General features: G+C 60.6%; 111 protein-coding genes and 6 tRNA genes (1 of these 117 cut by a window edge). 64 read left to right on the top strand and 53 right to left on the bottom strand.

The genetic code is table 11. From position 1 onward, the window contains the following. Nucleotides 1–56 carry the end of a GNAT family N-acetyltransferase gene (locus tag LC094_RS01925; protein WP_226549705.1) on the top strand. The gene continues 421 nt to the left of window position 1, outside the view, so only the last 56 of its 477 coding nucleotides appear in the window; the start codon falls outside the window, past its left edge; the stop codon is at nt 54–56. A gap of 9 nt (nt 57–65) precedes the next feature. On the opposite strand, the gene LC094_RS01930 is transcribed toward LC094_RS01925, so the two are convergent. Next, nucleotides 66–509: a DUF983 domain-containing protein gene (locus tag LC094_RS01930; RefSeq protein ID WP_226549708.1), complete on the bottom strand. Its 444-nt coding sequence runs from the start codon at nt 507–509 to the stop codon at nt 66–68. Nucleotides 510–802: 293 nt separating this feature from the next. On the opposite strand from LC094_RS01930, the gene LC094_RS01935 reads away from it, so the two are divergent. The 4 genes from LC094_RS01935 to LC094_RS01950 all read left to right on the top strand — a co-directional run bounded on the left by LC094_RS01935 (nt 803) and on the right by LC094_RS01950 (nt 3282). Next, nucleotides 803–1570, top strand: coding sequence for an EF-hand domain-containing protein (locus tag LC094_RS01935; RefSeq protein WP_226549711.1), 768 nt, complete (start codon nt 803–805; stop codon nt 1568–1570). Nucleotides 1571–1661: 91 nt separating this feature from the next. Continuing rightward, a complete protein-coding gene (locus tag LC094_RS01940) occupies nt 1662–2252 on the top strand; it encodes an RNA polymerase sigma factor (RefSeq protein ID WP_226550344.1) in 591 nt (196 codons plus the stop codon). Beyond that, nucleotides 2239–2694 (top strand): hypothetical protein, encoded by a 456-nt coding sequence (locus LC094_RS01945; protein WP_226549714.1) that lies wholly within the window; start codon nt 2239–2241, stop codon nt 2692–2694. Before LC094_RS01940 ends, LC094_RS01945 begins: the two co-directional genes overlap by 14 nt. Nucleotides 2695–2697: 3 nt before the next feature. Beyond that, nucleotides 2698–3282: a periplasmic heavy metal sensor gene (locus LC094_RS01950; RefSeq protein WP_226549717.1), complete on the top strand. Its 585-nt coding sequence runs from the start codon at nt 2698–2700 to the stop codon at nt 3280–3282. Between the two features lie 49 nt (nt 3283–3331). On the opposite strand, the gene LC094_RS01955 is transcribed toward LC094_RS01950, so the two are convergent. Both LC094_RS01955 and LC094_RS01960 read right to left on the bottom strand, forming a co-directional pair. Beyond that, entirely contained in the window at nt 3332–3829 is a 498-nt protein-coding gene (locus LC094_RS01955; RefSeq protein WP_226549722.1) for a hypothetical protein, read from the bottom strand. A 79-nt stretch (nt 3830–3908) separates the two neighbouring features. Continuing rightward, nucleotides 3909–5285, bottom strand: a complete 1377-nt coding sequence (locus tag LC094_RS01960) for a diguanylate cyclase domain-containing protein (protein WP_226549725.1) — start codon at nt 5283–5285, stop codon at nt 3909–3911. Between the two features lie 205 nt (nt 5286–5490). Between LC094_RS01960 and LC094_RS01965 the strand changes: the two genes are divergently transcribed. The 5 genes from LC094_RS01965 (at nt 5491) to LC094_RS01985 (ending at nt 8446) form a co-directional block, all read left to right on the top strand. After that, a complete protein-coding gene (locus LC094_RS01965) occupies nt 5491–5769 on the top strand; it encodes a DUF3572 domain-containing protein (protein WP_226549727.1) in 279 nt (92 codons plus the stop codon). Between the two features lie 9 nt (nt 5770–5778). Further along, nucleotides 5779–6489, top strand: a complete 711-nt coding sequence (locus LC094_RS01970) for an HAD family hydrolase (protein ID WP_226549729.1) — start codon at nt 5779–5781, stop codon at nt 6487–6489. 140 nt (nt 6490–6629) lie between these two features. Then, the gene (locus LC094_RS01975; RefSeq protein ID WP_226549731.1) at nt 6630–7229 is read left to right on the top strand and encodes a heme NO-binding domain-containing protein; all 600 of its coding nucleotides are present in this window, start codon (nt 6630–6632) and stop codon (nt 7227–7229) included. Continuing rightward, complete coding sequence (locus tag LC094_RS01980; RefSeq protein ID WP_226549733.1) at nt 7226–8263, top strand: GGDEF domain-containing protein; 1038 nt, start codon at nt 7226–7228, stop codon at nt 8261–8263. Before LC094_RS01975 ends, LC094_RS01980 begins: the two co-directional genes overlap by 4 nt. Nucleotides 8264–8371: 108 nt before the next feature. Beyond that, a tRNA-Glu gene (locus LC094_RS01985) sits at nt 8372–8446 on the top strand. Between the two features lie 84 nt (nt 8447–8530). Here LC094_RS01985 and LC094_RS01990 read toward each other — a convergent pair. The 5 genes from LC094_RS01990 to LC094_RS02010 are packed head-to-tail and all read right to left on the bottom strand — an operon-like array spanning nt 8531 to nt 12935. Continuing rightward, nucleotides 8531–8929, bottom strand: a complete 399-nt coding sequence (locus tag LC094_RS01990; RefSeq protein ID WP_226549736.1) for a DUF2177 family protein — start codon at nt 8927–8929, stop codon at nt 8531–8533. Nucleotides 8930–8961: 32 nt separating this feature from the next. Next, nucleotides 8962–9702, bottom strand: a complete 741-nt coding sequence (locus LC094_RS01995; RefSeq protein ID WP_226549739.1) for an SDR family NAD(P)-dependent oxidoreductase — start codon at nt 9700–9702, stop codon at nt 8962–8964. Further along, entirely contained in the window at nt 9695–10849 is a 1155-nt protein-coding gene (locus LC094_RS02000; protein WP_226549742.1) for an SAM-dependent methyltransferase, read from the bottom strand. The genes LC094_RS01995 and LC094_RS02000 overlap by 8 nt, the downstream gene beginning before the upstream one ends. Then, complete coding sequence (locus LC094_RS02005) at nt 10849–11613, bottom strand: DUF1365 domain-containing protein (protein WP_226549745.1); 765 nt, start codon at nt 11611–11613, stop codon at nt 10849–10851. Before LC094_RS02005 ends, LC094_RS02000 begins: the two co-directional genes overlap by 1 nt. Continuing rightward, nucleotides 11610–12935 carry an NAD(P)/FAD-dependent oxidoreductase gene (locus tag LC094_RS02010; protein WP_226549748.1) on the bottom strand — a complete coding sequence of 442 codons (1326 nt, stop codon included), beginning with the start codon at nt 12933–12935 and terminating at the stop codon, nt 11610–11612. The genes LC094_RS02005 and LC094_RS02010 overlap by 4 nt, the downstream gene beginning before the upstream one ends. A gap of 220 nt (nt 12936–13155) precedes the next feature. Here LC094_RS02010 and LC094_RS02015 point away from each other — a divergent pair, with 220 nt between their 5' ends. Further along, nucleotides 13156–13749: a sigma-70 family RNA polymerase sigma factor gene (locus LC094_RS02015; protein ID WP_319003269.1), complete on the top strand. Its 594-nt coding sequence runs from the start codon at nt 13156–13158 to the stop codon at nt 13747–13749. Then, on the top strand, nt 13742–14377 hold the full coding sequence (locus tag LC094_RS02020) for a ChrR family anti-sigma-E factor (RefSeq protein WP_226549751.1): 636 nt from the start codon (nt 13742–13744) through the stop codon (nt 14375–14377). Before LC094_RS02015 ends, LC094_RS02020 begins: the two co-directional genes overlap by 8 nt. A gap of 105 nt (nt 14378–14482) precedes the next feature. On the opposite strand, the gene LC094_RS02025 is transcribed toward LC094_RS02020, so the two are convergent. The 6 genes from LC094_RS02025 to LC094_RS02050 form a co-directional block, all read right to left on the bottom strand. Next, nucleotides 14483–14557, bottom strand: a tRNA-Glu gene (locus LC094_RS02025). 125 nt (nt 14558–14682) lie between these two features. Further along, nucleotides 14683–16428: a single-stranded-DNA-specific exonuclease RecJ gene (gene recJ / locus LC094_RS02030; protein WP_226549754.1), complete on the bottom strand. Its 1746-nt coding sequence runs from the start codon at nt 16426–16428 to the stop codon at nt 14683–14685. Next, entirely contained in the window at nt 16421–16969 is a 549-nt protein-coding gene (locus LC094_RS02035) for a cysteine hydrolase family protein (protein ID WP_226549757.1), read from the bottom strand. The genes recJ and LC094_RS02035 overlap by 8 nt, the downstream gene beginning before the upstream one ends. A gap of 84 nt (nt 16970–17053) precedes the next feature. Next, a complete protein-coding gene (gene glpX / locus LC094_RS02040; RefSeq protein WP_226549760.1) occupies nt 17054–18016 on the bottom strand; it encodes a class II fructose-bisphosphatase in 963 nt (320 codons plus the stop codon). 231 nt (nt 18017–18247) lie between these two features. Next, a complete protein-coding gene (locus tag LC094_RS02045; RefSeq protein WP_226549763.1) occupies nt 18248–19558 on the bottom strand; it encodes a homoserine dehydrogenase in 1311 nt (436 codons plus the stop codon). Nucleotides 19559–19705: 147 nt separating this feature from the next. Continuing rightward, the gene (locus LC094_RS02050) at nt 19706–20044 is read right to left on the bottom strand and encodes a hypothetical protein (protein ID WP_226549768.1); all 339 of its coding nucleotides are present in this window, start codon (nt 20042–20044) and stop codon (nt 19706–19708) included. A gap of 127 nt (nt 20045–20171) precedes the next feature. Here LC094_RS02050 and LC094_RS02055 point away from each other — a divergent pair, with 127 nt between their 5' ends. Further along, nucleotides 20172–20675, top strand: coding sequence for a hypothetical protein (locus LC094_RS02055; RefSeq protein WP_226549771.1), 504 nt, complete (start codon nt 20172–20174; stop codon nt 20673–20675). Nucleotides 20676–20766: 91 nt separating this feature from the next. Here the strand turns inward: LC094_RS02055 and LC094_RS02060 are convergent, their stop codons facing one another. The 3 genes from LC094_RS02060 to LC094_RS02070 are packed head-to-tail and all read right to left on the bottom strand — an operon-like array spanning nt 20767 to nt 23553. Further along, nucleotides 20767–21444: a TadE/TadG family type IV pilus assembly protein gene (locus tag LC094_RS02060; protein ID WP_226549775.1), complete on the bottom strand. Its 678-nt coding sequence runs from the start codon at nt 21442–21444 to the stop codon at nt 20767–20769. A gap of 10 nt (nt 21445–21454) precedes the next feature. Continuing rightward, a complete protein-coding gene (locus LC094_RS02065; RefSeq protein ID WP_226549777.1) occupies nt 21455–22000 on the bottom strand; it encodes a TadE/TadG family type IV pilus assembly protein in 546 nt (181 codons plus the stop codon). Then, nucleotides 21997–23553, bottom strand: coding sequence for a pilus assembly protein TadG-related protein (locus LC094_RS02070; protein ID WP_226549779.1), 1557 nt, complete (start codon nt 23551–23553; stop codon nt 21997–21999). Before LC094_RS02070 ends, LC094_RS02065 begins: the two co-directional genes overlap by 4 nt. Nucleotides 23554–24044: 491 nt before the next feature. Between LC094_RS02070 and dnaG the strand changes: the two genes are divergently transcribed. The 5 genes from dnaG to LC094_RS02095 all read left to right on the top strand — a co-directional run bounded on the left by dnaG (nt 24045) and on the right by LC094_RS02095 (nt 30267). Beyond that, on the top strand, nt 24045–26039 hold the full coding sequence (dnaG, locus tag LC094_RS02075; RefSeq protein WP_226549781.1) for a DNA primase: 1995 nt from the start codon (nt 24045–24047) through the stop codon (nt 26037–26039). Nucleotides 26040–26351: 312 nt separating this feature from the next. Then, entirely contained in the window at nt 26352–28340 is a 1989-nt protein-coding gene (gene rpoD, locus LC094_RS02080; RefSeq protein ID WP_226549783.1) for an RNA polymerase sigma factor RpoD, read from the top strand. A gap of 41 nt (nt 28341–28381) precedes the next feature. Further along, nucleotides 28382–28948 (top strand): hypothetical protein, encoded by a 567-nt coding sequence (locus LC094_RS02085; protein WP_226549785.1) that lies wholly within the window; start codon nt 28382–28384, stop codon nt 28946–28948. 229 nt (nt 28949–29177) lie between these two features. After that, complete coding sequence (locus LC094_RS02090; RefSeq protein ID WP_226549787.1) at nt 29178–29480, top strand: HlyU family transcriptional regulator; 303 nt, start codon at nt 29178–29180, stop codon at nt 29478–29480. Then, nucleotides 29473–30267 (top strand): Stf0 family sulfotransferase, encoded by a 795-nt coding sequence (locus tag LC094_RS02095; RefSeq protein ID WP_226549790.1) that lies wholly within the window; start codon nt 29473–29475, stop codon nt 30265–30267. The genes LC094_RS02090 and LC094_RS02095 overlap by 8 nt, the downstream gene beginning before the upstream one ends. Before the next feature lie 20 nt (nt 30268–30287). Here the strand turns inward: LC094_RS02095 and LC094_RS02100 are convergent, their stop codons facing one another. Beyond that, complete coding sequence (locus tag LC094_RS02100; protein WP_226549793.1) at nt 30288–30719, bottom strand: nuclear transport factor 2 family protein; 432 nt, start codon at nt 30717–30719, stop codon at nt 30288–30290. A gap of 113 nt (nt 30720–30832) precedes the next feature. Then, complete coding sequence (locus LC094_RS02105; protein WP_226549796.1) at nt 30833–31687, bottom strand: SDR family oxidoreductase; 855 nt, start codon at nt 31685–31687, stop codon at nt 30833–30835. Nucleotides 31688–31796: 109 nt separating this feature from the next. Between LC094_RS02105 and LC094_RS02110 the strand changes: the two genes are divergently transcribed. The 6 genes from LC094_RS02110 (at nt 31797) to ribD (ending at nt 35247) form a co-directional block, all read left to right on the top strand. After that, nucleotides 31797–32186: a winged helix-turn-helix transcriptional regulator gene (locus LC094_RS02110; protein WP_226549800.1), complete on the top strand. Its 390-nt coding sequence runs from the start codon at nt 31797–31799 to the stop codon at nt 32184–32186. 120 nt (nt 32187–32306) lie between these two features. Continuing rightward, nucleotides 32307–32564 carry a hypothetical protein gene (locus LC094_RS02115; protein WP_226549802.1) on the top strand — a complete coding sequence of 86 codons (258 nt, stop codon included), beginning with the start codon at nt 32307–32309 and terminating at the stop codon, nt 32562–32564. Nucleotides 32565–32669: 105 nt separating this feature from the next. Next, complete coding sequence (locus LC094_RS02120) at nt 32670–33122, top strand: hypothetical protein (protein WP_226549804.1); 453 nt, start codon at nt 32670–32672, stop codon at nt 33120–33122. After that, nucleotides 33119–33538: a secondary thiamine-phosphate synthase enzyme YjbQ gene (locus tag LC094_RS02125; RefSeq protein WP_226549806.1), complete on the top strand. Its 420-nt coding sequence runs from the start codon at nt 33119–33121 to the stop codon at nt 33536–33538. The genes LC094_RS02120 and LC094_RS02125 overlap by 4 nt, the downstream gene beginning before the upstream one ends. A gap of 141 nt (nt 33539–33679) precedes the next feature. Next, complete coding sequence (gene nrdR / locus LC094_RS02130) at nt 33680–34147, top strand: transcriptional regulator NrdR (protein WP_219783803.1); 468 nt, start codon at nt 33680–33682, stop codon at nt 34145–34147. Then, nucleotides 34144–35247, top strand: coding sequence for a bifunctional diaminohydroxyphosphoribosylaminopyrimidine deaminase/5-amino-6-(5-phosphoribosylamino)uracil reductase RibD (gene ribD, locus LC094_RS02135; protein WP_226549808.1), 1104 nt, complete (start codon nt 34144–34146; stop codon nt 35245–35247). The genes nrdR and ribD overlap by 4 nt, the downstream gene beginning before the upstream one ends. Here ribD and LC094_RS02140 read toward each other — a convergent pair. From LC094_RS02140 to LC094_RS02150, 3 genes are all read right to left on the bottom strand, one after another. Beyond that, nucleotides 35233–36984 carry a capsular polysaccharide biosynthesis protein gene (locus LC094_RS02140; RefSeq protein ID WP_226549811.1) on the bottom strand — a complete coding sequence of 584 codons (1752 nt, stop codon included), beginning with the start codon at nt 36982–36984 and terminating at the stop codon, nt 35233–35235. The two genes, ribD and LC094_RS02140, sit on opposite strands and share 15 nt — an antisense overlap. 5 nt (nt 36985–36989) lie before the next feature. Then, nucleotides 36990–38120 (bottom strand): polysaccharide biosynthesis/export family protein, encoded by a 1131-nt coding sequence (locus LC094_RS02145; RefSeq protein WP_226549813.1) that lies wholly within the window; start codon nt 38118–38120, stop codon nt 36990–36992. A gap of 254 nt (nt 38121–38374) precedes the next feature. After that, nucleotides 38375–39679, bottom strand: coding sequence for a capsule biosynthesis protein (locus LC094_RS02150; RefSeq protein ID WP_226549816.1), 1305 nt, complete (start codon nt 39677–39679; stop codon nt 38375–38377). A 242-nt stretch (nt 39680–39921) separates the two neighbouring features. On the opposite strand from LC094_RS02150, the gene LC094_RS02155 reads away from it, so the two are divergent. From LC094_RS02155 to nusB, 5 genes are all read left to right on the top strand, one after another. Next, nucleotides 39922–40521, top strand: a complete 600-nt coding sequence (locus LC094_RS02155; protein WP_226549819.1) for a riboflavin synthase — start codon at nt 39922–39924, stop codon at nt 40519–40521. Next, on the top strand, nt 40518–41081 hold the full coding sequence (locus LC094_RS02160) for a hypothetical protein (protein ID WP_226549822.1): 564 nt from the start codon (nt 40518–40520) through the stop codon (nt 41079–41081). The genes LC094_RS02155 and LC094_RS02160 overlap by 4 nt, the downstream gene beginning before the upstream one ends. Before the next feature lie 166 nt (nt 41082–41247). Further along, nucleotides 41248–42363 carry a 3,4-dihydroxy-2-butanone-4-phosphate synthase gene (gene ribB, locus LC094_RS02165; RefSeq protein ID WP_226549825.1) on the top strand — a complete coding sequence of 372 codons (1116 nt, stop codon included), beginning with the start codon at nt 41248–41250 and terminating at the stop codon, nt 42361–42363. Nucleotides 42364–42366: 3 nt separating this feature from the next. Further along, nucleotides 42367–42903 carry a 6,7-dimethyl-8-ribityllumazine synthase gene (locus LC094_RS02170; protein ID WP_226549828.1) on the top strand — a complete coding sequence of 179 codons (537 nt, stop codon included), beginning with the start codon at nt 42367–42369 and terminating at the stop codon, nt 42901–42903. Between the two features lie 13 nt (nt 42904–42916). Then, nucleotides 42917–43402, top strand: a complete 486-nt coding sequence (gene nusB / locus LC094_RS02175) for a transcription antitermination factor NusB (protein WP_226549831.1) — start codon at nt 42917–42919, stop codon at nt 43400–43402. 125 nt (nt 43403–43527) lie between these two features. On the opposite strand, the gene LC094_RS02180 is transcribed toward nusB, so the two are convergent. Then, nucleotides 43528–44538 (bottom strand): acyltransferase family protein, encoded by a 1011-nt coding sequence (locus tag LC094_RS02180; RefSeq protein WP_226549834.1) that lies wholly within the window; start codon nt 44536–44538, stop codon nt 43528–43530. Between the two features lie 231 nt (nt 44539–44769). Between LC094_RS02180 and LC094_RS02185 the strand changes: the two genes are divergently transcribed. Together LC094_RS02185 and LC094_RS02190 are read left to right on the top strand one after the other, a co-directional pair. Continuing rightward, the gene (locus LC094_RS02185; protein ID WP_226550346.1) at nt 44770–45081 is read left to right on the top strand and encodes a hypothetical protein; all 312 of its coding nucleotides are present in this window, start codon (nt 44770–44772) and stop codon (nt 45079–45081) included. A 300-nt stretch (nt 45082–45381) separates the two neighbouring features. Then, nucleotides 45382–45849 (top strand): MmcB family DNA repair protein, encoded by a 468-nt coding sequence (locus LC094_RS02190; RefSeq protein WP_226549837.1) that lies wholly within the window; start codon nt 45382–45384, stop codon nt 45847–45849. A 56-nt stretch (nt 45850–45905) separates the two neighbouring features. On the opposite strand, the gene LC094_RS02195 is transcribed toward LC094_RS02190, so the two are convergent. Further along, nucleotides 45906–46097 carry a DUF6324 family protein gene (locus LC094_RS02195; RefSeq protein WP_167600017.1) on the bottom strand — a complete coding sequence of 64 codons (192 nt, stop codon included), beginning with the start codon at nt 46095–46097 and terminating at the stop codon, nt 45906–45908. Nucleotides 46098–46286: 189 nt separating this feature from the next. On the opposite strand from LC094_RS02195, the gene LC094_RS02200 reads away from it, so the two are divergent. Beyond that, a tRNA-His gene (locus tag LC094_RS02200) sits at nt 46287–46363 on the top strand. Between the two features lie 648 nt (nt 46364–47011). Here the strand turns inward: LC094_RS02200 and LC094_RS02205 are convergent. After that, nucleotides 47012–47347 (bottom strand): DUF6476 family protein, encoded by a 336-nt coding sequence (locus LC094_RS02205; protein WP_226549840.1) that lies wholly within the window; start codon nt 47345–47347, stop codon nt 47012–47014. Between LC094_RS02205 and LC094_RS02210 the strand changes: the two genes are divergently transcribed. The 4 genes from LC094_RS02210 (at nt 47346) to LC094_RS02225 (ending at nt 51746) form a co-directional block, all read left to right on the top strand. Continuing rightward, nucleotides 47346–48362: an RluA family pseudouridine synthase gene (locus LC094_RS02210; protein ID WP_226549843.1), complete on the top strand. Its 1017-nt coding sequence runs from the start codon at nt 47346–47348 to the stop codon at nt 48360–48362. The two genes, LC094_RS02205 and LC094_RS02210, sit on opposite strands and share 2 nt — an antisense overlap. Before the next feature lie 209 nt (nt 48363–48571). Further along, nucleotides 48572–49468 carry an RNA polymerase sigma factor RpoH gene (rpoH, locus tag LC094_RS02215; protein WP_226549846.1) on the top strand — a complete coding sequence of 299 codons (897 nt, stop codon included), beginning with the start codon at nt 48572–48574 and terminating at the stop codon, nt 49466–49468. Between the two features lie 107 nt (nt 49469–49575). Continuing rightward, entirely contained in the window at nt 49576–50544 is a 969-nt protein-coding gene (locus tag LC094_RS02220; RefSeq protein WP_226549850.1) for a Gfo/Idh/MocA family protein, read from the top strand. 425 nt (nt 50545–50969) lie between these two features. After that, on the top strand, nt 50970–51746 hold the full coding sequence (locus LC094_RS02225; protein ID WP_226549853.1) for an esterase/lipase family protein: 777 nt from the start codon (nt 50970–50972) through the stop codon (nt 51744–51746). A 96-nt stretch (nt 51747–51842) separates the two neighbouring features. Here LC094_RS02225 and LC094_RS02230 read toward each other — a convergent pair whose 3' ends face one another. Then, the gene (locus tag LC094_RS02230) at nt 51843–53012 is read right to left on the bottom strand and encodes a dipeptidase (protein ID WP_226549856.1); all 1170 of its coding nucleotides are present in this window, start codon (nt 53010–53012) and stop codon (nt 51843–51845) included. 144 nt (nt 53013–53156) lie between these two features. Here LC094_RS02230 and LC094_RS02235 point away from each other — a divergent pair, with 144 nt between their 5' ends. Further along, entirely contained in the window at nt 53157–53474 is a 318-nt protein-coding gene (locus tag LC094_RS02235) for a DUF4389 domain-containing protein (RefSeq protein WP_226549859.1), read from the top strand. Between the two features lies 1 nt (nt 53475). Then, nucleotides 53476–53745 (top strand): DksA/TraR family C4-type zinc finger protein, encoded by a 270-nt coding sequence (locus LC094_RS02240; protein WP_226549863.1) that lies wholly within the window; start codon nt 53476–53478, stop codon nt 53743–53745. On the opposite strand, the gene LC094_RS02245 is transcribed toward LC094_RS02240, so the two are convergent. The 4 genes from LC094_RS02245 to LC094_RS02260 all read right to left on the bottom strand — a co-directional run bounded on the left by LC094_RS02245 (nt 53746) and on the right by LC094_RS02260 (nt 57380). Continuing rightward, entirely contained in the window at nt 53746–54225 is a 480-nt protein-coding gene (locus tag LC094_RS02245; protein ID WP_226549866.1) for a GNAT family N-acetyltransferase, read from the bottom strand. Then, nucleotides 54222–56057, bottom strand: coding sequence for a M3 family oligoendopeptidase (locus LC094_RS02250; RefSeq protein ID WP_226549869.1), 1836 nt, complete (start codon nt 56055–56057; stop codon nt 54222–54224). The genes LC094_RS02245 and LC094_RS02250 overlap by 4 nt, the downstream gene beginning before the upstream one ends. Nucleotides 56058–56129: 72 nt before the next feature. Beyond that, nucleotides 56130–57083, bottom strand: a complete 954-nt coding sequence (locus LC094_RS02255; RefSeq protein WP_226549872.1) for an alpha/beta fold hydrolase — start codon at nt 57081–57083, stop codon at nt 56130–56132. Nucleotides 57084–57089: 6 nt separating this feature from the next. Continuing rightward, nucleotides 57090–57380 (bottom strand): SCP2 sterol-binding domain-containing protein, encoded by a 291-nt coding sequence (locus LC094_RS02260; protein ID WP_226549875.1) that lies wholly within the window; start codon nt 57378–57380, stop codon nt 57090–57092. Between the two features lie 90 nt (nt 57381–57470). Here LC094_RS02260 and LC094_RS02265 point away from each other — a divergent pair, with 90 nt between their 5' ends. The 5 genes from LC094_RS02265 to LC094_RS02285 all read left to right on the top strand — a co-directional run bounded on the left by LC094_RS02265 (nt 57471) and on the right by LC094_RS02285 (nt 62658). Beyond that, a complete protein-coding gene (locus tag LC094_RS02265; RefSeq protein WP_226549878.1) occupies nt 57471–58040 on the top strand; it encodes a tetratricopeptide repeat protein in 570 nt (189 codons plus the stop codon). 34 nt (nt 58041–58074) lie between these two features. Continuing rightward, nucleotides 58075–60957, top strand: a complete 2883-nt coding sequence (locus tag LC094_RS02270) for a helicase-related protein (RefSeq protein ID WP_226549881.1) — start codon at nt 58075–58077, stop codon at nt 60955–60957. Continuing rightward, on the top strand, nt 60958–61338 hold the full coding sequence (locus LC094_RS02275; protein WP_226549884.1) for an RNA-binding S4 domain-containing protein: 381 nt from the start codon (nt 60958–60960) through the stop codon (nt 61336–61338). Nucleotides 61339–61391: 53 nt separating this feature from the next. Continuing rightward, on the top strand, nt 61392–61730 hold the full coding sequence (fdxA, locus tag LC094_RS02280; protein ID WP_167600033.1) for a ferredoxin FdxA: 339 nt from the start codon (nt 61392–61394) through the stop codon (nt 61728–61730). A gap of 418 nt (nt 61731–62148) precedes the next feature. Beyond that, nucleotides 62149–62658, top strand: a complete 510-nt coding sequence (locus tag LC094_RS02285; RefSeq protein WP_167600034.1) for a CarD family transcriptional regulator — start codon at nt 62149–62151, stop codon at nt 62656–62658. A gap of 349 nt (nt 62659–63007) precedes the next feature. Here the strand turns inward: LC094_RS02285 and LC094_RS02290 are convergent, their stop codons facing one another. Together LC094_RS02290 and cobS are read right to left on the bottom strand one after the other, a co-directional pair. After that, nucleotides 63008–64729 carry a hypothetical protein gene (locus LC094_RS02290; protein WP_226549886.1) on the bottom strand — a complete coding sequence of 574 codons (1722 nt, stop codon included), beginning with the start codon at nt 64727–64729 and terminating at the stop codon, nt 63008–63010. Between the two features lie 183 nt (nt 64730–64912). Beyond that, the gene (gene cobS, locus LC094_RS02295; protein WP_226549887.1) at nt 64913–65677 is read right to left on the bottom strand and encodes an adenosylcobinamide-GDP ribazoletransferase; all 765 of its coding nucleotides are present in this window, start codon (nt 65675–65677) and stop codon (nt 64913–64915) included. Between the two features lie 73 nt (nt 65678–65750). Between cobS and cobT the strand changes: the two genes are divergently transcribed. Further along, a complete protein-coding gene (cobT, locus tag LC094_RS02300; RefSeq protein ID WP_226549889.1) occupies nt 65751–66767 on the top strand; it encodes a nicotinate-nucleotide--dimethylbenzimidazole phosphoribosyltransferase in 1017 nt (338 codons plus the stop codon). 29 nt (nt 66768–66796) lie between these two features. On the opposite strand, the gene LC094_RS02305 is transcribed toward cobT, so the two are convergent. The 3 genes from LC094_RS02305 to LC094_RS02315 all read right to left on the bottom strand — a co-directional run bounded on the left by LC094_RS02305 (nt 66797) and on the right by LC094_RS02315 (nt 73185). Beyond that, entirely contained in the window at nt 66797–68683 is a 1887-nt protein-coding gene (locus tag LC094_RS02305) for a monovalent cation:proton antiporter-2 (CPA2) family protein (protein WP_226549892.1), read from the bottom strand. A gap of 220 nt (nt 68684–68903) precedes the next feature. Then, on the bottom strand, nt 68904–72014 hold the full coding sequence (locus tag LC094_RS02310) for a hypothetical protein (protein ID WP_226549895.1): 3111 nt from the start codon (nt 72012–72014) through the stop codon (nt 68904–68906). A 166-nt stretch (nt 72015–72180) separates the two neighbouring features. After that, nucleotides 72181–73185 carry a hypothetical protein gene (locus LC094_RS02315; protein WP_226549898.1) on the bottom strand — a complete coding sequence of 335 codons (1005 nt, stop codon included), beginning with the start codon at nt 73183–73185 and terminating at the stop codon, nt 72181–72183. A gap of 132 nt (nt 73186–73317) precedes the next feature. Between LC094_RS02315 and LC094_RS02320 the strand changes: the two genes are divergently transcribed. Beyond that, complete coding sequence (locus tag LC094_RS02320; protein WP_226549901.1) at nt 73318–73743, top strand: hypothetical protein; 426 nt, start codon at nt 73318–73320, stop codon at nt 73741–73743. A gap of 3 nt (nt 73744–73746) precedes the next feature. Here the strand turns inward: LC094_RS02320 and LC094_RS02325 are convergent, their stop codons facing one another. Continuing rightward, nucleotides 73747–74481 (bottom strand): dienelactone hydrolase family protein, encoded by a 735-nt coding sequence (locus tag LC094_RS02325; RefSeq protein WP_226549904.1) that lies wholly within the window; start codon nt 74479–74481, stop codon nt 73747–73749. 232 nt (nt 74482–74713) lie between these two features. Between LC094_RS02325 and LC094_RS02330 the strand changes: the two genes are divergently transcribed. Further along, nucleotides 74714–75298 carry a hypothetical protein gene (locus tag LC094_RS02330; protein WP_226549906.1) on the top strand — a complete coding sequence of 195 codons (585 nt, stop codon included), beginning with the start codon at nt 74714–74716 and terminating at the stop codon, nt 75296–75298. Nucleotides 75299–75347: 49 nt separating this feature from the next. Here the strand turns inward: LC094_RS02330 and LC094_RS02335 are convergent. Next, a tRNA-Tyr gene (locus LC094_RS02335) sits at nt 75348–75431 on the bottom strand. 155 nt (nt 75432–75586) lie between these two features. On the opposite strand from LC094_RS02335, the gene rlmB reads away from it, so the two are divergent. Together rlmB and LC094_RS02345 are read left to right on the top strand one after the other, a co-directional pair. Beyond that, nucleotides 75587–76384 (top strand): 23S rRNA (guanosine(2251)-2'-O)-methyltransferase RlmB, encoded by a 798-nt coding sequence (rlmB, locus tag LC094_RS02340; RefSeq protein ID WP_226549908.1) that lies wholly within the window; start codon nt 75587–75589, stop codon nt 76382–76384. A gap of 220 nt (nt 76385–76604) precedes the next feature. Next, nucleotides 76605–77042, top strand: coding sequence for a CoA-binding protein (locus LC094_RS02345; protein ID WP_226549910.1), 438 nt, complete (start codon nt 76605–76607; stop codon nt 77040–77042). A 43-nt stretch (nt 77043–77085) separates the two neighbouring features. On the opposite strand, the gene LC094_RS02350 is transcribed toward LC094_RS02345, so the two are convergent. From LC094_RS02350 to hisA, 5 genes are all read right to left on the bottom strand, one after another. Beyond that, nucleotides 77086–77397, bottom strand: a complete 312-nt coding sequence (locus tag LC094_RS02350) for a phosphoribosyl-ATP diphosphatase (RefSeq protein ID WP_226549912.1) — start codon at nt 77395–77397, stop codon at nt 77086–77088. Nucleotides 77398–77418: 21 nt separating this feature from the next. After that, complete coding sequence (gene hisF / locus LC094_RS02355) at nt 77419–78216, bottom strand: imidazole glycerol phosphate synthase subunit HisF (protein ID WP_226549914.1); 798 nt, start codon at nt 78214–78216, stop codon at nt 77419–77421. Nucleotides 78217–78276: 60 nt separating this feature from the next. Further along, nucleotides 78277–78738 (bottom strand): DUF2867 domain-containing protein, encoded by a 462-nt coding sequence (locus LC094_RS02360; RefSeq protein WP_226549916.1) that lies wholly within the window; start codon nt 78736–78738, stop codon nt 78277–78279. Between the two features lie 79 nt (nt 78739–78817). Further along, entirely contained in the window at nt 78818–79105 is a 288-nt protein-coding gene (locus LC094_RS02365) for a hypothetical protein (protein WP_226549918.1), read from the bottom strand. Next, nucleotides 79102–79824 carry a 1-(5-phosphoribosyl)-5-[(5-phosphoribosylamino)methylideneamino]imidazole-4-carboxamide isomerase gene (gene hisA, locus LC094_RS02370; RefSeq protein WP_226549921.1) on the bottom strand — a complete coding sequence of 241 codons (723 nt, stop codon included), beginning with the start codon at nt 79822–79824 and terminating at the stop codon, nt 79102–79104. The genes LC094_RS02365 and hisA overlap by 4 nt, the downstream gene beginning before the upstream one ends. Before the next feature lie 154 nt (nt 79825–79978). Here hisA and LC094_RS02375 point away from each other — a divergent pair, with 154 nt between their 5' ends. After that, complete coding sequence (locus LC094_RS02375) at nt 79979–80362, top strand: DUF2147 domain-containing protein (RefSeq protein ID WP_226549923.1); 384 nt, start codon at nt 79979–79981, stop codon at nt 80360–80362. 83 nt (nt 80363–80445) lie between these two features. Here LC094_RS02375 and hisH read toward each other — a convergent pair whose 3' ends face one another. From hisH to LC094_RS02410, 7 genes are all read right to left on the bottom strand, one after another. Then, the gene (hisH, locus tag LC094_RS02380; RefSeq protein WP_226549926.1) at nt 80446–81084 is read right to left on the bottom strand and encodes an imidazole glycerol phosphate synthase subunit HisH; all 639 of its coding nucleotides are present in this window, start codon (nt 81082–81084) and stop codon (nt 80446–80448) included. Between the two features lie 20 nt (nt 81085–81104). Beyond that, entirely contained in the window at nt 81105–81692 is a 588-nt protein-coding gene (gene hisB, locus LC094_RS02385; RefSeq protein WP_226549929.1) for an imidazoleglycerol-phosphate dehydratase HisB, read from the bottom strand. A 103-nt stretch (nt 81693–81795) separates the two neighbouring features. Further along, nucleotides 81796–83592 (bottom strand): energy transducer TonB, encoded by a 1797-nt coding sequence (locus LC094_RS02390; RefSeq protein WP_226549932.1) that lies wholly within the window; start codon nt 83590–83592, stop codon nt 81796–81798. A gap of 275 nt (nt 83593–83867) precedes the next feature. Beyond that, nucleotides 83868–83942, bottom strand: a tRNA-Gly gene (locus LC094_RS02395). 116 nt (nt 83943–84058) lie between these two features. Next, nucleotides 84059–84133, bottom strand: a tRNA-Gly gene (locus LC094_RS02400). Nucleotides 84134–84280: 147 nt separating this feature from the next. Then, complete coding sequence (locus LC094_RS02405; protein WP_226549935.1) at nt 84281–84667, bottom strand: MAPEG family protein; 387 nt, start codon at nt 84665–84667, stop codon at nt 84281–84283. 141 nt (nt 84668–84808) lie between these two features. After that, nucleotides 84809–85342 carry a helix-turn-helix domain-containing protein gene (locus LC094_RS02410; RefSeq protein WP_226550347.1) on the bottom strand — a complete coding sequence of 178 codons (534 nt, stop codon included), beginning with the start codon at nt 85340–85342 and terminating at the stop codon, nt 84809–84811. Between the two features lie 115 nt (nt 85343–85457). On the opposite strand from LC094_RS02410, the gene LC094_RS02415 reads away from it, so the two are divergent. Next, nucleotides 85458–86615 carry a benzoate/H(+) symporter BenE family transporter gene (locus LC094_RS02415; RefSeq protein WP_226549938.1) on the top strand — a complete coding sequence of 386 codons (1158 nt, stop codon included), beginning with the start codon at nt 85458–85460 and terminating at the stop codon, nt 86613–86615. Between the two features lie 44 nt (nt 86616–86659). On the opposite strand, the gene LC094_RS02420 is transcribed toward LC094_RS02415, so the two are convergent. The 3 genes from LC094_RS02420 to LC094_RS02430 all read right to left on the bottom strand — a co-directional run bounded on the left by LC094_RS02420 (nt 86660) and on the right by LC094_RS02430 (nt 92796). Then, on the bottom strand, nt 86660–87403 hold the full coding sequence (locus LC094_RS02420) for an outer membrane protein (protein WP_226549941.1): 744 nt from the start codon (nt 87401–87403) through the stop codon (nt 86660–86662). Between the two features lie 148 nt (nt 87404–87551). Further along, nucleotides 87552–90995, bottom strand: a complete 3444-nt coding sequence (locus LC094_RS02425; protein WP_226549943.1) for a pyruvate carboxylase — start codon at nt 90993–90995, stop codon at nt 87552–87554. 250 nt (nt 90996–91245) lie between these two features. Further along, the gene (locus LC094_RS02430; protein ID WP_226549945.1) at nt 91246–92796 is read right to left on the bottom strand and encodes an MDR family MFS transporter; all 1551 of its coding nucleotides are present in this window, start codon (nt 92794–92796) and stop codon (nt 91246–91248) included. A 184-nt stretch (nt 92797–92980) separates the two neighbouring features. On the opposite strand from LC094_RS02430, the gene LC094_RS02435 reads away from it, so the two are divergent. From LC094_RS02435 to LC094_RS02445, 3 genes are all read left to right on the top strand, one after another. Further along, complete coding sequence (locus LC094_RS02435; RefSeq protein ID WP_226549947.1) at nt 92981–93574, top strand: MarR family winged helix-turn-helix transcriptional regulator; 594 nt, start codon at nt 92981–92983, stop codon at nt 93572–93574. Nucleotides 93575–93657: 83 nt separating this feature from the next. After that, complete coding sequence (locus LC094_RS02440) at nt 93658–96150, top strand: ATP-dependent helicase (RefSeq protein WP_226549949.1); 2493 nt, start codon at nt 93658–93660, stop codon at nt 96148–96150. Between the two features lie 81 nt (nt 96151–96231). Beyond that, nucleotides 96232–97389 carry a Hint domain-containing protein gene (locus LC094_RS02445; protein WP_226549951.1) on the top strand — a complete coding sequence of 386 codons (1158 nt, stop codon included), beginning with the start codon at nt 96232–96234 and terminating at the stop codon, nt 97387–97389. Between the two features lie 478 nt (nt 97390–97867). On the opposite strand, the gene LC094_RS02450 is transcribed toward LC094_RS02445, so the two are convergent. Further along, on the bottom strand, nt 97868–98083 hold the full coding sequence (locus LC094_RS02450) for a DUF1127 domain-containing protein (RefSeq protein WP_226549954.1): 216 nt from the start codon (nt 98081–98083) through the stop codon (nt 97868–97870). Nucleotides 98084–98458: 375 nt separating this feature from the next. On the opposite strand from LC094_RS02450, the gene LC094_RS02455 reads away from it, so the two are divergent. The 11 genes from LC094_RS02455 to mraY all read left to right on the top strand — a co-directional run bounded on the left by LC094_RS02455 (nt 98459) and on the right by mraY (nt 112569). Beyond that, complete coding sequence (locus tag LC094_RS02455; RefSeq protein ID WP_226549957.1) at nt 98459–99562, top strand: Mrp/NBP35 family ATP-binding protein; 1104 nt, start codon at nt 98459–98461, stop codon at nt 99560–99562. A gap of 246 nt (nt 99563–99808) precedes the next feature. Continuing rightward, on the top strand, nt 99809–100225 hold the full coding sequence (locus LC094_RS02460; RefSeq protein ID WP_226549960.1) for a universal stress protein: 417 nt from the start codon (nt 99809–99811) through the stop codon (nt 100223–100225). Nucleotides 100226–100311: 86 nt separating this feature from the next. Then, nucleotides 100312–101925, top strand: coding sequence for a BCCT family transporter (locus tag LC094_RS02465; protein ID WP_226549963.1), 1614 nt, complete (start codon nt 100312–100314; stop codon nt 101923–101925). Between the two features lie 268 nt (nt 101926–102193). Beyond that, nucleotides 102194–104140 carry a TonB-dependent receptor plug domain-containing protein gene (locus LC094_RS02470; protein WP_226549965.1) on the top strand — a complete coding sequence of 649 codons (1947 nt, stop codon included), beginning with the start codon at nt 102194–102196 and terminating at the stop codon, nt 104138–104140. A 716-nt stretch (nt 104141–104856) separates the two neighbouring features. After that, nucleotides 104857–105348, top strand: a complete 492-nt coding sequence (gene mraZ / locus LC094_RS02475; protein ID WP_226550349.1) for a division/cell wall cluster transcriptional repressor MraZ — start codon at nt 104857–104859, stop codon at nt 105346–105348. 1 nt (nt 105349) lies between these two features. Then, nucleotides 105350–106339 (top strand): 16S rRNA (cytosine(1402)-N(4))-methyltransferase RsmH, encoded by a 990-nt coding sequence (gene rsmH / locus LC094_RS02480; protein ID WP_226549967.1) that lies wholly within the window; start codon nt 105350–105352, stop codon nt 106337–106339. Nucleotides 106340–106341: 2 nt separating this feature from the next. After that, nucleotides 106342–106713: a cell division protein FtsL gene (gene ftsL / locus LC094_RS02485; RefSeq protein WP_226549969.1), complete on the top strand. Its 372-nt coding sequence runs from the start codon at nt 106342–106344 to the stop codon at nt 106711–106713. Further along, on the top strand, nt 106710–108512 hold the full coding sequence (locus tag LC094_RS02490; RefSeq protein WP_226549971.1) for a peptidoglycan D,D-transpeptidase FtsI family protein: 1803 nt from the start codon (nt 106710–106712) through the stop codon (nt 108510–108512). The genes ftsL and LC094_RS02490 overlap by 4 nt, the downstream gene beginning before the upstream one ends. Before the next feature lie 20 nt (nt 108513–108532). Further along, nucleotides 108533–110005, top strand: coding sequence for a UDP-N-acetylmuramoyl-L-alanyl-D-glutamate--2,6-diaminopimelate ligase (locus LC094_RS02495; protein ID WP_226549974.1), 1473 nt, complete (start codon nt 108533–108535; stop codon nt 110003–110005). Further along, nucleotides 110005–111414: a UDP-N-acetylmuramoyl-tripeptide--D-alanyl-D-alanine ligase gene (locus tag LC094_RS02500; RefSeq protein WP_226549977.1), complete on the top strand. Its 1410-nt coding sequence runs from the start codon at nt 110005–110007 to the stop codon at nt 111412–111414. The genes LC094_RS02495 and LC094_RS02500 overlap by 1 nt, the downstream gene beginning before the upstream one ends. A gap of 72 nt (nt 111415–111486) precedes the next feature. Next, complete coding sequence (gene mraY / locus LC094_RS02505) at nt 111487–112569, top strand: phospho-N-acetylmuramoyl-pentapeptide-transferase (protein ID WP_226549980.1); 1083 nt, start codon at nt 111487–111489, stop codon at nt 112567–112569. The last annotated feature ends 32 nt before the right edge of the window (nt 112570–112601 follow it).

Below are 112601 nucleotides of genomic sequence, written 5' to 3' on the forward strand. Positions count from 1 at the left end.
CCCATCGTGGCAAAAGCGATGGTTACGACCGGATTCATTACGAAAAGCAGCTTTAGCTGGCGTCCTTAAGTCTCGTCGCCGCCAAAGCCATGCATCCGCTTGGCCCATTGAAAGGCGACGATCATGCCCTTGAACCGTGGCAACAAATAAAGCGACAGCAAGACCGTGCCGGTGGCGAAAATCGCAATGAGCGTCAGAGGGTCGGGGCGGAATTCGATGAAAACCCAGCCCAAAAGCGGCGCCATCAGGTGGCCGACAATGAGAATGGTCAAATAGGCCGGGCCGTCGTCCGCCCGGTGGTGATGCAAAGCCTCGCCGCAGACCGGACATTCATCACGCACTTTGAGATAGCTTTTCAGCATCGGCCCCCCGCCACAGGCCGGACAGCGGCGTTTCCAGCCCCGCAACAAGGCCGGGCGCAGCTCGCGCAGGCCATCGCCAGCGGGATTGTCAGTGGAACTGAACCTGGCGGCGGTCTCGTTTGGCAAATGTGTCTGTGTCTCTGTCATATGCGATGCGCCTCTTTCGTGCGGGAGATGGCGTAATACGTTTCGTCCTTTTTGTAGGGGGCGCAAATTGTCCTTGCGGCGCGATGTCGCGCAGCTGTCAGCCCTGACGGGCCTCTCCTCCTCCATTGGCACACCATGGCCAAGGATCACGGCTCTGTGAAGGGAATTCTTTGAGGGCCTGCGACGGAACCCCCGATCTGGCGCGTTTAGAGAGCATAGAAAGCGCGGGTGGAGCGGTCACAGACCGACGTCACAGACCGGCCGCGCCAAACAGACCTGAAAGAGGGAAAACCATGAAACGTAAAACGCTGATCTCCGCTGTCGCTCTTGTTGCGGTTCTGGGAGGCACCTTTGGCGCCTATGCTGCGGGCTACGGCGCGCAGGGGCATGGTCCGCAAGAGCGCGGCATGAGAGGCCAAATGCAACAGATGGGCGGCATGTCACCGTTCGGGTCGAATTTCGATTTTGCGACGGTGGATGCCAATGACGACGGCAAGATCACCCAAGACGAGATCGACGCCTTCCGCGCGGCGCAATTTGCCGAAATAGACGCGAATGGCGATGGCACAGTGGATGCGGAGGAGCTTTTCGCGCATCAGGAAGCCCAACGTGTGGCCCGGATGCAGGCTCGCGCTGCGGCGATGATCGAGAATCGCGACAGCGATGGCGACGGGCTTTTGAGTGCCGAAGAGATGCAAAGCCCGCGCGCGGGCCGAATGTTCAGCCGGTTGGATCGCGATGGTGACGGGGCCGTGAGCGAAGAAGAGTTGAGCCTGATCTCGCGTCAGGGCATGGGCCGGATGGAGGGCCGTCAAGGCCTGCAACAGGGTCAGAAATTTGCGCGCATGGGCGGGCATCACGGTCAATACCACGGCCAGATGATGCAGGGTTCGAACCACGGGTGCATGATGATGCAAGGTCACATGCGTGGACAGATGCAAGGGCAGGGCCAAGGGCAGGGGATGGGCTATGGCCCGATGTCCGGCCCGCAAGCGCCCGTTCAACACGTCCCTGCTCAACAAGTCCCGGCACCGGACGCTCCGGCGACGGACGGCAACTGAGCCAGAAACCGGTCGGGGGCGATTGTGCCCCTGACCCTCACCTCAGGACATGATGGACCCGCAAGCTTGAGTGAGATACGCAGACCCGGTGATGACCATGCCCTTCGACGCCCTCAATGACGTGTCTGACGAAGCTTTGCTGATTTCCTTCGGCAATGGCGACAGGGAGGCTGCCCGCGCCCTGACGATGCGTCTTACGCCAAAGGTGCTTGGCTATTCCGCACGATTGCTCAAAGATCGCGCGGAGGCCGAAGACGTGGCCCAGGAGGCCATGCTCCGGCTTTGGAAAATCGCGCCAGACTGGCGTCAGGGCGAGGCGCAGGTGAGCACATGGCTCTACCGCGTGGTCACCAATCTGTGCACCGACCGGTTGCGCAAGAAGCGCGGGAAGGGGCTCGACGAGATCGCCGAGCCGGAAGACGAACGGCCCTCTCAGGACGCGGTGCTGATGCAGCGTCAGAGGGTGGATGCCTTGCAGGTGGCGCTGGACAGCTTGCCGGATCGCCAACGCGAGGCGGTGGTGCTGCGCCACATCGAAGGCTTGGGCAATCCCGAGATTGCCGAAGTTCTGGACATCAGCGTCGAGGCGGTGGAAAGCCTGACCGCCCGAGGCAAACGTGCGCTGGCCAAGGCTCTGGCCTCTCAGCGCGAAATATTGGGGTTCGAAAATGACGGATCGTAACGACACACGGAACGAGGTGACGGAGATGTCACTGGACGCGCTTTTTAAAGAGGTGCGGGACGCGACGCCTTTGCCGTCTGGCGATCTCATGGCGCGGGTTCTGGCCGATGCCGAAGGCGTGATCGCAACCCGCGAGGCCGAGGAGGTCGCCCGGATCAATGCCTTGCGCCCGAAACAGCGCCATCCTGTTGTGGCGGCGATGGTCGCGGCGCTTGGCGGTTGGCGGGCGGTTGCCGGTCTGGCGACGGCGGGTGTCGCGGGGCTGGCCATCGGGCTCGGCGCGCCGATGACGGTCACCACACTTGCGACCGGCAGCTATGCGGACAGTGCCGCGAGCTATGAGACCACGAGCTATAGCGCCACGACCTATGCGACCGGCGAAAGCGGAAATGCGCTCGACGATCTGGTGCCGAGCTTTTACGATCTGGCGTCTGAGGGGTAATCCATGAGCGATAAAATGACACAACCCGGCCCGTCCGGAGATGCCACCAAGAAAAAGGGCATCCGCTGGAGCCGCATCGTGCTTGTGGGGTCTCTGGCGTTGAACATCGCGGTGTTGGGGGTTGTCGGCGGGGCCTTGTTGCGCTGGGACGCGGGGATGGACCGGGCCAAGGCGCTTCAGGCGCGTGATTTCGGCTTTGGGCCTTTTGTGGGCGCCTTTGATACGCAGGAACGCCGGGCTTTGGGGCGGGCGTTCAGACGGTCCGCGGGGGATCCGCAAACCGCACGCAGCCAAGTGCGCGAGATGTTCGAAACCATGGTGACGACGCTCAAGACCGAGCCCTTCGACGCGGCGGCCTTCGAGGAGCTGCTTTTGCGCCAGCAAAAGAATTTCTCGGACCGACAGGAGATCGGTGCGCGATTGGTGGTCGAGCAGATTGAGGCGATGAGTGCCGAGGAGCGCATGGCCTATGCGGATCGGCTGGTCGAGGCGCTCAAACGCCCGCCACAACGTCCGCGCGATGGTGGGCCGGGTGGTCCGCACGGCAATGGGCGTGGAGATGGCCCGCCGCGCCAAGGTGAAGATTGAGAAAGTCTCGCCTTTTCAGTGAGCTGCGCTGCGATCCTCTTGTGGTGCGTTAGTCGACGGGGTGATCCGCAAGGAAGCCCGAACAGGTGACTTCGCTCGCATCCTCAAGGAGTGTCCATTCCGATTTGATGGCGTAGCTGACCTTTTCCGGTCCGAAGGTTGCCAGATACCAATCGGACAGGCGCTCGGCGGTTTCTGACGTGCCAAGTGACAGATGCTGTCCGGGCGACGTGCCCGGACCACGGTAATAGAACTCCGGATGCGCTTTGTGCAGCGCCGGGTCTTCTTCATAGGCGCAGATGCTGACAAAGGGCATCCCGGCCACAGTGAGCCCGCCTTGCAGTTTCCAGCAACTGAGGCTGTCATAGCCGATGTTGACTTCAGGGATGATTTTCTCCGCCTCGGCAAGCTCCGTCAAAATGGCGAGGGACTGAGGCGGCGCGTCACAGGACAATTCCTCAAGGATCATGCGCTCCAGAGGGGAGAGGGCCAAGCTGGCAGAGGGGAGACCCACCGCCAGAAGAAGAGTTGTGAAACCTGCGTGCATGAATGACCTGCTGACCTTTGGGCGTTCCTTCGCGGGACTGGAGCATGGCGGGGGCAAGGTTTCAAGAGGGCGCGGCCTTTCACGCGGCGTGGGAGCCCAGGGTCACCTGATTGCGCCCCTCGGCCTTGGCGGCATAAAGCGCGCGGTCGGCGATCTCCAAAAGCGTGTCGATGTCATGAGATTCCGCGCCGCCCATGGCCAGACCGATGGAGGCGGAGACCGTCACCGGCGTGCCGTCAGGGGCAACGGCGGCAGGTCGGGCACAGATCGTGGCGCGCAGGCGTTCCGCCACAGCGCGGGCTTCCATCAGCGTCGTCATCGGCATGCAGACCAAAAACTCCTCGCCGCCGAACCGCGCCAGCAAATCCATGCTGCGCAAGCTGTCGCTTAAGCGTTTCGCCACATCGATCAGCACCGCGTCGCCGGTGGCGTGACCATAGGTGTCGTTGACCGTTTTGAACTTGTCGATGTCCAGAAGCATCACCGCGAAATGTTGGTGATTGTCGCGCGCGTCGCGGGCGAGTTTCTCCAGATGCGGCATGGCGTAATGGCGATTGTAGAGCCCGGTCAGCTTGTCGCGGGTGGCCAGACGCAGGCCTTCGTCGAGCGTCAATTTCAACAGATCGGCCTCTTTCTTGCGCCGCATCTGGGTGCGCAGGCGCAGGGCCATTTCTTCCGGGTCGGCGCCGCGGGTGATCAGATCGTTGGCCCCGAGATCGAGCGCCATGAGGGCCTCGCGCCGATCCTGCGGACCATGCACGACGACGATCCCGGCATTCCGCGTCGTCTCACGCGCGCGCAGATCGGAGATCAGCCGCATGCCCTCGCTCGACCCACCGGCCTGAGCGGAAATCACGTAAAGATCGGCCACCTTGCCGTGGTAAATCGATTCCAACAGATGATCGGCCCGTTCGATGGCAATCTCGTCATGCACCATGCCCTTTAGCCCCGCACGCCAGGTCATAGCCTCCTCGGAGGTGGAGCCGATGAGGGCGATTTTTCCGGGGGTGGCGTAGTGGCTCGCGGCCTCGGAAAAGCCCAGGGCATGCGCCGTTTCATTGCGGCGGCGCAGCTCTTCGGAGGTGGCGGAGGCGCGCATGAGGGCACGCACCCGCGCGGTCAGGGTCAATTCATCGAGCGGTTTCGACAGGAACTCATCGGCGCCAGCTTTGAGTGCGGCGATCTTCGCCTCAGGCTTTTGCGCGGGCGTGATGATCGCAACGGGAATATGCGCGGTGAGCGGATCGGCCTTGAGGGTCGCACAGGCGTCATAGCCGCTCATGTCGCCGAGATCGCTGTCAAGGATGATGAGGTTCGGCCGCGTTTCTCGCGCGAGCGTGAGCGCCTCCTGCCCGGTCGGAGCCTGTGTCACATCGTAGAAGGCCGAAGACAGTTTGACCTTCAGGATGATCCGATTGGTCGGCACATTGTCCGCGATGAGAATCCTGCCTGCCATATCTTTTGCGCGTCCTCTGTAACGGGTCTGCCGGGCGCTTTTGGCCTCGGGGGCGGGGGACGCAGCCTGTGTCTGCGATGCCCGTCTTGCTGAACCACTGGGTCTCTTTTGTTGCGGTCTGTTGTATTTCTGGTGTTGCCTATGGTTAAGAATGTCGGTGACAAAGGTTAAGAAACCGTTTCCAAACACCCGAGGTTATCCACAGATGCAGCAAGAATCCGCCGAGGTGATCGGCCTGAAAGTTCTGGCCTGGCTCGCCGCAGAAGAGGAAATTTTCCCAGTTTTTCTTGGGGCTAGCGGCATTACTGCTGAGGAATTGATCGCGCGCGCCTCGGAGGTTGAGATCCTGAGCGCGGTTCTCGATTTCTTAACCATGGATGACGAATGGGTGAAGGCCTGTTGCCAGGCCACGGGCCTCGATCCGTATGACCCGATGCGCGCGCGACAGGCGCTTCCGGGTGGCGCGCAAATTCACTGGACCTGAGGCCTTTCGATGATGCGCAAGATAGAGGCGATCCTGTTCGACAAAGACGGCACGCTGATGGATTTCCAAAGCAGTTGGGGGCCCTGGGGCGCGGCCATGATCACACGCCGCTGTGGGGCCGACCGGCAAAAACAGGTGGCACTCGCTGAGGCGCTTGGCATTGATCTTGCCGCAAAGCGGTTCTTGCCGCAAAGCGCCGTGATCGCGGGCACGCCCGACGAGGTTGTCACTCTGTTACAGCCGTTCTTCCCGGCCAACAGCGCGGCGGAGATCACCGGCTGGCTGGACCCCGACGCGGAGAATTTCGCGCCTGTGCCTGTGCCGGGGGTCTACGACTGTTGCGTTGCGTTACGCCAGCAGGGTCTGGGCATGGCCGTCGTGACAAATGATTTCGAAGCGGCGGCGCGGGATCATCTGTCTCAGATGGGATTGGGCGCGCTCTTTGATGCGGTCGTCGGATATGACAGCGGCTTTGGCGGCAAACCCGCGCCGGGACCCTGTCTGGGGGCTGCGGAGCGGCTAGGGGTGGCGCCTGAGGCCTGTGTGATGGTGGGGGACAGCCTGCACGATCTGGAGGCGGCGCAGCGTGCCGGGATGATCCCGGTCGCGGTGCTCACGGGTGTTGCGTCAGCCGACGAGCTCTCGGATCATGCTGCGGTGGTTTTGGACAGTGTCGCCGATCTGCCCGCGTGGCTGTCCGGCGGTAACGTCGGGGGCTGAAAACGCAGCTTTCCGGGCCGGTTTTCGAGAGAATGAGAACAATTTTAGGAGTTTATCCAAGCTGCTCAGACGGCAATTGGTAATTTCTTAAGAGTGGCCCGATACACCTCCCGCATGTGAATGTGGGAGGCATGGCGACCATGCATGGTATGATTAACCGGGCGATCCAGTGCTTTATGCGCGACACCTATGGTGCGGACACCTGGGAAAAAGTCGCGGAACAGGCGGATCTCGGGTTCGACAATTTCGAGGCGATGCTCAGCTATCCGGACCAGATCACTCTGGATGTTCTGGGCCGTGCCGCGCGGCAATTGCACAAACCGGTGGAAACCTTCCTCGAAGACCTCGGCACCTATCTTGTCTCTCATCCAAATGTTGAGGCGATCCGGCGCCTCCTGCGTTTCGGTGGCGAAAATTTCACAGAATTTCTATTTTCTCTCAATGAATTGGAAGGTCGCGCGCAACTGGCGCTGCCGGATCTCGAGGTGCCGACACTTAAGGTCGAATATGCCGAAGACGGGCGATTCCGGCTCAGTTGTTCCAGTTCGATGCCGGGATTTGGCTATGCCATGGTGGGCGTGATGCGCGCGATGGCGGATGATTACGGCGCCTTGGTGTTTCTCGAACATCAGGGCTGGATGGATTCGGGCGAGGAAATCATCACCATCAACCTGTTGGAAGCGGCCTATACCGAAGGGCGCAGTTTCGAACTCTCCGAGCGGATTGGAGGTGAGCTATGAGTGTCGTCAGGCCTGTCACATTCGATGCGGCGCCTTTCCTGTCCTTCATGCCGATGAGCCTGATCTTCGCGGATTCGGGCGTGATCCTGTCGATCGGGTCGACCCTGGCGAAACTGCGTCCGGCTGAGGAGTTGATTGGCAAAGATGTGACGGAGGTCTTCTCCGTGCGCGACAACGGGCGCGGGCAGGGTAACTGTCCGGTTCCTTTGGACACGAAACTCTATCTGAAATTCCGCACGGGGGTGACCACGCGCCTCAAAGGTATGGCGGCTTCGATTCCTGGCACTGGCGTCAACATTCTGAACCTGTCGTTTGGCATTTCCATCGTCGATGCTGTGGCGGATTATCGTCTCACCGCCGGGGATTTCGCGCATACCGATCTGGCCATTGAGATGCTCTATCTGGTCGAAGCCAAATCTGCGGTGATGGAAGAAACCAAACAGTTGAACGCACGTCTGCAGGGCGCCAAGGTGGCCGCCGAAGAACAAGCGTTCACCGACACTTTGACGGGGCTCAAAAATCGCCGCGCCATGGATCATGTGCTCAAGCGGATGCTGCGGACCCGTGTGCCCTTTGCCCTCATGCATCTTGATCTGGATTACTTCAAATCCGTCAACGATACGTTGGGGCATGCTGCCGGCGATACCGTGCTTCAGGAAGTGGCCCGGATACTCTTGGACGAAACCCGGTCGGATGATTTGGTTGCCCGCGTGGGCGGCGATGAATTCATCCTGATCTATAACCGTTTCACGGATCACACCCGGCTGCTGCAAACCGCGAAACGCATCATTTCGCGTCTCGAAGGGCCGGTGCCTTATCTGGACACTTTCTGCAAAATTTCCGGCTCCATCGGCATCACCACCACCGACTATTACAGAGCGCCGACGGCCCATGGCATGATCCATGACGCAGATCTCGCGCTTTATAGTTCGAAATACGAAGGCCGCGCGCAAGCCACCCTGTTTGATCCGGCCGTGCATCACGACACCCATATCGAGGCTGCTCCACAGGCCACATCGCAAGACAAAAGATAAGTTGGCTTGCGGTTGTTTTGGTCTGCTTTCGGGAAAATAGCGGTCCTGTTCAAAATCCCTCTTGCGCCCCCCGCCGGGATTTCATAGATACGCGCTCACACCAAGCGCGGTCCGTTCGTCTATCGGTTAGGACGCCAGGTTTTCAACCTGGAAAGAGGGGTTCGATTCCCCTACGGACTGCCACTTATCCCCCCTTAGACCTATCTATGACGTCAGGATTGACCTGTATTGGCTCGCATGGGTATGCGAGGGCGTGTTGTTGCGATTTTAACTGAAATTGCGCGCAATCAGGACACCGATCCAGGCCGACATTCCGGTCAAAACCCCGCCCCAGATCGTGTCCGTCATGACCTGTTGCAGCGACCAGTCCTTGAGCGTCGCGTAATTGGTGAATTCATAGGTGCCATAGGCCAAAAGCCCCAAAAGCACGCCGCCGATCAGCGCCGCGACAGGGTCATTGTCCTTGAGCGCTGGCCACGAGACAAACCACAACAGACCCGCGACATAGCCCAGATAGAACAGTGCCGCAGGGCCCAGTCGGAAGGGATCGGCGAAGAGATGGCCGATGTGGCGTTCGAACACCGGTTTGATCAACAGGCGCAGCCCGATGGCGTCCACGATGAAAAAGATCAGGGCGGTGGAAACATAGAGACTCGCGAGTTTCATAACGTGCTCCTTGGTGGCGTCTTTTGCGATGGTTATTGAACGAGGCGGCGGGTCAGTGGCAGGGAGGCCCAATAGGGCAAGGCGCGCATCAGTTTGAGGACGAGCGTCAGTCGACGTGGAAAATGCACTTCGAATCGCCGCTCATTCAGCCCCTTCACGATACACTCCGCGGCGCGCTCCGGCGGAATCACGGCGGGCATTTCAAAATTGTTTTGCGCTGTCAGCCGCGTGTCGACAAACCCCGGGCTGATCAGGCGCACATCGATCTGGCCGCCCCATTCCGCGCGCAGGCTTTCGACCAGATTGATCACCCCGGCCTTGGTGGCGGAGTAAATCTGACCCTGCGGCAGTCCGATATAGCCCGCGACGGAGCCGCAGAGCGCCAATTGCCCGCCAGCCCGCAACAAAGGCGGCGCGATCTGGGCGATGTGGAAGCTGCCCATGAGATTGACCGTGACAAGCTGTGCCGCGCGCTCAGGGTCCAAGTCCTTGATCTTGCCGGGATCATAGAGCGCGGCGAGATGGATGATACGGTCGAGCGGGCCTATGGCGGTGATCTTTTCCGCCGCCGCCTCAAGGCTGTGTCGATCACTCACATCGAGTGCCACTGCGCGATGTGCGGCCCCGAGCCGGTCGGCCAAGGCGGTCAACCTGTCCTCGGAGCGCGCTGAGAGAATGAGATGCGCGCCCGTCGCCGCATAGGCCTCGGCCAGCTTTTCGCCGATGCCGTCGGAGGCGCCTATGATCCATATGCGGTCCGGGGCGTCAGGCATGGCGCAGTTCCACCTGCACGACATCGGTCTGACCCGCAGCAAAGGAGGCGGCACAGATGCCGAGGTAGAATCGCCAGCTGCGCAGGAACGCCTCGCCATAGCCGAGACGCTTCACCCGCGCGGTCTGTGCCGTCAAACGCTGATCCCAGAGCGCGCAGGTGCGGGCGTAATCTGCACCGAAGGCAAAGTGATCCGTGACCTTGAGACCAGCCCTTGCGGCCTGATCAAAGATCACCCGGTCGCTGAGCAACATGCCGCCCGGAAACGTATGTTGGCGAATGTAATCGGCGCTTTTGCGGTAGGTTTCGAAATAGCTGTTTGGCACGGTGATGGCCTGTACCATGGCGCGCCCGCCCTCACCCATCCGCGCTTTGAGGGTCGCGAAATAGGTCGGCCAATAGGTTTCGCCCACCGCTTCGATCATCTCGATAGAGACGATATGGTCAAAGCGGCCTTGGGTTTTGCGGTAGTCCTGAAGGCGAATTTCGGCGCGTCCATCAAGGCGCGCGTCGGCATAGCCTTTTTGGCTGGGAGAAACCGTCAGCCCCGTCACATGGTGCCCGGCCTCGGCGGCGCGTTCGGCAAACCCGCCCCAGCCGCAGCCGATCTCCAGCACGCGCTCGCCCTTCAAACGGTTGAGAATGCGGTCGTATTTCTGCGCTTGAGCCGTCGCCAAATCGGTCTGATCGCCCGCAAACAGCGCCGAGGAATAGGTCATGCTGTCGTCGAGCCAAAGCTGATAGAACTCATTGCCGACGTCGTAATGCGCGCGGATGTTTCGGGCCGCGCCGCGCGGGGTATTGGCGCGCATCAGGCGGTTCACGACCCGGTATTTCAGCGTGTTCCAAAAGCCTGCGTAGGCGTAGCCGCGAAACTGGTAGAGGTTGCGCAGCGCCATCTCGGTCAGATCCTGCACCGAACTCGTATCCCAAAGCCCCGCGACATAGGTTTCGCCGAGACCAATATCACCGCGCGCGGCAATCGCGGTCACCACGGACCAGTCGTAAATTTGCATCTCGGCAGCGGGGGTGCCGCGGCCAAAATCAAAAATCTCTCCCTCGGGCGTATGGAGCCGCAAACTGCCCTCGTTGATTTGGGCGCAGGTGTCTAAGAAGTCGCGTTTCACGCGGTTGGTAAGGAACAACATCAGCTGACCTCCTGTTCAGGCGGTGTTGGGCGGGTGCGGTAGGTCGCCCCTTTGAGTTTCAGGCGCAGGGCTTGCCAATAGATCAGAATGATCGTGCGCAGCGCGCCCAGCGGGCGGCGGAACGCAGCTTTGACAAAATCCAGATTGGTCATCGGCTGACGCGGGCCGGAGAGTGTCGCGATGACGCCCTCATCCCCGTTCCGATGCAGAATGCGGATGGCGATTTGATCGCCCAGAATGCCAAAGCCGAACTCATAGCCGCCTTTGATCTCTTGAAAGGGCGAAACGTGTAGGGCTTTCGGTTTTTCCAGACGCGTTTTCACCGTGAGGGGCGCGAAATTGCCGTCGTTGCAAAAGTAGGAATGCCGGTCGCCAAAAGGGGTCGAGACCTCCGCGATCACCGCGATCAGGTCCGGTCCGCGATAAATCAGCCAAAAGCTCACCGGGTTGAACACATAGCCAAGAAAACGCGGCTGGGTCAGGAGGTAGAGTTTCAGATCGGGGTCGGTGAGCCCGTGATCCGCCATGACCTCGCGCGCCCAGACCGCGCCGCGCCCCTGTTTGAGCGGACCGCCGTGGTCGATGTCATGGACGGAAAACAGGTTGAACCGATTGCGGGAAAACAAAAGAGGCGTCGGTTGATCCACCTCTGGTTCAATCAGCACATAATCCACGCCGTAACGAAACCCATGGCTCACGGCGCCTCGGCGTTTGTGCATCGTCACCGCTGGGATGTGATGCGGTATGCTCTTCCCAGTGGTCATGCGACGGAGCGTTCCAGATCGCGGTTCATGCGGCTGTCCATCAGGCGTTTGATTCGCACCGCACTGGCAAAGCCGTCCTCATGAAAGCCGTGCCGCGTGTAGGCGCCCGCAAACCAGGTGTTGTTCTCGCCCTGCATCTCGGCCAAGCGGTTTTGCGCGGCCAAAGCCGGACCGTCGAAGACCGGATGCCGAAACGTCGTCTGGTCGTAGATCATCTCGTCGCGCACCGGCTGGGCTGGGTTCAAAGAGACAAAGAGCGGATCGCTCTCCGGGATATTTTGCAGTTTGTTCATCCAATAGGTGACGCCGATCGCGGTTTCCGTTTTCGTCGTGTCGGCCTTGTAAACCCAGCTCGACCAGACCTTTTTGCGCATCGGCATCTGCGTGGTGTCACGGTGCAGGATCACCTCATTGTCTTGGAACCGCATGGCCGAAAGTGTCGCTTGTTCCGCCTGCGTCGGACGGTCCAGAAGCCGCAGGGCCTGATCGGAATGGCAGGCGAAAATCACATGATCGAAGGGCTCCAAAGGCCCCGCGGCACTGTGCACCAAGCTTTGCGTGCCGAATCGGGTGACGCCCTGAACCGGCGTGCCGGGGCGAAGCGCCACGCCCTGCCCACGCAGGTGATGCTCAAGGCGCGTGACATAGGACTGGCTGCCGCCCTCGACGGTCCACCATTGGTGCTGGCCCGAGGTGCTCAAAAGCGCGTGGTTGCGGAAGAACTGCACCAGAGCGCGGGCCGGAAAAGCGCGGATTTGATCCGGCGGCGTGGACCAGATCGCACCCGACAAGGGCGTCAGGTAAAAGCGTTGAAACCATTCCCCCAAGCGCAGCTCATCCATCAACGCGCCGATGGTCAGCGTGTCATCTTTGGCAAGCTCTTCGGCACGGGCATTAAAGCGCAGAACATCGCGGATCATGCGGGCAAAACCGGGCCGCGCGAGGTTGCGTTTCTGGGCGGTCAGGGCCGTGAGGTCATTGAGGCCATATTCGATCCGGCCTTGGTCAATGCTGGCACCAAAACTCATATCGCTTTTGATCACCGGCACGTCGAGCTCCATGAACATGCGCGTCAGATGCGGGTAATTGGCGTAGTTGAAGACGATAAACCCGGTGTCGACCGGCTGATCGCCGTTCATCCCGGCCATCACAGTACGGGCGTGCCCACCCAGCCGCGGCGCGGCCTCGAACAGCGTCACCGCATGGTTTGGTGCCAAAAGATAGGCTGCCGCCAGCCCCGAGATGCCGCCGCCGATGATGGCAACACGCGCAGCACCTGGATCGGAACGCTGAGGCTCGAAAGGAAGGGCATCGAATGACATCGGGGACTCCGCTCTGGTTTGCCGCTTGTTTTGAGGAGAATACGGACGTCCGAGAAAAATAGATCAAATATGGATCAAAAATGATCCGACTTTCTTTTGCGCCCGTAAAAAGACTATGTTGGTTGCAAGCACAGATCATCCCGCGACATCTCGCAGGGGTCACCAGCGCCCACCTCCGGCGATCCCGTCGGGTGGGTGCGAGGAAAGGGCGCGCAAGACCATGACATATGTGACCTCGCCCGATCCCGATCCCGCTGATACGGCGGGGTTCTCGCAGGAAACGCTCTGGATGCTCGCCGTGCGCGATCAGCGGGACAAGGCGGCTTTTTCGGCACTTTTCGATCATTTCGCGCCCCGGCTCAAAGGTTTTATCATGCGCTCCGGCATGGGCGGCGGGCAGGCTGAGGAAGTCGTGCAAGAGGTCATGCTGACGGTCTGGCGGAAGGCGGATCTGTTCGATCCGGGCCGGGCGCAGGTGTCCGGCTGGATTTACCAAATTGCGCGAAATCGACAGATCGATGTGATCCGAAAGGAAAACCGGCCCGTACCCGAAGAGCTTTATGAGGATCAGGGCAGCATGCCTGACGCCAGTCAGGTCGTGGGCTTGGAACAGGAAGCCAATGAATTGCGACAGGCGCTCGGTCGGTTGAAGCCGGACCAGCGCGAGATGATAGAAAAGGCCTATCTGGGCGAATTGACCCATCAGGAGATCAAATCGCAAACCGGCCTGCCGCTTGGCACAATCAAATCCCGGATTCGTCTGGGATTGGAGAGATTGCGCCATGAATTGAAGGACATGAGGACAGATGACTGAGATCACGCATCATATCCCCGACGCCTTGATGGCGGCCTACACGGCAGGGTCTTTGCCCGAGCCCTACGCCTTGGTTGTGGCGACGCATGTGTCGATGTGTCTGGAGTGCCACGCAAGCTATGAGGCGCATCAGGCGCTTGGGGGCGCGGTGCTTGAGACCTCTGGCGAGGCGGCTGTGTCCGAGGCCTTGAAGTCCGATGTGTTGGCGCTGTTGGACGCCCCCGTGGCCTCCGAGCCGGTCTACAAACGCACCGGCGTTTACCCCGGGCCGATCATGACCGCGCTGAAAGGCCGCGCGCCAAAGTGGAAATCTCTGGGCCTTGGGGTGCGTCAATGCATTCTGTCTGGCAATGCCGAAGGCTCCGTGCGGCTTCTGTACATTCCGCCGGGGCAGGCGGTGCCGGATCACGGGCACAATGGTCTTGAGATGACATTGGTTCTGCAAGGCAGTTTCAGCGACGAAACCGGGTGGTTCGGTGTCGGTGATGTTGAATTGGCCGATCAGGACTTGGAACACACGCCGATTGCCGATGCCGGCCCGCCCTGTATTTGCCTTGCCGCGACAGATGCGCCTTTGCGCTTCAACTCCTTCGTGCCGCGTCTGTTGCAGCCGATTTTCCGCATTTGAATCGCCTTGGGCGGTTCAAAGCGCCTGAGCACCGAATGGAAGCATCCGCCCGAGGCTCACTGAGCCCGAGACATGATCTGCACTTCGATTTTCGAGGGAGGGAAGTGGCAGTCCGTAGGGGAATCGAACCCCTCTTTCCAGGTTGAAAACCTGGCGTCCTAACCGATAGACGAACGGACCGCGCTTGGTGTGAGCGCGTATCTATGAAATCCCGGCGGGGGGCGCAAGAGGTATTTTGTCTTTCGCGTGCGTTTTTTGAAAAACTTGTGACAGGGGGCGATGTTGCATCGGGAATGCGCCGGGCTTTACGCCTCCGCCGCATCCTCAAGACGCAGTTGCACCGATTGTCTCCCGCCCCAAGTGTTGATCTCCAGACGTCCCGCCAGATGGAACCGTGCGCCGCCGTGGCGTTCGAGCGCGGGGCCGAGCGGACCGTCGAAAGCGCCAAAGCTGATCGCATCGATGCGCGGGCCGACACCGGCGGAAAACGTCACCTTGAGATGGCTTTCACCGACGCGTCGGGCGAAATGAATGGCGCAGTCGGGGAAGGCAAAGCGCGGGGCAGGGGCCGAGGCGCCATAGGGGCCGGCGGCCTCCAGTTGTGCGATCAACTCAGGCGTGGCGGCGGCGGGCATCAAAAGCCCGTCGAGTTTCAAATCCGACGGCCCAAGATCGCCCGCGCCCTGTTTTGCCAACAGCTCGGCCAGCCGCTCCATCGCGGGCTCTAACTGGTCGCGCATCACGGTCAAACCCGCCGCCATTTTGTGCCCGCCGCCTTTGACCAAAAGCCCCTCGGAGGCCAGTCTCTGGATCGAGGCGCCGAGATCGACGCCGCTCACAGACCGCCCGGAGCCTTTGCCGACGCCGTCCTCGTCGAAACCGATGACCACAGCCGGGCGATTGGTGGATTCTTTCAGGCGCGAGGCGACGATGCCCACGACGCCGGGGTGCCATCCGTCACCTGCGGCCCACACGAGAGGGGCCTCCAGCCCGCGCAGTTCGGCCTGCACCAGCGCCTCGGCGCGCACGGCGTTCTCCACCTCGCGGCGTTCGGTGTTGAGCTGATCGAGCCGCTCAGCGAGCGCCTGCGCCTCATGCGGGTCTTCGGTGGACAACAGCCGCGCGCCGAGATCCGCCGCGCCGATCCGCCCGCCCGCATTGATCCGGGGGCCGAGCATGAAGCCCAATGAATAAGAGGAGGGCGCCGAATCCATGCGGGACACATCGGCCAGCGCGCGCAATCCGATGCGCTCGCGTCGGGCCATGACCTTGAGGCCTTGGCGCACCAGCGCGCGGTTCACGCCGATCAGGGGCGCGACGTCGGCGACGGTGGCGAGCGCCACGAGATCGAGCATCGCCATGAGATCGGGGCCTTTGGCACCCTCCGCGCGCATCTGACGCCCCGCTTCGACGAGCATGAGAAACACCACGGAGGCGGCGCAGAGATGCGCCAGATCGCCGCTCTCATCCTGGCGGTTCGGGTTCACCACGGCGACGCAATCGGGCAGGGTCTCGCCGCCCAGGTGGTGATCCAACACGACCACATCCGCGCCCTTGGCCGCGGCGATGGCGTCATGGGAGAGCGTGCCGCAATCGACACAGATGATCAGGTCGTGATCCCGGGCCAGCGCCTCCATCGCGGGCTCATTCGGCCCATAGCCCTCGTCGATCCGGTCGGGAATATAGAGCGTCGCCGGGCGCCCCATCTGCCTGAGCCAGGTGATCAAAAGCGCAGCCGACGTGCCGCCATCGACATCGTAATCGGCGAAAACGGCGACTTTCTCATGGGCTTTCACCGCTTTGAGAAAGCGCGTCGCCGCCACGCCCATATCCTTGAGCGTCAAAGGATCGGGCAGCAACTCTTTGAGCTTCGGATCGAGAAAACCCGCGACCTCTTCGGGTGTCACACCGCGACGGGCGAGAGTTTGACACAACGGCAAGGGCAGGGCGGTTTGCTGCGCCAGAGCCTCGGCCTGACGGTCACGCTCGACCGAAGGGCCGACCCAGCGGCGGCCTGTGAGGGAGGCGGAGACATTGAGAAAATCAGCCATGGTTCACAATATCGCTGACGCTGCGGGCAGATGCAAATTCGCCGTGCAGGTGGCTGACGGCAGAGGTGTGAATCTCTTCGGCGGACATCTTGGGCAGGGCGGCCCAGGAGGTGTCGGCGTTGCTCTCAAACGCGGCGCAGGCATCATGCGCCAGCGTCACGGCAAATCCGAGGTTGGCGGCCATGCGCGCGGTGGTCGAGACGCAATGCGGCGTGGTGAGCCCGCAGATCACCAGATCGGTGCATCCTGTTTGACGCAAATGCGCCTCAAGGCCGGTGCCGATAAAGGCGGAATTGACGGATTTTTCGAAAATGAACTCACCGGCAAGGGGCGTCACCTCGGCTTTGAAGGTCAGACCCTCTCCTGACAGGGGCGAGCCCGTTTCGTGAGAGGCATGGCGAATGTGGATCACTTCCCAATTCTCTGTGCGGGCATGGGTCAAAAGGCGTCCGGCGTTGGCCTCCGCGTCAGGGGCGTTGCGGGGCCCCCAGCTCGGGGCGTCGAACCCGGTTTGAATGTCGATGAGAATGAGTGCGCGCATAAGAAAATCCCTTCGCGGGTCATTTGCCAGCGAAGGGAGAACAATGTCCAGACCCGGGACGGTTTTGCCCGTCCCAAGCGGGGTTTACTTGATCGGGTTGCGGTAGGTCATGTGACGCACAGAGCCGGTTTTCGAGCGCATCAGGATGGTTTCCGTGGTCAGAAAGCCCGGCTCGCGTTTGATCCCCGGCACGATGGAGCCGTCGGTCACGCCGGTGGCGGCGAAGATCACGTCGGAGGTCACCAGCTCGTCGCGGGAATAGATCTTGTCGAGATCGGTGATGCCTGCTTTGGCGGCACGGCCACGCTCGTCATCGTTGCGGAACAACAGCTTGCCCCACATCTGACCGCCCATGCATTTCAATGCGGAAGCCGCCAGAACGCCCTCAGGCGCGCCACCGGAGCCCATGTACATGTCGATGCCGGTTTTCGGCTCGGCGCAGTGGATCACACCGGCGACATCGCCATCGGTGATCAGGCGGATCGCCGCACCCGTGGCGCGCAGCTCGGCGATCATGTCCTCGTGACGCGGACGTTCGAGCACGCAGAGCGTGATCTCTTTCGGCGTGACACCTTTGGCTTTCGCGAGCGCCTCGACGCGTTCGGTCGGGGTCATGTCCAGCGAGACGACATCTTTCGGATAGCCCGGCCCGATCGCCAGTTTTTCCATGTAAACGTCCGGGGCGTGCAACAACGTGCCACGCGGCGCCATGGCGATCACGGTCAGCGCGTTCGGCATGTCTTTCGCGGTCAGCGTGGTGCCTTCGAGCGGGTCTAGCGCGATGTCCACCGCCGGGCCGTTGCCGGTGCCGACATTTTCACCGATGTAGAGCATTGGAGCCTCGTCGCGTTCGCCTTCGCCGATCACCACGACGCCCTGAATGTCCAGAGAGTTGAGCTGTTCGCGCATGGCGTTCACAGCGGCCTGGTCCGCGGCTTTCTCGTCACCGTGGCCGACGTAATCGGCGGAGGCGATGGCGGCCTGTTCGGCCACACGGGCGAGGCCAAGGGAAAGCATGCGGTCATAAAAAGCGGGGGCTTGCGACATAGTGTAGGGGTCCTTTTGAGACGGACAGGAAGTTCTGTTCTTCTTCATGACCACATGTTCCCAAGCGGAGCAAGGGTGCTGGGTCCTTCAGGGCGCTAACATTTCGATGTTTGCGCCAACACGCTGATCTGGATGAAATTTTTACAACAGTTGCGTCTCAATTGCATGGCAATTGAACAGGCCAGATCCCGAGGGTTTCAGACGTGAGGTCGGGGCCAGAGGCCCCAACCGTCAGACGTTTTCGATGCGGATTGCGACGGGATCGGTCGCCAGCACGGAGGTGGCTTTCATCCCCGCCAAAGCGGCATCGAGAGAGCTGCGCGAGGTGGCATCGGTGACGATCAGAACCGGCGCGACTTCCGGGTTGGCGTCTTGGCCGTATTGGCGCATCCGGTCGATGGAAACGCCTGCGTCGCCCAGAGCGGCGGCGATTTTCGCCAAGGCGCCGGGTTTGTCCAAAAGCGACATGCGCAAATAGTAAGGCGCAGGCGTCGCGGCCACGGCAGGGGTGGATTTGTCCAGTGTCGTCGCCGGTGCGCCAAAAGTCGGCACACGGATGCCGCGCGCAATGTCCAAAACGTCGGACATGACGGCGGAGGCGGTGGGGCCTTCGCCAGCGCCCGCACCACGGAGCACAATCTGGCCGACTTCGTCGCCTTCGAGCACGACCATATTGGTGGCGTTCTCAAGTTGGCCGAGCGGAGAGAGCGCAGGCACGAGGCAGGGCGTCATGCGTTGTTCAAGGCCACGGCCCGTCATTTGGGCCACACCCAAAAGCTTGATGCGATAGCCCATATCGGCGGCGTGGCGGATGTCCTCGATGGTGATCCGCTCGATGCCTTCGAGGACCATATTGTCGAAATCGACCTGCGTGCCGAACCCGATGGCGGCCAGAAGCGCCAGTTTGTGCCCGGCATCGATGCCGCCCACGTCGAGCGTCGGATCGGCTTCGAGATAGCCAAGCGCCTTGGCGGCCTCAAAGACCTCATCGTAAGACAGGCCCTCATTCTCCATCCGGGTCAGGATGTAGTTGCAGGTGCCGTTCATCACGCCCGCGATGCGCTCGATCCGGTTGCCCGCCAAGCCCTCGGTCAGCGATTTGATCACCGGGATGCCACCGGCGACAGCGGCCTCAAACCGCAGCACGGCGCCTTTGGCTTCGGCCTTTTCCGCAAGCATCTGACCGTGGTGGGCAAGCATCGCCTTATTGGCGGTGACGACATCCTTGCCGACCGCCAGAGCGGCTTCGGTCGCGGCCTTGGCCGGACCATCGGAGCCGCCCATCAGCTCGACGAAGAGGTCCACGTCGTCACGCAGCGCCAAAGCGACCGGATCGTCTTCCCAGGCGTAGTTTGAAATATCGACGCCGCGATCCTTGTCCTTCGAACGGGCAGAGACGGCGGTGATCACCACGGGGCGACCGGTGCGTTGCGCCAGAAGATTGGCCTTGCGCTGGACGATCTTGATCACGCCGACGCCAACGGTGCCAAGGCCTGCAATGCCGAGACGCAGGGGGGCTTGGGAGGACGTAGGTTTGGGCATGAGAAGCTCCGGCTGGGTGAGAAAACTGACCGTTCTGATAGCGGCGAACGGGGGCATATGCAACTCATGTTGGACAGGGGCGTTGCGGCCTGTGCCGAGACCTGTGCGCCTGATCCCGTGTGAGCCCCGTATGAGCCGCTGCGGAGATTACTGAGTGGCGTCGAGACGGGTGATGGAGGACAAAAGCAGGCTGCGCTCGGAGGTGCTCAGAACCGGTGTTTGCGACAGGCGGCGGGCACGAGACCGAAGTGCCGCTGCGCGGGCCTCAAGGCTTTGCGCCTGCATTTGGCTGTCTGCCGCCGCCGTCTCATCGGTCGCGCCTTGTGCCAGTGCTGTGGTGTCCAACAGGCTGGGCCAGGCGAGATTTGGGTCCACGGGGGCCACACGCCCCGACAGATCGGGGCGGTCCGTACAGGCCGACAGACCGAGGATCAGAGCGATCAGGCCAGTTGTCAGCAGCGAAGGCATGGCACGGAGATGCGGCATGAGAGATTCCTAAATCAGTGCCCCCGTTCTAGCCCGCGCGGCGCATGTCGACAATCCGCCTTTGCCTTTCCCTTTTCCGCGAGGCGGGCTAAAGCCTTTTGAGCAGAGGACCGCCAGGAGAGAGCCCGTGACCGATCTGAAGACGACCGATCTGAATGTGACGCCATCAATGATGCGGCGCGTGACCGCCGTTGGCATGTTGGTGGTGCTGGGCGTGTTGCTCTTGCGGGTGGCGCTTGGGCCGGAGGGGCTTGGCGGGGGCTGGCTGGCGATGCTTTTGGTGATGGCTGCGGGCGTGTTGTGGGTGGCCTTTCGTCTGTGGCAGGCCACGGCGTTGCGGCTGGTTCTGACCGAAGACGCGCTGGTCGAAGAGGCGGCGGATGGCTCGCGCGGACGGGTGCTCTGCCGGTTGGACGAGATCGCCCGGGTCGAGCGCGGCACCTTTGCCTTCAAACCTTCGAACGGCTTTGTCATCCGGCTGAACGACCCCGCCTCCCGGGTCTGGGCGCCGGGGCTGTGGTGGCGGTTCGGCAAGCGTCTGGGCGTTGGCGGGGTGACACCTGCGGGGCAGGGCAAGGCCATGGCCGATGTGATCGCGGCCCGGATCGGTGGTCTCGGTCGGATCGACTGACCGGATGAACCGGATGGAGAGGTGCCTCTCTTAACACAGGAGCCGGCTATGCGGCAGGCGTTCCTGCGGTTTCAGATGCGGTAAGGACGCTTTAACGCCACCAATTCCAGCCGGAGGTGTTTGTCCCCGTTGAATTGCCCGAGGCATCGACGTCGCTGTCATCGGAATCCTGATGCTCGGCATTGTTGATGTCTGTCGAGCCGTCATCAAACACCACCTGCGAGGCAAAACGCGGCTTCGTGGTGACAATATCGGCGAATTCCAGCTCGGCCAATCCGACCCGGAACAAAGGCATCCAAGGGCGCAGGGTTTCGACCACAACGACCTCTTCGCCGTCGGCCATGAGCGGCAGGCGGGGCTCGAGGACACTGACGCCTTCCCCGCTCAGGGCGCTGTAGTCGCCGATGCCGTAGGACCAGACCATTTCGTAATATTCGTTCTCATCCTCGTCGATCACGAATTTCACGGCGGAGACACGCATGGAGATGTCGCCCTCGTTGTTGAGGAACTTGTAAAGCTCTCCCAATCCGTCGAGGAAGTTCGCATCAATCGTATCGGTCTGACGCGAGATGTAATCTGAGATCGTGTAATTCGCCTTGTTCGCCTGTGTCTTGGCCTCGAAGGCGAGAAAGAATGTGTAGATGAACATGATCAAAAAGATCAGGAACGGGGCCATGAACATGGCCTCCAGGGACATCGAGCCGGCCTCGTCGCGATGAAAGGCCTTGGTCAGTTTGCGCAGGATTTGTTTGGCGTTCATATGTGTCATGCTCGGCCCCTTAACTGTTCGGCTCGTTGACGAAACCGGCGGTTGAGACCAGCGCATAGCCCGAGCCTTCGGTGCGCTGCATGGCGGCGCCCAGCCAGGTGGTCGGGAAAATCGGGTCGACATTGACGCAGGCCCGCACCAGCATCAGCTCGTTTTCGCCGCCGTCTGTAAAGGTGGTGTTCGGCGTCACGTTCTGTGAGCGGTCGATACAGGCCGCGATGGCGTCGGGACGCACAAAGTTGCGGGCATCGACGGGTTCCAGCGCGATGTGGATGTTTTCGTCGCATTTGCGCACGTAACGGGCATATTCGCAGGTCGCGGATTTGAGCCGCGTGAGCGTCACGGTGGGCATGTTGCCCAAACGCACATCGCGCACGGCCAGATCGAGCCCGCGGTCCAGCATGGCGCCGGTCACGGAGTAATAGCCGATCTCATAGCCGCCCATCATCAGGAACATGAAGGCCGGAAACACAAACACGAATTCCACCGTGGCGACGCCGTCCTCGTCTTTGGCGTGACGGCGGCTGAGGCGGCGAAGCTTGGACAGAATGCTCATTGAACCAACCTCAGCTCGGTGATCTTCGTGGCAATGGCAGAGAAGGCCTCGGCAATCTCCATCCCCTCCACATCGTAATAATGTGCGTCCGAAGAGGCGCAGCTGCGCATGACGTTCTGACCGGCAGTCGGGGCCTCGAAGCCGATGGCAAAGATGATGATCCCGGCGTCTTTCGCGGTGGAGCAAATGTCCAACAGGCGGTTGTCCTTGGTGTTCGTGCCGTAGCTTATGCGCGTCGCGTCACGCCAGTTGTAGTAATCGTTGCTGTTGTTCGATGCGAGGTAACGGGCGTAGGCGTGATTGTAGACGGTCATCTTGGACCAGACTTCTGACCAGGTCATTTCCCAGATGTTGCCGGAGCCCAAGCTGTAGGGCAGGCTGCTCGAGACACTGTTGTTCTGGATTTTTGTATAATAGGTCGTGTTCCAGCAATTATAGTAATTGCAGGATCTTCGATTTGCGCTGACATAGACATAGCCGTTCCTGTCCTTGTAGACGCCGGTGTGTTCATCGTCGTCGCGGTAGGGATCGGGCATGAAATATTGGCTGGTGTGCGAGCCGTCGGTCATCACGACGATGAATTTCTGGGCCTCGGACGGATCGGCCGGATGTTCAGAGCCGGAGACCGATTGTGCCGAAGTGTCCAAAAGGGCGACGCCCCATTTCATTCCCAGATCGATCGACGTGTTGCCGTAGGCGGAAAGCGCCGAGATGTAATTCTTGATCTGGCTCTGGTTGTTGGAGAACGGCAGGATCTCACGCGAGCTGGCCGGCGCACAGGTTGGGTCCTGCAAGGCCATGTCCAGATCGTTCCAGTTGTTGTTGAACGCGTCGAAATCCATGGTCTGGTCGTAGTAACGGATCGTGCCTTCGGCATCCGCATATTGCAGCGCCAGCATCGAAAAATCGTCTTCCACGAAGTTGATACAGTGGGATTTGTTATGCGGATTCGAGATGTTGAGTTTGGATAGAATGCCCTGACCCGCATTCACCTGCGTGGCATAGGGAACCACGGAAAAGGACACTTCGTCGCTGCCGGCGCTGGCAAAGACGGTGTCGGTAAAGTCACGCGCGGCGGATTTGAGGTTGGTCAGACGGCTATAGCTGTTCATCGAGCCGGAGACGTCGAGCACCATCGACACCTCAAGGCCCGAAAGACCCTGTTCCGCCATGCTGTGGCTGGCAAGTTCGAGCTCGTTGATGGCGGCGAATTTCATGAAATAGGTGGGCATCGAAGCCTCCACCGAGGCGCTGACTTGACGACCGTCGCCCAGAGGCACGATTTTGATATCGTCCTCTTTGAGATATTGGCTCAGGCCCGCCTTGGCGAAATAGTCGATGATGACGTCTTTGGGGGCGTTGGTGTTTTCAAGGTTGGTTGCGGCAAGAACCGCGCGGTCGAGGGTGTTCTGCAACTCTGTGCGCAACGCTTCGTGACGCACGATGTCGATGCCGATCCCGGCCAGCAGCAGGATGATCACAAAGGTGAACATGCCAAAAATCGTGAAGGAGCCATGCTCGTCACGTGCAAAATCCCGGCGCAAACGCCACATGTCCGCCAGCGCCTTCAGGCGCCCGGAGCTAACAAGATGTTCGGACGCGGGGGTTATCCCTTGGCCCGATTTTAACAGATGAAGTCCCGCTTCGCGGCTTTCAACCTTACCCAACATGACACCGTCTCTTTATGCGAGTGGTGCCCCCAATTCCCCAGTATGTGCTTTGATGTGGCCGGGTTTTCCCGTGCATACACGCCTCACACGGGGCTAAGTTTGATCCGCTCTTTACCAGTCGTAAAGTTCAGAAACGTCTGGCCTTGAAATGGTCACATTCATGGCTTTGATCCCGCCTAAACCGGCGTGATTGACCGGGCTGGATGCAGGGGGTGAAAACGGCGTCTTGGTTTTGCCGCGATTGGCCGTTATTGCGCCGCAGTTCGGCCATGATCCCGCCGCAATGCGATTCGAGGTGCCGGTTTCAACTTGCAGAGGTTGCGCCCTGTCTCGGCTCTGGACCTTGTGCCGATTTTCGGAGAATACTTGCCCTCATGTCATTACCCCCGGGATTCTTGGATGAGCTGCGCAACCGCCTGTCGCTGACCGATGTGGTCGGCCGTAAGGTCATGTGGGATGCGCGCAAATCGAACCCCGGCAAGGGCGACATGTGGGCGCCGTGCCCGTTCCACCACGAAAAATCCGCCTCCTTCCACGTCAACGACAAGGACGGCTATTATTATTGCTTCGGCTGTCACGCCAAGGGCGATGCCATCACCTTTGTGCGCGAGACCGAGAATGTCGGCTTCATGGAGGCCATCGAGATTCTCGCCCAAGAGGCGGGGATGCCGGTGCCAAAAGGCGATCCGAAAGCGCAGGAGAAATCCGACAAGCGCGCAGAGCTGGCCAAGGTCAACGAGGCCGCGAACCGGTTTTTCCGGCTGAACCTCTCGCAACAGGGCGGCGCACAGGCGCGGGCCTATCTCGACAAACGCGGCATGAAGCCCGAGACGCGTGAGCGGTTTGAGATCGGCTTTGCGCCCTCGGGCAATGCGTTGCTCCGAGCGCTGAAAGAACAGGGCATTTCCACCGAACTGGCCATCGAGGCCGGGGTTGCGGCCAAACCCGACGACGGGCGCGACGCTTACGACTTTTTCCGCGATAGGATCACCTTCCCGATCCGCGATGCGCGCGGGCGGCTGATTTCCTTTGGCGGCCGGGCCATGGACCCGAACGCGCGGGCGAAATATCTCAATGGCCCAGAGCGGCTTTTGTTCGACAAGGGTGCTGCGCTCTACAATCATAAGGACGCGCGGGCGGGCTGTGGTCAGGGCCAGACACTGGTGGTGGCCGAGGGCTATATGGACGTGATCGCCATGGCTGAGGCAGGCTTTGAGGCCACCGTGGCGCCTTTGGGCACCGCCATCACCGACCGGCAGTTGCAGCTCATGTGGCGGATGTCCGACGAGCCGGTGATTGCCTTGGATGGCGACAAGGCGGGGCTGCGTGCCGCGTTCCGGCTGATCGATCTGGCGATGCCTTTGCTGCAATCTGGCAAAGGGCTGCGCTTTGCCATTCTGCCCGAGGGTCAGGACCCCGACGAGTTGATCAAGGCCAAGGGGCGCGAGGCGATGCAAGAGGTGCTCGACGGCGCTTTGCCCATGGTCGCGCTTTTGTGGCGGCGCGAAACCGAGGGCAAAGTCTTCGACAGCCCCGAACGCCGTGCCGCGTTGGACAAAAGCCTGCGCGATGCGATCCGGCCCATCGCCGATGCGTCGATCAAAGGCCATTATGGCGAGATCCTCAAAGACATGCGGTTCGAGCTGTTCCGCGGAAAACGCAGTGAAAACGCGCCCTCGGAGACCGGAGAGCGTCGGCCTTGGACACCGTCCGGTGGACGGGGCGGGGGCCGGTTTGGTGGACGGTTCGGCAAAGGGCCCGCCGTGCCGACCGAAGGTCTCAAGGCCTCGCTCATCGTCTCCGGCGACGAGGCGCAGGCCGATCTGATGCGCGAGGCGGTGGTGCTTGCCGTGCTGCTGTGCAATCCCGGCATGGCGCTTCAATTCCTGTCGCAACTCGAAGCGCTGCACCCCCGCACCGAAGAGCACGCGGCACTTCTGCATGCGCTCTTGATCCATGCCGATGTCGAAGAGGCGGAAGAGCTTCGGGAAAAAGTTGCGATGGATGTCGGGCGCGGCCCCCTTGATCGGTTGCTGTCGCATCCCCATGTGCAGATCACGCCCCCCGTGCGGCGGCCCGATCGCGAGATCGCGCAGATGTGCCTCACGGAAGAGCTGGCCAAACTCAAGGCCCGGCGCGGCTATAAAACCGAGCTGGACGAGGGGTTGGCCGATCTCTTGGCGGCAGAAGACGAGAAAGTGACCTGGCGGCTCAGACAGGCCGCTGAGGCCCGCAATCGGGCAACAAAGGCGGAGGCCGAAGATAAAACCGAATTCGACACAGCCGAGAACGGCCTTGAGTTGTCTCGGGATGAACGCGATGCGTTTCGCGCCCTGTTGGACCGGATTGCGCCCGGTCGGCAGAAATAGCTCGCGTGAGACACTGCCGGGGACAATACCTGAGACAAAATGCGCTCAGGAATCGGGCAGAGGTCCGGTTTGACCTGTGTCGGGACGGCACTAGCTCAGTATGCGATGCGTAAAAGCAACGTGCCTGGGCCACTGGTGCAAGCTTGGTTAAGGAAATATGGGTATTCGGGTGGCGAATCGCCGATTCGCATGACATGATTCGTGAAATCAGCCGGACAGTGAGCTGTTCGCAGCGATTCGGGCAAAATCGCACCATCTGGTCTTCGGGGGGGAAACCCGTAAAGACCACAGGATTGATGAGGGGAGAGCCGCATGGCCGCTAAGGACAATGACGACGCCAAGACCGAGGATCAGGATCAGGACGTGATGCTCGACGTGAGCCAGGCCGCGGTCAAAAAGATGATCGGCGAGGCGCGCGAAAAGGGTTACATCACCTACGATCAGCTCAACAAGGTGCTTCCCCCTGAACAGGTGAGCTCGGAACAGATCGAAGATGTGATGTCGATGCTCTCCGAGATGGGCATCAACGTGATCGAAGACGAAGAGGTCGAAGACGAGGACGAGAACGCCAAGGGTGGCGAGCTTGTCACCGCCAACACCTCGCGCGAGGTGGCCGTTGCCGCGTCCGAGACCGAAAAACTCGACCGCACGGACGACCCGGTGCGCATGTATCTGCGTGAGATGGGCTCTGTCGAATTGCTGTCGCGCGAAGGCGAGATCGCGATTGCGAAACGCATCGAGGCCGGCCGCAACACGATGATCGCCGGGCTTTGCGAAAGCCCGCTGACCTTCCAGGCGATCACCATCTGGCACGACGAGCTTCTGTCCGAGGACATTCTTCTGCGCGACGTCATCGACCTTGAGGCCACCTTTGGCGGCGGTGTCGACGGCGATGAGGAGGCGAATGTCGTCGAGGGCCTGAATGTCGGCGGCGGGAACGCCGAGGCTAAGGAAAAAGAACAGGAATACGACGCCGACGGCAATCCGATCTCCACGGATGACGACGACGAGGATGAGGACGAACAGGCCAACATGTCGCTCGCTGCGATGGAAGCGGCGCTGAAGCCTCAGGTTCTCGAAACGCTGGCCCGGATTTCCGAGGATTTCGCCCATCTCTCCGAGATGCAGGACCTGCGGATGTCGGCCACGCTCAATGAGGATGGCTCTTTCTCCGAGGCCGAAGAGGCGCAATATCAACAGCTTCGCTCCGAGATCGTGGTGCTGGTGAACTCGCTGCACCTCCACAACAACCGGATCGAAGCGCTGATCGACCAGCTGTACGGCATCAACAAGCGCATCATGACCATCGACTCGAGCATGGTGAAACTCGCGGACCAAGCGCGGATCAACCGTCGCGAATTCATCGAGGAATACCGCGGTGCCGAGCTTGATCCGAATTGGCTCGACCGCATGGCCGAGAAATCGGGCCGTGGTTGGCAAATGTTCATCGAACGTCACTCCGACAAGGTCGAAGAACTGCGTGGCGAGATGGCCATGGTCGGTCAGTATGTCGGTGTCGACATTTCCGAATTCCGCCGCATCGTGGCACAGGTCCAGAAGGGCGAAAAAGAAGCCCGTCAGGCCAAGAAGGAAATGGTCGAGGCCAACCTTCGCCTCGTGATCTCGATTGCCAAGAAATACACCAACCGTGGCCTGCAATTCCTTGATCTCATTCAGGAAGGCAACATCGGTCTGATGAAGGCGGTCGATAAATTCGAATACCGTCGCGGCTATAAATTCTCGACCTATGCGACTTGGTGGATCCGTCAGGCGATCACGCGGTCCATCGCGGATCAGGCCCGCACCATTCGTATCCCGGTGCATATGATCGAGACGATCAACAAGCTGGTGCGGACCGGCCGTCAGATGCTGCACGAAATCGGTCGCGAACCGACGCCGGAAGAATTGGCCGAAAAGCTGCAAATGCCTTTGGAGAAGGTTCGCAAGGTGATGAAAATCGCCAAGGAGCCGATCTCCCTCGAGACCCCGATCGGCGACGAGGAAGACAGCCAATTGGGCGATTTCATCGAGGACAAGAACGCGGTTCTGCCTCTCGACGCGGCTATCCAGGAGAACCTCAAAGAGACCACCACCCGCGTGCTGGCCTCGCTTACGCCCCGTGAAGAACGCGTGCTGCGGATGCGCTTTGGGATCGGTATGAACACCGACCACACGCTCGAAGAGGTGGGCCAACAGTTCTCCGTGACCCGCGAACGTATTCGTCAGATTGAGGCGAAGGCATTGCGGAAGTTGAAGCACCCAAGCCGGTCGCGGAAGCTGCGGTCGTTCTTGGATCAGTAAAGTTAGAGGCGCCTCCCGAAAGGGGGGCGTTTTTTTGTTTGATGTCTTGTACGCCTGAGCAAAAAGAAAGAGTTGAAGAAGCGCTCTATGTTTGCCTCCGAGGCTTGCAGGCGGCTCTCGCCTTTCGTTCCATCACAGAAACAAAGCACATTGGAGGTCATCCCTTTTTCAATTTGGCTTCCGGGGCGCTTTCAAAAGACTTTGTAACTGAATGGACTAAGTTACTTGGTTCTCGAAGCGAGGATTCACATTGGACAAAAATTCTGCCGGAGGATTGCCACGGTGATTTGCGCGCTGGTTTTGACGCGGATTGTGATCAGCGAAACTGGACAGACGTTCATGCTGAAATGATAGCTTATCGCAATAAATACGTTGTGCATTTGGGGGACCCAGACGGACCGCGTCCTGCAAAACATCCAAATTTTGATGCGCCGATAAACATTTTGAAGCGGCTATACTGCGAGTTGGTGGATTTCTATATGAAGGATTGCGAGGGAGTTAAGACAGGTTTGGTCGATCCGAGTAGCTTGTCTGATGAGTTTTGGGCGAATGACCAAACAAAATGGTGCGCTCTTTTAGAGAAATTGCGAGCAGCGAGTAAAACGTAAAGCTATTTTCATCTTCGCGCGGAACAAGGCCGTAGGCCGCCGCGCATCGCCTGACCGGTCCGGCGGTCTGGCGATTGTGTGAGCGCAAACCTTCGTTCAAATGTCCGACGGATTTTGCGTGCATAAACTGCCCAGTTCAAACCTCAGATCGCCATCCCCCGGTCAGGCAATGCGCGGCTTGCACTTCGGGGACGGGCGTTTCAAAATGCCTCTCAAACAGGAGGCCCAAATGTCCATTCTCTCCAAACTCTTCGGCGGCAAATCTGGTGGCACATCCGGAGCGCAAAGCGCGTCGAAAGAGGACGCAAAGCCTGAACTCTACGGCGATGAGTTCCGCATTTTCCCCGAGCCGATCAAGGAGGCGAACGGCTACCGCGTCGCCGCTCGGATCGAAAAGGACATCGATGGCGTGACCAAGACCCACCACATGATCCGCGCCGACACGATGGGCGGCGAAGATGATGCGCGCATGGCCAGCCTGCACAAGGCGCAGATGTTTATCGACCAGATGGGGGTGCGCATCTTTGACTGACACGGCCCAAAACGCGTCCGTCAACCCGGCTTTCGCCTATCCCGACCAGTTCTCGACCGAGATGGACCTGCCGCTCTTCGAGGGCGCGCCAAAGACCTATCTGATCGCCTCGACGCCTCGCTGCGGCAGCCATTATCTGGGTCATGCGCTGACTGCGATGGGCGGTTTTGGTGTGCCGCTCGAATATCTCAACAAGGGCAATTTCAGCGGCTGGAAAGCCCGGTTCGGGGAGATGGGCCTGCCGGAACTTTTGCACGAAATGATCCGTCACCGCACAAGCCCCAACGGGCGTTTCGGGATCAAGGCGCATTGGAGTCAATTCAGCCCCCACATCGACACCGACAAACTCGCCCCGCTCGGCACCATCGAGCGCGTGATCCACATCTATCGGGGCGACCTTTTGGGGCAGGCGATTTCTTTTGAGAAGGCCAACCAGACCGGCCAATGGATCAGCGGCGCGCCAGTAAAGGGCAAGGCAACCTATCGCTACAGTAAAATCGTCAAGGCGGCGGAGAACCTGCGGGCGCAGAATATGGCTTGGGCGGCCTATCTGACCGAGCATGACTGCGACGTATTACGAGTGGATTATAAATCCCTCATTGCCACGCCTGAGGCAAAACTGACCGAGATCCGCGATTTTCTGGACCCCGACAGTAGGGCCCAACCGCAGCCTTCTGAGCGGACGCAGAAACAGTCCGACAGCCTGTCAAAAGACTGGCGTGAACGGTTTCTGCAAGACATGCGCCCAAGGCACGCCTGGATCGCGGAGCCCTTCGCGTTGGAGTAGCGCCGCTCTCGTGCTGACGATTACGGCGCGGGCGTCCACATCGGATTGCCAGAGGCGGTGTCGCGCACTTCGGGTTGCAGCACATCCCAATGCTCGGCGATCTTGCCGTCCTCGACGCGGAACATGTCGACGCCCACCATCGGCTCTGGGCCCCAGCCTGTTGCGCGGAAATGCACGGCGACCATCTGGGCCTCTTCATCGGCGATCACATTGCCGATCTCATAGGCAAAGCCTTCGGCAGGGGCGCTGGCGAAACCGCGCAGGGTGTCGAGGCCATTCGGAAAATTCGGATTGTGTTGGATGTAATCTTCGCGGAACAGGCGATCGATGGCGGCCACATCCGGCTCGATGAAGACGGCAGTGACGCCCGCGATCACGATGTCACGCGCGCTTTCTGCCTGTGTCGCGATGGGGGCGGCGATCAAGGCCGTCGCCAGTAAAAACTGTTTCATATGTGATCTCCCTTTTAGACATTTAAGCGGTTCGCGGCGCGGCTGACAATCAGCTCCGCGCCGCGAGGATGTTTCGGCCGAGTAAGTCAGGCCAGTATGTTAAGCCAGTATGTTTAGGCGAGCGCGGCTTTGACCGTTTCGGCAATCGGCTCGGTCGGGTGACCGATCAGTTTCGAGAGCGTTTTGCTGTCGTCAAACAGCGACCCTTTGGCGGCTTTCGCATCCGAATCCGCGAGGATCGCAGCGAAGGGACCGGGCAGGCCAGCGCCCACAAGCGCCTCGGTGAATGCGGCTTCGGGCATGTCGGTGTATGTGACCTCTTTGCCGGACAGTTCGGTCACGGTGGCGACATAGTCGGTCAGCGTGTAAGCCGCGTCACCGGCGAGTTCGAGAACTTCGCCGTCATGGCCGCCAGCCAACACGATGGCGGCGGCTTCGGCGTAGTCTTTGCGCGATGCGGTGGCGAGTTTGCCGTCCTGCGCTGCACCGAAATGTTGTCCCAATTCAAGGTCTTGGCCCAACGTCATGGTGATGTTTTCGGAGTACCAACCGTTGCGCAGCAATGTGTGCGGGATGCCGCTGTCCTTGAGCATGGCTTCGGTCGCGATATGCTCTTCGGCCAGCGCCATGTTGCCCGTGTCGGCGTTCAGGATCGAGGTGTAGGCGATGAATTTCACGCCTGCGGCTTTGGCGGCTTTGATGACATTGCCGTGCTGGGTGGCGCGCTGGCCGACTTCCGACGAGGAGATCAGCAGCAGGCGGTCGACACCGGCAAAAGCGGCTTCGAGTGCGGCTTCATCGGTGTAATCGCCGCGACGGGTGGCGATACCTTTGGCGGCATAGGCGTCGGCGGCTTTGTCGGAACGGACGAGGGCGAGGATGTCGTCTTTGGCGACGAGGGTGGCGAGGTGATCGACGACGAGGTGACCGAGTTGGCCGGAGGCGCCGGTGACGAGATAGGTTGTCATGATCTTTCCTTTTGGGATCGTTTCGAATATAAGTCTCATTTAGAGACCAAAATCGCCTTTGAAAAGGAGGCAGTTTTTCGGTCCCAGGTAACATGAAGGGAACCTAGCCATGCGGGATATGCAGCTGAGCCGCCTTGAGGAATGGAAGGCGATGGGATTCGATTTCCAGAACTGCCCTGTGCGGCAGGTGCTGGATCACGTGGCGGCGAAATGGACCTCGCTCATTTTGCTTGAGCTGGAAAACGGGCCGCAGCGGTTCAATGCGCTCGGCCGTGCGCTGCCGGATATTTCCAAACGCATGCTGACGCAGTCTCTGCGCGATCTCGAACGGGACGGGTTGGTCGCGCGCGAAGTGTTTGATACGAAACCGCCTTCGGTCGCCTATAGCCTCACGGATATGGGGCGCTCGTTCCTCGAGCCGCTGCATCATATGATCGTCTGGGCCGAAAGCATGATGCCCCAAGTCGAAGCCGCAAGGGCGCAGTTCGACAAGAGCTGAAATCTCAGGCAAGGCCCCGAAGAAAGGGGCCTTATCCACAGGAAATTCGGGCCTCGATGAAACTCGATTAACCTTTCAGGCGTTTCTTAATCAGAGCTGCAACAGCGATGAGAGAAACACATGACCAAGACGACCAAAATTCTCGCCCTGATCTGTGCTGCCCTTGCGGGGGCTGCGATGGCCTCCCCCTATGTGCCTTTGAGCGATGAGCATCTCAATCCCGAGCCGGTTCTGATCAAGGTGCCTGCCGAAGATTTGGATCGCTGTGTCGCGACATTGGAGCAGGTGTTTTTGGGGCCCGTTGAACAGGCCACCGTGCAAAGCGCGTCTCTGACGAAGGCTGAGGCAGGACCAACCGTGCGGTGCGTCGCGGAATGATGTCATGTGTACGGGGAGGGCAGTTTCCCCGTATTCAGGCCGGGAGAGCCGCGATAATCTGGGCCTATGAAAGCACAATTCCTTATTAGCCTGAGCTGCGCCGTGATGGCCCTTCCATCTTTCGCGCAGGCTCAAGACGAGCCGCTGTTCCAGTGCCAGTTTGACAGCGGCAAAGAGGTCACGCTGCGCACATCTGCGCAGGGCATGTCCTATGTTTTCGGGCGCCCGAACGCCAAGCCTGAACTCTTTCTGCTGCGCAAATATGACGAGATCTTTGTGACGCCTTGGAATGGGGTTGGCGGCTCGATTTGGGAAGATATTGAGGTCAGGAACGCCGATGTGACCTATCGCATCTGGGGGAATTTTGACCGCATGACCGAAGCGCATGAGATCACCGGCGGTATTATGGTTGAACGGGGCGAAGAAGACCTGGCGCGGCTTGAGTGTCTGCCCGGTTCTGTGACATATACCCCTTTCTCTTTCGCGGACGCTTATGAAGCAGCGGGCTATTGTTGGAGTTATGAGACTAGCCAGTGGCAGCAGGGGGCCTGCGAATGAGCCATCGCATCTTTGAGATCACGACGCATGGCCCCGGCCTCTATGAATTCACCACCGATCTGGCGCGCTGGATCGCGGGGGAGGGGGCAATGGAGGCCGCTCTCACCGTGATGGTGCAACACACCTCCGCCTCGCTCGTCATTCAGGAAAACGCCGATCCTGAGGTGCAAACCGATCTCGCCGCGTTTTTCCATCGCTTGGTGCCGCCGACCACCGATCCGTCCATGGCCTATCTCACCCATACCTACGAGGGGCCGGACGATATGCCCGCGCATATCAAATCCGCGCTTTTGCCCACAACACTCACAATTCCTGTTCTAAATGGCCGAATGACGCTTGGAACATGGCAGGGTGTTTACCTTTTCGAACATCGCAGCCGTCCGCACACGCGTCGGGTCATGGCGCTCTTGCGATGACCGTTTGAAAAGAGTGTCCCCACAACATCTAGCGATGCAAATTATCACTACCCAAATTCTGGCCTTCCCCCTATAGTGCCTGTGGATAACTGGGGCAAAGACCCCAGATGACTGAGGCAGTGATGAGATAAGGGGGCGCAGATGCGTTGTCCATTTTGCGGAAATGTCGATACCCAGGTGAAAGACAGCCGTCCGGCTGAGGATCATGTTGCGATCCGTCGGCGACGGTTCTGTTCGGCCTGTGGCGGACGGTTCACCACCTATGAGCGTGTGCAATTGCGCGATCTGGTTGTGGTCAAAACCAATGGCCGCCGCGAAGATTTCGACCGTGACAAACTTGAGCGCTCCATTCGCATCGCGGCCCAGAAACGCCCGATCGAGCCCGAGCGTCTGGATCAGATGATTTCCGGCATCGTGCGCCGTTTGGAGAGCATGGGCGAGACGGATATTCCGTCGAAAACCATCGGCGAGATCGTGATGGAAAGCCTCGCGCGGATCGACACTGTGGCCTATGTGCGCTTTGCTTCGGTCTATAAGAACTTCCAGGCCGCCGACGATTTCGACAAATTTGTCAGTGAGTTGCGCCCGGACACCAAGCCTGACGAATGAGCCAAACTCTCGATGAACGCCATATGCGTCACGCGCTGTCCTTGGCGGCGCGTGGGCTTGGGCGGACGTGGCCCAATCCCGCTGTCGGCTGTGTGATCCTCAAAGACGGTCGCGTCGTCGGACGTGGCTGGACCCAGCCCGGCGGGCGGCCGCATGCAGAGGCCATGGCGCTCGCGCAAGCCGGCGATCAGGCGCGCGGTGGCACGGCCTATGTGACGCTGGAACCCTGTTCCCATCATGGCAAAACGCCCCCCTGTTCCGAAGCGCTGATCAAGGCGGGCGTGTCGCGTGTGGTCGTCGCCTTAGGTGATCCGGACCCGCGGGTGAACGGCAAAGGCTTTGCGATTTTGCAAAGCGCAGGTCTTTCTGTGACGTCGGGCGTGCTCGAAGCAGAGGCGCGCCGCCAACAAGAAGGCTTTCTCTCCAAAGTCACCAAGGGCCGCCCGATGCTGACGCTGAAACTGGCGCTTTCTTGGGATGGGCGCATCGCGACGGCCACGGGCGAGAGCCAATGGATCACCGGCCCACAAGCGCGGCGCAGGGTGCATGCCATGCGCGCCAATCACGACGCGGTTCTGGTGGGCGGCGGCACCGCGCGGGCCGATGATCCGGGTCTGACCGTGCGCGGTCTGGGCGTCTCGCATCAACCGGTGCGGGTGGTGATGTCTCGGCGTCTCGACCTGCCTCTGAGTGGACAACTTGCGCGCACAGCACAAGAGGTGCCGGTCTGGATTCTTCACGGCCCGGACGTCAGCGCAGAGTTGAAATCGGCCTGGACAGGCCTCGGCGCGGAGCTGATCGAAGTTGGCATCCTGGCCGGACATCTCGACCCGCAGGCGGCGTTCCAAGCGCTCGGTGCGCGTGGTCTGACGCGGGTGTTTTGCGAAGGGGGCGGGGCCTTGGCGGCCTCGCTTTTGTCGGCGGAACTGGTCGATCGCGTCGCGCTTTTCACCGCCGGTCTGGCGATCGGCGCCGAAGGCATGCCGGGGCTGGGGGCCTTGGGGTTGGACCGTCTGGCGGCGGCACCGCGCTATCGTTTGGAGAGCATCGAGCAGATCGGGCCGGACGCGCTGAGCCTCTGGTCTCTACCGGAGACCTAACACGGCAGCGCGCAGCTGACGCAGTTTCGCAAGGCCAAACTGTGCGGCGCGGCTGCGGCCATTGGGGCTTGTGGCCAAAAGCTCAAGCGCCTCTTCGGGCGACAAGGGCGCGCCGGTTTTCGGGTCAAAATAGCGTGGATAATCAATGAGAACCGCATGGGCGAGCCCCATCACGTCAGGCCGCGCCGCGCGTCGGGCGGGCGTTGGACCAAGGTCGGTGGTCAGCCCCCATCCGGCATAAAACGGTGCGCCGGTACAGGTCACGGGGGTATTGCGCAAGAGAGCCTCGAAGCCGATGAGAGAGGTCATGGTCCAGACCTCATCGCAGGCCTCGATGAGGGCCAGCGGATCGGCTTTGTGCGCGATCACATCGGCAATTTGAGCCGCCTCGGAGAGTTTGCCACGGCGCAGGCCCGCTTCGACATCCGGGTGCGGTTTGTAGACGATCACCGCCTCGGGATGGGCGGCGCGGGCGGCCTGCAACAGCGCCAAGTTTGTCGCGATCTCTCCGGCACCGAGACGGATCGAGGCGTCATCCTCCACCTGTCCGGCGACCAAAATCCGGTGCCCTTCCGGCAACGCAGGTTTGCCTTGCCCGACATTGTATTTGCTCACGCGCAGCTCCGTCAGGCGGCGCACGAATGTCTCGGCACGCTTGCGTTGCCGGTCGTTGAGGTCCGCTCGCGCACTGATCAAGGTTTCGAGCCGCGAAGGTCGGGTTGGGTCAAAGTAAATCCCCAGATCGTCCAGCACCAGAGACAGCGGGCGGACGAGGGCGGCACCGAGACCACGTGAGCGCAGAAAACCGTCCTCGAGCCGCAGGTCAGCCTCGGCACTCTGCCCCCATGCAAGGTGGCGCGCGCCTTCGCTCTTATGCCGGGCAATCTCTTCGGCATTGTCGGAAAACACGATCCGGTTCTGTCCCAGATACTGCCGCAAGAAAGGGCGCTTCCAAGGCAAAATATTTGAGGCGATATAGCCCGCTCTGTCGTCGCTTTCGGCCCGAATTCGGGCCTCCAGCCGGCTCAGGATGTCTTCGATCTCAAGTTCGGTGTCCCCGCTCCGCCATCCCGTCGACATCATCATCGCACCGCAGAAAAGCTGCGCGCGGGTGAGGCGGCGGGTGCTGTGAGGATTGGGATTCTCGTCTTGTGTGAGATCGAGGCTGCCGTACCAAGGGCGCCCAAAGACCCGTGGGCGATGCCCCACCAGAATGGCGTCAAACCCGGCACCGGCACTATGAGTATAGACCGACGTGGCATTTTCCAAAAGCGGGTAGAGGGGTGTTTCCGGGGGCAAAAGCGTGACGCGCGGATCGTCGTGATCCGTAAAAAAACCATCTTCGCAGGGCAGGATCGCGACCTGCGCATTGAGCAATTCAGTTTGCGCGAAGACCAACATTTCCAGCATGTCGGCCTCTGTCGGGGCCGTCTGCGTGGTGCGGGGCTGATCTAAAACCAGCACATATGGAACATCCGGAAGCGTTTTTTCGGTTTGATGCGCCGAAAACTTAGACACTTCCAACGAAACCAGCCAATCCATTGCATCGCGGGCCCGCGCGAGTTTCGCGCTGTCGTCCAGCCCGCTCTCGGCCAGAAGAGCGTCCCAGTCCTGCAACGTGACGTGGGAGAGATCAGGTGTTGCCAGAACACGTTGGAACAGCAGGGGCGGTGCAATGGAAAGCCGCCCGGACATTGTCGGGGCGGCTTTGGATGCGATGCGGTCGGGATCGACCATGGGTCTTAGTTGGCGAGGTTGCTGAGCGAATTGGCCGAGGTCGCTGTGCCAGTGATGGCGCCCAGAGTTTTCTGCCATTGGACGAACGGTGCCTCGGTGACGTAAAGCGTGTCTTCGTCACGGATCAGGAAGTCGCGTGCGAGGAACAGCCCGTTCGGTTGGGTCAGGTCCAGCACATAGATCAGGCGTTGCGTGCCGACCAGATCGTCACGGCCCATAACCTGTTTGGCGATTTCTTCGGGTTCGTTGCGGAACACGAAGACGCCGGTCGGATCGGCGGCGTTGGTCTGCAACCCGCCGACTTGGGCGATGGCTTCCAGCGCGGAGAGGTTGCGGGTCTCAAACGAGATCACACTTTGACCGCCGGTTGCCCCCATCGCGGTGAAGGACCGGGGGTCGGCTTCTACGAGAATGCGGTCGCCGTCACGCAGCGGGATGTCGTATTTCGGGTTCTCGTAGAGATCGGCGAACCAGACGGTGCCGACTGAGCTGCCGCGAATAACCTTGACCTGCGCCACATCGGGTTCGACGGAGACGCCGCCCGCTTTGGCCAGCATGGCGGTGAGGCGGCGGGTCGGGCGTTCGATCGGGTAGACGCCCTGACCGGCGATTTGACCCGTGATGGTCACGGTGGCGCCATCGCCTGCGGCGCGGGCGACCATGACTTGCGGGTCAGGAGTCTGGGTGTCGAGTTTTTCGGTGATGATGCGGCGGATGGCTTCGGGGCTGTTGCCCGCGGCTTTGACGCGGCCCGCGTAGGGCACAAAGATGAAGCCGCCGCCATCGACCTGAACCTCGGAGAGGACAGTCGCATTTGCGCCTTGGCCCGCCAGAAGGCCATCATCGACGTTTTCCCAGATGGTGAGCGACAGCACGTCACCCGGAGCAATCGTGTCAGACCCGATCACGCCCGCGTTTTGGAATGCGGAGGAAAAGCCGAGCTCTTGATTGATGGCGGTGGCGGCGTTGACGCGGTCATTGACGGTCACGACGAAGGAATCACCTTGTTCCTGAACAGAACCGGCAAAGATCTCTTTCTTGTTCGGACCAGAACGCGGCAAAGCACAGGCGGACAGGCTTGCAGCCACGGCCACAAGCGTGATGGCGCGGGTGATGCGCGATGTCAGGATCTGCACTGGTCGAACTCCTCTGCCCCATATTTTTATCGGGTTTAGTCAGAAGATTAATGAATAGCGAGTCAAAAATCCACCGTGCCGACCGGACGCGCTGCGGTCCCAAAAGGGGTGTTGCGGGAAGGTCGCTGGTCCCATAGGGAGTGTGGTCGAGAGAGGTTTTGCCTCATGATCTAGGGGCAAAATCCGCGTCTTTGATGTCGTTTTGTGGCCTTAATTGCCGCGGATCGCTCTGCTCAGCGAGTCGCTTCACGGATTTACTTTACAAGGCGCAGCGGTTGGCGTGGCGGCGCGGTGCCGGACAGAAGCGCTACATCGGGGGCGTCCTGAGACAACATCAGATCGACGACCTGACGCATCAACTGGCGCCGTCCGCGTTTGGAATAGAACCCGCCGGGCACTTGCGAGGTTTCCAGCAGGAACTGTCGGTAATCGCGATAGGCGCGGGTGTCGGGGCGGTCGGGCTGGGCGAAAAACGCCTCAAGCGTTTGATGCGACACGAACTCCGGTTTGTCGTAAACGGCGCGCCCCAGAATGCGCAAAGGGATGCCCAGAGACAGCACCTGTTGCCCGGCGGTGGAGTTCACTGTGACGGCGGAGCGTGCGCTGTGCAAAAGCCGCTGCAACTTGCCGCCCCGAACGTGATGCACACGGTGTTCTACCCCGAATTCCGCAGAGATGCGGCGAATTTCGTGACGCAGGTTGCGGCGGTCGTTCTCCAGAGGATGCGCCTTGAACACCAGATGATGATGCGGCGGCGCACCGCGCGCGAACCCTTCGATCACATCGGCGATGAATTCGGGCATGGTGGAATAGGGGCTGTGGACCTGAAAGCTGGTGTCATGTTCGAGCTGCAACAGCGCGATGTGGAACGGATGCCCGGCAGAGAGGATCGAGCGCGTGTGCCACGCTCGTGACAGCCAATGCTGCGGCATCATCATCAGGCGTTTGAAATACAATAGAAATTCTTTGGTCACCGGCAATTCGCGATGGCCGCGATAATGTCTAAAGGCGGAGTTTCGGAACATCACGAACCAATGATAGAGCGCGCCGTAAAAGATGTGTTGGCGCATATCGCCCCAAAGCGCGGGCGGTTCGATATTGTCATGGTCGATCTTGTCCAGGGCGGCGCGCATCTCCGCCACGGTCAGCGACATGAGGGTCGAATTGCCGTTCGAACCGTCGCGCTCATAGGTGACCCAATAGGGACGGATGTAGCCCTCTTCGAACACATGTATCGTCAGCCCCAACTCGCGGGCTTTCTCGATCGCAAGCGCATGGACCGGGCGGGTGTCGCCATAGAGAACAATGTCGGTGACGGATTTCTCGCGCACGATTTCGGCAAAACGTTCGGGCCAGTCGTCGGCGGGCTGGGCGTAGGGCAAGAAGGTCTTGGACGAGAACCAGAACGCGCGGTCACCTGCGTTGAATCCGACACGCCAGACGGTGGCGCCAGCGGCGCGCAGCATTTTTCCCAAAGACCAGAAAAACGGCCCATGCGGTCCCTGTAACATCAGGAACACGCGCGTTTTCGCGGTGGTTTGGACCTCTGGGTGTTTCATGGCGTCGTCTTTGGGCCTCTCGGGCGGGCTTGTCATGGTTAAAGTGTTGCTTGCCTAAAAAATCGGGCGGATTTGTGGCCTCTTGGACGCAGAGGAAGGGAGGGGCGCTTTGGGCCTATGGGAAACCATTTCCGAAAAAGGTGAAGATTCGCTGAGCGGTCTTGCGATAGCATCGCTTGCAGCAGAGCGCCGGGGGCGCTACCTCTGGGCACAAGCAACGTAAAAGCCCGACAGGAGAAGACATGTTCACAGGGATCGTCACGGACATCGGCACCGTTCTGGAACTGGAAAAGCGCGGCGATCTGCGGGCACGGATCGGCTGCGCCTATGATGTGGACGGGATCGAGATCGGCGCGTCGATTGCCTGTGACGGCGTGTGCCTCACGGTGATTGCGCTGGGAACCGATCCGCAAAACTGGTTCGACGTGGAAATCTCCGCCGAGAGCGTGTCGAAGACCAATATCTCTGCTTGGGTGGTCGGCAAAAAACTCAACCTTGAGCGCGCCTTGAAACTCGGGGACGAGTTGGGCGGCCATATCGTGTCGGGCCATGTCGATGGCGTGGCCGAGATCATCGCCATGGTCGACGAGGGCGACAGCACACGGATCAAGTTTGATGCGCCGGAGGCCTTGGCAAAATTCATCGCGCCGAAAGGCTCGGTGGCCTTGAACGGCACGTCTTTGACGGTGAACGAGGTCGAAGGCACCAGCTTTGGCATCAACGTCATCCCGCACACGCAGGAGGTGACCACTTGGGGCCGTGTGAAGGTGGGCGACAAGGTCAATCTAGAGATCGACACGCTGGCGCGCTACGTGGCCCGTCTCCAAGAGTGGCAGGCATGACGCCCCTCCATGGCGTCGGCCACAATGGCGGCCCGGCTCTCGATGGCGGGGTGAGCTATCGTCGCTATCTTTGGAAGAATGCGCGCAAGGGGTTGATGGGGGAGAGCCTGCCCATCGAGGTCATTCGTCGTCGGGTACGCCGCGCCGAAGAGCTGGGTATGCCCTATAAATCCTACGCTTCTATCCGTGCCTGCACGGGCCGCGATGTGATCGGGTTTCTTTTTTCGTCCAATGCCTTACGCCTCATTCGTCAGGGCGATCAAATGCCCCCGGCCTATGCCGACAAACTGGCGCAGGTGAAGGCCACGCGGCTGGTCGCCGCGCATCATCCGCTTGTGCCGGACCTGATCGAGGCCATGGAGGGCATCGACACAGCCGCCGCAGCCCCCGCGCCCTATGCGCCCTGGAGCACGCAGCGCGCCCGTCTGTCCGCACTTTTGGGGCCGAAACTGCCGCGTGCGGGCGTAGTGCTGATTGCCGATGCGCCCTTTGAGGCGGATTGGCTGATGGCGGGCAAGCTCGGCGGCCAGATCGAGGCACCGGTTTTCTTTGGCGCCTGAGACTTTCGAGAGGGGTTTTCAAGGAGATGCCTGTCTTTTCGGACAGGGTGCATGAAACGACCGGCGCCTGTGCGTGTGATGAGGCTGGCGTTTGGGCGCGCAAACCTGTACGCAAAGGCGACTGAATCCCCAGAAAGCCGCCGAAACGACCATGCCGGAAATGCCAATGACTGAGACACTCAAGACCGATAGCGAAACCTATCACGCCGCCATTTCCCCCATCGAGGAAATCATCGAAGACGCCCGCAATGGCCGGATGTTCATCCTCGTGGATCATGAGGATCGCGAAAACGAAGGCGATCTGGTGATCCCGTCGCAGATGGCGACGCCTGAGGCGATCAATTTTATGGCCACCTATGGGCGCGGGCTGATCTGTGTGACGTTGACTGGCGAACGGATCGACGCGTTGGGCCTGCCGATGATGGCCTCGAGCAATTCGTCGCGTCACGAAACCGCCTTTACCGTCTCCATCGAGGCAAAAGAGGGCGTGTCCACCGGTATTTCTGCGCACGACCGCGCACGCACCGTCGCCGTGGCGATCGACCCGTCGAAAACCTCCGCCGATATTGCCACGCCCGGACATATTTTCCCGCTGCGCGCCCGTGATGGCGGTGTGCTTGTCCGCGCCGGTCACACCGAGGCCGGTGTCGATGTCGCGCGTCTTGCCGGGCTGATGCCCAGCTCGGTGATCTGTGAGATCATGAACGAAGACGGCACCATGTCGCGCCTGCCGGACCTGGTGGGCTTTGCGCAGTTGCACAATCTCAAGATCGGGACGATTTCCGATCTGATCGCCTATCGCCGCCGCCACGACAACCTCGTGACCAAGACCGAAGAGCGCAAAGTGAGCTCTGAATTCGGTGGCGATTGGAACATGCAGATTTACACCGATGATTTGCACGGCGCAGAACATATCGTTCTGACCAAAGGCGATGTGACGGATGGCAAGCCGGCCTTGGTTCGGGTGCACAACCTCAACCCGCTCGAAGACGTCTTGGGCATTGGCAAGACCTCGCGCGAGATGGAAGGTGCGATGGAGCTGATCGCCGAAGAGGGCCGCGGTGTGGTCGTGCTGCTGCGCGACACGCGGATGAAACTCGCCGATGAGGACGAAGCCTCGCCGCAAACTCTGCGCCGCTACGGTCTTGGCGCTGAAATCCTCGCCGCTCTGGGCCTGCATGAGCTGATCCTCGTGACGGATAGCCCGAAACCGAAAGTGCCGGGGCTTGAGGCCTTTGGTCTCGAAATCGTTGGCACTCGTAAAATCACGGAAGGGGCATGAGCCATGGCCGCTGCTGAACAACATCACATTCTCGATCTGCCGACATTCGAAGAGCCGGTGAAACTGCTGATCGTCGTGGCGCCTTACTATAAGGACATTGCCGACGAGCTGGTCGCGGGCGCCAAATCCACCATCGAGGAGGCCGGTGGCACTTGGGATCTGGTCGAAGTGCCGGGCGCTTTGGAGGTTCCGACCGCGATTTCCATCGCCGACAAGCTCTCGAACTTCGACGGTTACGTCGCGCTGGGCTGTGTCATCCGGGGTGAAACCACGCATTACGAGACGGTCTGCAACGACAGCTCGCGCGCCATTCAGCTCATGGGCCTGCAAGGTCTCTGCATCGGCAACGGCATCCTGACCGTGGAAAACCGCGAGCAAGCCGTGGCGCGTGCCGAGAGCAAAGGCCAAAATAAAGGTGGCGGGGCTGCGGCTGCGGCCTTGCATCTGATCGCGCTTTCGCGCAAATGGGCCGCTCCGAGCAAGGGCGTGGGATTCCATGCGGACGCGATCAAGCTTGCCGGTGACACCAAGCCAGCCTGATGGACGCAAAAGCATGACCGAAGAGAACACCCATCTGAAACCGCCCACCAAGCGCGAGATGAAATCCGCCGCGCGGCTGTATTCCGTGCAGGCGCTGTTTCAAATGGAAGCCGCCGACATGACCGTCGACAAGGTGCGCCGTCAGTTCTACGACCATTTCTTTGGTCTCGAGACCGAGGAAGAGGGCACGTTCATCGACGGTGACAGCGATCTGTTTCACGAGATCACCGAGATCGCGGTGAACGATCAGGCCAAGATCGACCAGATGACCGACCGGGCTCTGGTGGCGAAATGGCCGATCGCGCGGATCGACTCGACGCTCCGCGCATTGTTCCGTGCCGCAGGCGCCGAGCTGTTGTCCGACCGCACACCGCCCAAGGTGGTGATCGTCGAATTCGTGGATGTCGCCAAAGCGTTTTACCCCGATGGTCGTGAGCCGAAATTCGTCAACGCGGTGCTGGATCATATGGCCCGCGAGGCTCGACCGGAGGCCTTTTAAGGCCGTAGGGAGAACGAGCAAATCAATCGTGCGAAGCTCGACCGGAGGCTTTTTAAAGCCATATCTGGAGCCAAGCAGTTCTGTCATTTCCAAACCGGGCGCCCTCAAAAGCGTCCGGTTTTCCTTTACGCGCCCACAAGCTGACGGCTGTGATTGGGAAAGACCCGGCGCAAGAGCGCAATGGAGCTCAGGCAGAGGGCGAAAAGCACCCCGGTCATGACCACGATATTCGCTAGAGGCGCAGCGAAGAGAGGCCGGTAACCTGCCTCAAGCAGCAGGTAAATCATCGGCGCGTGAAGGAAAAACACCCCGAAACTCGCTTCCGCAAGGGACTGGCTTGCCGCAATGGGGCGGTCGGCATAGCGCTCCAACAGGCCCAGAATCGCAAAAGACAGCGCCAGCTTTTGCGGCATCATCAGGTCGATCTCGCTCCAACGCAGGCTGAATCCTGTGTGATAATTGCCGTAGTGCCCCATCTGCGCGGCCAGCATCGCCAAGAGAACGGCGCTTAGAAGCAGTGGAAAACTCAGCCGTTTCAGGAGAGGGAGGGCCGCCGCGCGGTGCTGCATATAGGTCATGCCGGTGAGGTAGACGGGCGTGAAATAGATCACCGATTGCGGGATCACCATATCCTCGACCGAGCGCTGCACGATGTTGGACAGAAGGTAAAGCACGGCCAAGATGCTGAGCTGATGGTTCAGAGACAGGCGCTGATAGGCCATGTGCAAAGGCGACATCAGGAACATCACCAGAATGGCTGGCACATACCAATAGGCGATCACCGTATTGCCGCTGAGCAAAAGATGCGCGCCATAAAGAACCTGCCCGCCGATCTCGCTCGAGGCCTCGCGCAGCACGACGAACACCGTCAGAGGCAGCGCCAGCACGAGATAGGGCAGGGCGACATTGCGGAGCTTTGAACGCATGAAACGCCGAAACGTGTAGCGCGGCACAAAGACATGTTGGAACAGAATGCCGGAGATCAGCACAAAGAACGCGGTCGCGCCGGTCAGCAGGTTGATGAAAGTGCCCTGCGCCAGCGTCGGACTGTCGTAATGCGCGAGCAGGATACAGTGAGAGGCCACGACAAAGACAATCGCCAACGCGCGGAAATGGGTGATGGCATGGAGCGTCATAGGGTCCTCTCGGTCGGCCAGATTTGCGGCGTGTGGTGCCGTGCACTTTTGAGCAGATAACAGGCCAATCATGGAGATTTTGAGGCTGGATCGGGGTCTTTCGATGCGCGGCATCGGGCGGGGACAGCCGCTACATCCTGTCACCTGTTGTCATATGCAGGATTTGATATAGATTCTGTGCTATAGAACTCAGAGTCTCATGTCGGGAGCGCTGCCATGCCACAATCTGCCATGCCCAAATTGGTCAAACTCTACATCACCCAAGTGCTGATCGGTTTTGCCATCGCCGCCGCTTTTGTCGCGACGCTTCTCTATTTCAACGTCGCCAACCTCTGGCATCTGGTGACGCACAATGACGTCGGCATCATTGCTGTGATCGTCTTGTGGTTTGCCAATGGCATCGTCTTCTCCGGCGTGCAATTTGCCATTTCGATCATGCGGATGGCCGAAAGCGAGGACGGTAATCAGGGCGGCAAACGCGATGATATTCCGCTCACCGCGCTCGAGCCGATCCCCGTGGAGGCGCAGTCCCGGCGCCGCTAACTTATAGACTTTCCAATAAAAAACGCGCCCCGAGAGGCGCGTTTTTTGTAAGGCGGCGGGGGACCACAGCATCCGTAGCGACGCTTTGCTCCCGATGCCTGATATATCAGGTGGGCGCCAGGTAACAAAACCAGGGTCTTGACAGAGCCAGCTCCCATTCGGTTGCGTAAGGCCTCCGGAGACTTGCGCCCATATGTACGAAACGAGCAGATCCCGCCTCAGCCGAGATAGGGCGATCCACGGAAAAGGACAAGGGGCAGGGCGTTGAAATTCTCGCTCACTTGCGCCAGATAATCCCTCATGCCCAATCCAACAGACATCACCCCCTATCAGCCCGGCCAACTTCTGGCACGCGGCGTCTCGCGCCACATGCGCAGCTATGATTTCACCTGCGTCGAGGAACTCGTCCCCGCGCGCGGGCTGCGCGTCGATGTCATGGCCCTGGGACCCAAGGGCGAGGTCTGGGTGATCGAATGCAAATCCAGCCGCGCGGATTTCATGTCGGACAGCAAATGGCAGGGCTATCTGGACTGGTGCGACCGCTATTTCTTCGCGGTCGATGCCGAATTCCCGGTCGAGATCCTGCCAGAAGGCGCGGGCCTCATCCTCGCGGACGGCTACGGCGCCGAGATCGTGCGGATGCCCGATGAGGACAAACTGCCACCCGCCCGACGTAAGAAAATCCACATGATCTTCGCCCGCACCGCCGCTGCCCGTCTTCAGGCCTACCGCGATCCGGGCGTCGCCGGAATGTTCAAAGAAAAATAGTCTTCTTCGTGGGGAAAATACTCCCGCCGGAGGCAAACACCCCCTCAGGCGTGAGCTTACTTCGCCAATTTGCGCGCTTGTGCCGCCGCTGCGCGCAGCTCTTCGGCGATCTCTTCGGCCTCTTCCGGTTCGAAATCCATCGGAATCTCGATGCCACCCGTCGCCTCGATGAACATGCGCACCATGCCAAGCGTGGTCGGCCCGATCTGAAGATTGGCTTCGATGTCTTTTTCCGAATTGATACCCATGATGGCTCCTTTGTGGATGAGAAAGGCGTTTACGCGTTTGAGGCAGATGAGGCAAGTCGGCTCTGGGCCCGCGCGGCCTTGCCCCTTTGCACAGAGAAGTGTTTTGCAAAAAATCTGCCTGTCAAAGCGCGGTTTTGTCCAAACTGCCTCTTGCATTCATCATCACAGGACAGTAAATCCCCCGACAGTGCCGCCTTAGCTCAGTTGGTTAGAGCGCCTGATTGTGGATCAGGAGGTCCCCCGTTCGAGCCGGGGAGGTGGTACCACTCCCCCCACACATATACACGACATGTTATGACACGACATGTTATGGTGCGCCGCAGATGGCTTCGGCCCGTGCACCGTTCCGCATCTCTATATTCTCCCCCAACAGCAGACCCGCGTGATCCGTCTTCTGACGCTTTCGGCCGTCACCCTTATCTGGTGATGGCGGAGGGTATTTCGGCTGGGATGGCGAGGCCGGGCGCGGTCTGTCACGCGAGATTCACGTGGTCTGGCCGACGGGACGTAAGCGCTGCGCATAGACCAAGGCGATGTGCGACGACATGGAGCGATTCATTCGCCTAAGTCTCGAACTTCAAGGCGAAATTTCCGGGTTGCATTGGGCTGCGACAAAATGTAGCAATTTGTGGAATTGCATGTTAGTCTTCCAATTAGGGAGGACATGATGCACCTTTATGTCGTAGGATTGGCCTATTCGGCCCTGGTCCTGCTTCCGGTCGCATTGTTCGCTTATGCAGCCTGTGAATGCTGCAAAGGTCGAACAGACGACGGAGCAGTCTGACCTTAAAAGAACACTCCCGACTGTTGGCCTGTGATGGGCCTCATGTTCGGGGGGAGGAACGCGGCGCAGGGGAGGGCGCCGCGTTCTCTGTTTTCAGAGGCGGCATTTATGAAAAAGAGATGTGTCGCGGTCAGTTCGACGGCGTTTCGACGGCAATCCGCTGGCGCAGCGCGCCGGTCGCGGCATCGAAAATCAGAATCTCATCCCCGGCCACCACCGCAACCCAATCGGACCCGCGCGTCACCGCCTCGGGCGTCACACCTTCGGGCAGATCGAGCGTCTCGGGCCAGCTCAGCGCAGGTGCTGTATCTTCGAAATCCGGGAAGCGCGTGACAAGGAAGCCAATCAGCACTAGAAACCCGACAATCATCACCCCCAAAAGCCCGGTGACCAGCCGACGCAACAGCGTCAGCCCCGCCGCATCTTTCGGGTTCAATTCGAAGTCCTTACCTGCCGGATCATCCATGACTGTCACCGTTTCTTTTACCATCGGGGAACACCCGCCCAAACGTCTTGATAAGGCGATTGCTCGCGATGTGCCAGAAGAAGCCATGCTGTCGCGCTCGCGGCTTGTGAAACTTTTGGCCGAGGGTGCCGTGAAGGTGAACGGCGTGGTCGTCACCGATCAAAAGGGCAAGGTCGAGGCGGGCGATCAGATCGAGATCGTGGTCGAAGAGGCCACTGAGATCGAACTCAGGGCCGAAGACATCCCACTCGACGTGATCTACGAGGATGACGATCTGATCGTCGTAAACAAACCCGTCGGCATGGTCGTCCACCCGGCGCCGGGCAGCCCCTCGGGCACGTTGGTCAACGCCTTGATGCATCATTGCGGCGAGAGTCTGTCGGGGATCGGCGGCGAAAAACGCCCCGGCATCGTGCATCGGATCGACAAGGATACGTCTGGCATTCTGGTCGTCGCCAAATCCGACAAGGCACACCAAGGCCTTGCGAAACAATTCGAAAAACACACGGTCGAGCGCAAATATTTCGCGCTGGTCTACGGCGCGCCGGACCCGATGGACCCGCGGCTGCGCGGCGTCAAAGGCGTGAGTTTCGAGGGCTCGAACATTCTGCGCATCACCACCATGTTGGGCCGTCATAAGACGGATCGGCAAAAGCAGGCCGTGTCCTTCACCGAGGGCCGCCACGCGATCACCCGGGCACGTGTGCTGGAGCTTTACGGCACACCGCCGCAACTGGCGCTGGTGGAATGCTGGCTGGAGACCGGGCGCACGCACCAAATCCGCGTGCATATGGCCCATGCCGGGCACGGGTTGGTCGGCGATCAGACCTATGGCGGGCGGAGGAAACTCAACCATAAAGCGCTCTCCGAGGCGGCGCGCGATGCGGTCGATGCCTTCCCACGTCAGGCGCTTCATGCCGCTGTTTTGGGCTTTATCCATCCGGTGACGCGCGAAGAGATGCGGTTCGAGGCGCCTTTGCCCGAGGACATGCAGACGCTCCTCGACACGCTTTAAGCGCCCGTTTTTTGTAACATGTGACCACATGGCCGTGAGCCGGGTGAAATCTTGACGGTTTCGCTTGGGGAACTTTGCGGCTTGGGTCATGGTTTGTTCAGATCTTGGACATAGGAATATGCGCGCCGCCCCTTGAAAGCGCTAACAGGCCTTCCCAAATGGCATGTTAAGCCTTATAACATAGGCGTGACGCGGGAGAGATGTGAGAGATGAGTAATTACGCCAATTTGCCGGCTCCGAGCCCCGAACAGGGTTTGAACCGCTATTTGCAGGAAATCCGCAAGTTCCCGATGCTGGAACCCGAGGAAGAATACATGCTGGCGAAACGCTGGGTGGATCATGAGGACGCCAATGCGGCGCATAAGCTCGTGACCTCGCACCTGCGTTTGGCCGCCAAAATCGCCATGGGCTATCGCGGCTACGGCTTGCCGCAGGCCGAGGTGGTGTCGGAGGCCAATGTGGGGCTGATGCAGGCGGTGAAACGCTTTGACCCGGAAAAGGGTTTCCGCCTCTCGACCTATGCGATGTGGTGGATTCGTGCGAGCATTCAGGAATATATCCTGCGCTCCTGGTCTCTGGTGAAACTCGGGACAACGTCTGCGCAAAAGAAACTGTTCTTTAACCTGCGCAAGGCCAAGGCCCGCATCGGTGCCTTTGAGGACGGCGATTTGCACCCGGACAACGTCAAACAGATCGCAACCGATCTCGGCGTGACCGAGGACGAAGTGATCTCGATGAACCGGCGGATGTCGGGCGGGGATGCCTCCCTCAATGCCACCGTCGGCAATGATGAGGAAGGCTCTGCGCAATGGCAGGACTGGCTTGAGGACGAAAACGCCGATCAGGCCGCCGATTACGAGGCCCGCGACGAGATGGACACCCGCCGCCAGCTTTTGGTGCAGGCGATGGATGTGCTCAATGAGCGCGAAAAAGACATCCTGATGCAGCGCCGTCTCAAGGATCAGCCGGTGACGCTCGAAGAGCTGTCGAGCCAATATGAGGTCTCCCGTGAACGCATCCGCCAGATCGAGGTGCGCGCTTTTGAGAAGCTGCAGAAACGCATGCAGGAGCTGGCGAAGGAACAGGGCATCCTTGAAGGGGCCTGATGTGATCGTCGATTAAAATTTTCAAAGGGGTGGTCGCAGGGCTGCCCCTTTTTCTTTGCGCCACCATGACGCATGATGGCGGTAACATGATGGAAGGAGAACCTTAGATGACACCTGTCCGCTTCGGCGTTTTGGGCGCTGCAAATTTTGCCCGCGAACATATGGCCCGCGCGATCCATGAGGCGGAGGGCGCCACTTTGGCGGCACTTGCCACCTCATCCGAGGACAAAGCCGCGCCGTTTCAGGCCTTTGCCCCCGATCTTGAGGTCTTCACCGATTACGACGCCATGCTGGCCTCCGACGAGATCGACGCGGTCTATATTCCGCTGCCCAATCACCTGCATATCGCATGGAGCCTCAAGGCGCTTGCGGCCGGAAAACATGTGCTTTGCGAGAAACCAATCGCGATGAAAGCGGAGGAGATCGACGCGCTGATCGCCAAGCGTGATGAGACGGGACTTGTCTGTGCCGAGGCCTTCATGATCGTGCATCACCCGCAATGGGCACGGGTGCGGGACCTCTTGGCGGCGGGCGAGATCGGCGATCTGATCCGGGTCGAGGCGGCCTTTTCTTTCGACAATCCGGACGCGGACAACATCCGCAACCGGCCAGAAACCGGCGGCGGGGCCTTGGGCGACATTGGCGTCTACGCCATGGGGTCGACACGCTTTGCGACCGGGGAAGAGCCGCTCAAAATCACCCATGCCGAGATCATTCGCGAAAACGGCGTCGATGTCAGCGCCGAATTTTCCGCGCACTTCCCGAGCTTTGCCTATCACGCCTATGTCTCTATGCGCATGGCGCCGTTTCAGGAGGTGCGCTTTCATGGTCGCAAAGGTCTGATCATCCTCAAAACGCCGTTTAACGCGGGCACGGCGGGGCTGGCAGAGATCGAAATTCGCGACACCCAGGGCGGGCTGAAACTCGAACGCTTCCCCCGCGTGCGCCAATACGTCTGTCAGGTCGAAACCTTTGTCCGCGCGGTGCGGGACGGGGCGGACTATCCGTGGAGCTTGGAAAACGCGCGCGGCACGCAGGCGATGATCGACAGCGTATTTGATGCGGATCAAGGCTAAGCCCCGCGACTCGCGCTATTCTATAGATGTTGGAACGGCAAAAGGAGGATGACATGAGAATGTCCCGCATGACTGGCCAGAACAACATGGAGGATCCGCCGCAATAATCGGTGCCTCCGGCTTACGTGGTCGAATCCGTGGAGGGATGTTGGACCGCAGGGCAGGAGGTCAGGATTTGAAGGGTTCGATCACGGGTGCCGCCGATTGAGGCTTGTGACCCCGGATGAAGCGAGACGGAGGAGCATGTGCCCCCTCGCTCAAAGGGCCGACGCCTGTGATGACGAACCTGCCGAATGGATCGGTAAGCGGTGACAGCTGTTTGGCTGTGGTATCCTCAGGGAGAAACATGGACGGGCGCCCACTGGGCGCCCTTTGCGTGTTGTGCGCCCTTGTTTTGTCATGAGCCTTCGGCCATATGATCGCCCATGAAGAGTTTGTTTTATGCCTTAGTTTTCGGTGGCTTGCCTCTGCCCTTGGCGGCGGAACACACGGCTGTTTCAGAGCCGCGCTGCGTGATCTTGCTGCATGGTTTGGCGCGCACCGATGCCTCCATGTTGGTGATGGAACACGCCCTGCAGGCGGCGGGGTACACGGTCGTCAATCAGGGCTACCCCTCGCGTGAGGCCCCCGTGGCGCTTCTGGCCGATCCGGCTCTACGCGCCGCGCGGGCGGGCTGTAGCGAGGGCATCACGCCCGATGTGGTGACCCACTCCATGGGCGCGATCCTCTTGCGCAGCTTTGCCGCCGATCACCCGGAGCTGGACTGGGGCCGCGTCGTGATGCTGGGCCCGCCGAACCATGGCTCCGAGATCATCGACACCTTCGGGGGCTTCGCGGCTTTTGAGACCGCCAATGGCCCGGCGGGGTTGCAGCTTGGCACAGGGAGCCTGCCCGAGAGCCTGCCGCCCGTGCCCTTTGAGACCGGGGTGATCGCCGGAAGCCAGTCGCTGAACCCGATCCTCTCAGCCGTCGTTGAGGGCGAGGACGATGGCAAGGTCTCCATCGAGAGCACCAAGGTCGCGGGCATGACGGCGCATCTGACCCTGCCGGTGACGCACACCTTCATGATGCAAAACCCGCGCGTCATCGTGCAGACCCTGAGTTTTCTGAACACCGGCGGCTTTGAGCCGGAGCTGGGCGCGGGGGACGCGCTCAGCGAGCTGTGGGACTTGGGCGTCGAAAGCGTTTCTCAAAAACCTTGAGCCACTCAATTTTGAGAAACGCAGCAATATCAATTCAGTGTGGCAACGTTTTTCGCTCAATCTGAAACAGATTAAACGAAACACGCTTGAGTAGGCCTATTCGGGCAAGACCGCGCCCAGCACCCGCATCATATTGCCGCCCATGACGCCGACGATCTGATCCTCCGAGAGGCCTTGATCCATGAGCGCCTGCGTCAGCGCCGCCAATTCCGAGGTGTCGAATTCCACCGTCACCGAGCCATCGTAATCGGAGCCGAGCGCCACATGATCGGCGCCGACCAGATCGACCGCCGCCTTGATCGTTTTGGCAACGCCTGCGGGTGAGGCGTCACAGGTCACATCCGCCCAATAGCCGATGCCGATCACGCCGCCGGTCGCGGCGATCTGTTGCATCAACCCGTCCTCGAAATTGCGCTTCACCGGGCAATGCGAATGGATGCCGGTGTGCGAGAGAACCAGCGGCTGGTCGGTCATCTCGATCACCTCGCGCGCCATCTGCGGTGAGGCGTGCGCGAGATCAATCACCATCTGTTTGGCGATCATCTCCTGTACCACGGCGCGGCCAAACTCGGTCAGGCCTGCGTTATCCTCACCATGCAGAGAACCGCCAAGCGCATTGTCGAAGAAATGCGTGAGCCCCATGAGGCGGTAACCCGCGTCATAAATCCGGTCCAGATTGGCGAGATCGCCCTCCAAAATATGCCCACCCTCTGCACCAAGGAGTGCGCCGGTCAGGGGCTGGCCTTCGGCGCGGGCGGCAAGCACCGCGTCGAGGTCAGATTTGGTGCGAATGATCCGCACCTGATCGGGGGCCTTCGCCTCATAGCCCTGCATCCGTTTCGCCATGTAAAGCCCGCGCTCGGTCAGATCCCCCCAGCTTTTCACGGGCCAAAGTTCCCCGATGGCCAAAAGCGTGATGTTGTCGCGCGCCTCCGCCGAATTGTGATCGTAATTCTGCCCGGCGGGGCTTTTGGTGACGGCGGTGAAGACCTGCACCGCGACATTGCCCTCGCGCAGACGCGGGAAATCGACATGGCCGCGATTGCCGCGTTTCAATAGGTCGCGGTTCCACAGCAGGCTGTCGGCGTGAAGATCGCCGATCACGATCCGGTCGTGCAGCGCCTGTGCTTCGGCGGAGACAGAGTAGGGCGCGTGCTCGACCATGCCGTTCTGGCCCTTCTCGACGATGCCCGGCAAGAGGCCAAAGAAAAACGCAGCTCCTGCGACGATGACGACGCCAAGGCCGCGGCCAATCCATTTGATCATTGAAAATCCTCCCGTTTTGTCGGTGACCCTAGGCGAGGTCGCAAAATCGCCCAAACGAAACCTCGCGTCACCTCTCCCGATCATGATGATTTTGGTCGTGCGGTCTTCGCGTTAAACTGCTGTCACAAAGCAAAGGAATCACCCATGGCCGACCCGCATGAATTCGATCACGTGATGCCCGATCTGGGCAGCAAGAAACCGGCGCGGCCCGAGGAAATCTCTGAAAACATCGGCGCGCGGATTTTGCATTCGATCATCATCTGGGTGATGATGAGCTTTGCCTCGACCATCATCGGCGTGTTGGCGGTGTTGCAGGCGATCATCATGTTGATGAATGGCAAAAAACCCAATGACCGCGTGGCGGATGCGGGCACCGATATTGGCATCTGGTTCGCCAAGGCGACGCGCTACATCACCGGCGACAGCGAGGTGAAGCCCTGGCCCTGGACGGAGCTCGACTGAGATGGCAGGCGGCTGGGCAAAAGACGGCGCTGTGAGCGAACAGATCGAGGCCTCGATCTCCGACGAATTGGCGCGGATGAAACAGACCCGCACGCCTGTGGGCGAAAGTTTCACCGAATGCGCTGAATGTGGGGAGGACATCCCAGAGGCGCGGCGCAAGGCCATTCCGGGCGTGAAGCTTTGCATCGACTGCCAGCAGGAGCGTGATGGGGCCTATAAAGCGCGCGGCGGCATCAACCGGCGCGGGTCGAAAGACAGTCAGTTGAAATAATCACCTGAGATCAAGCCGCAGAATGTGCTGCGGCCCCAATCCTCCGCCATGATAGAGCGCGCCGGTGTCGGTGAACCCGCCGTTCAGGTAAGCGTTGCGAGCATGGGGATTACGGCAATTCACCGTGAGGTAGCAGAGGCTACGCTCCGGGTAAGTCTTCGCCAGATAGGGTTTGAGCATCGCGCAGGCCGCGGAGGCAATCCCGCGTCCCTGCGCCTTGTGATCAATCAGAAACATCCGAAGACCAAGCGCGCCCGGCTCAGCAAACGCGTGGCTCTCGGCATAGCTTCGATCAATGGCGAAAAAGCCGACGGGCGTGCCACCTTCCTCAATCACATGACCGTCTCGATCCTCGGGCGCGTTGCCCATGGTCTTGGCGGGCAGGCCGGAAAACTGCGCCTGCTCCGGCGGCAAGGAAAACCCCGCAACACGGTGCAACGCGCTGCGGGGCAGGGGATGTATTGTGAGGCCGGAGCTCACTCCATGGCTTCCAATTCGTCGATAAAGCCGGAGATCATCGACAGGCCCTTGTCCCAGAATTTCGGGTCGGAAGCGTCCAAGCCAAAGGGCGCCAAAAGCTCCTTGTGGTGTTTCGATCCGCCCGCTTTGAGCATGTCGAAATACTTGTCCTGAAAGCCCTCGGGTTGCTCCTGGTAGGCCGCGTAAAGCGCGTTCACCAGGCCGTCGCCAAAGGCATAGGCATAGACGTAAAACGGCGAATGCACGAAATGCGGCACGTAGGACCAGTAGACCTCGTAGCCGTCCATGAATTCAAACGCCGGGCCGAGGCTTTCGCCCTGCACCGACATCCAGAGTTTGTTGATCTCATCGGAGGTCAACTCGCCGCCCTTGCGCGCGTTGTGGAGTTTGCATTCGAAGTCGTAAAACGCGATCTGGCGCACGACCGTGTTGAGCATGTCCTCGACCTTGCCCGCGAGCAAAACCTTGCGCTCGGCGGGCGTTTTGGCGTCTTTCAACAGCTTTTGGAAGGTCAGCATTTCGCCAAAAACCGAGGCGGTTTCGGCGAGCGTCAAAGGCGTGTTGGCCAGCAACTCGCCTTGGCCTGCGGCCAGAACCTGATGCACGCCGTGGCCCAATTCGTGGGCGAGGGTCATCACATCGCGTTGTTTGCCAAGGTAGTTCAGCATCACGTAGGGGTGCGCGTCGGTGACGGTCGGATGGGCAAAGGCGCCCGGCGCCTTGCCCGGTTTCACGCCCGCGTCAATCCAGCCATCGGTGAAGAACGGTTTGGCGATTTCGGCCATTTTCGGCGCAAAGCCCGCGTAGGCCTCCATCACCGTGTTCTGCGCCTCGTCCCAACCGATGGTGCGGCTTTCTTCGAGCGGAAGCGGTGCGTTGCGGTCCCAGACTTGCAATTTATCGAGGCCCAACCAGCCGCGTTTCAGCTCGTAATAGCGATGCGACAGTTTCGGATAAGCGGCGACCACGGCGTCGCGCAGCGCCTCGACCACCTCGGGTTCGACGTCATTCGACAGGTGACGGCCCGTCTGCGGCGTCGGCATGCCGCGCCATTTGTCCTCGATGTCACCCATCTTGGCCAAGGTGTTGTGAACACGGGTGAAAATCTTGATGTTGTCGCCCAGAACCTTTGCCACTTCCTTGGCCGCCGCCTCGCGCACCGTGCGGTCGGGGTCGGACATGAGCGTGGTCGTCGCCTCTAGGCCCAAGGTCTCGCCATTCACCTCGAATTTGAGATCGGCGACGGTTTCGTCGAAGAGTTTGTTCCAAGCAGACGCGCCCACGACGGACATGTCGTGTTCGTAGCGCTCCAGCTCGTCAGAGAGCTGATAGGGCCGCATCTTGCGCATCCGCTCAAAGATCGGCCGATAGCGCGACAGGCCCTCGTGTTTGAGCATGTCTTCGAGCGTTTCCTCGGGAATGCGGTTCACTTCGAGGGAGAAAAACACCAACGGCGCGGTGTAAGTCGTGATCTTATCCTGAATGTCGGAAAAGAACTTGGCGCGCTCGCCGTCGACCGTGTTCTGGTAATACAGGAGGCCCGCGAAAGAACCCAAACGCCCGGCGACCTGCGAAATGCGTTCGTCGCGCAGGATGCATTCATACATGCCCGCGCCGTCGAGATCGGCGAGCTTGCCCTCGTAATCTTCGGCAAAGCTGGCGCAATGTTCTTCGAGCCAGTCGAGATCGCGTTTCACCTCGGGCGCGTCAGTGGCGGGGTAAAGATCGGTCAGGTCCCAATCCGGCAGGTCTCCGAACTTCTTCGCGCCGCCCTCGGCACTTGCATCGAAAACTCTATCTTGGCCTGTTTTTTGCCCTGTGGTGAACCGCATCGCATCACTCCTAATCTCTTTGACACAAGAGATAGGCGCTCCGCACGGGGGATGCAAAGGGGATAGGGCGGTTTAGCCGCCGCTTTGCTCAAAAAGCGCGGCCAAACGGTCGTAGAACAGCGCGCGCGTGGCGGGCGTCTCCATCGGCACCTCGTGGCGGGCCCCCGGCACGATCACCAATTCGCAGGACGGCCAACGGGTCGCCAGCTCCTTCACCGCTTGGGTGTTCACGATCTTCTCGTCGCCGCCGAGAAAACACAAGACCGGCACATCCGGCAAAGCGTGCTCGAACGCCCAGTCGTTTTCGCGGATCGCCTCCGTGACCCAATGCGAGGACGGTCCGCCGAGGCCGAGATCGGGCTGGGCCACGACCTGATCGGTCATGTAATCGAACATCTCGCGATCCGAGGTCAAAAGATTATCCTTGAACCCGTGCCAGATCATGTAGGTCTCTGCCTTGGTCCCCGGCGCCCGCAGGTTTTGCAGGCCGAGCGCGTGCAGCACCGGAGAGACAAATCGCAGAAGCAGTTTCTGAACAGGCGTCAGGCCAATTCCCCACATCGGTGCGGAAAATCCGGCGGCCTGAAAGGGTTTGCCCTCAATGAGCGCCCGGATGCCAATCGCGCCACCCATCGAGTGGCCGATCAGGAACCAGGGTTTCGGCATGGCTTTTTCTTCGGCCAGCGCAATCACCGCATCGAGGTCTTTCTGGTAGTCCTGAAACTCCTCGACATGGCCGATGCGCCGGTCTTTCAACAGGCGATCTGCCAAGCCTTGCCCGCGCCAGTCGATGGCCAGGGAGGCAAAGCCACGGGCGGCAAAATCCGCCGCCGCGCGACCGTATTTCTCAACGCATTCGGTGCGCCCGGGCAGGATAAACACCGTGCCCTTCGCGCCAGCCTGCGTGGTCTGAAGGGGCCAGAGCCCGACACGAATGCGCACCCCGTCCGAGGTGGTCAGCCAATAGGCTTCGCCGCCCTCCGGCCCTTGGGCCAGATCGGCAAAATAGGGTGCGGTCTCGGTCATCTGATCTTAGGCCAGAACAGAGCCCAGTTGCATCGCGAGGCCCATGTCGCCATCGACCGACAGTTTGCCCTGCATGAAGGCGGCGGTCGGGTTCACATCGCCCTCGATCATGCCCTGAAAGGTCTCGAGATCGGCGGTCAGGGTCACATCGGCCTCGTCGTCAGAGGCACGCGCGCCGTCGCTGTCGACCACGATGGCGCCTTCGCCCTCGATCACGAATTTCGCGACACCGGCGTCAAAACCGCCCTCCATCTTTTCGTTCAGGGCTTCGACGGCTTTGGTGATGAGATCGCTCATGGGTTTTCCTTTGGTTGGTCTTTGCGGAGCATATAGGCACTCATTTGTGACTTTGAACATCCGCCTCAGAAAGCTACTATCGAAAGTGTTATGAAAGCATTGCGACAAATTCTCAAATGTGCCGTTACGTTTCAGGCTCTGTTCTGGCTTCTTTTTGCCGGACAGCCGGGGTTTGCGGCGGATCAGGCGCGGCTTGATACGCTTTTTGCCGAATTGTCCAAGGCCGATCCCTACGGGGCGGGTCAGATCGAACAGGAAATCGCCATGGAGCTGGCGCGCTCTGGCTCTGACGCGATGGATTTGCTTTTGGAGCGTGGCCGCGCGGCGATGGAGGTCGGTGACATTCAGGGTGCGATTGGCCATCTGACCGCTTTGGTCGATCATGCGCCTGAGTTCACCGAAGGCTATAATGCCCGCGCGACAGCCTATTTCATGGCCGGGCTTTACGGGCCCGCGATTGCCGACATCGGTCAGGTTTTAGACCGCGAGCCGCGTCATTTCGGGGCTTTGTCGGGGCTGGCGCTGATCCTGGAAGAGATCGGGGATAACCCGCGCGCCATGGAAGTCCTCTTGCAAGTCCAGAAGATTCACCCGCAAATGCAGGGGCTGTCGGATCGGATTGCGCGTCTGGAACTGGTCCTTCAGGGCACGGCGCTCTAAAACAGCAGGCAGAGAGACCAAGAAGGCGAAATTCATGACGGGCATGACCGGTCGGATCACGGCAGTGCTCGGCCCCACGAACACAGGCAAAACCCATTACGCCATCGAGCGTATGCTGTCCTATCGCACGGGCGTGATCGGCCTGCCTCTGCGGCTTTTGGCGCGTGAGGTTTACGACCGCATCGTCGCGGCGCGCGGGCCGTCGGTGGTGGCGCTTGTGACCGGCGAAGAGCGCATCGTGCCGCCCCGCACGCAATATTGGGTCTGCACGGTCGAGGCGATGCCCACCGGCATGGGGTCGGATTTCCTCGCTGTCGATGAGATTCAGCTGTGCGCCGATCCCGAGCGGGGTCATGTTTTCACCGACCGGCTTTTGAACGCCCGCGGCACCCATGAGACCCTGTTCATGGGGTCGGATTCGATGCGCTCTGTGATTGCGCAGCTGGTGCCCAAGGCGCAATTCATGCACCGCGACCGGTTTTCGCGCCTGACCTACGCAGGGTCGAAAAAGATAAGCCGCATGCCGCCGAGGGCCGCGATTGTCGGGTTTTCTGTGGATGATGTTTACGCCATTGCCGAGCTTTTGCGCCGGCAAAAGGGCGGGGCGGCGGTCGTCATGGGGGCGCTCAGTCCCCGGACACGGAACGCGCAGGTCGAGATGTATCAAAACGGCGATGTCGATTACCTCGTCGCCACGGATGCGATCGGCATGGGGCTCAATCTCGACGTCACCCATGTGGCCTTTTCCTCGACCATGAAATTCGACGGGCGGCGGATGCGGCCCTTGATGCCCAACGAACTGGCCCAGATCGCGGGCCGCGCCGGGCGGTATCAGACCGACGGCACCTTTGGCGTGACGGGCGAGGCGCAGCCCTTTGACGAGGAGGTGATCGAGGCCATTGAGGAGCATCGCTTTACGCCTCAGAAAAAGCTCAACTGGCGCAACTCCCGGTTGGAATTCGGCACGGTCGACCGGCTGATCGGCTCTCTGGAAATGGCGCCGGATGATCCGTCTTTGGTGAAAGCCCGCGAGGCGGATGACCTACAGGCGCTGAAAACCCTGTCGGACCTGAAATCCGTGCGCCCGCGTCTGCGCGGCTCGAAGGATGTGCGGCTCTTGTGGGACGTCTGTCGCATACCCGATTTCCGGGGAATCAGCCACGGCGAACACACCTCGCTTTTGGAGCGGATTTTCGAGTTTTTGCATGAATATGGGCGGGTTCCCGACGATTGGCTGGCCGGACAGATCAAACGCATTGACCGCACCGAGGGCAATATCGACACTCTGTCTAAAAGACTCGCCTATATTCGCACTTGGACCTATGTTGCCCAGCGTGAAAACTGGGTCGATGACGAAAGCCATTGGCGCGGCGCGACCCGCGCTGTAGAAGACCGATTGTCGGATGCGCTGCATGGTGCACTGACGCAAAGATTTGTGGACCGGCGGACGAGCGTGCTCCTTCGGCGGCTCAAGCAAAAGGAGGGCCTTGTGGCCGACGTGAACGATAAAGGTGAAGTGACGGTTGAAGGCGAATTCGTCGGCCGTCTGGAAGGGTTCCGCTTTCAGCAGGACAAGGCGGCAACGCCCGATGAAGCCAAGACGCTGGCCCAGGCCGCGATGGCGGCATTGGCGCCGGAGTTCAGCCTGCGTGCTGACCGGTTCTACAACGCGCCCGACACGGAGATGGATTTCACCGAACAGGGTGGCCTGATGTGGGGTGAGCACGCCGTGGGCAAACTGGTGCCCGGCGACGATGCGCTCAAACCGCGGGCTGTGGCCTTTGTCGACGACGGTGTCGCGCAAGACGTGGTGGAGAAAGTCCAGCGCCGGTTGCAGCATTTCATCGACCGCAAGATCGCGACCCTTTTCGAGCCGCTTCTGAACATGTCCCGCGACGAGGCCCTCACGGGTCTGGCGCGCGGCTTTGCCTTCCGTCTAGTCGAGAACCTCGGCGTCATCCCGCGCGAGCAGATCGCCCAAGAGGTCAAAGAGCTGGATCAGGACGCCCGTGGCGCGTTGCGCAAACATGGCGTGCGCTTCGGTCAGTACACGATCTTCATGCCGCTTTTGCTGAAACCGGCGCCGACGCGTCTGCGTCTTTTGTTGTGGGCGTTGAACGCGAAATTCGACACCTTCCCCGACAGCCCGCCGCCGGGTCTGGTGACCATCCCTGCCGTGGTGGACGCTCCCGAAGGCTATTATGCCATGTCCGGCTATCGCCTCTCCGGTCAGCGCGCGATCCGCATCGATATGCTGGAACGCCTCGCCGATCTGCTGCGCAGCCAGGACAGCCGTGGCGGGTTCGAAGCCAACCCGGATATGCTGTCGATCACCGGCATGACCTTGGAGCAATTCGCTGACCTGATGGGCGGCATGGGCTACAAGGCCGAGCAGGGCGAGCGCGTGAAGGTGAAAGCCGTCGATCAGGTGATCGAGGCCGAATCTGCGCCGGCTGAAAACGCCGATGATGCGCCTGCCGATCTGTCCGGCGTCGCCGCCGAGATCCCCGACGAAGGCGAAGCACCTTCTGCCGAGATCGCCGAACACGCGCCCGTCGAAGATGAGGCCGCAGAGTTTGCCGAGACCGAAGTGCCCGAAGGCGTGGCGGCTGACGCCGGTCTGCCGGAAGAGGAGAAGGAAGTCTTCTACACCTTCACCTGGGGTGGCAACCGGGGCGGCAACCGCAACGCTGGCCGTGGCCCGCGCCGTGAGGGCGGGGATCGTCCGCAGGGCAAAAAGGGTGGCAAGCCGCAGGGCAAAAAAGGTGGCAAGCCGCGTCGTGACGGTGGTCGTGATGGAGGAAAGGGTGGCAACCAGCCGCAGACTTTCTCTTCCAAGCCGCCGCGCAAGGAAAAGCAGATCGACCCCGACAACCCCTTCGCCGCCGCGCTCATGGGGCTCAAGGACAAGAAGTAAATGGAAAAGCGGGAGACCATTCGTCTCGACAAGTGGCTGTGGTATGCCCGCTTTTTCAAAACCCGCGGGCTGGCGGCCAAGACCGTCACCGGCGGGCACGTGCGGGTGAATTCCAACAAAGTGTCAAAGGCCTCGACCTCTGTGGGCGAGGGCGATGTTTTGACCTTTCCGCAGGCGCGCAACATTCGGGTGATCAAGATTGCCGCCTGTGGCACTCGGCGCGGCCCGGCGCCCGAAGCGCAAACCCTTTACGAAGACCTCAGCCCGCCCGTCGTCTCGAAGGACCCTGTTCCGTCTGTGCCACGGTTCGAGGGAAAAGGTCGTCCCACAAAGAAAGATCGTCGCATGACGGACCTTTCGCGCCCTGACATGCTTGATTGATCCGGCACTTGGGGCTAGCAAAGGCGCAAATGATCAGATTTGGATGAGCCGCAATGACCTATGTCGTGATTGATAACTGCATCGCCTGTAAATACACCGACTGTGTCGAAGTCTGCCCCGTGGATTGTTTCTACGAGGGGGAGAACATGCTGGTGATCCATCCTGACGAATGCATCGACTGTGGCGTCTGTGAGCCGGAATGTCCGGCCGACGCGATCCGCCCGGACACCGAGCCGGACATGGAGAAATGGGTCGAGCTGAACCGCAAATATGCCGAAGCCTGGCCCGTAATCCTTGAGAAGAAAGACCCGATGCCGGGCTATGAGGACAAGGACGGCGAAGAGGGCAAGTTGGAGAAGTATTTCTCCGAGGCTCCCGGCGAGGGGTCCTGATTCTGCGAATCTTCTCGAATCACGTGTATGATTCGCATATCCAAGGGTCCTGTTCTTCAGGGCCCTTTTTATATGCAGTCCTCGGTATAAGTCCTTGATTCATGGATAAGCCCCTGAAAACGGGGGGCTCTTGCTGCCGCTTCACTGAGCTGTGCTTTCTTTGGGGCGTTTTTTGTGCTATGATCACTCAACCACGTTAGGACATATCGACCTCAACCCCCTGAGCCGCGCTTTTATGGGGATTGAGTTTTTCGCGCCTAAATCCGGCCCCTGACGCCATTCCGGCAGGGGACAGGTCACAGTTTGGTTTCGGGCTTTTGTGTGTGCTCGGACCTCATGTGATCCGGGGCGAGTGCGAAAGTGCGATGCGGCCGAAAAAGGTGGTGCCAACGGTCCCGTCTGAGGAAAAAACCTGCAAATGAGCAAGACCAAGAAATCCGAATTCCGCCCCAACGATTACGTTGTTTATCCGGCCCATGGCGTCGGTCAGATCATGTCGATCGAAGAACAGGAAATCGCGGGCATGTCCCTTGAACTTTTCGTCATCGCCTTTGAAAAAGACAAGATGACGCTGCGCGTTCCGACCAACAAGGCCGTCGAATCCGGCCTGCGGTCGCTGTCGTCGCCGGAACTGATTCAGGACGCGATGAAGACCCTGAAAGGCAAGGCCAAGGTCAAACGCGCCATGTGGTCCCGCCGTGCGCAGGAGTATGAGCAAAAGATCAACTCCGGCGACCTGATCGCCATCGCCGAAGTGGTGCGCGACCTGCACCGCACCGACGACCAACGCGAGCAGAGCTACTCCGAGCGTCAGCTTTACGAAGCGGCTCTGGATCGTCTGACCCGCGAAGTGGCCGCCGTCTCCGGCTCTGACGAGGCGGATGCGCAGAAGAAAGTCAGCGACGTGCTCGTGAGCCGCGCCGCCTGATTTCTGAGTATTTCAAGCACAAAGGAAACCGCCGGGAGGGAGACCTCACCGGCGGTTTTCTTTTGAGAGTGTGGCGCAGGCTCCTCGAACGGTCAGGGCCACTGTTCGAAGAGCCTGCGGTGTGAAGCGCGCATCACGGCACGCTTCTGTCGTCACTCCAAAGAGGCTTGGCCGTGACGCCGATGGCACGGCACAGGAGGGAGACATTCAACTCGAACATACTCTTGACCCATCCCCCGCCCCCTCTTGCACCGTGCAATCGGCCTGTTTTCTCTACGAAAAGTCAGAGATTTCCACATTCCCCAGATGGGGTAAGCGCATCAAAAAAGCGGTATGAGTGTGGAAATTTTCACGCCATCCGGGTCAAATGTGCCAGTGCTTTGTCCCAAGCGCGGAAGAACACGAAGCGGCCCGCGTTCTCGACGGTCTCGATGTCGATCTCCGGGTAGCGCGCGGCATGTTGGGCCAGCATGTCTGGCGGGATTTCCGTGTCTTCGACACCTTGCAGGAACTGCACCGGCAGGCTTTGCGCCATGGCACGCAGATCCTGCGACCAATCCATCGTCATCTGTTCAATCGTGGTCCGGGTGAAAATATCCGCAGCGTTATAGTCCTTCGACAGGGTAAAGTGGCTGCCCTCAAACAGCGCCTCACGTATGTCCGGATCGTCCAGCAAGGCCAGATCGCCCGGCGCATCGGCGAAAATATTGCGGATAAAGGCGCCCTTGCCGGCCTTTTGCGCCAGCGCGAACCCGGCCTTGATCAAAAACGGCAAAAGCCGGGGCGTGTGGCGGGCGGTGGCCAGGATCATGCGGTGCCATTTGTCCATGCAGGCGATCTGGTTGGGTTCGGTCACCGGAAAGACCGCGCCACAGCCGACGACGCCAGTGATGAGATGCGGAAAGAGGGCGGCGAATTTCGCAACGAACATCACATCGACGCCAAGCGCCAGATGCGGGCAGGGGCCGAGGTTGAGGTGTGCCACCAGCTCGGCCATGTCGCGGGCGTAATGCTCAGACAAGCTGCCCATCGCGGGGGGCGTGTCCGAGGGGCCGTAGCCTCCACGCAGAGGCAGGATCACGCGAAGCCCCAAAGTGCGGGCCTGTTCCTCCGCCGCCTGCGGCCAATGGGTAAAGCCGTAATCCATCGGCCAGACCAGCACCGGTTTGCCCGCAGGCGCTCCAAATTCGCGGTAATCCAACCGCCGCCCGTCGCTCAGCTCCATGCTTTGCCACTGAACCGCGGGTCTGGCCGTATCCTCACCGGGCTGCGTCTGTGATCCACCCGGTGCGGTCGCCATATGCATCATCATCAACACGATGCGGATCAATTCGGCCTGTGAGCGGGTGTCGGTCTTGCTCAGGATGGTTTTCACCTGGGTGCGGATCGTATCGACGGAACGCCCACGCGCGGCGGCGATTTCCTGAATGTTTTCGGATTTGATCAGACGTTGCATGACGGCGATCTCGGCGGGGGTCAAAGCAAAGGCGGCGGCCAGAACCGCATCGAAATCCTCGGGCCAGATCAGCTCGGAGGAGAGGATCAAAACCACCGGCCCGGCCTGAGGCAAGACCTCTGCGTGCAGTTTCAAAAGCGTTGGGCGGGAGTGGTCGTCCCTGTGCAATTCCAAAAGCGTGTCGGCTGCATCCTTGCCCACACCGCGCGGGTTCAGATGTTTCTTGACCAGAGCCAGCAGGGTCGCCCGTGTGTCCTCGGGGAGGGCGGCAGAGCCGAGCGGCGCTCCGGTCTCGACCCTGAACAGTGATGCTGCGGGGCCGTTGGCGGCCAGAACAATAAGCCGGGCGTCGACCAGAATGGCGGTGGATTGCGAAAACCGCGCCATGAGGGCGGCGATCTCATCGCCTTGCGGCTGTGCCGTGCTGCGGGCGAGGATTTCTTCGGCGCGATGGAAATGTTTGAGCAAAGCATGCTCCGACAGACCGGCGGGCACCGTTTCGCGATCCATATGGGGCAGGAGGCGCGCATAGCGTTCCGGGCATTCGGGCGCGAGGGCCACGTCATAGATTGCGGACAGGATGTCATCCGGAGGGGAGATGCGGGTCTGGTTCATTGCGCGCCGAGGGGGACGAGTGGAAATCTGCCCTCAGGATCGCTTGTGGATGGTGTTGGACAAAGGCTTTTCTGGCCGCATGGGAAAAGTCGATGATTTTTCCCCCTAAAATAGTAGGGGGAACTGGAGTTTTCGTGACGAATCCTGCCTGAATGCTGTGCAAAACAGGCGGCTGCACATGTTTCAGGCGAGTGTCGCAAAGACCGTCAAGGCCATGATCTCCGCCACATTTTGCGTCGCGCCCAGCACATCGCCGGTCTGGCCGCCGATCTTCTGCTTGGCGATCCGAGCGGTGACAAAGGCGGTCACGGTGACGGCGGAGGCGGCCAATACCGTCGGCACAAAGCCGACCACGACCCAGGACAATATGAATGCCACGACAGCACCAAGGCTCGCGGCATCGCGCGGCGGGCGGCCGGTTTGCACCGACAGACCGTCGTGGCGCGCGGGCGGCAACAAGGCCATGAGATAGGGCAGGGGCGCGCGCGACAGCATGGCGCTGGCGATCACCGTTGTGACGATCACATCCTCATGCGCCAGCGTCGAGAGCGCGGTGAAGCGCAGCAACAGAGACAGGATCAACGCCAGAACTCCGTAAGCCCCAATGCGACTGTCGCGCATGATCTCAAGGCGCCGCGCGCGCTCAAATCCACCCCAAAAGCCATCGGCACAATCCGCCAAACCGTCTTCGTGCATGGCGCCCGTGACAATCACCAAAGTGGCCAAGGTGAACCCGGCGATCAGACCGGCCCCTAGGGTCAGCCAGCCCGCAATCGTGGCGACGGCCCCCGCGATCAGCCCGACGGCCAGCCCCGCGAGCGGAAAGGCCCATGTCGCCTCCGCCGTGCGCGAGAACCCGGCCCGGACCGGAATGCGGGTCAAAAGGGCAAGTGCTGTGACGACATCGCCGGGCATAGGTTGGAAACGCGGCGTGAAACGGGGGATCATGTGAAATCGCTCCTGTCCTTGTGGGTGCTCTCGGGATAAAACCCCGACACGACAAATACAATGAGGACGACCAATGGTTTTCACCGGTGCTTTTTCCGATCTCGCTGGCTTTGAACATCTGTTGAAACAGGCCCCCGGCCCGGATTTGGCGGCAAAAGAGGCGGCGGAAGCGCGCAATGCGCAGCTCACGAAACCGGCCGGGTCTTTGGGACGGCTCGAAGAGATCGGCATTTGGTATGCCAGTTGGCGCGGTGAGGGGCGGCCCAAGATCAGCCAGCCGCAGGTCGCGATCTTTGCCGGCAACCATGGCGTGACGGCGCGCGGGGTCTCGGCCTTTCCGGTGGAAGTGACCGTTCAGATGGTGGCGAATTTCCAACACGGCGGCGCGGCGATCAACCAACTGGCGCGCAACGCGGGCGCGTCGATGTCGGTGCATCCGATCGCCTTGGACCGCCCGACAGGGGATTTTACCGAAACCGTCGCCATGTCCGAGATGGACTGTGTCGAGGCGCTTTTGATAGGCTGGAACGCGGTCAACCCGCAGTCGGATTTGCTGGTCGTGGGCGAAATGGGCATCGGCAACACCACGTCTGCTGCGGCCATCGCCAACGCCTTGTTTGGCGGTGCGGCGGCCGATTGGGTCGGGCGTGGCACGGGCGTCGATGACGCTGGGCTCAAGATCAAGGAAGAGGTCTGCGCCGCCGGTGTGGCGCGCCACGCAGGCAAAACGCCTCTGGAAATTTTGGCCGCCTTAGGTGGGCGCGAAGTGGCGGCGATGGCGGGCGCGATTGCCCGCGCACGGCACCTGCGCATCCCTGTGGTGCTCGATGGCTTCATCTGCTGTGCGGCGGCGGCCACTTTGGAGCGCGCCGTGCCGGGCGCTTTGGATCACTGCATCGCAGGCCATGTGTCGGACGAGTCCGCGCATCCGGCGGTGCTCAGCGCTTTGGGCAAAGAGCCTCTGGTCGCCTTGGGCCTGCGGTTGGGCGAGGGCTCAGGCGCGGGGCTTGTGATCCCGCTGGTGAAGGGCGCGGTCGAATGTCTGTCGGGCATGGCGACCTTCGCCGAAGCCGGTGTGTCGGACAAATAAGCGGGCAGAGACACGAGGGGCGATGCAGTTCAGGCCGCATCGTCTTTCTCGCGTTTGCGTTCCAATTCCGTGACCAAAGCCGCCTCGAATTCCTTGTCGAGCGCCTGAGACCGCGCGACATAGGCGGTATTCTCCGACACCGGTTTGCTCGGGTCCCAAAGCTCGGCCAACGCCCGCATCGCTTCGCGGTCGTGTTGGTAATAGGCCTTTTCCGTGACGGCGGCGTCATATTCGGAAAAGCCCATTTCTTCCAACACATAGCGGCCAGCGCGCAGCGAGCTGTCGAACATCTCACGCACGATCTTATCGGCGCCCGCCTTGTAAAGCTCATAGACGTGGATGCGGTCGCGCGCGCGCACGATGATAAACAGATCGGGCCGCAGGTTCCGGGCATATGTCACAAGCTGCGTCGCGGCCTTCGGGTCATCCAATGTGATCACCAGAATACGGGCGGTGTCGATGCCAGCGGCATGTAAAAGCTCGGGGCGGGTGGGGTCGCCAAAGAAACCCTTGAAGCCGAACTTGCGCATCAGCTGAATGGTTTTCAGGTCGTGATCCAGCACGGTGGTCTGAAAGCCAGAGGCCTGCACCAGCCGGTTCACCACCTGCCCAAACCGCCCGATGCCCGCGATGATGATCTTTTGCTGATCGTCGATCTCATCGGCCGGGGTGTCCTCGGCCCGGTCCGCGAGTCTCATCCGCAGATAGTCCTGGAGCATGAAGAACAGCGGCGTGAACAAGAGCGACAAAGCGATGATCAACAGCACCCGCTCGCCCATGAAGGACGACAGAACGCCCTGTTGCAGCGAGAAGGTCGTCAGCACCATGCCGAACTCCCCGGCCTGCGCCAGAGACAATGTGAACAACCATTGCCCGCGTTGGCGCAGTTTGAAAATTCGCCCGATGACGTAGAGGATCAACCCTTTGGTGACCATCAGCGCGAAGGTCAGCCCGATCAAGGTGATCGGATCGTGGAACAAAATGGTGAAATTGATGCCCGCGCCGACCGCGATGAAAAACAGCCCCAACAACAGCCCCTTGAAGGGCTCGATGGAGCTTTCAAGCTCGTGGCGGAACTCGGAGTTCGCCAAAACCACACCGGCGAGGAAAGTGCCCAAAGCCGGAGACAGGCCCACAGCGGTCATCAGCCAGGCAATGCCGATCACGATCAACAAAGCGACGGCGGTGTAAATCTCGCGCAGGTTGGCGGAATGGATGTAGCGAAACAGCGGGCGGGTCAGAAACACCCCCGCCAAAATGATCGCCGCGACGGCGCCCAGGGTCACCAAAGTGACGCCCCAGCCGGGCAGCCCCTCGACCAGAGTGGCACTGTGCCCGGCGGCGTTTTCGAGATCGATAGCGCGGCTGATCGAGCCGTCGGGGTTGATCGACAGGGCCGATCCCACGGCCAAAAGCGGCATCAGCGCCAGCATCGGGATCACTGCGATGTCCTGCGTCAGCAAAACGGAAAACGCCGCGCGCCCGCCGCCCGTGTGCATCAGGTTCTTTTCCGACAGCGTCTGAAGCACCACCGCCGTTGAAGACAGCGACAGGATCATGCCAAGCGCCAGCCCCGTCTGCCATGTCTGCCCCGCCCAGATTGCGGCGCCCATGATGGCGGCCCCGGTCAAAACGATCTGCAATCCGCCCATGCCCAAAAGCTTGTTGCGCATTTCCCATAGTCCGCGCGGGTCCAATTCGAGTCCGATGAGAAACAGCATCATCACCACGCCAAATTCGGCGTAATGCAGCAAATCTTCGCTCTCGTTGTGCTGAACCAGCCCCAAAAGCGGGCCGACAATCATCCCGGCCAAGAGATAGCCTAAGACGGAGCCAAGCCCCAAGCGGCGCGCCAGAGGCACGGCGATGACCATGGCGGCGAGGTAGATGACGGCTTGGGCCAGAAGGCCTTGCATGGGCGTGGTCCTTATCGGGATGTGCTGGATCGGGATGAGATGGGGCGGGTGAGGTCGTGAAACCTATATTCACGCCTCATTACAGAGAGGTAAAGCCCCGCCGTCCCAGACAGAGGTATGGCAAGGGGGATGTGTGATTTTTCTCGGACGATTGCCTCACAAAGAATGAGGTCTCCGGGATGCAATGGCGCTTGCTCCGCTGCATCCCGATGGGGCTGTGTTACCCTTGGATTTCAAGCGTCACAGAACGCCCGTTTTTGACATAAACGAGGCTGTCGGAGCCGATGGATTGCACCCGTCCACCATCCAGCTTGTCGCCGATTTTCACTTTCGCAAACCGGCCCGACGGCAGGCGCACAAGCGCGCGGCGATCAGAGCTTGAGCCGTAGACCCCCATCAGGTTCAGTTTGCGCAGAGAGATCGCATTCTTGACCGTCGCGGCGCGGGCCACATTGGCCGGGTCGGATTTCGGCAAGGGCGAATCCGGCACGCGGGCGGTGACCTGCGTGGCGGCGGAGGTCTGGGTGGTGCCCGCCTCTGCGGCGGCCGCAGCGGCGGCTTCGGCGGCGCGCGCGGCGGCGGCGAGTTTCTCGAAATCCTGCGGGCGGGCTTTCGGGATCAAAGACACCGCGACCACCGGCGCCGTGCGCGGTTGCGCGTCTGGGGTTTCCGTGCGGGCATCTTCTTCGGCCAGCTCCTGCGCCGAGGCCGGGCGCAGCGTTGGGGCAAAACCGCCAAGCTCGGCCCGCGTCATGCCGCCCAGATTGGCCTTTTCAGTGTTCTCGACAAGGCTTTCGGGCCGCAGTTTCGGCTGGAACGCAGCAAGCGCCAGGCGCACGGGGTCGTTCTCATCAACCTGCGCAGGGGCCAGAGCCGCCTCGACAGCCTCCTCCACCGCACTGCCGGGGCGGGGTTTGGAGACGATGTCCGGGCGACCGGCATAGACGACGGTGCCGTCCGGGGTGACCGTGCCCTCAGGCGTGGCGCGAATGAACCCGTCTTCGTCATAGTCATAGCGCGTGCCCGGAGGCGCCGGTTGTAGGGCGGCGCGCGGCGCGGGCTCGCCGATATGGCGCGCCGGGTCGGGCAGGGCGCCCGCGTCCTGCGAGGAAATTCGCGGGTCGATGGAGGCGGTGTACACCGCGTTGAGATCGTCCTCGCCGGTCTCCCCCGTGCCGTTGTTAGGTGCCAACGGCCAGATGCCGGTCGCCGCATATTGCGCATTCAACGCCTCGAGATCCGGTTCCGGAAGCTCATTTTGTACGCCCGGCGGCTCAGGCAGAGCGGCCTGTTCCAAAAGCTCGGGCGTCAGCTCCGGTTCGTCCTCGAGGGCGGCCTCATCTGTCGCGGCCTCAGAGCCATCGGCAAGGGCAGTGTCCGGGATCACGACGGTTTCATCCGACAAATCCACCAAATCACCGGAGGTTTCATCGGCCTGTTCCAGCGCGCTGGTTTCTGCGCTGGTCTGTGTGCTCTCCGGTTGTGCATTGTCCTCGGGAAGCATCCCAACGACCAGCCCGATGAGCAAAAGTGCCACCACAAGAATGCCGGTCAGGATCAGCCCCATGCGCGGCGATCTGCGGTCCGTCCGGCTGCTGCGACGGGCACCAAAGACGGTCAGGGCTTCGGCCTCGTCGAGCGTGTTTTCCACCCGGTCGAGACCGGCGGCCCGGTCGGACATGGGCGCCATGTCGGGTGCGATCCCGGTATTTGTCGCGTTTTGCAGGCTCAGCGTCGCGGCCTTGTCCGCCGCTTCTTTTTTCGCCTCTTCCTTTTTGGCCCTGTCGTCCTTGGCCTTGTCCATGCGCGTCTTGGCCGCAGTCGAGAGCCCCGACAGGGATTTCAGCGCCCCCTTGGCGGCCTGTTTGGCCGCCGTTTTGGGCGCTTTCTTGTCGGGCTGGGTGCCAGACAGGGGGCCAGGCAGGGTGCCGGACTGGGGGCTTGTCAGCGCGCGCGGCTCGGGGACAAGCGGGCTTGCGGGCATGGGCGGCGGTTCCGGCAAGGGCGCGGATTTGCCCGGACGCGGGGCCTTGGGTTTGGGGGCCTCGTCCAGTTCCTCCACCGGCAGATCGCCAGAGGTCACCGCCACATGCGGATGTTCTTGGACAGGCTTCTGGACCGACTGAGGGCCCTCAGCAGATGTGTCTTGCGTGTTGCCCGACGTGGGGGCGGGGGCGGCAGGGCCAAGCGGCTTGTGCGCGGGCGTGTCGTCTTCGGAGACGGCTGAGAACCGGGCCGGGCGCGCCGACAGGCGTGGTGCGGCAGTTGCATCGGCTTCGGAAGCTGCCTCGGTGGCCGTCAGACGGCGGCTTTGGAACCCGGAGGGTGCGGGCGCTTCGGGCGGTGTGTCCTCTGTCGGCGCGATCTCGGCTTTGGTGAGCTCAGCTTCGGTGACCTCAGATTCAGTACTCTCCGCGTCTTTCGCGGTGTCGGTCTGCGGCTCCGCCGGGATTTCGTCCTGTTTCTCGTCCTGCGTTTCGCTCAGTGGCGCGTCCGGTGCCTCGCCAAGTGGTTCGTCGGCCGCATCGTCTCCGAGCTCTGCCTCCTTGCGGTCCGGCAGGTCTTGCGCCGTTCCCTCATCCTCTTGGGGGGGCTGCTCCAGAAGAAGTTCCTTTTGCGGGGCGTCCTCTGGTTCGTCCGCAGGCAAGTCTTCTGGCAAGCCCTCAGGCACATTCGAGCGAACTTCGAGGGGGGCCTCTTCGACCGAAGTCTCGGCAGGCGGTTCGACCAGCGTCTCGAGCGGCTCGGCAACGGGCACCATCGGATCAACCGGCGGAGGCGGCAGTTTGCGTTTGGGCAGGATGTGGATCGCGCTTTCGTCCGGCTCGACCTTTGTGCCGGCACCGATCAGCGCATCGGCGGCTTTGGCGCGGCCGAAAAACGGCTCGCCCGCGTAGGTTTCAGCCTCGGGCAGGGCGACGAAAGAGACCGGGTTGAAGCGATGCTCGGTGGCGAAACTTTCCGCCTCTTCAAGGGTTTCGCGAGCAATCACCGCGACTTGCACCTGGCCGTTCGTGACCGTGCTGTCCCAGACCAGTTCGTCCACAGCATAGGGTGTCGCGCCATCGAGGGCGGCGCGGATCGCGGCATCGCGGCTGGCTTCGCCCGGATCGGGGAGGCTGCGATAGAGGATTTGGCTGTTCGGAATCACCAGTTTGGTGGCAAGCCCCGAGGTCGAGACAGAGGTGGCGAGCTTGCGCAGCTCTGCCAGTTCTGCGGCCATATCGGGCGCGTCCAGCGCCACCTCGCCCATTTGATGCCAGCCGCTCGATGCGCGGTGCAATAAAACGATGCCGTCATGGCTCAGGTTGAGGGCAAAATTCGGTTTCATTTCCGCAGGCTGGCTCGATTATTGGGTCTGAATTCTGAATGTCGTGGCACCCTAACGCAGCTTTGGGAGCGGGCCAAGGAAAACCCGAGCGCCTTGCCGCAGATGTGAGCGGCGATGGCGGAACCTTGCCGGGTGGATCAGAGGGCTGTCAGTGCGAGACGCGCGCTTATCGCATCCAAAGCCCGGCCTTCTTGATCTGATTGCGGATCATCTTTTCGCGTCGAGGCAGGTGGTCGCGGTCGAACATCGCCCGGATTTTATCGCCCTTCGGCTGATAGACGAGGCGTTTGATCGGCTCATAGTCCTTGAGCGCCTTTTTGATCCAATTCGGGCTTGAAACCTCGCGCAGTACCTCGACCACGCGGTCGCTTTCGCGCGCAAACAACAGTGGGAAGGTGCGGTAATGGCACGAGATTTTTCCATCTAGCGTGTCTTCGGGAAGGGTCTGACGCGCGCCGCCAAAAGAGTGGATCACCAGCGGCAAAGCGACTTGGTCGAGCCAGGGATCAAAGACCTGAAGGCTCGCCACCTCTGGCGGGTTGTCCCGAATTTCCAAGGCGTATTCGAGGAACCGTTCGCCGAATTTGCGCGGGCATTCATAGAAAAAGAAGCCCGCGTTGAAGTAGAGATAGCGCTTCCAATATTCGTCCGGCTGGTCGAGATCGAGGGTGCTCTCGAACTCCAATCCAAAGCGATCGTAGAGCGATTTCCAAATCTCGGTGTAGCCCGGCCCGTAAAGTTCGATCTGCGGCCATGTGCCCTCGACCTTTTGGGACGCACAGGGGCGCGTGAAATCGAAGGGCACCGAAGACACAGGGCCGGTGATCAGCGTATCGCTGTCGAAAAACACAAAAGGCTCCCCCTCGGGCAGCGCCAGAAGCGCCTCGATTTTATTGCCATAGGGGTAGCTCTGGCCGAAATGCCGGCTCTCGAAAGGCAGAATTTCCGCCCCCAGCCGTTTGAAGGCACTCAGTACATCGGCCTGTTTCATCCGCGGATCGTTGTGCCATGTCTCGCCCGGCTGCGGCTCGGCGATGAAAAGGCGGCCCTTGAAATCCGGGTCCATCGCGCGCAGCGAGGCCGCGAACAACAGCGCCTCATACATCAGTCGCCCGTCCTGTCCGATGACGACAATGTTGAACGGGGCTTGGTTTTGAGGCTTACTGGACATGTGAACTCTAAAGGGCAACTCGAATGGAAATCGGGGGAGGCGGGAGATCTCAGGGTGGTTCGAGCCGACTATAGGACGGATCATCGTTTATCAAAAGCCGTTAATTCCCCTGTAGTTAAAAGGATTGTTTCCATGGTATCCGGAACGACACGCACAGGTCTGACGACGCTTTTCTGCCTCATGGCGACAGGCGTCACGGCAGAGAATTTCACCACCGCCGCAGAGGTCAAACCCATCCTGCAAGCGACCAAGCCGCAATGGATCGCGGTGCGCAATTACGATGGGCAGGACCTTTTGTATTTCACCAATCTCCTGAGCTGGCGCTGCGGGTTGACCGAGGTTTTCTACGGTGTGAACGGGGGAGAGATGGTGCCGCTCAAGATGGAGCCCTGCTACCTCGACACGGCGCAACCCAATGCGCTGAAGGTCGAAAGCTTGGACGCGATCCTCGTGAGCTTTCCGACGGGGACCATCGAGACTGTCGATCTCAACGTGACTTTTGACGACGGCACGGCGGAGCAGGCGCATTACGAGCGCAAGGCCGTGGAGATTCAGTGAGCGTTAGCGCAGCACTTCCGCCAGAAAATCCACCAGCGCGCGCCAGCTTCGCGCCGTCGCTTTGACATTGAATCCGAACCCGGGCTGCGCACCCGGTTTGGCGGCGGGGTTGGTAAAGGCGTGGCCGGTGTTGCCATAGGCGTGGAGCTGCCATTTTGCGCCGCGCTCCGTCATTTCCTGACCAAAGGCCAGCACGCTGTCGGGACGCGCGAGCGGGTCGTCCCAGCCGTGCATCACCAAAACCTCAGAGACAATTTTCATGTCAGGCGCTGTGGCTGCCCGGTCGAGAATGCCGTGAAAGGTTGCGACGCCGCCAATCTCGACACCCTCGCGCGCCAGATCGAGCACCGCCTTGCCGCCAAAGCAATAGCCGATGGCGGCGGTGCGTTCGACGTCCACGAGCTCATGCGCTTTCAACGCCTCCAGCGCGGCCACCATGCGCGCGGCGAGCGTGGCGCGGTCGTTGTCGAGTTTATCCTTGGCGGCATGCGCCGCGGCGGCATCCGTGGTGGTCCAGCCCTGTCCGTAATAGTCGATGGCGAATCCAACATAGCCCAAAGCGGCCAACTCCTGCGCGCGGGATTCTTCGAACTCCGAGCGACCTCGAAACGCAGGCGCGACCATGACGCCGGGGCGGGGGCCGTCTATCGCCGCATCCCAATGCAGCGTGCCGATGAACGGGCCGCCAATGTCGCCCGTGCCGCCATCGTAGCGAATTTCCATGCTGCGCAGATCCATGCCCATTCCTTCCATAATGCCGGTGCCGCAGATAAGTCTGAGGCTTTTGTCTCGGGTTTCAAGCCTCATTCGGCGCATGCAGAGAATGTCGCATGCGCATGTCATGAATGGGCGTTCAGAAAGAGTAGGGCGGAGCAGGACGAAGATTGGCTTCAACAGGGACGTGAATGTGATTGCTTGCGGGGGAAAAGGGATGGAGAAGAGGGTGAGGCCGATTGATAGGGGCAAGGGGATGGAGGACGATGTGAGCCTTGGCGACCGTCCGGCGGCTTATGCGGCGTCAGGAGACCGGATCGCCTTCGATGGCGATGCGATTGTCTATTGCAGCCGGTTTCCCTTTTGGCTGCGGCCTCTGGCGGCCTTGGGGGCGATCCCCGCGATCTGGGGCGTTTTGTATTACATCGGTGCCTTGCGCCAAACCGATTGGTCCGATCCGCCGTGGGGCGACATTCTTTTGGGCACGCTGCTGTTTCTCATGCTGCCGCTTCTGGTTGGCGGCATTTTCATTGGGGCCGCTCTGTTTGGACATTCGGTCGATCTGCGGCTCGATCCTGTGGCGGGCGAGGCGGTTTTGCGGCGCAAGAGACCGTTTCGCAATCGCGTTTGGCGCTATCCATTGGGCGATGTGGTGATTGCCAAGGTTGAGCTGACGGCGGATCACCCGGCCTATGACACTCCTGTTGTGGTTTTGCGTATGCCCGATGGCCGGAGGGTCCGGATGGGGAGTTTCTTTCGCGATCAGGATGCGAAAACTTGGGTTGCCCAGATGCGGCAACTGATCGGATCATATGTAGAGCATGCAAGAAAAGCACCGTGATCGGCCAGTATCCGCCGTATCTTGAAGCATGTCTTTATTTGGGAGGAAGTGGTGGGCGACCCTGGAATCGAACCAGGCATGAGTCTCCTCGGCGGAGTTACAGTCCGCTGCCGCACCTTGCAGCCCGTCGCCCACTTTCACGCTGATCTGTGATCTCTCACCGACCGTTTGCGTTCGTGTGGGCGGTGGATACATTTGGGGGCGGGGGGCGTCAACAGGAAAATTGCTTGTTCTTAGAGATTGCCTGCGCCAAGAAGGGCCAGCCACAAAAAGCGGGACACCAAAGCCATGAAAAAACCCAAATGGGTCGTCGAAAAAGAGCAAGCCAAGCGCAAAGCCGCGCAGGAAACCGTCTGGCTCTTTGGCCTGCATGCGGTGCGCGATGCGCTGGCGAATCCGGCGCGGGAGAAATTGCGGCTTTTGGTGACGAAAAACGCGATGTCCAAACTTGAGGCGGAAATCGCCGCCTCTGGCATCGTTCCCGAAGAGATCGACCCGCGCAAATTCCACGATCCGCGCAAGTTCGACATTCCTGTCGATCCGACTTCCGTGCATCAGGGCGCGCTTTTGGAGGTCAAACCGCTGAGCTGGGGCTCGGTCGAGGAGGTCTGTCTTGCGAAAGGCGAGGGGCTGCCTTTGGTCGTGCTGCTCGATCAGGTGACCGACCCGCATAACGTCGGTGCGATTCTGCGCTCGGCCGAAGTGTTCGGCGCCGAAGCCGTCATCGCCACCGCGCGTCATGCCGCGCCCGAGACCGGCGCTTTGGCGAAAACCGCCTCTGGCGCGCTGGAACGCCAACCCTATCTGCGGGTGCGCAACCTGTCGGAGACCATCGTGAAGCTGCAAGAGCTGGGCTTTACCTGTCTGGGCCTCGATGGCGAGGCGGACGAGACCATCGACGAGGCGCTGGCGTCGCTGTCGGATCGCCCCGTCGCCTTGGTGATGGGGGCCGAGGGGCCGGGCTTGCGGGAAAAGACCAAGGAAACCGTCGATAAATTGGTGAAAATCCCCTTCGCGCGCGGCTTTGGCTCGCTCAATGTCTCGAACGCCGCTGCTGTCGGGCTTTACGCCGCTTCGCAGAGGTAAAGCGGGGCAGCGATACAGAGGGTAAGGCGCGCGTGATTCACGATGCGTTCACGTTTTTCTTACAATCTCTTCCATATCGAGAGTCTCTCCCTATCTCTTCAGGTGAGACGCGCAAACTGGAACACGCGCGTAGCTCTCACTGTCCCTCGTTCCATACCTTCGCCCGGGTTTCTGATCGTCAGAGCCCGGGCTTTTTTCTTTTTGAAAATGCGCTACCTTCATGCTCATGACATATGTAGACCAACTGACCGACGCCGACATCGCCCGCATCCTTGGCGACACGAAAGTGATCGCCCTCGTGGGGGCCTCCCCGAAACCGGACCGCCCGTCTCACAGGGTCGGCACATTTCTGGCCGCGCGTGGCTATAAGGTGATCCCGGTCAATCCGGGGCAGGCGGGCAAGGAGCTGTTCGGCCAGACCTGTGTCGCGGCGCTTTCAGACATCACCGAACCGGTCGATATGATCGATATTTTCCGCAGGTCCGAAGAGGTCGAACATGTGGTCGATGATGCGCTACATGCGCTTCAAGGGTTGAAATACATCTGGATGCAGCTCGACATCGTCAACGAGAAAGCCGCCGCTTTGGCGCGCGCGCAGGGCGCCGAGGTGGTGATGGATCGCTGTCCGGCAATTGAGATCCCGCGGCTGGGGCTTTGAACGCTGTTTGAGTATTTAAGCCAAGAAAAAGCCGAGGGGGGCTTTAGGACCGCGAAGCTTTCTCCGCAATCCCCGAAAGCCCCTGACGGCGGGCCAGTTCATCCAGCACATCGTCCAGCGCCACATCGCGCGCGGCCAGCATGACCAGCATGTGATAGAGCACATCGGCGGCCTCATAGGTGAGGTTCTCGCGGTCGTTCTTCACTGCTGCGATGATGGCCTCCACGGCCTCTTCACCGAATTTCTCGGCGCATTTTTCCGGACCTTTGGCGAGGAGTTTCGCGGTCCATGAGGTTTCCGGATCGGCGCCTTTGCGGGACAGGATCACTTGTTCGAGTTCGTTGAGAACGGACATGAGCAGTTCCTTGATTCAGTATCAGTTGAGGCGCATGGGGATGCCCTTGGAGGCCATATATTCCTTGGCCTCCTGGATCGTGTAATCCCCGAAGTGAAAGATGGAGGCGGCCAGAACGGCGCTGGCGTGGCCTTCGGTGACGCCTTCGACGAGGTGGTCGAGATTGCCGACCCCGCCCGAGGCGATGACCGGGATATTCACGGCATCGGCAATGGTGCGGGTCATGGCGATGTTGAACCCCGCGCGGGTGCCGTCGCGGTCCATTGAGGTCAGGAGGATCTCGCCTGCGCCTTTGCTTTCGATGAGCTTGGCAAATTCCACGGCATCAATCGGATGGCCATCTTTGTCGAGCGCGGCCTTGCGCCCGCCGTGGGTGAAGATGGCCCATTTGATCGGGTTGCCAGCTTCGTCCCATTCGATGGTTTTCGCATCAATCGCACAGACGATGCATTGGCTGCCGAAGTGATCGGCGGCACGCGCGATGACGTCCGGGTCGGCCACAGCCGCCGAGTTGAAGGACACTTTGTCCGCACCAGCAAGGAGCAGGTTGCGCACATCTTCCGTGGTGCGCACGCCGCCACCGATGGTCAGCGGCATAAAGCATTGTTCGGCGGTGCGGGTGGCGAGATCGTACATCGTGCCACGGTTCTCATGGGTGGCGTGGATGTCCAGAAAACACAGCTCATCCGCACCCGCCGCGTCATAGGCCCGCGCGCTCTCGACCGGATCGCCCGCGTCGATCAGGTCCACGAAGTTCACGCCTTTCACCACACGGCCATCGGCCACGTCGAGGCAGGGGATGATGCGGGTCTTGAGCATGGGGCGCGCCTTTTTGTCACTTGCCCGAGTCTTTAAAGCGCAAGGGGGGCGGATGCAATGTCAGGCGCCAGGATTTGCTCGCGCGATCCGGCGCATGGCGTCCCGCACGATCAGCACGTGAAACGGTTTGACCACCATCAGATAGGCCCGCCCCAGCGCATTGTTGCGATGCACCCAGGTTGCCATATGGATGCGGCCCGCGTCCTGACGGATGCAAATGCGGAAATTCAGATGGCTGTCGTCGGTGCCGATGATCAGCTCGTCCGCGCCTTCATACTCCACCGGAAAAATCGCCCCCTCGCCGCTGTCTGCGGTCTCTGTTTTCAGGCCAAGAGGCTTCACGATCCGATTGCGCAGGTTTAAGAGCGCATCGGCCCAGCCGGGCATGGTCAGGCCGATATTGGCCGCCTCTCGCGGGGACAGTGCGCTTTGCACCGCGTAGCCGTCGATGAAATCGCCGTTTTGCACTTTCGTCCAGAGACGCGAAGTGGAGGGGAGGGGGGAGTGTTGAACCTGTGCCATCGGAACTCTCTGCGTGATGTTAATCACGTTCACTTAACGGCGAACCATGGCGCAAGGAAAGGGACAGCTTGACGCAGGGTTATTTTCGGCGGGCGCGTCGGATCAGATCCACGACAATCAGGATCATAAGTGCGAGGCCCAAAAGGGTGGCGAGCGGCAAGGTCAAGATCAAGAGCCAGCCTGTCATGAACACCCCGCCAAGCGTGCTGCCCCAGTCATGCCCGTTGACGACGCAAGGATAAACGCCCGCCTCATCGACACGGCAACCATGGCGCTCTGCGAACCACGACACCCAGATCAACGCCGGGATCGGGGCAAGGCAGAGCGCGATGCCGAGGGTGAGGAGGGCGTAGAGTGCCTTTTTCAAGCCTTCATCACCTTGAGCGCTTCCGCCAGATCAATCGCCCCATCGTAAAGCGCGCGGCCGGAGATGGCCCCGTTCAAGGGCGCACCGCAAGCCTTGAGGTTTTCCAGATCGGCAATCGAGGACACGCCGCCCGAGGCAATGACCGGGATCGACACGGCATTGGCGAGTGCTGCGGTTTCCTCAATGTTCGGGCCTTGCATGGCGCCGTCGCGGTTGATGTCGGTGTAGATGATCGCGGAGACGCCCGCGTCTTCGAACGACTTGGCCAGATCGGTGGCGTTCACATTGGTCTCTTCGGCCCAGCCCTTGGTCGCGACCATACCTTTGCGCGCGTCGATGCCGACGGCGACGTGACCGGGAAAGGTGCGCGCCGCTTCGCGCACCAGATCGGGGTTCTCGACCGCGACAGTACCGAGAATCACACGCTCCAGCCCTTTGGACAGCCACATCTCGATCGTCGCCATGTCGCGAATGCCGCCACCCAGCTGCGCGGGCACTTTGCACTGTTTGAGAATCTCTTCCACCGGCGCCGCGTTCACCGGCTCGCCGGCAAAAGCGCCGTTCAGATCGACCAGATGCAACCACTCACAGCCCGCTGCGACAAACTCCAGCGCCTGCGCTGCCGGGTTCTCGTTGAACACGGTCGCTTTCTCCATCTCGCCTTTGTAAAGCCGCACGGCGTTGCCGTCTTTCAGGTCGATGGCGGGGTAGAGGATCATGGCGCGAGGCTCCTGTCGTGAAATCGTTGCGCTCCCTTTGGCATGATTGCGCAGGAATTGCAAAACCCGCTTTGAGTTGCATGTGCCGCTGCGTTAATCTTGCCTCAAAGCGCCGAACCCGCTCAGGGTAGGGGCATATTTGGGAGGATATAGAATGAAACATGTGATGTTTGCGGCGATTGCCGCGCTTGGTCTCGCAGCACCCGCCTTTGCCGATCCGGTCGAAGGCGTCTGGCAGACCCAAGTCGATGACGGCGCCTATGCGCATATCACCATCGCGCCCTGCGGTGACAAGATGTGCGGCACGATCAGCCGGACCTTCAACGACAGCGGCGAATACAACTCCGCCAACAAAGGCAAGCCTATCGTTTGGGACATGGTCGCACAGGGCGGTGGTGACTATAAGAACGGCAAGATTTGGCAGCCCTCGACAGGCAAGGTCTACAACTCGAAAATGGCGCTCTCCGGCAATACGCTGAAGGTCTCCGGCTGCGTCGGTCCGATCTGCAAAGGCCAGACTTGGAGCCGCGTGCAGTAAGACCTTTCCGCTTCCACTCAAACAAAAGGGGCCTCAATCGGGCCCCTTTTTCACGTCTTCTTCGTGGTAAAAATACTCACATCCTACGGTGCCCAGCCGAGGAAGTTCGACACGATGCGCAGCCCCGCGTGCTGGCTTTTCTCCGGGTGGAATTGCATGCCGATCATATTGTCGCGCGCCACGATGGCGGTGACCTCCTCGCCATAGTCCACATGCGCCAGACGGTGCGCGGGGGTTGCGACCTTGAAATGGTAGGAATGTACGAAATAGGCATGATCGCCGCTCGAAATGCCGTCCAGAACCGGGTGTGTGTTCGATATGTGCAAGTCGTTCCACCCCATATGCGGCACTTTCAGCGCCGGGTCTGAGGGCTCGATCTTCACCACCTCGCCGCCGATCCAGTCGAAGCCCTTGGTCTCTTCATACTCGAGGCCGCGGGTTGCGAGCATCTGCATGCCGATGCAAATCCCCATGAACGGACGGCCTTTTTGAGTGACCGCCTCAGAGATCGCTTCGAACAGACCGGTGTAATCGAACAGCTGTTTCTTGCAGGCCGGAAAGGCGCCGTCGCCCGGCAAGACGATGCGGTCGGCCTTGGCCACCACATCGGGTTCCGAGGTCACCACGATGGTGCCGGAGCCACGCTCGCGCGCCATGCGCTCAAAGGCTTTATGGGCGGAATGCAGGTTTCCGCTGTCGTAATCGACGAGTGCTGTCAGCATGTCAGTCTCTCTTCAAAACCTTAAAGCGCGCCCTTGGTCGACGGCAGGCCGTCGGCCATGCGCGGGTCGATCTCAAGCGCCATGCGCAGCGCGCGGGCGACGGATTTGAACGCCGCCTCGGCGATGTGGTGCGAATTGATGCCATGCAATTTGTCGATGTGCAGCGTGATGCCGCCATGGGTCGAAAGCGCCTGAAAGAACTCGCGCACCAATTCGGTGTCAAACGTGCCGATCTTGTCGGTCGGAAACTCGACATTCCACACGAGAAACGGCCGCGCCGAGAGATCGAGCGCGCAGGCGACCTGCGTGTCGTCCATGGCAAGCGCAAAGTGGCCGTAACGATAGATGCCTTTTTTGTCGCCCACCGCTTTGACCAGAGCCTGACCGATGGCAATGCCGGTGTCCTCGACGGTGTGGTGATCGTCGATATGCGTGTCACCCTTGGCGCGGATCGTCATGTCGATGAGGGAGTGGCGCGACAGCTGGTCGAGCATGTGGTCGAAAAAGCCCACGCCCGTCTGGTTGTCGTAAATGCCGGTCCCGTCGAGGTTGATTTCGACCGTGATCTCGGTTTCCGCAGTCTTGCGGGTGATGCTCGCCTTACGCATGGAGGCCTCTTGGTTCTGGGTGCTGCGCCCTTATAGGCGCGGGGGCGGGGATTTGTCGAGAAAGCAGTCGCGCACCCCGTGTTTCACCCCATATTGCGCAGCCTCACGGCAGGAAATTGTAATAGACGGGATAGAGCGTTCCCGATGCGTCGCGTTTCGTGCCAGCCACATGGAGCTTTTCGTCGTCGGCAAAAACGATGTCGCTGATCTCCACATCGTCGAAGGTGGCGTGGGCGTAGGGCAGCCCTTCCGAATCGATAAAGGCGATGGCGCTATAGCGGCTGTTGTTGCCCCAGTTCCGGATCAAAAGCGCAAAGCGGTCGCCTGTGGTCAGGACCGCCTCCGTGACCTGGGCGCCATCTGAGGCGTCGATATCATCACGCGCCAGAAAGACCGTGCGTTCGCGTTGCTGACTGTCGTCAGCCCTGCCTCGGGTCCAAGTGTAGAAAGCGTCGCCGGAGTAGCTGCCGTCGCTCTTGCGCTGGCCCTTGAGGCCCGCCAGAGCGCCCGCCACCAGATAGGTCTCACCCTCGCCAAGCGCGAAGGCCGTGGTGACCATGCCGCGTTTTTCGCGGTCTGCCTGGTCGTAGTCGCTCGCCGAGGCGTCATCCATCAGCGACAGCGCGTCACGCCATTCGCCCCAGCCTTCACGGTAGTCATAGCCGCCGTCCACGCGATCATAGGTCTCTTTGATCCAGTAGCTGACGGGGTCGGTGACCGTGCCGCCGCCGTCCTGCATCCCTCCGGCCATCATGGTCAGACTCGAGTCGCGGTCGAGGCGCAGCGAGAGGGTCGAAAGCTCGCGCCTCGGCTTGCCCTCGGGTGTGTTGTCAAACGTATAGCCGCTCCAATCCCCGGAAATCCCGTCGAACATCACGACTTCTTTCTCTTCCGTGAGACCGAAAGGTGTGAACTCGCCCGACGCGAGCCATGCGACGGCGGCGCCTGAGCGGGCCGTTGCGAGGATAAAACGGTCCTCGTTGATGTCGACACTGTTGCCCAGCTGACCGTCCTTCTCGAGGAGGTAGACAAAGGGCCAAACCGCCTCGTCGTCATAGGTGGCGAAGGCGGCGAAAGATATTCCACGTCCCCTCGCGTCCATCAGCACATGGGCCGTTTTGACCTTGGTCACCGTGCGCGCAGGGGTGGTGTAGCTGTTGGCGGTGGTGTCAAAACGGGTGACGAAACCGTGGTCGTCGTTATCGATCCCCGCAAAAAGCACTTTGCCCTGCCCGGAGGTGTCGAGGCTTGTAAAGCGGACGCCCTCGAAGGGGGTGAAGGTGATGGATTTTTCGGCGCGCCGCTCGGGCGTGTTAAGCCAAGCCAGATCGGAGGAGGAGGGGAAGTTGCGGCTTTTCGTGTCGACATCCGCAATCCAGACATAGGCCCCGGTGGCGATCATGCCGATCATGCATAGCGCGATGAAGCGGTCCTTCATGGTCCAGCCAGAGGCGTTTGCGGGTTTGGTGCGTTTGCGCTTCGGCTTGGGGTCGGTCTTCGGTTCGCTTTTAGGCTTTGGCTCTGGCTCTGGCTTTTGTTGTGCGGCGGGCTCCGCTTTTGTCTTCGATTTCGTGGTCTCTTTCGGCTTGGAAGCACCTTCGCGGGCTGCCGCGCCTGATGCGGCCCCAGAGGTGGCGCCCGCAGCACCTGTCGCAGCCTCTTCGAAGGTCTCGATCACCAAAAGCATCTGCCTCCGGTCGAGAATGGCGTTGACCGGCGGGATTTGGATCACGCGACCGGTTTCTCCCGCCTTGATGCCGATGCGCTTGCCCGTAGCCGTTTCCGCGACGATCACCCGTGTCTCCGCCTCGACCATCGCGCCGATCGTGGTCAGCACCTCCTTGACGCGAATGGGATAGAGCTGCGCCGCTTTCGGCGACATGACGGTTTTGATGGCCATTCGGGGGAACCCTGTTCTTTCGAGCGCTGAAACTGTTGGCGTGCTAAATGCGAGGCATCTTTACACAGAGCAGTGTTCTGTATGGCTTCCCTCGGGTCAAGCGTGTGGTCAGATTTAGACAGAAAAATATGAGTAAAATGGCAGGTTTGCCGGGCGCGGCCGATTTTGTAGCCGGGGAAGGGGGGCGGTCGAAGAGGTAGCTGACCGACGGCAAAAAGCGGTGACCCCATTCCATAAGGAATGGCGTTTCGCAATCTGCAGTCTTGAAGAAAAATTGGAGCGGGCGAGGCGATTCGAACGCCCGACCCTAACCTTGGCAAGGTTATGCTCTACCCCTGAGCTACGCCCGCTCGCGTCCAGCCTGTGCGTCGGCTCGGTTACGTGAGGCGGCCGGGTGTGCCGTCTCTACCCTAAATCCTCCTTGGGGATGGTCCTGCGATCAGATCGCGTGACCTCGGAGGATATTTGGAGCGGGCGAGGCGATTCGAACGCCCGACCCTAACCTTGGCAAGGTTATGCTCTACCCCTGAGCTACGCCCGCTTCCTTGGGTGAGCCGTGAGATATGAAATCCCGCACCGGGCTGCAAGAGGAAAATTGGATTTGTCGCGATTTTTTCTACAAAGGCGCCGGGCGGCGGTGAAAAACTGAGGGCAAAAACTGAGGAGAGGGAGCGCTCCTCCCCCAAGTTTAAAAGAGCGCCAAGCCGATATTGGCGAGAGACAGGACCAGCAGCAAAGCGAAGGTGGAGAGGATGCCGTATTTGCGGCCCCATTCCTTATCACCGCCCTGCATCCCGTAGGCGTGTAGCCCGCGTGAGACGATCAGAGCGATTCCCGCGAGATGGACCAAAAGCGCAGGCGCGCCCTGAGCCTCGAAACCCGCGATCAGCACGAGGGTCAGTGGCGCGTATTCGTTGAAATTGCCATGCGCGCGAATGCGGCGGGTAAGCGTGTCGTCGCCACCATCGCCGAGGCCTTGGCCGATGTTCAGGCGTTGTTTGATCACATAGATCGACATGTAGAGATACATGAGGCCAGCGAGGCCCGCGTAGAGGGCAGTCAGTGTCAGGGTCATAATGTGTGTCTTTTGTTATGAGGGGGGGGAGCGTGCGCCGGTTCTAAAAGAAACACATTCAAAAATCATTTTTTGAAGTCGCACAGTCGTCGCACAGCCCATGCGCGCCGGACCCGATGCGACCTGTCGCCGCGCAAGGCCTCAGATGCGGGGATAATGCATGGTGTTGTGGAAGAGTGCAGGATTCTCGGTCGGATTGCGGTAGCTGTGCGGTTGATCCGCCGCGAATCGCACTGCCGCGCCCGCACTGTAGCGTGTCCATGTTTCTCCCAGTTGCAGCTCCAACGTGCCCTCGGTGACGAAAATATCCTCGACCACACCCGCGTCATGCGGATGCGAAATATGGGTCTGACCGGGGGCGAGGGTGATCAGAAAGCTTTCCGAGCCCAAGGTGGGATCAAAGGCGAAAAGCGTGCGAAAGCGGATGCTTTCGGGGAAGTTGACCGCCGGGGGTGTTGTCGCCGCGCCTTCGAGAAAGGCGGTGAGCGGCAGGTGAAACCCCTTCGCCAGCTTCCAAAGGGTCACCAGAGTGGGGGAGGATTCGCCGCGCTCGATCTGGCCCAGCATCGCTTTGCTGACGCCGGTGATTTCGGCCGTCTGCGCAAGGCTGAGACCGGCCTCGCTGCGAATGGCCCTGAGCGCGATCTTGGGCATTTCTGCCGGCTCGTTTTGCATCATCTGTCCTCAATTCCACTCTTGTGCGTTATAGCGTCCGTGCGCTATAGCGGTCATGTCCGTTATAACGCACAAAGCGTCTCCGGTTCAATTCCCGTCTCAGAAAGGCCCCTCCATGTTCGGTCTGAAACTCTCTCATCTCGTTGCGGGCGCCGTCGCCGTCCTTTTGGGCTACACCAGCAGCGTCGCGATCATCTTTCAGGCCATTGACGTGCTGGGCGCGACGCAGGCGCAGGCCAACAGCTGGATGCTGGCGCTGGGCCTCGGCATGGGGATCAGCGGGTTGATCCTGTCGCTGCGCTACAAAATGCCGATCCTCACCGCCTGGTCCACACCTGGTGCCGCGCTTTTGGTCATCAGCCTCGACGGCGTGCCCATGGGGCAGGCGATCGGGGCCTTTGTCTTTTGTGCGGTGCTTTTGACGCTCACCGGCCTCACCGGCTGGTTCGAGAAACTGTCGCATCTGATCCCGGACGCGCTGGGCAATGCGATGTTGGCGGGGATTCTCTTTCGTTTCGGTTTGGAGATTTTCACCTCCATGGAGGACAATTTGATCCTCGTGGCGCTGATGTGCGCGACCTACCTCGCTGGGCGCCGCTTTTTCGCCCGTTTCGCCATTCCGATGGTCCTACTCATCGGCATCGTCTTTTGCGCTTTCACCGGCGCCTTTGACACCACCCAGCACGTGAATTTCGAGATCGCCAAGCCGGTCTTTGTCATGCCCGAATTCACGCTGGCGACGCTGATCGGCATCGGTCTGCCGCTTTATATTGTCACCATGACCTCGCAAAACGTCCCCGGCGTGGTGACGCTCAAGGCGGCGGGCTATGAGCCGCCGGTCTCCTCCGCGATCACCGTCACCGGCCTTACCTCACTGATCCTCGCGCCCTTCGGGGGCTACGCCTTCAACCTCGCGGCGATCACGGCGGCGATCTGTGCGGGGCCCGAGGCGGACGAGAACCCGGCGACGCGCTACAAGGCCGTGGTCGTCGCGGGCCTGCTCTATTCCATCGTCGGGCTTTTGGGCGCGGCTGTCATCAGCCTCTTCGTGATCGCGCCGAAAGCTTTGGTGGTGACGGTCGCGGGGCTGGCGCTTTTGAACACCATCGCGACGAGCCTCACCGGCGCGTTGAAAGACCAGGACCAACGCGAGGCGGGGCTTGTGACTTTCATGACCACCGTCTCCGGCATCAGCTTTTTCGGCATCGGCGCGCCGCTGTGGGCGTTGGTGTTCGGCGGGCTGACCGCCTTGGTGCTCAGCCGCAAAGCATGAAAAAGGGCGCCATAAAGCGCCCTTTCAATGCCCTGTGTGGCGGCTCAGAAGTGATAGTTCACGCCGAACCGCAGAAGGTTTGCCTCAATGTCCGTCGCGCCGCAGGCGGAGCTACACAGGCCATTGCCGACCTCGACGAGATCATCGTTTGTGAAAATGTGAAGCACCTCGAATTTCAGCGAGATATTCTCAGTCGCCATATACTCTACGCCCAGACCGATCACCGGGCTGACAATGATGTCCTTGCTGCGAGAGGCGGGGTCAATGTTGGGCAGACCCACCTCGACCTGCATCGCACCGACGCCTGCGGTGGCATAGGGCAACCATTTGTCGTGCGCGTAGCCCACACGTCCGCGCAATGTGGCCATGGCAAGGATGTCAGTCTGGCAATCATTTGAGCCGCAGCCGAAATAGGCCGTATCCTCCGCGCTGCCATCTGCATAAGCCTGAGAGATATCTGCCTCGAAGCCATAGACGAGGTGACCGCTTTGCCAGGCATAGCCGCCGGTGAGGCCGAAGACCCCGCCTTCGGGCTGGGGCTCTGGCAGGGGGATGTTGGAGGCGTTGCCATCGCATGAATCGACAAAGTTCATCGAGCAGTAGGTCGAGGTGCCAGCCACATAGCCCGCCGTCGCGCCAAGGTAGAAACCGGACCAGTCGACAGCGAGAGGCGCCGCCATGTTTTCGGCGCTCTCTCTGGTCTGCGCCATGGGTTCTGCGATTGCAGTGTGAGTCGAAACCAAACCCGCCGCGACCAGCGCGCCGAGCGCGTAATGTTTGAAATGCATGGGGGGCCTTCCTTGATCCGTGACGGGCATCGGTGTGATGCTTGCGCTGATCAGGAGGACTAGGCTGTCTGATAGGGGCACGCTGTGCCGGACAGCACAGAGGCCGTCGCCTTAAATGGAAAGGCGCCCGCAAGGGGCGCCTTTGCTTTTATTCGAATTCGACCAGCAAATCCTTGGCGTCGATCTGAGCGCCCGGGCTGACATGCGCGGCTTTGACCGTGCCGTCCTGATCGGCGGTGATCGAGGTTTCCATTTTCATCGCCTCGATGGTCAAAAGCACATCGCCTTTCTTCACCGACTGCCCGGCCACGACTGCGACGGTCGCGACCACACCCGGCATCGGCGCGCCGACGTGTTTCGGGTTGCCAAGTTCCGCCTTTGCGTTGGCGACCACCGAAGAGGCGGCGGAGCGGTCTTTGACGCGCACAGTGCGCGGCTGACCGTTCAGCTCGAAGAAGACTTTGACCTCGCCCATTTCATTAGGCTCCGACACCGCCTGACAGCGGATCTCAAGCGTCACGCCCGGATCAATCGAGGCAGAGATTTCTTCGCCGGTTTCCATGCCGTAGAAGAAGTTCCGCGTCGGAAGTGTGCGCACCGGCCCGTATTGCTCGTGGCGGGTGACGTAATCGGTGAAGACCTTCGGATACATCAGGTAGCCGTTGAAATCCTCGTCATCGAACTCCTCATCGGGGAATTTCGCCGCCAGCTCCGCACGCAGCGCCGCAAAATCCGCCGGCGGCAGGTGTTTGCCGGGGCGTTCGGTGTTGGGTTTTTCCTTGCCCAGCACCTTTTTGATGATCTTGTCGGGGAAACCACCCGGCGGTTGACCGAGGTTGCCGCGCATCATGTCCACGACAGAGTCCGGGAAGGCCACGTCATGTTTCGGGTCCTCGACCTGATCGCGGGTGAGGCCTTGGGAGACCATCATCAGAGCCATGTCGCCGACCACTTTCGACGACGGCGTCACTTTGACGATGTCGCCGAACATCATGTTCACGTCCGCGTATGACTGCGCCACCTCATGCCAACGCTCCTCCAAGCCCAAGGAGCGGGCCTGCGCTTTGAGGTTGGTGAACTGACCGCCCGGCATCTCGTGCAGGTAGACCTCGGAGGCAGGGGCCGCGAGGCCGCTCTCAAACGCCTTGTACTGGCCGCGCACGGCTTCCCAGTAGTTCGACATTTCGCGGATCGCCTCGATGTCGAGACCCGTGTCGCGCTCGGTGAACCGCGTGGCCTCAACGATGGAGCCCAGACAGGCCTGCGACGTACCGCCAGAGAAGGCATCCATCGCCGCATCCACCGCATCCACGCCCGCGTCAGCGGCGGCGAGGATCGTGGCGGCAGCTGCGCCCGAGGTGTCATGGGTGTGGAAATGGATCGGCAGGCCGACCTCTTCCTTCAGCGCCTTCACGAGTTGCCGCGCCTGCGCCGGTTTCAACAGACCCGCCATGTCCTTGAGCCCCAGCACATGCGCGCCTGCGGCTTTCAGGTCCTGACCCATTTTGACGTAATATTTCAGATCGTATTTCGAACGTGCCGGATCGAACAAATCCCCAGTGTAACAGATCGTGCCTTCGCAGACCTTGCCGCTTTCAATCACCGCATCCATCGCGACGCGCATGTTCTCGACCCAGTTGAGGCTGTCGAAGACACGGAACACATCGACGCCGGTCTCGGCGGCCTGGCGCACGAATTCCTGCACCACATTGTCCGGGTAGTTGGTGTAGCCAACGCCGTTCGAGGCGCGCAGAAGCATCTGCGTCATGATGTTGGGCATGCGCTCACGAATGTCGCGCAGACGTTGCCACGGGCATTCCTGCAAGAAACGGTAAGCCACGTCAAAGGTCGCGCCACCCCAGCATTCCACTGAGAAGAGGCTCGACAGGTTCGCGGCATAGGCCGGCGCCGCGTTGATCATGTCGATGGACCGCATGCGCGTCGCGAGCAGGGACTGGTGACCGTCGCGCATCGTGGTGTCGGTGATCAAAAGCTGTTTCTGTGCCAGCATCCAATCGGCCACCGCCTGCGCGCCTTCGTTCTCAAGCAACTGACGCGTGCCAGCGGGTGCGGTTTCCACCTTGAGCTTCGGCACCACAGGTTTGCGCGCATCTGCGGCGGGTTTCGCGCGTCCGATTGTCTCCGGGTGGCCGTTCACCGTGATGTCGGCCAAATAGGTCAGGATTTTCGTCGCACGGTCGCGGCGCGGTTTGAAATCGAACAGCTCCGGCGTCGTGTCGATGAACTTCGTGGTGTATTCATTCGACAGGAAGGTCGGGTGTTTCAGCAGGTTTTCGACAAAGGCGATGTTGGTTTGAACGCCGCGGATGCGGAATTCGCGCAGCGCCCGGTCCATCCGTGCAATCGCGGCCTCGGGCGTGCGGGCCCAAGCGGTCACTTTCGTCAGCAAGCTGTCATAGTAGCGCGTGATCACCGCGCCCGAATAGGCGGTGCCACCATCGAGACGGATGCCCATGCCGGTGGCCGAACGATAGGTGGTGATGCGGCCATAGTCGGGAATGAAATTGTTGGTCGGGTCCTCGGTCGTCACGCGGGTCTGAAGCGCGTGGCCGTCGAGTTTCACATCATATTGGCTGGCCACCCCGGTGGCTTCCATGAGGCTCTTGCCCTCGGCGATCAGGATCTGTGCGCGGACGATGTCGATGCCGGTGACTTCCTCGGTGACGGTGTGCTCCACCTGCACGCGGGGGTTCACCTCGATGAAGTAGAACTTGCCGCTTTCCATATCCATCAGGAATTCGACGGTCCCGGCGCATTCGTAATTCACATGCTCACAGATGCGTTTGCCCAGATGACACAGCTCTTCGCGCTGCGCAGGCGAGAGGAAGGGGGCAGGGGCGCGTTCCACGACCTTCTGGTTGCGGCGCTGGACGGAACAGTCACGCTCGTAGAGGTGGTAGATGTTGCCATGCTGGTCACCGAGGATTTGCACCTCGACGTGACGCGCCTTGATGATCATCTTCTCGAGGTAGCCCTCGCCATTGCCGAACGCGGCTTCGGCTTCGCGGCGGCCCTCTTTGACCTTTTCTTCGAGCTCTTCGACGTTGTTGATCGGACGCATCCCGCGCCCGCCGCCGCCCCAAGACGCCTTGAGCATCAGCGGGAAACCGATTTCGGTGGCTTCCTTGCGGATCGCGTCAAAATCGTCGCCCAAGACCTCAGTGGCCGGGATCACCGGCACGTCGGCCTCAATCGCCACTTTGCGCGCGGAGGCCTTGTCGCCCAGCTGGCGCATGGTCTTGGCTTTCGGGCCGATAAAGGTGATGCCCGCCGCCGTGCAGGCGTCAACGAAATCGGGGTTCTCGGACAAGAGACCATAGCCCGGGTGGATCGCATCGGCGCCACATTCCTTGGCGACGCGGATGATCTCGGGGATCGACAGATAGGCCGCCACCGGCCCCATGCCCTCGCCGATCTTATAGGCTTCATCCGCCTTGAAGCGGTGCAGCGAAAGCTTGTCCTCTTCGGCATAGATCGCGACGGTGCGTTTCCCCATTTCGTTGGCGGCACGCATCACGCGGATCGCAATTTCGCCCCGGTTCGCGATGAGCACTTTTTTGAAATCAGCCATGGCAAGCTTCCCCTCTTGCTGTTTTTCCTAGCAGGTTAGTGATTTCTGCACTGCAGTAAATCCCCTTACCCTGCCGGACAGGAGCGTGGCAGAAGATTTGCGACGCCTGGCCGCGATTTTTGATGTGCTAGGGGCGGGAAATGGCCGGGTTTGCAATTTTTGCAGAAAAATATGGGGGATTAGCAAAGGCCCGATCTGTGAAAGCCGGACCTTTGCAAAGCGATTTCGCTGGAATCAGAGGGGCAGGGCGTCAGCTTTCCCGCGACCGAAGCGGGATTTCGCGCAAGAACACCGCCATGATCAACCCGACCAGCGCAAGGCCTGCGGCGATCCAGTAGATCGGGTGCAGGGCGACGGAAATCGTCTGCCCGATCAGATCGCGCGTGGCCTCCGGAAGTTGCGCCAGCATCTGAGGCCCAAGTTCGGCGACATTGGCCAAGCCCCCCGCCGGGCCATCCACCGAGGCGTCGACATTGGCTTCGGCCATCATGGTCGCCATGCGGCTGGCAAAAAGCGCACCAAAGAGCGCGACGGCGATGGAGCCGCCGACCTGACGGAACATCAACCCTGCCGCCGTGGCGGTGCCGATCTGTTCACGCGGCACGGCGTTTTGCACGGCGGTGGTCACAACCGGGAAAATACAGCCCATGCCCAGGCCAAGCCCCACCAGTGACAGCCAGAGCGACCAGGAGTGCATCTCCGGCGACAGCCGTGTGAGCGAGACAAGCGCCACCGTGGCGATGCTCAGCCCGATCACCGGCAAGAGGCGATAGCGCCCGGTGCGGCTCATATATTGGCCGGATATGGTCGAGGCGGTGAGGATGCCGAAGGTCATCGGGATGAGTTGCAGGCCGGATTGCGTGGCGCTCGCGCCCTTTGCCATTTGCAAGAATACCGGGATAAAGGTCAGCGCCCCGAACATCAGCGCCCCGGAGACGAAAGAGATCGCCGAGGTGATGGAGAAGACATTCATCTTGAACAGGCCGATCGGCAGGATTGGCTCCGACGCCTTTTGCTCGATTGCAATGAAGCCAAGGGTTGAGATGAGAAACAGCGCCATGAGCGACAGGCCGATGGGGGAGGTGAGGCCGAATTCCTTGCCGCCCAAAGCGGTCAAAAGCACGATGGAGGAGAGCGACAGCGTGAGCGCCACGGCGCCCGCATAGTCGATTTTGTGCTGCACGCGGTTGCCCAAGGGTTTGAAGCCAAAGACAAAGCCAGCCAGTGCCAGCGCGCCGAAGGGGAGGTTGATGTAGAAAATCCAGTGCCAGGACAGGGTGTCGACGAACCAGCCACCTAACAGAGGCCCGGCGACAGAAGAGACGCCGAAGACGCCCGCGAAGACGCCTTGGATGCGGCCGCGTTCCTTGGGCGGGATCACGTCGCCGATGATGGAGAGCGCCAGAACGAAGAGGCCGCCACCACCAAGCCCCTGAAGCGCACGGGCCGCGATGAGAAAGCCCATGGAATTCGCCAGACCACAGAGAACGGAGCCGGTCAGGAACAGCGTCACCGAAAAGATCACCACATTGCGGCGTCCGTAAAGGTCGCCGAGCTTACCATAAAGCGGCGCGACCACGGTGGAGGCGAGGATATAGGCGGTGACCACCCAAGAGAGGTGCTCCAACCCGCCGAGATCGGCGACGATGGTCGGCAGTGCCGTGGAGACGATGGTCTGATCGAGCGCGGCCAACAACATGAGGACGGCGACGGAGCCGATCACCAGCCCGACGGAGGTATGCTCTTTGGGGCGTTCGGATGTGGCCTCATCGGGCCGGGGGGATGTGTGCGTTTGTGTCATAAGAACTCCTTTTTGCCCGTCCGTACTCCGGTACGTCGGGCGCGCCTCGGGCTGGGCGTTTTGGAGGACAGATAGCGCTAAATTCATATATGTGTCAATAGCACATAAATGTTACTGTCACATAATTGACATTGGCACACATTCATGCGACCTCATCGCCATGACCCAAGATCACGCTCCAGATATGATGCCCCATCCTGACGATGCCCCGGCAAAACGCCCGGCTGATCCGCGCGTGCACGCCGGTGTGCCAGAGTTTTTGAGCGAGGAAGGGTTTTCCGATCCCGCCGTCATGGCGCTTCTCGATCTCGACCTGTCGCTGTTTCAATGGCGGCGCATGGCGGAAAAGGGCGAATTCAAGGGCAAGGTGATCGCGGGTATGTCCGAGGCGCTGGAGCCCGCGCTGTTGCAGGGGCTTTTGTCCGTCGCGCAGATCACCGCCGGTCTCGGGCGCGACCGTCCGGAGCCGCCGACCATCGGCATGGTGGCCGAAGTCATGGCTGTCGATCCGTCGCGCGCCTCGCGCATCGTCTCCGAACTGGTTTCGCGCGGCTATCTGGCCCGACAAGCGGTTCAGGAAGACGCGCGCAAATCCGTTCTGGTCATGACGCCGAAATCGAAGACCCTTTTGGGCGAATTCACCCTATCGAAATGGCGCATCATGGCGCAGGTCTTCGCGGGGTGGTCGGGGGACGACATCTCCGACTTCTCGCGGCTCTTCGCGCGCTATGTGTCGGGGTTGGTTGAGGCCGTCTCTGAGCCTTCTGAGAAACCTTGATCTGGCATTTTTCTGCGCAATGCGTGTGAGAACAATAGAAGAACGCACTTTTCCTCGGCGCGGCTCTTCTGTATCCTGCCCCCATGAGCAGTTTCAATGAAGACGACGCCTTCGAGGCGGCGGTGCAGCCACAACGTCCCTCCCTCTCCCAACTCGCGATGCAAGGCGCGCGCGAGGCCGCCTTTGGCGCGCCCGACACGTCTTATCTCGACACGCTGAACGACGCGCAGCGCGAGGCGGTGGAGACCCTCGACGGTCCCGTCCTGATGCTCGCAGGGGCGGGGACGGGCAAAACCAAGGCGCTGACCGCGCGGATTGCGCATCTCTTGAATACTGGTCGTGCGCAGCCGCGCGAAATCCTTGCCGTGACCTTCACCAACAAGGCTGCGCGCGAGATGAAGAGCCGTGTGGCCGGGCTGATGGGGATGGAGCTTGAGGGCATGCCCTGGCTCGGCACGTTTCACTCGGTCTGCGTCAAGCTGTTGCGCCGCCACGCCGAGCTTGTCGGGCTCAAGTCGAACTTCACCATTCTGGACACGGATGACTCGATCCGATTGCTCAAACAGCTGATCTCAGCGGCGGGCATCGACGAGAAGCGCTGGCCCGCGCGCCAGCTCTCCGGCATGATCGACAATTGGAAAAACCGCGCCCTCACGCCCTCTGCCGTGTCCGGTGGAGAAGGCAGTGAATTCAATGGCATGGGCGTCAAGCTTTATGCACAATATCAAGAGCGTCTGACGACGCTGAACGCCGTCGATTTCGGCGATCTCCTGCTGCATATGGTGGTGATTTTCCAGAAACACCCGGACCTCTTGGAGCAGTATCAGCGCTGGTTCAAATACATCCTCGTGGACGAGTATCAGGACACGAACGTCGCGCAATATCTCTGGCTCAGGCTGCTTGCGGGCGGGCATAAGAACATCTGTTGCGTCGGCGATGACGACCAGTCGATCTACGGCTGGCGCGGCGCTGAAGTGGGCAACATCCTGCGGTTCGAAAAGGATTTCCCCGGCGCCAAAGTCGTGCGCCTTGAGCAGAATTACCGCTCCACGCCCCACATCCTCGCCGCCGCCTCGTCGGTGATTGCGGGCAACCGGGATCGTCTCGGCAAGGAGCTTTGGACCTCTGAAACCGAGGGCGAATTGGTGCGTCTCATCGGCCATTGGGATGGCGAGGAAGAGGCGCGTTGGGTCGGCGAAGAGATCGAAGCGCTGCATGGCGGCACGCGGTCGCGTCTTCGCAAATATTCCCTCGATGACATGGCCATTCTGGTCCGCGCCTCGCATCAAATGCGCGCCTTCGAGGATCGGTTCCTCTCCATCGGGCTGCCGTATCGCGTGATCGGGGGCCCGCGGTTTTACGAGCGGATGGAGATCCGCGATGCCATGGCCTATTTCCGCATCGTCACCCAGCCGGAAGACGATCTGGCCTTCGAGCGGATCATCAACACGCCGAAACGCGGGGTGGGCGACAAGGCGCTGCAAGAGATTCAGATGTGCGCGCGCCGCCATGGCGTGCCGCTTTTGGAAGCGGCGGGAATTGCCGTGGAAGAGGGGCTTTTGAAGGGCAAGGCCAAGTCGGGTGTCGCGCAACTTGTGGCGGACATTGAACGGTGGTCGTCGCTCAACGTCCAGCAGATTCGTTATGGGGTCGAGGACGAAGACGCGCTGGTCGAAGACGTCGCCTATGACCCCGCCGAGATCGGCCATATCGAATTGGCGGAGAAAATCCTCGACGAGAGCGGCTACACCACCATGTGGCAGAACGACAAGACGCCTGAGGCGCCGGGGCGGCTCGAGAACCTTAAGGAACTCGTCAAGGCACTGGAGCAATTCGACAATCTCGCCGGTTTCCTCGAACACGTTGCGCTGATCATGGACAATGACAGCGGCGAAGACGGTGAGAAGGTCACGATCATGACGCTGCACGGCGCCAAGGGGCTTGAGTTCCCGGTGGTCTTCCTGCCCGGCTGGGAAGAGGGGCTGTTCCCGTCACAGCGTTCGATGGATGAAAACGGCACCAAGGGTCTCGAGGAAGAGCGCCGTCTGGCCTATGTCGGCATCACCCGCGCCGAGGAGCTTTGCACGATTTCCTTTGCTGCCAACCGTCGCGTTTATGGCCAATGGCAATCACAGCTCGCCTCGCGGTTCATTGATGAGCTGCCGCCCGAGCATGTCGATATCCTGACACCCAACGGCCTTTACGGGGCGCAGGGGGGCATGGGCGGCGGCATGGGCGCGGGGCGTGATCGTGCGCTTGATGACTATGCACAGAGTTCCGCTACCCGCTTTAATGAACGCGCGTCCAAAGCCGATGTCTACAATTCGCCGGGCTGGAAACGGATGCAGGAACGCACCCAAAGGGCGGGCACGCCGCGCGCCCCTGTCACGCTCGATCTGAAAGCCAGTGCGTCCTTTACGTTGGGCGATCGGGTGTTCCACAAGAAATTCGGCTATGGCGAAGTGATGGAAATCGAAGGCGAAAACCTCACGGTGGAATTCGATCATTCGGGGACGAAAAAGCTCAAGGCAGGGTTCGTGATGCCCGCCGACCAAGCGGGCGACGTGCCATTCTGACGCAGGTTTGTCAGGCTTTACGGGCGGTTAAGGAGTTTTGGCTAGGCTCAGGCACGTTTGAAACCCTGAGTATATGTCCCCATGGCCCTGAGAATCGAAGCTATCGACAGTCAGTTCGCGGCCTCGACCGGCTCGAATGTGAATTCGGGGCCGGGGACGTCGCAATTCGACTACCCGCCGACCTCGACACATACTCTGATCATCGAATCTCAGCCCGGAGACGACAGCCCCTATATCTTTTCGCCGGGCGACACCTATACGCTGACCTTCGCGGGTCAGGGCGGCGATACGATTGAAAACGCCACGGTGGTACGCTCCGATTATATCGATATCAACGGTGATTCTGGCTATGCGGTGGTCTTCGAGGGCTACGACAGCAATGGCGAATTGGTGCAGGTCGTCTGGACCCCAGAGTTCGACCTCGAAGCCTGGTATTGGGACAATTTCAGCGGCGGGCAGCCGCCGGGATTTTACAACACTGACCAATCCGCCGCGACCACCTATCAGGCCGTGTGTTTCGAGGCCTCTATGCCGATTGAAACCCCCTCGGGCCCGCACGCCATTGGCGATCTGAGGCCCGGCGATCCGGTGGTAACCCTCGATCACGGGGTGCAGCCGATCCGCTGGATGGCATCGCGGCAGGTGCGCGGATGGGGCCGGCATGCGCCGGTGATCTTTGCTCCAGGCAGTTTTGACAATCCGGAACCCGTGGTGTTGAGCCAACAACACCGCATCTTGCTGGACTTACCGGAGGGGGAAATGCATCCGGCGGGGCGTCAACTTTTGGTCCCGGCGGTGTCCTTTGTCGATGGGAAAAACGTCCGGGTGCGGCCGCGCGATGAGATCACCTATGTGCATCTCTTGCTCGAAGATCACGGGTTGGTCTCTTGCCATGGTGTCGCCTGTGAAAGCCTCTATCTGGGGCAGGTGGCGCGCGATGTTTTGGGCGTGGTCGAGAGCTATGCGCCGGGCGGGAGTGCCGCCGGGTCGATTGAAAGCTTTTTGGATCTCTTTGCAGGGCAGAAAGCGCAACACCCCGCGCGGCCCTTCCTGACGCCGCGTGAGGGACAGGCTTTGCTGCACCGTCTGGCCGGACTGCCGGAGCGCAAACCCGCCATGCTCATGAAGCGAGGGCGGCAAGGCCAACAGCCTTATCATCTCGATGCGATGAAATATCCCGGTGCGCCCGGGCTGCGCGGCCTTCCGGCCTTTGAACGCATTCTTGAGCTTGCGGCCTGAGTATCCAACCTGAGTATCCAGCCTGAGTGCCAGCTCAGCCTTCCCCTCTGACCTCTGTGAAAGACCTCCGTCCAAAACGCCGCAGCTCCGGCGCGATGTCTCATGCCTGAACAAAAAAACACCCGCGTCCAGGGAGGAGGAGAGGACGCGGGTGCTCTTGCATCGGACCACGAGGGAGGAGGAGTGGGTCCGTATCTGTAAAGAAATGCGGCGGTGTCAGGGAGGAGGAAGACACCGCCGCCTTCAGTCACGATCCCTCAGGGAGGAGGAAGAGAGATCGCATCTCTGGGGCGAGGCCCCGTATTGGTGCGACGATGCAAGGGAGGAGGAAGCATCGTCGCTCTGGTCTTCAAGGCCCCAGGGAGGAGGAGAGGGACCCCGAATTCCGGTATCTGGTGCGGCAGCGCCAGGGAGGAGGAGAGGCGCCGCCGCAGGTATCAGGGCCTCAGGGAGGAGGAGGAGGCCGTGATGAGAATTCTTATTTGCCGTATGCGGCCTCGTGGGCCACAGCGTTGATGGACGCGCGGGACATGCCCAGATCGCGCAGGTCGCGGTCGCTCAGGCTGGAAAGCTCCAGCATCGTTTCACGGTAAACGCGGTAACGGGCGAAGCGTTCCCCGAGTGCTTTGAACAGACCGCCAAAAGATGCGGAGGAGGCCGTTGCGGCACTGTTGATGTCGTTTACGTAAGCCATGTGACTTTCACCTTAGATATGCGTTCGGACCGATGTCCGCAGGATGCGCCGCCGCTTACTCCCTTCGGGCTTCTGCCGGTCTTCGAGTGAACCATCTGGTTTTTCGAAGCGAACCGCTTTGCTGCGGTCGAAGGTGCATGCCTTGGCTGCTGTTGAACCTAATATTGTGGAATTGCTGCGATTGCACAATCCGTCCTCTTGGCATTGCCGCTATGCAGAATATGCATGAGTCGTACTGACCTATTTTGCATAGCTCCCCGATTTCGCCCAAAGGGGCAGGGCGCGCGCCGGATTGAGCGCTGGAAATAGGTCAGTAAACCCCCTATTTCATGGGGAAAGGCGACAAAGCCGCCGAAAACTGAAAGAGGGGACCCAATGTCCGTCACGCAAGATCAAATCATGGCTGAACTGCGCAAAGTGGCGCTGCCCGGGGGCTCGAACTTGGTGGAATCCGACCTTGTGCGGGCTTTGACCCTACGTCAGGGAACGGTCAGTTTCGTGATCGAGGCGCCGGATGCGGCCACGGCTCAGGCTTGGGGGCAGGTCGAATCGCAGGCAAAAGCCGTGCTTGAGGCCTTGGATGGCGTGGAAAAGGTCTCCATCGTCATGACGGCACATGGTCCGTCATCGGGGTCGTCCGCGCCGAAACCGGCGCCAGCCGCCGGAGGCGAGCCGCCGAGCCTCAAGATCGGCCGCCATCCGACCCCGCAACAGGGCAAGCAAGGCGTGCCGGGCGTCAAGCACATCATCGCCATCGCGTCGGGCAAGGGCGGCGTGGGCAAATCCACCGTCTCCGCCAATCTCGCCGTGGCGCTGGCGCGTCAGGGGCGCAAGGTCGGCCTCTTGGATGCCGACATCTACGGCCCGTCGCAGCCGCGCATGATGGGGATCAACAAACGCCCCGCCTCGCCAGATGGTCAGACCATCGAGCCGTTGCACGCCCATGGCGTCACGCTCATGTCCATCGGCTTTATGATCCCCGATGGCGAAGCGGTCGTTTGGCGCGGGCCGATGTTGATGGGCGCGATGCAACAGATGCTGGGGCAGGTGGCCTGGGGCGAGCTGGATGTGCTTTTGATCGATATGCCGCCGGGCACGGGGGATGTGCAACTCACGCTGGGGCAAAAGACCGAACTCACCGGCGCGCTGGTGGTCTCGACGCCGCAGGACGTGGCGCTGATTGACGCGCGGCGCGGCATTTCGATGTTCGAAAAGCTGAAAGTGCCGGTGCTGGGCCTCATTGAGAACATGTCCACCTATGTCTGTCCGAACTGTGGTCACGAAGATCACATCTTTGGCCATGGCGGCGTGGCGCAGGAGGCGGATAAGCTCGGCGTGCCGCTTTTGGCCGAACTGCCGCTGGCGATCGAGGCGCGGCTTGCGGGCGACAATGGCACGCCCGTGGCGGTCGGCGACGGACCGCTGGCGGCGCCTTATATGGCACTCGCTGAGCGTCTGGTGAAAGACGGCGTGGCCTGAGTGACGCCTCTGGCACTCTCCTAAATCCTAGGTTTTACACGAGATTTAGCGCCCCCTTTTTCGGGGGCGCTTTGCATTTCAAGTGGCGTAAATTTGCCAATTGGGCGCTTTGGGTCTATAGTTGACGGGCTGAAAAGCATCTTGCCACGATGTGGAACACTGCTGCGCATCGCTCACCTGCGATGCGTCTTGCCGAAAGGATATCGACGGGCCGGCAAGCCCGCTAAAACTCTCCGGAAGGACAACATGTTTACCAAAATTATGGTCCCTGTGGACCTCGCACATGTGGATAAGCTGACCCGCGCTCTGGATGCGGCCGCTGATCTCGCATTGCATTATGGTGCCTCCGTCACCTATGTCGGTGTCACAGCGGAAACCCCCGGCTCCTTGGGGCACAACCCGCATGAATATGCAGAACGTCTCGCGCAATTCGCGCAAGATCAGGGCAAACGACACGGTTTTGCGGCCGAAACCCGCGCTGTGGTCAGTCACGATCCCGCCGTCGATCTCGAAAAATCTTTGGCCAAGGCGGTCAAGGAAGCGGGCGCCGATCTGGTCGTCATGGCCACCCATGTCCCGAATGTCGCAGATCACTTCTGGCCGTCGCATGGCGGCAAGCTGGCAACGCACACCGACGCCTCTGTCTTTCTTGTGCGCGGCTGATCCGACCTGACGCCGGTTTTGCCCCTCTGGACGCGCTGGTTCGGAGGGCAGGGCGTATCTTATTTAAATCTCCAAGGAGTATTCCCATGAGCGATGACGGCATTCCCGCCCCAGAGGGCGAGGCCGCTTTGATCGAGACCGATTACGAAATCGGTCAGGACAATATCACCACAAGTGTCGGGCCAGTCGGCCTTGATATTCACAACCCGGTTTTCCTGATTTCCGGGCTCTCCATCCTGATTTTCGTCCTCGTGACGCTGGCCTTTCAAGAAGAGGCCGGGACGATTTTCACCCATCTGCGCGATTGGCTGACCTCGACTTTCGATTGGTTCTTCCTGTTGGCGGGCAATATTTTCGTGCTGTTCTGCTTTTTCCTGATCCTGTCGCCTTACGGCAAGGTGCGGATCGGCGGCATGGAGGCCACGCCCGACTATTCGTATAGCGGCTGGTTCGCGATGCTCTTTGCGGCGGGCATGGGCATCGGTTTGATGTTCTATGGCGTCTCCGAGCCGATCTCGCATTTCTCCTCGTCTTTCGCCGACACCGCAGGCACGCCCGATAGCTGGGCGCCTTTGGCAGGCGCGCCGGGCGATGCCGAGGCTGCACGTCGTCTGGGCATGGCGGCGACGATTTTCCATTGGGCGCTTCACCCTTGGGCGATTTACGCGGTTGTGGCGCTCTCTCTGGCGTTGTTCTCCTTTAACAAGGGGCTGCCCCTGACAGTGCGCTCGGTGTTCTATCCGATTTTTGGTGAACGCATCTGGGGCTGGCCGGGTCATATCATCGACATTCTTGCGGTCTTCGCGACGCTTTTCGGGCTGGCGACTTCGCTGGGCTTTGGGGCGGAACAGGCCAATGCGGGGCTCAACCACCTCTTCGGCATTCCAGTCAACGATGTCTCGAAAGTCATCCTGATCGCCATCATCACCGGCTTTGCGCTTTTGTCCGTGGTGGCGGGGCTCGATGCGGGGGTCAAACGCCTCTCCGAGATCAACATGGGGCTTGCGGCGCTGTTGTTGTTGTTCGTGATCATTGTTGGGCCGACGGTGGCGATCCTGACCGGGTTTTTCGCCAATCTGAAAGCCTATGTTATTGATCTTCCCGCGCTTTCCAATCCGTTCGGGCGCACGGACGACAATTTCCGCCAAGGCTGGACCGCCTTCTACTGGGCGTGGTGGATTTCCTGGTCCCCGTTTGTGGGCATGTTCATCGCCCGCGTGTCGCGGGGCCGGACCGTGCGCGAATTCCTGGTCGCTGTGCTGATCGTGCCGATGCTGGTCTCTGTCCTCTGGATGACGGCCTTTGGTGGCACTGCGATCAGCCAGATCGTCAATGACGGCTACACGGCGGTGACCGATGCGGCGCTTGAGTTGAAACTCTTCGCCATGCTGGAGGCTCTGCCGCTCAAAGGCATCACCTCCTTCATCGCGATCATTCTGGTCATCGTGTTCTTTGTCACCTCGTCGGACTCCGGCTCGCTGGTGATCGACACGATCACGGCGGGCGGCAAGGTCGATGCGCCGGTGCCGCAGCGTGTGTTCTGGGCGGGCTTCGAAGGCCTCGTCGCGATTGCGCTTTTGCTGGGCGGTGGCCTCGGTGCGCTTCAGGCGATGGCCGTCTCGACCGGTTTCCCGTTCACCATCGTGCTGTTGCTGGCCTGCTACGCCACATGGCGGGGCCTGCACGCAGAGCCGCGATAAGCGCAAAACGGGCGCCGCTTGTGAGACAGGCGGCGCATGCAAAAAACAACCCCGCCGGCGTGGTTCGGCGGGGTTTCTTATACCTTACTGTTTTTATTTGTTAATTTGGATTTTCTGAAGGTGGTGAAGGCATTTCCTTTCTGATGATTGGAAAATTCATTTTATTACAATGATATAAATTCCTGACAAAAATACTTGTGATTCTTCCCTTGGTCGCGTAGCTGCGCAGAAAATACACAGCAAAGTGTAGTGAGAGAGGGGATAATTTATGAAGATGTCGCGTGTTGTGGCGTTGTGTGGCGTGTCTCACGTTGCCTTCGCGTCTGCGGGTGTTGCTCAGGAAATCCATGTCCTCGACACGATTGTCGTGTCGCTGGTCGAGGAGGGGCAGGAGAACATCGAGGCCACCGGCGGTGCCGTGATTTCCGAAGAGGACATTCAGGCGCTCAGCCCGAAAAACGTCAGCGAATTGTTCGCGCGTGAATCTGCGGTCACGGTCGCGGGCGGGGCAGGTCCGGCCCGCCGTATTCACGTCTTTGGCATGGAGCAATCCAACCTCGCCGTCACCATCGACGGCACGCCTCAGGCGGCCACAAGTTGGCACCACACCGGTTCGTCCGTCTTCGATCCGGCCTTTCTGAAATCCGTCGAGGTCGAAGCAGGTGCGGCCGCCGCCGACAGTGGGTTCGCCGCCGCCGCCGGTGCGGTGCGCTATGAGACTGTGTCGGCCTACGATCTTTTGGAGCCGGGCGACGCAATCGGCGGGCGCGCAAGTTTGAGCTACGGCGACAATGGTCAGGGCCTATCTGGCAGCCTCGCGGGCTTTGGCGCCTACAACGGCTTCGATTGGCTTTTGATGGTCAGCAAACAGGACGGCGACGATTACGAGACCGGCGATGGCGAAGAGGTTCTTGGCTCTGCGCCGGGCGCGGGCGGCGTTCTCGCAAAGCTCGGGTATGAATTCGCGGAACATCGCATTGAGTTGAACTACGCTCATGACGAAGACAAAGAGGACCGCACCGTCAAGATGAACCTCTATCAGAGCACCGATGCGCTCTACCCGATGGAGGTGACCCGCGACACGATTTCTGTGAAATACACCACGACCGCGCCGACGGATCAGTGGGACCCCGAAGTGTCCCTCTATTTCTCTGAAAACGATTACTGGCGTCCGAACTATGACCATGACGGTCGCTTGACCAATGGCGATATGGCGCTCGAAGAGGATCAATTCGGCGGCAAGGTCCAGAACGTCTTCACTTTGGACAGCGGCACGGTCACGGCGGGTCTCGATTTCAATCAGCACGATTTCTCCGTCGATGCTTATGGCGACAACGGGGCCGGGCTGCGCAATTTCTCAACCACGCAGATCGGGCTTTTCACACAGGCGCGGCTTGAGTTCGGCCGGTTCGATCTCTCGACCGGCGCGCGCTATGATTTCCATCGTTTCGACGACTGGAATGGCGAGCGTTTCTCCGACAGCGGCGCAAGCGCCAATGCCACTCTGTCCTATGAGGTGGTCGATGGCGTCGAGATCTTTGCTGGCGCGTCCGAAACCTGGCTTGGCTATGTGATCGGCGATTACGCCTATCTGCATGCCCGTGCCGAGCCCTATATCACCGATCCCGATTTCGCAGCGGGCAAGTCGCAAAACGTCAAAGTCGGTTTCAACGCCAACTTCGGGGCGTTTCAGGGTGGTTTGACCTATTTTAAGACCACGGTTGAGGGGCGTCCGAACTATGGCGCCAGCGCTTTGACCAATGACGCCGATTACGAGAGCGAAGGGTATACGGTCAATGCGGCCTATAGCTGGGGCACGGGGCGCGTGGGCGTGAATTACACCGATGTCGATACCTCTTATGATGGCGAGGACATTGAGCCCAATGGCAGCACCTTCATGCCGGTGGGCGATACGGCGGCGCTCTATGTCGATCAAGAGTTTGCGGAGTATAACCTGAAGGTTGGTGGCACTGTCGAATGGGCCGGGTCCATCGATTATGCCGGAGACTACCAATCGCAAAGCGACTATACCCTTGTGAACGCCTATGCCGAATGGCAACCGCAAGCCCTTCAGGGCACGACCCTGCGTCTCGGTGTCGATAACCTCTTTGATGAAACTTACTACGAACGCTCCAGTTTCGGCAACGGCACGCGCGCCACGGCGATCTATGCGCCGGGCCGCACGGTCAGCCTGACGGCGACGCTCGACTTCTGAACCAAGTTCCAACTCGTGGACGAAAAGGGGCCTTCGGGCCCCTTTTTGCGTCTTTGGTGAACGGGATGTCACGCCTCTGGGATTTCATGGGACGCGATGAACTTTGGCCCACGGGACTTCATGGGAATTCTGGGAATTCATGGTTTCTCAGTGGTCTCTGACTCTGTGGGCGAATCACTTTTGCGCACAAGCCTGTGGATAACTCCGTGGATTTCTGTGTGTTTGAGGCTGTATATAAATTTTTTCTGGGAATGTGCCTTTGCGGAGGGAGGGGGGGTTGATCACTAAATGTGGTTAAGTTTTCTCCATATTTATCTATATATGCTCTCGCTTTTGTGAGTTCGCAGCACAAGACCTTGAGTTGGATACCTCTGTGGAGCAATATGTTGAGCCTGTGGAGAATAAATCCATTGATTACCATGAATTCCCGTAGCATAGTTGGTTCATCCGGTGAGTAGGAAATGAGCGGCGCATTCAAGACCGCGAAAAAAAGACCCATAAGTCAGGTTCATACAGGCTCCAACCTCACCAGAATAAAGAGATCCGGCGCGCGAGCGAGCAGACATCCCCCCAGGTGGCGCGCGCAGTCCGGACAACCCGTAAATCGGGACGAGGGCGGCGGATTGAGCAGTGGCAGCAGCTCATTCCGCCGTTTCGCTTAAAAGCCCCCGGAGTTTCGGGGTAGGGACAGGATAAGGAGCGCCCCGGTGGTCGGGATGTTTATCGGCGAACACACCTTTAAGGTGGACGGAAAGGGACGCGTGTCGATCCCCGCCGATTTTCGTCGTGAACTCGAACTGGGTGATCCTCTGGCCGCCGAGACCGGCCGTCCCCGCATGGTCATCGTTTATGGTCATGACAAACAGAAACAACTCATCGTTCATACCTATGAAGGCTACCGCGCCTTGGCCGCCGACATCGCGCGCCTGCCGCGTGGCTCGGAAAAGCGCAAGATCATGGAGCGCATGATCCTCAACCGCGCGCGCCCGACCGAGGTGGACAACGATGGCCGTCTGGTCCTGCCGCAGCCTTTGCGCGACAAGATCGACCTCGATGGCGTGGCCTATTTCGCTGGCATGGGCGAGACTTTCGAGATTTGGAAGCCGGAGACGCATGAGGCCGTGGATGCTGCGATTTCCGACAAATGGCTGGAAGAGCAGGGCGATGATTTCGATCCGCTGAGCCTCTTGGACGATCTGGAGGTCTGAGATGGCCTCGGATGACACCAAACCCCACATTCCTGTCCTGCTGAACCCGCTTTTGCGGGAATGCGCGCCCATCACAGGCCGCTGGCTCGATGGCACCTTTGGCGCTGGCGGCTATACCAAAGGTCTGATCGCGGAAGGCGCGGATCACGTCACCGGTGTGGATCGCGACCCGCTGGCGCATGAGATGGCCGCCGCTTGGATCAATGAGCCGCCCTACAAGGGCAAGATCGAGCTGGTGCTCGGCACCTTCGGCGAGATGGACCACTATGCCTCCGGCCTCGACGGCGTGGTGCTCGACCTTGGCGTCTCCTCGATGCAGCTCGATCAGGCTGAGCGTGGCTTTTCCTTTATGAAAGACGGCCCGCTCGACATGCGCATGTCGCAGGACGGGCTGTCGGCGGCGGATTTCGTCAACACGGCGGATGAGGCGGAGATCGCCGAGGTGCTGTTTCACTACGGCGAGGAAAAGCAGTCGCGCAAAATTGCGCGTGCCATCGTGAAGGATCGCGTCGAAAAAGCGCCTTTCACCACGACCTTGCAACTCGCCAATCTGATCGAGCGCCTGCTGCCGCGTAAAAAGCCGGGGCAAAGCCACCCGGCGACCCGCACCTTTCAAGCGATCCGCATCGCGGTGAATGACGAATTCGGGCAGCTCATTGAGGGGCTCGAAGCCGCCGAACGCGCGCTCAAACCGGGCGGTCAACTGGCGGTCGTGAGCTTTCATTCGCTCGAAGATCGCGTTGTGAAACGTTTTTTCCAAGCTAGGGCCTCGACGGGGGGTGGCGGGTCGCGCTATGCTCCTGAACAAGAGGTGAAAACACCCGGTTTCGAGCAGCTCTCCAAAGCCATCGGTCCCGATGCGGACGAGCTAGACGTAAATCCGCGTGCGCGGTCTGCGCGTTTGCGGGTCGGTCGTCGGACCGCTGCCCCATTTGAGGCGGTGGACCGAGCAGCGATGGGGTTGCCGAAACCAGTCCTGAGGCGAGATTAACGATGCGTGGGTTCTATATTATTGTTGCAAGTCTGGTGGTTATGGGGTTGGGCTTTTGGGCCTACCAAGAAAACTACGCCACCCAGCGCGTGCTGAGACAGGTCAGTCAGTTGCAGCGCGAGATCGGGCATCAGCGCGAAGAATTGGCCGTGTTGAAGGCCGAGTGGGCCTATCTCAACCGCCCCGAGCGGCTGCGCGATCTGGCGGCGATCAACTTTGACCGTCTGGGTCTCTTGCCGTTTCAACCCGAACAATTCGGCCGTGTCGATCAGGTGGCCTTCCCGCAGGAAGAAGACCTGATCTTGGAGCTGACCGAGACCTACGATGTGGTGGGCTCGCTGGAGGCGATTGACGCCGGAGAAGGTGAAGAATGACGATCCGCACACCACTCCGCCCGCTCGCCCGCGTGTTGCAAGCCCGGCAAAAGGGCGAAAACCCGGACGCCATCGAGCGCGAAAACCTGCGCCTGCGTCACGAGGAAATGCGCGACCGCTCCCGCCTTCGGGCCGAGGGGCGGCTTTTGGTCTTGGGCCTGTGTTTCGTTTCGGCCTTCGTCGTCGTCGGTGCTCGCATGGGGCAGGTGTCGGCCACCGTGCCCGAAGAGCCGCGCGCCGAGGCCTCCGGCACGCCCATTCTGGCGCAGCGCGCCGACATCGTGGACCGCAACGGGCGCATTCTGGCGACCAACCGCGTGACCAATTCGCTCTACGCCCAGCCGCAGGAAATGATCGACCCGATCCACGCCGCCGAAGAACTGGTGCGGATTTTCCCCGATCTCGACCGCGAGCGTCTGATCCGCGACTTCACCGGCACGCGCAAGTTCTTGTGGATCAAGAAAAAGATCGCGCCGGAGCAACAGCAGGCCGTGCATGACATCGGCGAGCCGGGTCTGTTGTTTGGCCCGCGCGAAGAGCGTTTGTACCCGAATGGCATGTTGGCCGCTCATGTTTTGGGCGGGACCAAGTTCGGTCGCGAAGGTGTGATGAGCGCCGAAATCGTCGGTCAGTCCGGCATCGAAAAACAGATGGACGCCTATCTGCGCGACCCGGCCAATGGCGACAAGCCGCTGCAACTCTCGATCGATATGACGGTGCAGACCACCATTCGCGAGGTGCTGTATGGCGGCATGCGGATGCTGAACGCCAAGGGCGCCGCCGCCGTCATGATGGATGCCAACACCGGCGAGATCATCTCTCTCGTGTCGCTGCCGGATTTCGATCCGAACTCGCGCCCCGAGTTTTTCGAGGGCAAAGACCCGAGCAACAACCCACGGTTCAACCGCGCGGTGCAGGGCGTCTATGAGCTGGGTTCGACCTTCAAGATTTTCGCCGCAGCGCAGGCGATGGAGCTGGGTCTGGCTGGTCCCGACACGCTGATCCCCGCCACGCCGCCGTTTCGTTGGGGCAAGTTTTCCATCGGCGAATTCGAAGGTCACAACTACGGTCCGAACCTCAGCCTGACGGGCATGATTGTCAAATCCTCGAACGTCGCCACCGCCCATATCGCGCAACAGATTGGCGTGGAGCGCCAGCAGGCCTTTTTGAAATCCTTGGGCTTTTTCGAACCTGTGCCGGTGGAACTCTCCGAGGCGCCCTCTGGCAAACCGCTGTTGCCGCCGCATTGGTCGGAGCTTTCGACCCTGACCATCGGCTATGGTCACGGTCTGTCGGCCTCGCCGCTGCATCTGGCGACCGCTTACGCCTCTCTCCTGAATGGCGGCACGCAGGTGACGCCGACGCTGATCAAACGCGAGGGCTTCGTGCCCAAAGGTCCGCGTGTCGTGCGCGAAGAGGTGTCCCGCGCCGCCCGCACGATGCTGCGCGAAGTGGTGGCGAGCCCGGAAGGCACCGCCTCCTTCGCCGAAGTGCCGGGCTACCACGTTGGCGGCAAAACCGGCACGGCGGATAAACCGCGCCCACAAGGCGGTTATTACCCGGACAAGACCATCAACACCTTTGCCTCGGTCTTTCCGGCGGAAAATCCGAAATATATTCTGATCCTGACCATGGATGAGGCGGTCGAAACCTCCGGCCCGAAACCGCGCCGCACCGCCGGATGGACCGCGGTTCCGGTGGCGGGCGAGGTGATCCGCCGCACGGCGCCGCTTCTGGGATTGCGTCCCGAGATTGAATCCCCCTCCCAAGCTGCGGTAACACTGACCTCGACACAGTGAGCGAACAGAGAGGCGCGGTCATGATGAAATCTCTATCGGAGCTGGGATTGACCGCGCAAAGCGGCGGCGAGGCCCAAATCACCGGGCTTTCCGTAGACAGCCGTCGGGTCGAGCCCGGCCATTTGTTTGCAGCACTCCCCGGCGCGCATGCCCATGGCGCCTCCTTTGTGCCGATGGCGCTCACGATGGGGGCCAAAGCCATCCTGACCGACCCTGAAGGCGCGCGCCTTGCCGCCGAGGCAATTGCCGAACACCGCCCGTCCGTTGTGGTGGTCGAAGACCCGCGTCAGGCTTTGGCCTATGCCGCGGCGTTGTTTTACGGCGCGCAGCCCGACGTCATGGTCGCCGTCACCGGCACCAATGGCAAGACCTCGGTCGCGACATTTACCCGTCAGATTTGGCAGCTCTTGGGCGTGCCCGCGATCAATATCGGCACCACCGGCGTCGAAGGCGATTGGCAGGCACCAAGCCCGCACACCACGCCGGAACCGATCACGCTGCATGGCATGCTCTCAGAAGCCGCCCGCGCGGGCGTGTCGCATGGCGCGATGGAAGCCAGTTCTCACGGTCTGGCGCAACGGCGTCTCGACGGTGTCGAACTGACCGCCGCCGCATTCACCAATTTCACCCAAGATCACCTGGATTATCACGCCACCTTCGAGGCCTATTTCGCCGCCAAGGCCGGTCTCTTCACCCGCGTGTTGCCCGAGGATGGCGTGGCGGTGATCAACATTGACGACGTCAAGGGCATGGAACTCGAAGGCCTCTGTGCCGAGCGTGGCATCGATGTGATGCGGGTGGGGCGCTCGGATGCGTCTGACTTGCGCATTGTCGGCCAGCGGTTCGATGCGACCGGCCAAGACCTGCGCATTGATTTCGTGGGCAATATCTACCAAATCCGCCTCGATCTGATCGGCGGGTTTCAGGCCGAAAACGTCATGGCGGCCGCGGGTCTCGTGATGGCCTCAGGCGCCGATCCCGAAGAGGTGTTTTCCTGCCTGCCGGAACTGACCGGTGTGCGCGGGCGGATGCAACATGCCGCAACGCGCGACAATGGCGCGGCGGTGTTCGTCGACTATGCCCACACCCCCGATGCCGTCGCGACCGCGATCAAGGCGCTGCGCCCGCATGTCATGGGCCGCATCATCGCCATCGTCGGTGCGGGCGGGGATCGGGACAAGACGAAACGCCCACTGATGGGCAAGGCTGCGGCGGAAAACGCCGATCTGGTGATCGTGACCGACGACAACCCGCGCTCTGAAGATCCGGCGTCGATCCGGGCTGAGGTTCTCGCAGGCGCATCCGAGGCGATTGAGGTCGGCGACCGCGCCGAGGCGATCCTCAGAGGCGTCGATGCGCTGCAACCGGGCGATGCTTTGCTGATCTGCGGCAAGGGGCATGAGAGCGGGCAGGTGATCGGCGACGATGTGTTCCCGTTCGACGATGTGGAACAGGCCTCGATGGCGGTCTCTGCGCTGGATGGGGCGCTGTGATGGGGGCTGTGAGGCTTTGGACCTCGGAAGAGGCGGCACAGGCGACGGGCGGTCGGACGACGACATCTTTCGAGATCACCGGCATTTCCATCGACACCCGCACGATCCAGCCGGGTGATTTGTTCGTTGCGTTGAAAGACATCCGTGACGGTCACGACTTCGTCGCGCAGGCCTTGGAAAAAGGCGCCGCCGCCGCTTTGGTGTCGCGCATTCCCGAGGGCGTGGCAGAGGATGCGCCGCTGTTGATCGTGGACGATGTGTTGCCCGCTTTGGAGCGCCTTGGGGCCGCTGCCCGCGCCCGCGTTGAGGGCAAGGTCATCGGCGTCACCGGCTCGGTGGGCAAAACCTCGACCAAGGAAATGCTGCGCGCGATCCTCTCTGAGCAGGGCAAAACCCATGCCGCAGAGGCCAGCTACAACAACCATTGGGGCGTGCCTTTGACGCTCGCGCGCATGCCGAAAGACACGGAATTTGCCGTCATCGAGATTGGCATGAACCACCCCGGCGAGATTGCGCCTTTGGCCGAACTCGCGCGCCCGGATGTGGCGATGATCACCACGGTCGCCCCCGCCCATATGGCGGCTTTTGAGAGCTTAGAGGGGATCGCCCGCGAAAAAGCCGATATTTTCAAAGGGCTTGTGCCGGGAGGCGTGGCCGTGTTCAACGGCGATCTCGATGTGAATGACATTCTGGCGAGCGCCTGGGACGGGGACAGCATTCGCTTTGGCGAGGACGAAACCTGTGCCGCGCGGCTTATGTCGGTCGAGCTGGACGACGGCTTCACACGCGGCGTGGCGGTGATCGACACGGATCATGTCGATTTCACGCTTTCGACCGCCGGGCGGCATTTCGCGGCCAATGCGGTGGGCTGCCTCGCCGTCGCCTATGCCTTGGGCGCGGATGTCGAAAAGGCCGCCCACGATCTCACGCTTTGGGCACCGCCCGAGGGGCGTGGCGCACGCGAAGCGATCTCTCTGCCCGTCGGTGCGCCGGTCGAGTTGATCGACGATGCCTTCAACGCCAACCCGACCTCCATGGCCGCTGCCCTTGAGGTGCTGGCCAAGGCCCAGCCGCATGACACCGGGCGCCGGATCGCCATTCTGGGCGATATGTTGGAGCTGGGCGAAAAGGAAAATGCGATCCACGAAGGGATTGCGGCGCTGCCGTGGTTTGCCACCGTCGATGCTGTCCATTGTGTCGGGCCTTTGATGCGCGCGCTCTACGATGTGCTGCCCGAAGGGCGGCGCGGCGAATGGTTCGAGACCGCGAAAGAGGCGGTTCCGGCGCTGACGGCGCTGATCGGGCCGGGCGATGTGGTGCTTGTGAAAGGCTCCAAAGGATCGAAAGTCAGCCTTCTGGTTGACGCGCTGCGGGAATTGGGACAAGTGCCACAGCACTCTGACAAATAAGTGCCGCAGCACAGGAAAGAATGCGTGCCATCGCACAGGATGAAGCACGGTGATGAAAGGTAAGTTGAGCGCATGTTGTATTGGATTTCGGGCCTCTCCGACGGTGGGGACTTTTTCAACCTGTTTCGCTACATCACCATGCGTTCGGGCGGGGCGTTTTTCACCGCGCTGATCTTTGCGATGTTCTTTGGCCGCCCGCTGATCGACCTGTTGCGGCGTCGTCAGGGCAAGGGCCAGCCGATCCGCGATGACGGTCCCGAAACCCATTTCGCGAAAGCTGGCACGCCCACGATGGGCGGCTTGCTGATCCTGACCGCTTTGCTGATTTCCACGCTGCTCTGGGCGCGGCTCGACAACCCCTATGTCTGGATCGTGATGTTCGTGACCTTTGGCTACGGGCTGATCGGCTTTGCCGACGACTACGCCAAAGTGTCGAAATCCAACACCAAAGGCGTGTCGAGTAAGGTGCGGCTTTTGCTGGGCTTCGTGATCGCTTTGATCGCCTCCGTGTGGTCCACCATGGTGCACCCGGAAGAGCTGCAATTCCAACTGGCGCTGCCGGTGTTCAAGGATTTGCTCATCAATCTCTGGTGGTTCTTCATTCCCTTCGCGATGATCGTCATCGTGGGCGCCGCCAATGCGGTGAACCTCACCGATGGGCTTGATGGTCTGGCGATCATGCCGGTGATGATCGCCGCCGGAACTTTGGGCGCGATTGCCTATGTCGTGGGCCGTGTCGACTTCACCGATTATCTGGGCCTGCACTATGTGCCGGGCACCGGCGAAATCCTCGTCTTTACGGCTGCTTTGATCGGCGGGGGCCTTGGGTTCCTGTGGTTCAACGCGCCGCCTGCTGCCGTGTTTATGGGCGACACCGGGTCTTTGGCCTTGGGTGGCTCCTTGGGGGCGATTGCCGTCGCCACGAAACACGAGATCGTTCTGGCCATCGTCGGCGGCTTGTTCGTGGTCGAGGCCCTGTCGGTGATCATTCAGGTGCTCTACTTCAAACGTACCGGCAAACGAGTCTTCCTGATGGCGCCGATCCATCACCATTACGAGAAAAAAGGCTGGTCCGAGCCGACCATCGTGATCCGCTTCTGGATCATCTCTCTGGTACTGGCGCTGATCGGTCTGGCGACGTTGAAACTGCGGTGAAATGAGAGGGGGCCAAGGCCCCCTTTTTTGAG

Origin of the sequence: Celeribacter naphthalenivorans (genome assembly GCF_020524585.1) — a bacterium.
GTDB classification, from domain to species: Bacteria; Pseudomonadota; Alphaproteobacteria; order Rhodobacterales; family Rhodobacteraceae; genus Celeribacter; species Celeribacter naphthalenivorans.

Bases quoted from the DNA above. Each gene is read 5' to 3' on its own strand.
- LC094_RS01930 (WP_226549708.1), bottom strand. From the start codon at position 509: ATGACAGAGACACAGACACATTTGCCAAACGAGACCGCCGCCAGGTTC.
- LC094_RS01935 (WP_226549711.1), top strand. From the start codon at position 803: ATGAAACGTAAAACGCTGATCTCCGCTGTCGCTCTTGTTGCGGTTCTG.
- LC094_RS01940 (WP_226550344.1), top strand. From the start codon at position 1,662: ATGACCATGCCCTTCGACGCCCTCAATGACGTGTCTGACGAAGCTTTG.
- LC094_RS01945 (WP_226549714.1), top strand. From the start codon at position 2,239: ATGACGGATCGTAACGACACACGGAACGAGGTGACGGAGATGTCACTG.
- LC094_RS01950 (WP_226549717.1), top strand. From the start codon at position 2,698: ATGAGCGATAAAATGACACAACCCGGCCCGTCCGGAGATGCCACCAAG.
- LC094_RS01955 (WP_226549722.1), bottom strand. From the start codon at position 3,829: ATGCACGCAGGTTTCACAACTCTTCTTCTGGCGGTGGGTCTCCCCTCT.
- LC094_RS01960 (WP_226549725.1), bottom strand. From the start codon at position 5,285: ATGGCAGGCAGGATTCTCATCGCGGACAATGTGCCGACCAATCGGATC.
- LC094_RS01965 (WP_226549727.1), top strand. From the start codon at position 5,491: ATGCAGCAAGAATCCGCCGAGGTGATCGGCCTGAAAGTTCTGGCCTGG.
- LC094_RS01970 (WP_226549729.1), top strand. From the start codon at position 5,779: ATGATGCGCAAGATAGAGGCGATCCTGTTCGACAAAGACGGCACGCTG.
- LC094_RS01975 (WP_226549731.1), top strand. From the start codon at position 6,630: ATGCATGGTATGATTAACCGGGCGATCCAGTGCTTTATGCGCGACACC.
- LC094_RS01980 (WP_226549733.1), top strand. From the start codon at position 7,226: ATGAGTGTCGTCAGGCCTGTCACATTCGATGCGGCGCCTTTCCTGTCC.
- LC094_RS01990 (WP_226549736.1), bottom strand. From the start codon at position 8,929: ATGAAACTCGCGAGTCTCTATGTTTCCACCGCCCTGATCTTTTTCATC.
- LC094_RS01995 (WP_226549739.1), bottom strand. From the start codon at position 9,702: ATGCCTGACGCCCCGGACCGCATATGGATCATAGGCGCCTCCGACGGC.
- LC094_RS02000 (WP_226549742.1), bottom strand. From the start codon at position 10,849: ATGTTGTTCCTTACCAACCGCGTGAAACGCGACTTCTTAGACACCTGC.
- LC094_RS02005 (WP_226549745.1), bottom strand. From the start codon at position 11,613: ATGACCACTGGGAAGAGCATACCGCATCACATCCCAGCGGTGACGATG.
- LC094_RS02010 (WP_226549748.1), bottom strand. From the start codon at position 12,935: ATGTCATTCGATGCCCTTCCTTTCGAGCCTCAGCGTTCCGATCCAGGT.
- LC094_RS02015 (WP_319003269.1), top strand. From the start codon at position 13,156: ATGACATATGTGACCTCGCCCGATCCCGATCCCGCTGATACGGCGGGG.
- LC094_RS02020 (WP_226549751.1), top strand. From the start codon at position 13,742: ATGACTGAGATCACGCATCATATCCCCGACGCCTTGATGGCGGCCTAC.
- recJ (WP_226549754.1), bottom strand. From the start codon at position 16,428: ATGGCTGATTTTCTCAATGTCTCCGCCTCCCTCACAGGCCGCCGCTGG.
- LC094_RS02035 (WP_226549757.1), bottom strand. From the start codon at position 16,969: ATGCGCGCACTCATTCTCATCGACATTCAAACCGGGTTCGACGCCCCG.
- glpX (WP_226549760.1), bottom strand. From the start codon at position 18,016: ATGTCGCAAGCCCCCGCTTTTTATGACCGCATGCTTTCCCTTGGCCTC.
- LC094_RS02045 (WP_226549763.1), bottom strand. From the start codon at position 19,558: ATGCCCAAACCTACGTCCTCCCAAGCCCCCCTGCGTCTCGGCATTGCA.
- LC094_RS02050 (WP_226549768.1), bottom strand. From the start codon at position 20,044: ATGCCGCATCTCCGTGCCATGCCTTCGCTGCTGACAACTGGCCTGATC.
- LC094_RS02060 (WP_226549775.1), bottom strand. From the start codon at position 21,444: ATGACACATATGAACGCCAAACAAATCCTGCGCAAACTGACCAAGGCC.
- LC094_RS02065 (WP_226549777.1), bottom strand. From the start codon at position 22,000: ATGAGCATTCTGTCCAAGCTTCGCCGCCTCAGCCGCCGTCACGCCAAA.
- LC094_RS02070 (WP_226549779.1), bottom strand. From the start codon at position 23,553: ATGTGGCGTTTGCGCCGGGATTTTGCACGTGACGAGCATGGCTCCTTC.
- dnaG (WP_226549781.1), top strand. From the start codon at position 24,045: ATGTCATTACCCCCGGGATTCTTGGATGAGCTGCGCAACCGCCTGTCG.
- rpoD (WP_226549783.1), top strand. From the start codon at position 26,352: ATGGCCGCTAAGGACAATGACGACGCCAAGACCGAGGATCAGGATCAG.
- LC094_RS02085 (WP_226549785.1), top strand. From the start codon at position 28,382: ATGTCTTGTACGCCTGAGCAAAAAGAAAGAGTTGAAGAAGCGCTCTAT.
- LC094_RS02090 (WP_226549787.1), top strand. From the start codon at position 29,178: ATGTCCATTCTCTCCAAACTCTTCGGCGGCAAATCTGGTGGCACATCC.
- LC094_RS02100 (WP_226549793.1), bottom strand. From the start codon at position 30,719: ATGAAACAGTTTTTACTGGCGACGGCCTTGATCGCCGCCCCCATCGCG.
- LC094_RS02105 (WP_226549796.1), bottom strand. From the start codon at position 31,687: ATGACAACCTATCTCGTCACCGGCGCCTCCGGCCAACTCGGTCACCTC.
- LC094_RS02110 (WP_226549800.1), top strand. From the start codon at position 31,797: ATGCGGGATATGCAGCTGAGCCGCCTTGAGGAATGGAAGGCGATGGGA.
- LC094_RS02115 (WP_226549802.1), top strand. From the start codon at position 32,307: ATGACCAAGACGACCAAAATTCTCGCCCTGATCTGTGCTGCCCTTGCG.
- LC094_RS02120 (WP_226549804.1), top strand. From the start codon at position 32,670: ATGGCCCTTCCATCTTTCGCGCAGGCTCAAGACGAGCCGCTGTTCCAG.
- LC094_RS02125 (WP_226549806.1), top strand. From the start codon at position 33,119: ATGAGCCATCGCATCTTTGAGATCACGACGCATGGCCCCGGCCTCTAT.
- nrdR (WP_219783803.1), top strand. From the start codon at position 33,680: ATGCGTTGTCCATTTTGCGGAAATGTCGATACCCAGGTGAAAGACAGC.
- ribD (WP_226549808.1), top strand. From the start codon at position 34,144: ATGAGCCAAACTCTCGATGAACGCCATATGCGTCACGCGCTGTCCTTG.
- LC094_RS02140 (WP_226549811.1), bottom strand. From the start codon at position 36,984: ATGGTCGATCCCGACCGCATCGCATCCAAAGCCGCCCCGACAATGTCC.
- LC094_RS02150 (WP_226549816.1), bottom strand. From the start codon at position 39,679: ATGAAACACCCAGAGGTCCAAACCACCGCGAAAACGCGCGTGTTCCTG.
- LC094_RS02155 (WP_226549819.1), top strand. From the start codon at position 39,922: ATGTTCACAGGGATCGTCACGGACATCGGCACCGTTCTGGAACTGGAA.
- LC094_RS02160 (WP_226549822.1), top strand. From the start codon at position 40,518: ATGACGCCCCTCCATGGCGTCGGCCACAATGGCGGCCCGGCTCTCGAT.
- ribB (WP_226549825.1), top strand. From the start codon at position 41,248: ATGACTGAGACACTCAAGACCGATAGCGAAACCTATCACGCCGCCATT.
- LC094_RS02170 (WP_226549828.1), top strand. From the start codon at position 42,367: ATGGCCGCTGCTGAACAACATCACATTCTCGATCTGCCGACATTCGAA.
- nusB (WP_226549831.1), top strand. From the start codon at position 42,917: ATGACCGAAGAGAACACCCATCTGAAACCGCCCACCAAGCGCGAGATG.
- LC094_RS02180 (WP_226549834.1), bottom strand. From the start codon at position 44,538: ATGACGCTCCATGCCATCACCCATTTCCGCGCGTTGGCGATTGTCTTT.
- LC094_RS02185 (WP_226550346.1), top strand. From the start codon at position 44,770: ATGCCCAAATTGGTCAAACTCTACATCACCCAAGTGCTGATCGGTTTT.
- LC094_RS02190 (WP_226549837.1), top strand. From the start codon at position 45,382: ATGCCCAATCCAACAGACATCACCCCCTATCAGCCCGGCCAACTTCTG.
- LC094_RS02195 (WP_167600017.1), bottom strand. From the start codon at position 46,097: ATGGGTATCAATTCGGAAAAAGACATCGAAGCCAATCTTCAGATCGGG.
- LC094_RS02210 (WP_226549843.1), top strand. From the start codon at position 47,346: ATGACTGTCACCGTTTCTTTTACCATCGGGGAACACCCGCCCAAACGT.
- LC094_RS02205 (WP_226549840.1), bottom strand. From the start codon at position 47,347: ATGGATGATCCGGCAGGTAAGGACTTCGAATTGAACCCGAAAGATGCG.
- rpoH (WP_226549846.1), top strand. From the start codon at position 48,572: ATGAGTAATTACGCCAATTTGCCGGCTCCGAGCCCCGAACAGGGTTTG.
- LC094_RS02220 (WP_226549850.1), top strand. From the start codon at position 49,576: ATGACACCTGTCCGCTTCGGCGTTTTGGGCGCTGCAAATTTTGCCCGC.
- LC094_RS02225 (WP_226549853.1), top strand. From the start codon at position 50,970: ATGAAGAGTTTGTTTTATGCCTTAGTTTTCGGTGGCTTGCCTCTGCCC.
- LC094_RS02230 (WP_226549856.1), bottom strand. From the start codon at position 53,012: ATGATCAAATGGATTGGCCGCGGCCTTGGCGTCGTCATCGTCGCAGGA.
- LC094_RS02235 (WP_226549859.1), top strand. From the start codon at position 53,157: ATGGCCGACCCGCATGAATTCGATCACGTGATGCCCGATCTGGGCAGC.
- LC094_RS02240 (WP_226549863.1), top strand. From the start codon at position 53,476: ATGGCAGGCGGCTGGGCAAAAGACGGCGCTGTGAGCGAACAGATCGAG.
- LC094_RS02250 (WP_226549869.1), bottom strand. From the start codon at position 56,057: ATGCGGTTCACCACAGGGCAAAAAACAGGCCAAGATAGAGTTTTCGAT.
- LC094_RS02255 (WP_226549872.1), bottom strand. From the start codon at position 57,083: ATGACCGAGACCGCACCCTATTTTGCCGATCTGGCCCAAGGGCCGGAG.
- LC094_RS02260 (WP_226549875.1), bottom strand. From the start codon at position 57,380: ATGAGCGATCTCATCACCAAAGCCGTCGAAGCCCTGAACGAAAAGATG.
- LC094_RS02265 (WP_226549878.1), top strand. From the start codon at position 57,471: ATGAAAGCATTGCGACAAATTCTCAAATGTGCCGTTACGTTTCAGGCT.
- LC094_RS02270 (WP_226549881.1), top strand. From the start codon at position 58,075: ATGACGGGCATGACCGGTCGGATCACGGCAGTGCTCGGCCCCACGAAC.
- LC094_RS02275 (WP_226549884.1), top strand. From the start codon at position 60,958: ATGGAAAAGCGGGAGACCATTCGTCTCGACAAGTGGCTGTGGTATGCC.
- fdxA (WP_167600033.1), top strand. From the start codon at position 61,392: ATGACCTATGTCGTGATTGATAACTGCATCGCCTGTAAATACACCGAC.
- LC094_RS02285 (WP_167600034.1), top strand. From the start codon at position 62,149: ATGAGCAAGACCAAGAAATCCGAATTCCGCCCCAACGATTACGTTGTT.
- LC094_RS02290 (WP_226549886.1), bottom strand. From the start codon at position 64,729: ATGAACCAGACCCGCATCTCCCCTCCGGATGACATCCTGTCCGCAATC.
- cobS (WP_226549887.1), bottom strand. From the start codon at position 65,677: ATGATCCCCCGTTTCACGCCGCGTTTCCAACCTATGCCCGGCGATGTC.
- cobT (WP_226549889.1), top strand. From the start codon at position 65,751: ATGGTTTTCACCGGTGCTTTTTCCGATCTCGCTGGCTTTGAACATCTG.
- LC094_RS02305 (WP_226549892.1), bottom strand. From the start codon at position 68,683: ATGCAAGGCCTTCTGGCCCAAGCCGTCATCTACCTCGCCGCCATGGTC.
- LC094_RS02310 (WP_226549895.1), bottom strand. From the start codon at position 72,014: ATGAAACCGAATTTTGCCCTCAACCTGAGCCATGACGGCATCGTTTTA.
- LC094_RS02315 (WP_226549898.1), bottom strand. From the start codon at position 73,185: ATGTCCAGTAAGCCTCAAAACCAAGCCCCGTTCAACATTGTCGTCATC.
- LC094_RS02320 (WP_226549901.1), top strand. From the start codon at position 73,318: ATGGTATCCGGAACGACACGCACAGGTCTGACGACGCTTTTCTGCCTC.
- LC094_RS02325 (WP_226549904.1), bottom strand. From the start codon at position 74,481: ATGGATCTGCGCAGCATGGAAATTCGCTACGATGGCGGCACGGGCGAC.
- LC094_RS02330 (WP_226549906.1), top strand. From the start codon at position 74,714: ATGGAGGACGATGTGAGCCTTGGCGACCGTCCGGCGGCTTATGCGGCG.
- rlmB (WP_226549908.1), top strand. From the start codon at position 75,587: ATGAAAAAACCCAAATGGGTCGTCGAAAAAGAGCAAGCCAAGCGCAAA.
- LC094_RS02345 (WP_226549910.1), top strand. From the start codon at position 76,605: ATGCTCATGACATATGTAGACCAACTGACCGACGCCGACATCGCCCGC.
- LC094_RS02350 (WP_226549912.1), bottom strand. From the start codon at position 77,397: ATGTCCGTTCTCAACGAACTCGAACAAGTGATCCTGTCCCGCAAAGGC.
- hisF (WP_226549914.1), bottom strand. From the start codon at position 78,216: ATGCTCAAGACCCGCATCATCCCCTGCCTCGACGTGGCCGATGGCCGT.
- LC094_RS02360 (WP_226549916.1), bottom strand. From the start codon at position 78,738: ATGGCACAGGTTCAACACTCCCCCCTCCCCTCCACTTCGCGTCTCTGG.
- hisA (WP_226549921.1), bottom strand. From the start codon at position 79,824: ATGATCCTCTACCCCGCCATCGACCTGAAAGACGGCAACGCCGTGCGG.
- LC094_RS02375 (WP_226549923.1), top strand. From the start codon at position 79,979: ATGAAACATGTGATGTTTGCGGCGATTGCCGCGCTTGGTCTCGCAGCA.
- hisH (WP_226549926.1), bottom strand. From the start codon at position 81,084: ATGCTGACAGCACTCGTCGATTACGACAGCGGAAACCTGCATTCCGCC.
- hisB (WP_226549929.1), bottom strand. From the start codon at position 81,692: ATGCGTAAGGCGAGCATCACCCGCAAGACTGCGGAAACCGAGATCACG.
- LC094_RS02390 (WP_226549932.1), bottom strand. From the start codon at position 83,592: ATGGCCATCAAAACCGTCATGTCGCCGAAAGCGGCGCAGCTCTATCCC.
- LC094_RS02405 (WP_226549935.1), bottom strand. From the start codon at position 84,667: ATGACCCTGACACTGACTGCCCTCTACGCGGGCCTCGCTGGCCTCATG.
- LC094_RS02410 (WP_226550347.1), bottom strand. From the start codon at position 85,342: ATGCAAAACGAGCCGGCAGAAATGCCCAAGATCGCGCTCAGGGCCATT.
- LC094_RS02415 (WP_226549938.1), top strand. From the start codon at position 85,458: ATGTTCGGTCTGAAACTCTCTCATCTCGTTGCGGGCGCCGTCGCCGTC.
- LC094_RS02420 (WP_226549941.1), bottom strand. From the start codon at position 87,403: ATGCATTTCAAACATTACGCGCTCGGCGCGCTGGTCGCGGCGGGTTTG.
- LC094_RS02425 (WP_226549943.1), bottom strand. From the start codon at position 90,995: ATGGCTGATTTCAAAAAAGTGCTCATCGCGAACCGGGGCGAAATTGCG.
- LC094_RS02430 (WP_226549945.1), bottom strand. From the start codon at position 92,796: ATGACACAAACGCACACATCCCCCCGGCCCGATGAGGCCACATCCGAA.
- LC094_RS02435 (WP_226549947.1), top strand. From the start codon at position 92,981: ATGATGCCCCATCCTGACGATGCCCCGGCAAAACGCCCGGCTGATCCG.
- LC094_RS02440 (WP_226549949.1), top strand. From the start codon at position 93,658: ATGAGCAGTTTCAATGAAGACGACGCCTTCGAGGCGGCGGTGCAGCCA.
- LC094_RS02445 (WP_226549951.1), top strand. From the start codon at position 96,232: ATGGCCCTGAGAATCGAAGCTATCGACAGTCAGTTCGCGGCCTCGACC.
- LC094_RS02450 (WP_226549954.1), bottom strand. From the start codon at position 98,083: ATGGCTTACGTAAACGACATCAACAGTGCCGCAACGGCCTCCTCCGCA.
- LC094_RS02455 (WP_226549957.1), top strand. From the start codon at position 98,459: ATGTCCGTCACGCAAGATCAAATCATGGCTGAACTGCGCAAAGTGGCG.
- LC094_RS02460 (WP_226549960.1), top strand. From the start codon at position 99,809: ATGTTTACCAAAATTATGGTCCCTGTGGACCTCGCACATGTGGATAAG.
- LC094_RS02465 (WP_226549963.1), top strand. From the start codon at position 100,312: ATGAGCGATGACGGCATTCCCGCCCCAGAGGGCGAGGCCGCTTTGATC.
- LC094_RS02470 (WP_226549965.1), top strand. From the start codon at position 102,194: ATGAAGATGTCGCGTGTTGTGGCGTTGTGTGGCGTGTCTCACGTTGCC.
- mraZ (WP_226550349.1), top strand. From the start codon at position 104,857: ATGTTTATCGGCGAACACACCTTTAAGGTGGACGGAAAGGGACGCGTG.
- rsmH (WP_226549967.1), top strand. From the start codon at position 105,350: ATGGCCTCGGATGACACCAAACCCCACATTCCTGTCCTGCTGAACCCG.
- ftsL (WP_226549969.1), top strand. From the start codon at position 106,342: ATGCGTGGGTTCTATATTATTGTTGCAAGTCTGGTGGTTATGGGGTTG.
- LC094_RS02490 (WP_226549971.1), top strand. From the start codon at position 106,710: ATGACGATCCGCACACCACTCCGCCCGCTCGCCCGCGTGTTGCAAGCC.
- LC094_RS02495 (WP_226549974.1), top strand. From the start codon at position 108,533: ATGATGAAATCTCTATCGGAGCTGGGATTGACCGCGCAAAGCGGCGGC.
- LC094_RS02500 (WP_226549977.1), top strand. From the start codon at position 110,005: ATGGGGGCTGTGAGGCTTTGGACCTCGGAAGAGGCGGCACAGGCGACG.
- mraY (WP_226549980.1), top strand. From the start codon at position 111,487: ATGTTGTATTGGATTTCGGGCCTCTCCGACGGTGGGGACTTTTTCAAC.